Raw genomic sequence first — 85,768 nt, 5'->3', positions numbered from 1 at the left:
GAGTCCGGTTCAATACCGTATCCATACCAGCCAATTAGCTGCTTAATATAAAACTCTAACTTTAGGGGGTCACATCATTTTCAGTGGCCTTTAAGCAATGAAGCCGTTGCCATTGGTGTGAGAAGTGTCTCACACCTTAAAACCCGCTATGAGTGGGTTTCTCAATCCGCAGACGCGCAACCTGCGGAGCCATTGCCGCTTCCTCGATGGACTTTTTCAGTGGCCTCTGGTTTTCACTTTTATCAGTGACCTCTAATCTCCTTTCAAGCTCTTTTTTTTTTGTCCTTTTTCAGTAATTTTGGAAGCAACCCAGCGTTATTTCTCTCACATCATGTTATCTATTCTTCACAATATCTCCATAAAGAGCTCTTTCCACCGTATTCCTACCACTTGTAGCAATCATTTCGTTTCTTTATTTCACCTGCATTCCTTCCTGTTTGGCAGATTTTGTGACATTGATCACATTCAATTATTTTATTTATTTGTATGATTTGATTATCAAATAAAACATTAAACAAATAATTAGGAGGTACCTATGGCACGAATTACTGAGTGGAACCCAGAGAACAATGATTTTTGGAAAAAAGAAGGGAAGCGTCATGCTAAGCGAAACTTATGGATTTCCGTTCCAACATTAATGCTTGCATTTGTTGTATGGCAAATTTGGTCAGTTGTTGCCGTTCGATTGAATGACATCGGTTTCCAATTTACAGAGGAGCAACTATTTACATTAGCGGCCATCCCAGGTTTAGTGGGGGCGTCTTTGCGTTTTGTGTATACATTTGCACTGGGCAAATTTGGTGGTAGAAATTGGGTCGTTTTTTCTACAGGTATATTAATCATTCCTACACTGGGAATTGGGTTTGCTGTTCAAAATCCAGAAACACCATACTGGATCATGCTTACATTAGCTGCACTTTGTGGGCTTGGTGGAGGGAACTTTTCATCTGCATCTGCTAACATTAGTTTCTTTTTCCCTAAGAAAGAAAAAGGAACAGCCCTTGGAATTAATGGAGGTTTAGGAAACATGGGGGTATCTGTTGTGCAATTTGTTACCCCGCTTATCATTGTCATTGGTACGTTTGCTGCTATTGGAGGAGAAGGTCAACTCTTACCTAACGGGCAGGAAATTTGGTTGCAAAATGCAGCTTTTATCTGGGTTATCCCTATTATTTTGATGACAGTCATTGCCTACTTCGGGATGGATAATCTCCCAACAGCCAAACAATCTGTGAAAGACCAATTTATTATCGTAAAAAGAAAACACACCTGGATTATGACAATACTATATATTGCGACATTTGGCTCTTTCATTGGATATGGTGCTGCTTTTCCATTGTTACTCAGATCACAATTTCCAGAATATGTCGCTTTAGCCTTTCTTGGTGCCTTTTTGGCAGCAACTGCACGACCAGTTGGTGGTTGGATATCTGATAAAGTTGGTGGTGCTCTGGTAACGGCTTATGTATTAGTTATTATGTCCCTAGGTGCGTTGTCTGTTATTTACTTTATTGGCCAACAAAACTTCGTTGGGTTCCTATTATCCTTTTTAATATTATTTATCGCTGCAGGAATCGGCTCTGGTTCCACATTCCAAATGATTCCGATCATCTTCCCTGCTAAAGAAGCGGCACCTGTACTTGGATTCACTGCAGCCTTCGCTGCGTACGGATCATTCTTTATCCCACAATTATTTGGTTGGTCCGTATCAAACACAGGTACACCAGTGACCGCGTTGTATTTCTTTGTCGGATTTTATGTTATATCCATTTTCTTAAATTGGTACTATTATCAGAGGAACAATTCAGATATCAACATTAGTGACGCACCACTGAAAATGAAAAAAGCAAGATAAAAACATACTCTGAAATAAAAAAATGCAAAAAAACAAGTGCTACGGAATCATGCTTATTCCATAGCACTTGCATTGAAAAAAAGTTAGATAGAAGCTAGCTATCTAGATCCACCTTTTGGGATAATTCCTGCTTTCAAATAAATTATTATATAATACCGAGATTCCTACGACGATTACAGCACTAAGTACAATTGTTAAAAGCAATCCCCAGCCAGCTTGGGAATTAATCGCAACGATTGCACTTGCAGCAGCAGGCGGATGCATCATTCTTGTAATAATCATAAGTATGACGACAATAGCTAGGGTAATTCCAATTGTAATATGGGACCTTCCAAACACATCCCAAATCGACAATGCTGTAACGGTAGAGAGTAAGTGTCCACCAATTATATGACGTGGTTGCGAAAAAGGACCTTCATGTGCCGCAAAAACGAGTAAACAACTAGCACCAATCGGGCCTAAAGCCATCGGGTAGCTAAGACTAACAGCGAGAATACTTATAATTGTCATCGCAATTAATCCCCCACCTGCAGATACTAGCGAGTCTATTATGCGGACACTCTGATCTTGAGCACTAACTCCTTTCATTTTACTTATATAGTTTGTAAAACTCCAACCCTTTTCCAATTCAGCCGATTTCTTTAATTCCCCTCTTTCCAAAGACAAAAGCAAACCTCCCCTTTTAGCACCCAAAAGTCAAGAGACTTGTTAGATTTGTTCACATGATTTTCATTATATAGGGAATTTTTTAAAAGGTAAATACGCTAAAGTGAATAACGCATATTAATGAGAAAGGAAAAACGTTCAGAGAATTGTTACTCTGAACGTTTGATATTATTGTTGCGGTTATTCAATTAAAGTCCTCTGGTAGGTAAGCTGTTATTAGATATTGACTGACCTATGAATGAATCCAATCTTTAAAAATGGGTTGGTAGCCTTTTTTATATAATGCATTGCAAATGTCTCTTACGCAACGTTCATCGGAAATTTCAAATTGATTCGTTCCCAAGGCTTCAAGAGAATAGCCTCCAACCTCCGTTGATGCTCCTGCAGACATCTTCGTTACTCCAAGAGGTATAAGGTGATCTCTAAAAACCGCACTTTCACGAGTCGATAATGTAATTCCCGATCTAGGTAAAAACAATCTTAAAGCAATGAGGCTTTGAACAAAAGCTTTATCATTCACCTCTGATCGCGGTTTAAAACTACCTAAATGGGGTCGGATCCTTGGGAGTGATAGACCGATTTCTGTACCTATGTATTTCTTTTGTAAATAATCAGCATGCATCCCAGTGAAAAATACCTCTTTCCTCCAGTTATCTAAACCAAGCAAAGATCCGATATTCACACTGCGAAGTCCTGCTTTGCAACCTCTTTCCGGTGTATCAAGACGATATCGATAATTGCGTTTGGGTCCTTTGACGTGAAAATCCTGATAGACATCTTCATTGTATACTTCTTGATAAACGGTAACCCCATCAACCCCTGCAGCTTTTAATTCTTTGTATTCGACTGTGTCTAGTGGGTTGATCTCAATCGAGATAGAGGAGAAGTACTTTTTTAGAACTTCTACAGTTTCTTTAATATATGCAACTGAACTATGTACCTTCGACTCTCCAGTCAAAATTAAAATATGTTTGATTCCCATGCTCGCCAAGTTTTTCGCTTCTCTATCGACTTCTTCCATCGTAAGCTTCTGTCGTTGAAATTGATTAATAATACTAAAACTACAATAGGTACAGTGGTTAACACAATGGTCGGATATATAGATTGGATTAAACAACTGAATCGTTTTTCCGAAATGTTGAACCGTTAGTTGATGGGCTTTTTGAGCCAACTCTTCTAAGTATTCCTCTGCAGCAGGTGATAATAACATCAAAAAATCTTTTTCATTTAACAAGTCTTTATGCACTATTCCGTGGATATCATTACTCGTTACCGAATTGAAAAAGCCTTCAAAATCAAGCAATTTTAATTCTTTAAATACATGATAAAAACTCACTATCTATGTCCCCTCCCTAGAAATCACAATCCATTTTCGGTTGGTTTATTCTCTAAGTCAAAAATCCTGTTAATGGAGAAGACGCCCTTGCCTCTATCGTAGTAGCACCCAACCCGCTTAAATAAGCTGTTCTACCTGCTTTTACACTGTGTGCAAAAGCTTCTGCCATACCAATAGGATCGTTCGAAGTCGCAATAGCTGTATTGACTAAAACAGCATCTGCTCCTAACTCCATCGCCTCACAAGCTTCAGACGGTTTACCAATCCCTGCATCAACAATAATCGGAACCTTACTCTCTGCAATCATAATCCGTACCAACTCCTGGGTTCTAAAACCGCGATTGGAGCCAATTGGTGAACCTAAAGGCATAACTGCTGCTGCTCCAACTTCTTCTAATTGTTTAGCTACTATTAAATCAGGACTCATATAAGGTAAGACAATAAATCCTTCTTTTACTAAACTTTCCGTTGCTTTTATTGTTTCAGAGTTATCAGGGAGTAAATACTTTTGATCAGTTATTATTTCAATTTTCACCCAATTTCCAAGGCCAGCCGCCCTAGCTAGCTTTGCGATACGAACAGCTTCTTCAGCAGTCCTTGCCCCAGATGTGTTTGGAAGTAGAACCATCTCTTTTGGAATAAAGTTCATAATATTTTCCTCTGTTGAACGTAGATCGACACGTCGCATAGCTACGGTAATGACCTGCGCCATAGAACTTTTTACAACCTCAGGGATTAGACTATCATTATTAAATTTTCCGGTCCCTATAAAAAGTCGATTTTTCAACTTAATACCACCAATAGATAACTCGTCTTTCATTTATTTGCTCTCCTCTCCTGTGAAAAAATATCATAGAAATTTTATAATGATCGTTTGACATTCTCTTGCTAGAATAAAAAAGACTTTTACGAAAGAAGACTCTTGCGTAGAAGTCTTTATATGAATTTATTACTCTACAATGAGTGTTGCCGTCATTTCGTCATGTCCACCACCACAAGGTATAGAGCAATAAATGATATATTCTCCTGCTTCTAGAGTCACTGTTTGTTCTCCGTCCCCGTCAATTTTTAGATCCGTACCATCAATTACGACACCATAATATCCTTCTACGTTCTTTAATTCGATTGTTACTTCTCCAGCTTGGACTGTATATACTTCCTGATCAAAGTCCCAATTTGATGCCTCTAATACTACCGTGTTACTACTTTCAATTGTAGTAGCCTCTTCGTTTTCAGTTGTCGTAGGCTCATCACTACTGCCCCCGCATGCTGTTAAAACAGCGACTACCCAGATGATCATCCCACTAACTAATAATTTTCTCATTTTGCATTCTCCTTTTTCATTTTTAACCCGGTCAATTCAAACGATATTACTCTGGTCAAGCCATTTACATCACAAACAATTGACGTACCATCCTTCTCTATTGCATATCGTCAAGGTGACCACCTTTACCCTAGCAAAACTGTTGTGCGAAGACGGTGATTCGTATCACATCCCCTTCACTTTTTTGAAACTGTAACATAATTGTAAAAACTTCTTTTAAAGGCACTGCCTCCAGTTAGGACCGTGTATGAAATTAACTCCTGTCTTAATTCGGAACTCCAAGTGCAATTTTCGCATAACGGGACAATCGATCTTTTGACCAAGGTGGACTCCAAACGATATCCACATGTATGTCATTGATCTCCTCAATTTTAGAAACTTTGTTTTTCAGATCAGCTACGATTTCTCCGGCTAATGGGCAGCCCATTGAAGTCATCGTCATTTTGATCAAAGCATTATTGCCTTTATCAACATCCACTTCATAAATAAGTCCTAAATTCACGATATCGATCCCAAGCTCTGGATCATTTACCTCTTCTAACATTTCATAGATGTGATCAACTAACTCTTTACTCATTTATCTCACTCCTTCAAATTACTGATTCTAATTCTCAGGAACACTGTAACAAAAGGATTCATGTCGGTTTGTGAGTTAAATCACACGGTAATAAAAGTCTACTATTTTTAGATAATTTCATCTTCCAATTTCTCTGATTGAATAAGAAAATAACCTTCTTCGTCCGAGTCAATCAGTCCTTTCTTCCGTAGACGATTAATGGTACGGTTCATTGTCTCTCTCGATGTTCCTATCATGTTGGCTAGTTCCCGATTCGTAAAATAGGATGTGAGTTTGTATTGGTCATCAATCCTCACACCATTTGACTTACATAATCGAAGAAGTAACATCACAATTTGTTCATATGTGTCACGAAGAATTTTCTCCTCCAATCGATTCTGCAGATCGACGATTTTTTCTCCTAATACTTTGAACATTTTAATACAGAGTTCAGGATATTTAAGAAGGATCTTCTCAAACTGCCCAACCGGAATGACAATTAACTCTGCAGTCTCAAGGATCTCAGCATGTGCCGGGAAATTTCCTTTCCGGAAAAAACCAGCGTGAGGAAACATATCTCCAGCTTCGAGAATGGACACAATTTGTTCTTTCCCTGACAGGTCCGTTTTGTGAATTTTCACTTTACCAGAATGAATAAAAAACACTCGATCAAGTGGTTCACCTTGCATAAATACAAATGACCTTGGTGAGTATTTTCTAATTTGAGAAATATCAACAATCGGCTGGATTTCTTCTTCTGAAAGCTCCTTAAAAAGAGATACTCCTTGTAAATGTCTTTTAATCACTGCTAATTTCATATCTAAAACTCCCTTACTCGTTCAATTAGCTGTATCTTCACTTCAATTGTACTAAGTTATCAAAACGAAAACTGTGATGAACATCATAGTTACATGATGAACATGGATATATGGGTACAACCTCTTTTTTATCCGAAGTGATCGAGTTTGTCAAAACTTAACAGGTGAGACGTGATGTATATCACTACATATACGATGATTCGTTGATATCCTTTATATAGATTCAAAATATAAATTACTGGAGGCAGTTATTATGGAACGAACATTTACTGAAACATCTGTTGTAGGAGAAATAGTAACGAAATTCCCTAAAGCGAGTGACCTTTTTAAATCTTATCGTATCGATTTTTGCTGCGGGGGAAACCGGCCAATTATAGAAGCTATTAATGAAAGAAATCTATCTGCAGAAGAAGTGTTAACAAACCTGAATACACTGTATCAAGAAACAACAGCATTAAATGAATCGAGAATTGAATGGGAAAGTGCATCATATCGTGAATTAATTGATCACATTATAAATAAACATCATCGCTATATTAATGAAGAGTTGCCTCAATTAAGCCCATATATCACAAAAGTATTACGTGTTCACGGGGCAGGACAACCTCATTTAGCCATGATCCATCGATTATTCCATGAATTACGTGTCGAGCTAGAGCAGCATTTAATTAAAGAGGAAACAGAAGATTTTCCTCTCATTCTCGAACTTGAGCAAAACCGTACTGAAGAAAACGTTAACAAATTGCTAAAAGTCGTTGAAGAATTAGAAAATGAACATAGCCATGCCGGCAATATTCTAAAAGAACTTCGTGACGTTACAAACGATTTCACCCCTCCAGAAGGAGCTTGCGGCACTTATCGTCTAGTCTATCAACGTCTTGAACACCTAGAATCTGATTTGTTCCAACATATTCATTTAGAAAATAATGTATTATTCCCGCGAGCAGTCGCACAAGTGTAAGATCAGCTTCATAGGTACTCTCCTATAAAGCATATCCAATTTCCCAAAAAGGGGTTGTCCCAAAGGTCATTAAAATCCTTTTTAGGGAACAGCTCCTCTTCTAATTAATAAAGGAAGTGGAAAAGCGACCGCTCCCGGGATGGGGGGCACGCTTTCCGCAGGCGGGTGCTGAACTAACCGGCAAGCCGGTGATTTCAACCTACCCTTTCCTCCTGCAGGAGTCGGCCACCCCATCCCGTCCGCTTAGTTTGACTTTCTTTCAAAAAATGCACAAAGAATCCCCAAATAAATGTTGAAAATCTTGAGTCAGAATAAATGGCTCAAGGTTTTCGTCGTCATTCCACCTAAAAAAGTGCACAAAAAAATCGCTCTATCGTTTAAAGTGAAATACCATAACAAACATTCAACAAGGAGCGATTTTTTATGTGCAACCAATTGGCTACTTTTAAAGATTTATAACATGAATCAACTGATTCTTCCTATGGATTATTCAGATTTAATTTCAGAAAATCATGTTGCTCGTGCGGTGAACGACATGGTGAACCGACTGGATGACCATCTGTTTTATGACGTGTATTAAAGATGGTGGGAGACCTGCCTATCATCCCAAAATGAAGACCAAAGTTATTCTATACGGAGATACACAAAAAATGTTCTCTTGTCGAGATAATGCGAGTGCTTTTCGTGAAAACCTTCCAATGATGTAGCTTGCCTTCCAACAATCTCCTGATTTTCGTACAATAAACCGATTTCGATCCTAACGCTTAAAACCGTTAATGGGCACGTTATTTACGGAACTAACCAAACTTCTCATTACAGAAGAGTACATTGATGGAAAGCACTACTTTTTAGTTTTTCAGGGGCTTTTGGGACAATCCCTTTTTAGATTATCTTTTGTTTCTCATTGATTTTGGAATGTATACACAGAATGGTTCACTTTCCATATAGTCCCCGGTCATCGCATAAGCTCTAGACCTGGATCCCCCGCAAACATAACGAAACTCACAAACACCACACTTCCCTTTATACTTATCAGGATTACGTAAATCTTTGAAAATAGGTGAATCGCGATAGATCTCTGCTAATGGCAATGTGCGAACATTTCCTGCTTTCACAGGTAGCAACCCACTTGGGTAGACATCCCCTGTATGAGAGATAAAGACAAAGCCGTTCCCATCATTCACTCCTTTTGGTGCCCGTCCTAATCCATCAAACGGACCAGTCATTCCTTTTGCTAATGCATCCTGATAATGAATAGCTTGATCAAGGTTAGCATTCTCTCTCATTTTTTGTTGAATCACAACACGTCGATAATGCTGTGCAGCAGTTGTTTTTATATCAAACGAAACATTTTGGCTTAATTTATGAAGCCAGCGAAACACTTGTTCATGTTCTACTGGTGAGATCATATCGGTTTGTTTCCCTCGTCCTATTGGCACGAGGAAAAATACGCTCCATAGCACGCAATTCAACTCTTCCACTAATTTAGCCATTTCTTCTAGCGCATCAACATTATACCTCGAAATCACGGTATTAATTTGGATAGGAATTTTCAACTTGTGCAAATGACGAATCGCGTTCATTGTTAACTCAAATGAACCTTCCGTACCCCTGAAATGGTCGTGTATGACAGCTGTGGGGCCGTCCAAACTGAATGCCCATCTAGCAAGCCCAACGTCCTTTGCTTTTTGAATCGCTTCTTTCGTAACGTTCGGGGTAGCGCTTGGTGTCATCGATACTCGGACACCTTTTTTGATTGCATATTCGGCAATATCATATACATCAGGACGCATGAGTGGATCCCCTCCAGTAAACACAAGCATTGGATTATCCATTTCATATATGTCATCAATGAGTTGTTTTCCTTCTTCCAATGTGAGTTCAAGAGGGTGACGATGGTACTCGGCCTCTGCCCGACAGTGAAGACATTTTAATTCACAAGCTCTAGTTAGTTCCCAAATTACGATAAATGGATTTTCATTAAAGTCACGATTAAACATTCCATTCCCTCCAATCAATTCATCTCCATTATAAGCTTGTATCCGATGGTCGGATGTGAGCTACATCACGGGGGAAAGAGCAGTATCTTTTGATCCTCAGTCCAAAACTAATTCAAATGAGCAAAAGTCACTTAAAATCGTTAAATGTTATCCCTTCCAGAAGGTACGATCAAATATACGAAAAAATGAACACGGAAGAGTAAACCGTGTTCACGAAGTTATTACACTGTACCTATGTGTAGTTCTAATCTTTTTTTCTCTTCATTAGTCAATAGTTTTTCTGCCATAGGAAATAAGATTTCTTCTTCCTTTAAAAAGTGTTCTTGTAATACATGGTACGCTCGGTTGTAGAGTTCTGTAATTTGAAATAATTCGCTTATGGTGAGGCATTCCTTTAAATTAATTGTTCCCTCTAGAAACTTTCGTAAGTTGCCTTTTGCTTGATCGTGCTCATATTCCATCACATATATTGGACCTACATCTTTTCCGATGTAATTTGCCACCATCGGAAATAACACTCCTTCCTCTTTTTCAGAATGAGGATCTAAAAGAGCAACGAATTGGATAACTCCGTTACGAAGTTGCAACAATTTCTCTTTTATTCTCCCAATCTCATTCTCTTTTTCAATCGATACCGACAATTCATACAAATTATCCATTTGTATTCTTAAAGGTGTATGCTCGCTTTTAAGTCTTTGAAGAGGTGCACATAACTCTACTGACCCATTCCCTGCTAATTCACAAAATTGGCTCATAACTGAAACCCTCCTTTTTCACAAGACTACCAGAGAAACAATTACGACAATGTGATTGAAATCACATAATTTAGGCCTTCTAGAAATACATGAGCAACTGGAGATTGTTATCCATTGTGATGAATGTCATTTTGAGCAAGATTAAAATGTGTTATTTTTTATGTGAAATCATGCTAAAACGCTTCAAAGAAAAGGAACAGATATTTTGAGAGGGGAATTGTAAATGGTTATTCCTAAAGAACACGGAACATGGCTAATGTTTTTTCTTCCATTTTTGTTGGGTGTGTTTTTATCACAACCGAATTGGTTTCATATTCCTTTATTTGTTGGATGGTTCTTTATTTACTTAGCGTCAACTCCATTTTTGAATATAGTTCGAAATTCCAAACTAAAAAAATCTATGCAGCCCTGGTTACTGAGCTATAGTTTAATAGCAGTTATTTTTATAGTGCCTGTCGTATGGATTCACTCATCCTTAGTTTTACTCGGTTTGTTTCTTGTGCCACTTCTTGGCATGAACATCTACTATATTAAACGGAAAAACGAGCGAAACTTATTAAATAATTTTAGTGGGATTTTGATATTTTCACTAGGTGGAGTCGCCGCTTATATTATTGGTAGTGATGGTTGGTCAAACGAAGCCTTTCTTTTGTTAAGTTGGGTTGTTTTCTACTTTATGGGTAGCTCGTTTTATGTTAAATCAATGATTAGAGAGAGGACGAATATGCATTTCAAAATGAAATCTCATATCTATCATGGCGTATTACTCTTTATTCCCTGGCTTCTCACAGCTCCTTGGATGACTTTGGCTTATTTCCCTGGAATACTAAAAGATTGGTTTACCTCCAGAGGAAATCCTGTTAAACCAATAGTTATTGGTATGGTTGAGTTAGGGAATGGCGTTATTTTCTTTGCTTTTAGCCTGCTTTTCTTAATGTAAGTTTAATGGGGATGAAAATATATTTTATGAGATACAGACATACAGTGATAGTTTTATGAACAAACATTAACGGGCTCGTTACAAGCACTTACTCACATCTTTAAGTTCATTCGAAATAGTGTCTATTTGTTGAAAGGTGTATTTTATATATTGCTTTTAATCGAAAGCGCATCCATACTAAAGATGTATTTAAAATACTTGTTTAAAAAATGGAGGATTTACATATGACAACAAAGGTATTAGATTCCAAAACAATCGAAACTATTAAGTCAACAGTCCCAGTTCTTGCAGAGCATGGCACTGCTATTACAACCCGTTTTTACCAAATGCTATTTTCAAATCATCCAGAATTGTTACATATCTTTAATCATGTAAATCAAAAACAAGGGAAACAGCAACAAGCACTTGCCAATACCGTATATGCTGCCGCGCAGTACATTGATAACTTAGAAGCCATTCTTCCAGTAGTCAAACAAATCGCCCACAAGCATCGTAGTCTAGGGATTCAAGCTGAACACTACCCAATCGTAGGCGAACACTTATTATTAGCGATTAAAGATGTACTAGGGGATGCAGCCACAGATGAAATCATTAATGCCTGGGGTGAGGCATATGGAGTAATTGCCGATGTCTTTATTTCCGTTGAAAATGAAATGTATAATGAGGCAGCTTCGAAGACAGGTGGTTGGGATGACTTCCGAGAGTTCGTCATTTCAAAAAAAGAAAAAGAAAGCGAGGTTATTACATCCTTCTACTTAAAACCAAAAGACGGGGGCACGATTTCCGACTTCCAACCAGGTCAGTATATTACAGTAAAAGCAATCATTGACGGAGAGAAGTATACTCATTTAAGACAATACAGTTTATCTGATGAGCCTGGACAAGAATATTACCGTATCAGTGTAAAGCGCGAAGATCAAAAAGGAGATATACCAGCTGGCATCGTCTCAAACTTTCTTCATGATCACGTTTCTGAAGGAGATCTATTAGAAATTACAGCACCTGCTGGAGACTTTGTATTAAATTCACAAGAAGAACGACCTGTCGTACTTCTTAGCGGTGGCGTTGGTCAAACTCCGATGATAAGCATGTTAAAAACACTAGCAAACCAACAACCAAAAAGACAAGTCACTTATGTTCATGCGGCTATTAATAGTACGTACCATGCATTCAACGAAGAAATAACCAATGTAATTCATTCGTCTGAGAACATTCGTTACTTTTTATCCTATGAATCACCGACTGAAGAAGACAAACAAGCTAAAAATTATCAAAAAGATGGATATATTGACCTCCCATGGTTACAGTCTATTCTAAAGAACAACGAAGCCGAATTTTATTTCTGTGGTCCAGTACCCTTTATGAAAGCTATAAACAAAGCATTAAAAGAATGGAACGTACCAGAAGAACACATTCATTTTGAATTTTTTGGACCTAAAGGAGATTTAGATATTTAATCAAACATTAGGTCAGGACACAATCGGTAAACTTTACATTTTAGTCGCATTCTGTAATTAGACCATAATACAGATGGCGCATTTCTTATTTAAGAAATGCGCCTAGTATTTTTGAACAACCAAATTATAAAAAAGGATTTCTTATCGATTATAACTAATTAAATTCGCCTGCGTTATACTTATTTAACAACATCTCTCGAACGAATTGTCTGCATTCAGAAGATAAGGATGACCTTTGAGGGTGAATTAAATCTCCAAATGGCATACCAGCAACAAACTTGACTTCCCCTTCTAGATCTTTCCCAAAAACGGCATCAAATCCAGTGAATTTTACAAAAATTGTATTATGTTCAGTTTTTTTGAAATCAATTACACGTAAAACGTGATCATGTTCTTGATACATTCTGTATACCTCCTTATTTGTTGTTTAACTACATCAAAACTGTTTAGTTAAATATCAGCAATACATCCATTTTAAAGGTTCTACCCTCATAATTTCACTTTACAATCAACTACAAATTTCACTCCACTTTTTAAGTATACTTCTAAAATATGTTCCCTAGGTAAGTGCAGAATCATTTTCGCCTTACCACAAACAAAAACACACTACAGGAGTGTGTTTTCCGCTCGTTTATTTTGTAAGCTTCTGCATAATCAACTCGAAAAGTGGATGACCTTTTGGAACCTGACATATTTCCTCGATTGTTTTTTCGTAGCCTACTTCTTTTATCTTTGATTGTAATGATACGGCTTCTTCATCTTCAGAGAAGTCGTAATTTAATGCTGCAGCGATTGCTTTTGCTAAGTTTACAGGCTGACCATTGACATATTTATAATGTTGTACGGCCGGGCTAATCAAGCGATCATTTGGTCCTAGCTTCCTGATAGGTCCTCTTGCAACTCGTGGAATCTCATCATTAATATGTGGATTTTTGAACCTGCCAACGATTTTATTCACATAGTTCATATGCTCATCTGAATCGAAGTTGTATTTTTTCACTAATACAGCTCCCGTTTCCTTTAATGTATCCACAACAGCTTGAAATACATCTTCGTTCTCCATCGCATCCTTAATTGTCTTCAACCCAGCAAGGTAACCAAGATAAGCACACGCAGCATGCCCCGTGTTAACCGTAAAGAGTTTGCGTTCGATAAATGGAGTTAAATCTTCTACAAATGTAGCACCTTCAATACTTGGAACATCTCCGATCATATTCAAGCGATCGACAACCCATTCATAAAATGGTTCAACTTTAACCATTAGCTTATCGTCATTTGTTTGGTTTGGTACAATTCGATCAACAGCCGCATTTGGGAACGCAAACGTTTGATCAAATTTATTCTTTTCATCATTCGATAACTTGTCATAAACATGTTTCTTTAAAAATTCACTGCCACCAATCATATTTTCACAAGCAATAATATTTAAGGGCTTGTCGGTTTGTTCCACTCTTTTTCGTAGCCCATGTGCAAGCAATTGTGAGATGATCACAAGAACATTTGGACCTACCGCAGTTGTTACTATGTCTGCCTCGCTAATCGCTTCTAGTACCTTTTCAGGATTTTGCATGCTATTAATCGCTCTGACATTCGTAACAGTTGTTTCCTCACTCGTTTCGTCTGCAAGTACAACTCGATATTTACGCTTCCCATTTAACAAATCAACTACTTCAGCATTCACGTCGACAAAGCATACTTCATAGCCTGCATCGGATAAGAGGCTTCCAATAAAGCCTCGACCGATATTCCCTGCTCCAAAGTGTACAGCTAACATTACACCACCTCATCAAACAAGCTTAAGATCTCTTCTGCTGATTTCGCTTCAACAATTTTTTCAATATTTTCTTCTTCAGAGCAAACAATAGCAATTTGCGAAAGAATTTCTAAATGTTCGCCATCTTTCCCAGCAATTCCAATTAACACTTTTGCAAGATTTCCATTTCCAAAATCAACACCACCAGGAACTTGAACAATGGAAAGACCTGATGTTAGAACTTCTTGCTTCGCATCTTCTGTACCATGTGGAATCGCAACGAAATTGCCCATGAATGTTGACGTCAGCTCTTCGCGTTCTAGCATTTTTTCAATATAAGCCGGTTCTACATAGCCTTTATCGACTAAGATTTGCCCCGTCCCTCTGATCGCTTCTTCTTTATTATTAAAACTTGCGTTAAGTTGAATATTTTCCGCTGATAAAATTTGCTTTGTCATGTTAAGCACTCCTTATTTGTTTACTTTCATTTCATAAATTGCTTTTAATTCAGTTGCTAGTAGATTTTCTAAATCCTCTTTTGAGCTCGATTGGAATGTTTCTATACAATCTTCATCTCGAATAATAAGAGAACTGATTCCACTAAGAAGTTCTAACGTTTCCTCATTGCTATCCTTTGGTGAAAGCATCAAAAGGATTGTATTGATTTCTATCGTAGATTCATCCATTGCTTTTACAGATAGCGGATGCGAAAGTCGACTGATTGTAAAGCTTGGTACTTGGATCTCATCACTTCTTGTATGATAGAGCGCAAGTGACGTATCCGGAATGCCCAGTCCACCAATTTCTTCACGTCTTAAAAGTTCTTCTATGACCCCATCGATATGACTAATAACATTTGTCGCGTATAAATGTTCACACAAATTAAATAGAGCTTTCTCAATGGAAACAGGCGCTTTGAGATTGGTAATAGAAAACCCATTCAAGATTTGATAGATGGCCGTTGTATAGTTTTTTACCTTCTCAATTCCTTGAAGGAACACTCCGCTATTGACCTGGTTCCTATCGTCCTCTTTCCCCAGCTTTACTTCACCTAATAATTCCTTTTTATCTTGTAAATGCCGTTTGATCTTGTCAATATCTTCTTCAGATAACAATGGACTTACCAATAGATATTCGTTGTTGAACTTTTTCAAAGGGATAGTTGAAACAATGGCGTCAAACTCTTTAACATGCATTTCTTCTAAGTCAAAAAGAGACGCATTCACTGTTTTTAATCCTGAAATTTCCTGCTCTAATTTTGTTGAAAGCATCTTAGAGGTACCAATCCCGCTTGAACAAACAACTAGTATTTTGCGTTCCTTCCCTTCTCCTTTATGTATCAAGGCAGAAGCAAAGTGCATTACTAAATAGCCAATTTCTTCTTTCGGTACGTGTAACTCCGTGAAGATCTCTTTCACTCCTTTTTCCAAAAGGATAAACAGATCGTGATAATCGTGTTCAATTTTCGTAAGAAGAGGGTTTGAAATCCTCATTTGTTGCTTCATACGATACATTGCAGGTCGCAGGTGAGCGACTAAACCTTGAAATAAAGGCATATTATTTGTTAAGTCACGATCCATTTCCTTGCTTATGAAACGAATTAAATTCTGAGCCAGGAGACCAACTTGAAGACTTGTATCCTCCAACAGATCATCGTGATCATTACGCAGCTTGGCACCCATCAAATGCATCGTAATATAGCCAACTTCACCATGAGATATGGTAATTCGAAACACTTCTTCTAATCCGGCAACGATCTTCTGGGCTACTTTGAACTCTTTTGTTTCCTTTAAACTTTCTAAGTAATCCGCGTCAAAATTAATGTCTTCCCCTTGCTGGATACGTTCAATCGCTAGTGCTAGGTGGACCACAAGACCAATATAAGCGCTGTCTGCGATTGAATAGGGCAAGTCGTTTTTTATTTGGTCGATTTGTTTTTCAATAATAAGAAGCTTCTTTTTCTCGACCAATCCAAGCAGGCGGTCTGTTACCGTATCGACCGTTTGAGATGATTTTCTTTGAATTGTTTCTTTCATAATAGAGATAAATTCAAATTCATCAATGTTGTCAATAATCAGTTTGCTCATTGCTCTTCTTTTTGCTGTCTCAGAGCCGGTAATTTCAACTCCGTAGCCACGTTTTCTAACCAATGTTAAATCAAAAGGCGCAAGTCGTTCTTCGACTTTATTAAGGTCATTGCTAATCGTTGCAATCGTTACATTGAGATCATTTGCTAATGAGACTAACTTCACAGGTTCAGTTGTATCTAGTAATTCAGAACAAATAATCGTTTGGCGCTCTTCGGGGGTATATTCATTATGAGATAAATTAAACAGGAACATCCTCAATTTTTCTTTTACCTCATTGTCACCGATTACATGAATGCCAAAACCAGATTTCTTATTCAATCTAAGGTTATACTCTTTTAACGTTTCTTCTACCCCTTTTAAATCACGGTGAACCGTACGTGAACTGACTGTTAGTTCATTCGCTAAATCTTTTACTGTTGTTTCTTCTCTTGTGTTTAATAAAAGCTCTAGTATCTTTCGTTCCCTTGCCGAAATATACATAAAATCCACTCCACCATTAAAGATCTAATGTTCTATTTTGAGCAAAGTTAGTGACAAATATGATTTATCATTTCTTACAATTACTATGATAGAGCTTGCTGGGCTTTATCTCAACAAAAGGAAAATGCAATTTCGTCACCTTGATTGTTGCCATAATTAAATTGTAGAAGAAGTTCAAAATGAGACTGACTCATCAAATAGAGTCAGTCTCATTAAAGCCATTTATTTCAAATCTTCAATTAACTCATCATATTTAGGACTGTTTAGGAAATTATCAACAGAAATATGGTGTGCTGTTGGTAGCTTTTCTTTTGCACGTGATGTTAAATCTTTATGCGTTATTACAATATCCGTATCACTCGGAATATTGTTAATGGACGTGTTCGTAATATCAATGTCCAAACCAGCTTTTTTCGCTTTATTTTTCATAATAGAAGCTCCCATTGCACTAGATCCCATTCCTGCATCACACGCGAAGATAATTTTGTTTACATTTTTCATATCAATTGCTTGTTCTTTAGTTGGTTCAAACGATCCCGCAACTGTGCTTTTCTTGCCTTTCATTTCTTGCATTTTTGCTGTTGCTTCATTTATATCCTCATCTTCTGCCTTTTTGCTAGATTTAAGAATAAGCGAAGCGATTGCAAATGAAACAACCGTTGCAACAAGAACCCCTAGCAATACTCCAAGGTGACCTCCACCTTTAGGTGTCATTGCCATTAGTGCAAAAATACTTCCTGGAGATGGCGGCGCAACTAATCCAACATTGAACAATGTGAATGTGAATACCCCACTTATCCCACCTGCAATTGCTGCTAAAATTAATAATGGTTTCATTAAAATATATGGGAAGTAAATCTCGTGAATCCCACCAAAGAAGTGAATAATTGCTGCACCTGGTGCTGTTTGTTTCGCAGTACCTTTTCCAAAAAACATAAACGCCAGCAGTATACCTAAACCTGGCCCAGGGTTTGATTCTAGTAAAAATAGAATTGATTTACCAGCTTCAGCAGCCTCTCTTGCCCCAAGTGGACTCAAAATTCCATGGTTAATAGCATTATTTAAAAATAGAACTTTTGCTGGTTCAATGAAAATACTTGCTAGTGGAAGTAAGCCTGCGCCCACAATGACTTCTACCCCAGCTGCTAATGCTTGATTTAATCCAACAACTACAGGACCAATTGTCCAAAAAGCAGCAAGTGTTAAAATACCCGCTAAAATACCTGCTGTAAAGTTATTGACTAACATCTCAAAACCTTGTCTTACCTTCGGCTGAATGAATTGGTCGACCTTTTTAATTAACCAACCACCCAGAGGTCCCATAATCATAGCACCAAGAAACATCGGAATATCTGCTCCTACAATAACCCCCATGGTTGCCGTTGCACCAACGACTCCCCCACGACCATCGTAAACCATTTTACCACCGGTATAACCGATTAATAACGGCAATAAATAAGTGATCATCGGCCCAACAAGCTGCGCTAGATCTTCGTTCGGAAGCCAACCGGTAGGAATAAATAATGCAGTAATAATCCCCCAGGCGATAAAGGCTCCTATATTTGGCATAATCATGCCACTTAAATAACTACCAAAACGTTGAATCTTCACGCGGAAATCCGGCTTTGATCCCTTTTCTGAATTTGACATATATATGCTCCTTTCGCTTTTACAAATATAATTTTGATGGAATATAACCTTACATGTATTATCATAAGCCCGAAGTAAAACGGTTTCAATTTAAAGAAAAGAGCATTTTGTCATTCACATTGTTGTCATAATTGAAATAAGCGATGTGGATTGATAAATTGATCATCACAATAGTCCCGTTACAGCACGAAAAAAAAGCATTTCTCAACGAAATGCTTTAAATGCTCTTGGAGAGTACACTTTTATTTGAGTACCCGAAAAACTCATTATTCCTTCCTATAACTAGACCTAAACTTAAGAATCCACACAGAAATAAAACTTAACACTAAACCAATTAAAATCCCATACGTTAAACCAAAGGCTAAGGAGCTTACAAACGTCATACACAAAATGAAATCATGATTATTGATTTGTTTATTTTTCAATGAATTGTATGGCAGATCAATTAAATTTTTAGCAGCAAAGATGATCATTAGAGCTAACGCGGCAAGCGGCAAATGAACAAACCCTTCTGTAAAATAAGATAGCACCAGGATGACGAATAGTGTAGCAAACAAAGAATTCAAACTTGTACGCGCTCCTGATTGAGCACTAACTGCTGACCGTGAGAAAGCACCAGCAACCGGAATCGAACAAAAGAAACTACCAAACACATTGGCAAGTCCAAGCGCAAATAATTCTTGATTAGGGTCGAGAACATCCTTTATCTTCTCATTTAACGAACTAGCCATGACAAACGACTCTAAAAAACTAATAACTGCTATAAAAAAAGCAAGAGGTATAAGATTTATCCATTGATTTTCAATAAGCAGTGGAATAGAGAAACTTGGAAGACCACTTGGAATAACGCCTACAGTCTTAATCATGTATTGTTCCAATGAAAAAATAATAACGATTGCTGTACTGATAACAATAAAAACGAGCGTTGGAGGCAGGACCTTGCTCCGCTTACTAATAAAATAAAAAATAAGAAGCAATAGCGAAAAAATCATTGTATTTACATGTGCGGTTGGTAATTTTTCTCCAAAATCTATTACAGCGAAGAAAAATGGTAACTCTCTCGCAAAGGATACACCGATGAGTTGACCAATTTGATTTAAAATGATCGTCAAAGCTAAGGCTGATGTAAACCCTTGGATAACACTATGAGGTACAAATTGCATAAGAGCGCCAATTCTTAGCACAGCCATCAACATTTGAACAAGACCGACTAAAAGTGTCAAAAAGACAACATAAGCCAAATAGGAAGCTGTCCCAGGATCAGCAAGTGGGGCAACCCCGGCAAACACCATAATTGATATAACTGCAACTGGTCCTACAGATAATTGTCTAGACAAACCAAACAAACCGTACATAATCGCTGGAAAAATAGCAGTATAAAGGCCATATACTGGCGGAAGGCCTGCTAAGATTGCATAAGCCATTCCTTGTGGGATAAGAAGCAACGAAACCATGAAAGCTGAAAAAAGGTCTTTTCGAAAATAAGTCAGTTTATAATCTTTTATTTGTTGAAACACTGGCATTAGGCTTGGCTGTTTCATAACTGGCCTCCTTCCTTCATCATCTACAAGTAACCGAACATTTCAGTTTATGAATCATAGGAGACAAGTATGTTCACCATCTCTTACATTGTATAAGAGGTGAGGAAAACTGTAAGACTTACTTTTACAAGACGAGGTTGTTTATAACTGTCGTAACAACTCTTCATAACGTTGCGCAAACCTTATTAGACCAACCGGATCTAAACGTTAATTTTAACAAATTACAAAATTCATATCTAAAAAGCATTTACCTTGGCTTTCAGATTTCAGATGATCAACTCCCTGCTGATGGGACTGGTTTTATTGTTTCGGAAAATAGTGATCTACATTGTGATGCCTGTACGTGGACAAGTAGAAAATGGAAGCATACGTCAGAGAAACGCAACTTATTAGTCCGACTCTTTTATAAAAGCTCCAACCCTTCCTACCAATCGTTGACACATATGAATGAAGCAGACCTTATTCAAACTGCCTTAACCGATATTGAGAAGAGTCTTGGGATTGTAGCAGAACCACAAGCCGTCGAGGTTACCAACTGGGATGATTTGATGCCAAACTACCATTTACAGCATAACCAAGCGGTTCGTTCTCTGAATGAGAAACTATCTTCCACTTTTCTTAATGTCATTTTAGCAGGTTGTTCCTATTATGGAGTTGGAATCGGAGCCTGCATTGCAAACGGCAAGGAAACAGCTGAGGTTATTAAAGACAAAGTGATCAATTCTATTTAAGAATTAGAAGGCAATAAATCGTAGCTAGCACCTTTTATGGTGAATAGTTTGAAATCATGATAGCTCAGCGTCCCAATTGTTTAAGGTGAAAAAAGTATTTTGGAGTGGTAGGTTAAAAAAGTCGTTTATTACTTATTCAGTATGATTGGCAATCCTCTTTTTCATAAATGTTTATCATATATATTCTATTCACGCGTAAAAACCACATCTAATAAATTGTGGTTTTTCGCGTGACAACATCTTATATTTGTTTAATGATTGGTAAAATCCATACATAAAATTGATAGCCTAAAAAGATACCTAGGATTCCAATGATACCTGGAAGAGCTGGTGGAGCCGGGATTGGCAGTTTCACTAATCCAAATACAAAACCTACAATGGCTCCAGATAATAGGGCAAGTAATATTTGCAGCATTCTTCTCTCACCTAATTCTTTTTACAAAATAGAATCAAACTACATATTTTTAAACTTCTGTACTTGTTCTGAGATCGCTACTTCTGTTGGTAACCTTTCGATACTAGAAGCTCCAAAGAAGCCAGACACTCCCTCTGTTTTACTTAAAACATAAGCTGCATCTTCTGGTTCAGAAATTGGACCACCATGACAAAGAACGATAATGTCTTCATTCACCGCTTTTCCAGCATCATGAATTTCTTGAACTAATTTTACTGAATCATCCAAACTCATCGCTGTTTGTGCCCCAATTGCTCCTTTCGTTGTTAACCCTACATGAGCAACGAGAATGTCAGCCCCTGCTTTCGCCATCTTCTCTGCATCTTCTTTATTAAATACGTACGGAGATGTAACTAAACCAAGGTTATGAGCTTTTCTAATCATTTCAACTTCTAAATCATATCCCATTCCGGTCTCTTCAAGGTTTTGACGAAACTGACCATCGCATAGTCCGACAGTTGGAAAGTTTTGCACTCCAGAGAAACCCATATCTTTTAATTGTTTAAGGAATAGATCCATGTTTCGAAAAGGATCTGTTCCACACACACCGGCTAAAACCGGTGTATCTTCAACTACTGTTAATACTTCATTCCCCATTTCAACAACGATTTGATTAGCATCACCATAAGGCATTAAGCCAGCTAATGAACCGCGACCCGCCATACGATAGCGACCGGAATTATATATGATGATTAAATCGATGCCGCCTATTTCTGCACTTTTCGCAGATAACCCAGTACCAGCCCCACCGCCGATAATGACCTCGTTGTTTTGAATATTTTCATTTAACCTTTTTAACACTTCTTCTCTTTCTAATGCCATAGTTTGTTCCCCCTATTTCATTAAGTGTAATAACTGATCACTAATTAATTGTGCTACTGCAGGATCATTGATGTCTTCTTCTACTTCAATAAAAGGAATATCTTCATGAAGGTTCTCTTTCAAACTGTTGAAAAGAGCTTCACGCTGCTTGACCCCTTCAAACGCTTGACCTTCCCGATCTAATAGAGACACGCCTCCTTTTGGAAAAATGACGACCGAATTGTGTTTTGCTTTGTTCAGTTTTTCCGCTATGATTTTTCCAAATTTGATATTCTCTTCAACGGTTGTCCTCATCAATGTGGTCGTTGGGTTATGTTGATAGAATGTTCGATCCTTAAATTGTTCAGGTATTGTTTCAGGAGGACCAAAATTGACCATATCCAGTGCTCCTACTGACACAACTTGAGGAATGGACTTCGCTCCGGCACTTTCAAGTCGATTATCTCCTGCACTAAAAATGCCTCCGACGACTTTATCAGCAAATTCAGTTGTTGTAATATCAGCTACCCCTTGAATATAGCCATCTTGGATCAACGCTTCCATCGCATCTCCACCAGTGCCCGTTGCATGAAAAACCAATACATCATATCCATTCTTTTCGAACTGCTCTCTCGCTTTTGTTACACAAGGAGTGGTGACACCAAACATCGTTGCCGCAATCATCGGTTTATGTGCAACATCAACTTCAACAGCCTCACCATTCACCATTCCAGCTAAAGCATTGGCTCCATTTTTCAAGATTTGAGCTGATAAACTATTAATCCCTGCTATATCGACAACGGAATACATCATCAAAATATCTTTTTCACCAACATATGGACGTGTATTCCCTGATGCTACTGTAGACACAATGAGCTTCGGAACCCCTATAGGAACCTTCCTCATGGCAGTGGCAGCCACTGTTGTTCCTGCAGTTCCGCCCATCCCAAAAATTCCAGCTACTTTATTTTCTTTTACTAGTTTTTGTATAATGACTGAAGCACCTTCAGCCATCGTTGACACAGCAGTCCCACGATCATTTTTCTCTCTCAATTCTTCTATTGAAACTCCACCAGCTTCTGCCACTTCTTCATTTGGAATATCACCAGTAATAGAAGATTCATAGATTCCAGTATTCATTAACAGCGTGTTCAATCCGCATTTATCCAAAATTGATTTTACATAGAGGAATTCCGTTTCCTTTGTATCCAATGAGCCAATAATCACAATGTTTTTACTCATATGATCCTCCTTATGCTTTTACCTTCAGAATTTTTTCAAAAAACTCTTTCGTTTGGCGTACGACCTCAACTTCGCCGATCTTATCCTGTTGATAAAAAGACGGATAATGCGTATCAATTGTCAAAATTGCTTCTGGATCATGTTTCGCAAGCGCTGTCATAATTTCTACATGCTCAAAATCATCTTCCCCTGCAATAGCAAAGTTATTAAATCTACCATGCGAGAATTCATTTGAAATAGAATTAACTTCTCTTGACGCCCCTTTTAAATGAACAGAAGCTACATGGCCTTTAATGTGTTCATACTTTTCAACTGTAGGAAATTCACCTGTTCTCCATCCGTTAACAATGTCCCAATTTAATTTGAGATTCGGATGATTCGTGTTCTTCATGAGTTCTCCTAGCTCAACGCAATTATTAGCTAATGTTGGTGGTTCATTTTCTACTAAAATCACTTTTCCTCTAGTTTGAGCATGTTCAGCATGCGCGAGTAACACCGCAGTATTGTGCTGATACTCTTTCTCTTTTTCTTCTGGTGGTAATGTATCAAAGCCTTCTCTGCGGTGCAGTGAATAAATTCGAACATTAGGAGCAGAAAACGCATCTGCTAAATCAAACAATCGTCTCAACTGCTCGGTCATTTCGTGATGATGACCCTCATCATAATTGTCATACTTTGGTGGACCAGAAAATGTACATGAATTTACTGCCCATGAACTTAAAGTTGCGACTTTAAGTCCATGTTTTTTTACAACTTCCCCTAGTTGCCGAGCCTTTTCAACCGAAATGGTATCGATTGTATCTCCATCAAGCTTGGCACGTAATTCAACATAATCAAACCCTAATTCTTTTGCGTTAGCAATTGCCTCTTCAAATGACTCTTTTCCTAGCATATCTGTTACAATACTAAACTTCATAATGCCCTCCTCCTAAACATTCTTTTATTTATTCCACAACCAGCTCTTATAGTTCAATCCACTTTCCAGATTCATGATTTTTAAAAGCCTCAAAGATTTTTGTTAATTGCCATGCATCTTTCAATGTAGCACGTTCAACTTGTGTATTATTTAAAATCGCACTAGCGAAATGATTAACACTTTGAACCATTCCTTGTGTAAAAAGGTTCTTATTATGAAGTTGACCTAATGAAAACTCTGGCTCCCAATGGATCGGTCCATTTGTAGGATCATCCCCAATAAAAGAAGGTGCCTTCCCGTAGTCCCCGCTTCCTTTTTTACCTTGATAATATGCAAGTCTAATGGCATTATCGATGACAATATTTTGCTGATCACCAACGATTTCATACCGTTCATTTGGACTCGTTTCCGATTGAGTAGATGGTAAATGCAAGCTGCCAATCGCACCAGATTTAAATGATAAAATCGTTTGTACATTTCCACTAGGTTGATGCTCTAAGAAACACATTTCTTTTACATCCCCCATTAAATAGTGCATCCCTGACATTGGATGACAAATGTCTAAAAACCAATGCAATCCTGTTCTCTCTCCAATATCCTGTTGGAAAGGAGTCAACGTTAAAGGATAACGACCTGTCATCGACACAGCTTGGCCAAATTTGCTGTTTTCAATAATTTTCTTAGCACCCTCAAAGGAAGGATAAAAATATCTTTTATTTGAAACAAGAACTTGCACACCTGTTTTTTCTTGTAACTCTAGTAAATCTTCCGCTTCTTTCGTAGTATAAGAAATTGGTTTTTCAACCCATACCGGAAGCCCAGCATTCATAATATCAGGCAAGATTTTCGGATAAAGAGGACGACCGTTTTTATCAAAGTTCAAAACAATAAATACAGCATCCAAATCTTCTTTTTTGATCATCTCGTTATAATCTGTATATGCTTTCTTTGCACCGAATCGATTGCGATAAATTTCAGCTCTTTCCAAATTGAGATCACAAACAGCCACTAAATCAACCGGGGCATAATCAAATGTTGGATAAACATTTCGAAACGAATGAGCGCCACACCCAATAAATCCGACCTTAATTTTGTTTGTATATTCATAATTAAATTTGATTGTGTCCAACTAATATCCCTCCAAGATGTTTGATAGTTCGTTTACCTTATGGCCCAATTATTCTCCAATTGTTTGACGATCAGGTGCTGAATAAGCAATGATCATCCGACATGGCTCCCAGCTTGTAACCGTTGCATTATGTGGAACATTTCTTGGAATTCTAAGCATCATCCCTGGTTTTAGGTGGTACGTTTCATCACCAAGCGTGTGATCACATTCTCCAGATAATACAAAAATGAGCTCTTCACAATTCGGGTGAATATGTCGTGGATTTTCATCGCCGGCATTAATATAAACCATTCCGAACGTCATTTCTGCATCCGGGTCGATCTCTTGCCCACAAAGCCATTGAATGCCTCCCCATTCCATCGGCAGTAAATATTTCTCCTCATTTAAATCAGTAATCGTAGCTAATTTTTCTTTTTCCATCGTTAATCTCCTCATTTCTAAAAAATTTTCTTTTCTTACAGGATTGGAAACGCTTACGTTTCCTTTTATCTTCTGCAATGAAAAGTTTTATTGGTACTAATTCTAAACTTTTCATCTTCTTAAACAAGGTGGTATTTCAAGGGTAAAAGTGGGGAAAAAGTAGATGACACCACTTTTACATTTTTTTATTTTGATCAGATCACTTATTTGCTCCACTAGACATTCCATCAACAAAGGAACGTTGGAAAATCAAGTACACAATAATACTTGGAATCATACTAATAACGGTTCCTCCAAAAATCAGAGCGTAGTTAGTAGCCATTTCCCCTTGGAACGAGTACAGGCCTAATGAAATGGTGTATTTTTGCTGTGACATCAAAAGAACTAATGGCAGCAAGAAATCATTCCAAATATTCATAAAGATAAAAATTAAAAGCGCTACTAACCCCGGTTTTGCGAGCGGCAGCATGATTTTCCAGTACGTCTTCCACTCACTCGCTCCATCAATCATTGCCGACTCTCTTAATTCTTTCGGCACATCACGAAACGTGTTCCGCATTAAAAAGATAGAAAATGGCAGTGCCAAACCTGCTGACACAAGCGTAAGGCCCGTTAGAGTATCGACTAATCCCATAGAACGCAAATGATAAAAAATCGGAATAATAATCGCTTGTACTGGAAGGGCCATTCCGAGTAACACTAAGTAAAAAATTAGATTGTTTCCTCTAAACGATAATTGTGCAAAGGCATAGCCAGCTGGACAAGCAACAAGAGCTACTAAAACCATTCCTCCAATCGTGACAAATGCACTGTTAAAGAAATACTGTTGGAAATTTCCTACATGCCAGGCGCTGATGATATTGTCGAAACTCCAGCTTTTAGGGAGGGCAAATGGAGCTGAAAAGATTTCCATATTTGTTTTAAAACTAGCCAATACTGCATAAATGATTGGAGCTATCACGAACAGTAACAATACAAACAACGATATCCAAAGAGTCATTTGACCAGATAACTTTTTTCTTATTAAGGTAGTCATTCTTATTCAGTCCTTTCCCGATAGTAGTTAAAGGCAATTGTGAAGGTAATAATAATAATTCCTAGAACAACACTTTGTGCCGCTGCGTAGCTGACTTGATTCATACTAAAAGCACTTTTGTAAACATAAGTGGATACGACTTCACTCATATAGAAAGGTCCACCTTGAGTCATAATCCATATAAGAGCAAATCCTTTTAGTGCATGAATGATGACCATACTTACAACAACATTCATTGTGTTTCTCAAGCTCGGAACGGTAATATACCAAAACTTTCGAATGGGACCTGCCCCATCAATGTCTGCCGCTTCATACATTTGTGTATCAATACTTTGAAGTCCCGCTAAAAATAAAATCATGTATAAACCGTAAAAAGCCCAAGTTCCCGCAATGACTAAAGCCGGTATAACTAACAGCGGTTCACCTAACCAGTTACGTGCTAGAAACTCTAATCCAATTGCGCGAAGGAATGTATTTATCGGCCCCATCGTAGGATCATAAATTTTCGACCATAGTACACCAACAACCGCTAAAGAAAGAACACTTGGTAAGTAGAACGCAGCTCTGAAAAATGTTCTACCTTTTTTCACTTTACTAATCAAGACTGCTAAAACGAGTGTTGGCAAGACCATTAACATTAAACTTAGCACGACCCATAGTAAGTTGTGGCCGAGTGATCGCAAAAACAGTGAATCATTCATAAGTGCAGCATAGTTTTCTAAACCGACAAAGTTCATACTAGCTGAAGCACCATTCCAGTCAAACAAGCTATAACGAAATGCATCTAACATCGGATAAAGCATAAACACAAAGTATAAAAGTAATGCCGGTGCTAAAAATGAAGCAACAACGATTCTTTTCTTTAATTGATTCTTCTTTCTCGTTCGTACTTTTTCTTTCTCCATCCTTGTTGCTAGATCAATTGATAGATTCATTCATTCTCCCTCCCGTAATGAGCAATATATGAGTTGTATATAGACTTCCGATTGTTTTCAATTGAAGCATCTCCCCCTCTCCTAAAATCCCTAAATATTTTTTCTGAAGATTCTGAATAACTTTTTTGTTGTCTTAAGCTTACTTGATCTATCCCCCTATAAAAAGGAGGCATTTCTTTTAATAAAGTGGGCAAAAGTAAGATTCCTAAAGCCAACAAAATCATTAATCCAGGGCTATTAGTAGCAAAAAAGTGATAAATTATAGCGGTGATGAAGCCATCACCGCTTAGGAACCAAAAGCATCTACCACTATCATTAACTCGAAAGAACTATGCTACCTTTTTAATTGAAACCCTTTTTCCTTATCTTTTTGTGCTCCTTGTTCTATATTATCCATCGCTTCTTGCGGAGAAATAAGCCCCCCAACTAACCCTTGTAAATTTTGGAAGTAACTTTCCCCTGTTTCCACTCCAATAAACACACTCGGATTGTAACCAGAGCCATCTTTGACATCTTCTGCTGCAGATTTCAATACGTCACCTACCGGCTCTACTTCAGCAGCAGCGGAGGAAGCAATAATAAAGTTATAGTCCGAGTAACTGTACACAACCTCAGCATAGTCTGGTGACAGGATGAAATTAAGCCACATTTCTACAGAGTCAACGTTTTTTGCATCAGTTGGTACAACCCACGACTGTCCAATTCCTCCTGTTGGTCTTGCCGTTTTTCCGCCTACTAATGAAGGCATCATAAAGAAACCAACACTATCTTGTAAGTTCTCTTGTGACAGGTCCGTAATTAAGTACGTCCCCCCTGTATAAATAGCAGCTTGTTTATTCAAAAATTTAAACTTAGAATCAGCTTCTTGTAATGTAACAGCATCCTTCGGGATAAAGCCTTTATCTACCCAATCAACTAGAGCTTCTGCTACTTTCACAATTTCTGGATCGTTCCAATTTCCATCTTCATAGAGAATTTCTTCAAGCTTATCGGTACCAGCCATTGCTTCAATCATCACACCAAATAACCAACCAATTGCATAGCCATTTCTTGCCCCTACTGTAATTGGGTCAACACCTTCTACTTCCGCTAGTTTCTCGAGCATATCAATATATTCATCTGGTGTCTCAGGTACTTTTACGCCATGATCTTCAAATACGTCTTTATTATAAAAATGAGCAATTGCATCAATCATATGAGGTACTTCGAAAATCTGCTCATTACCTGCAATCAGATTATAAGCAAAAGGTCGAACTGCATCTTGCCAATGGTTTTCGTCATACATTTCGTCTAACGGTCTAATTAATTCCGCATCAGATAAAACGGAAATTCGACTTGGACCAGCATTCATTAAGATCGCATCAGGAGTGTTTACCTTTGAATGTAGCAAAGCCGTTAAACTTCCAGATTCAACTCGAACATCTCCCGTTTCAACAGTTACATCAAGCTCTGGATGTAACTCTGAAAATCTATCAATAACCTGTGCCCATTGCTCTCTTTCTACTTCATTGTAATAGTTGGGAATTAATAGCTTTAACGACTGTTCCTCACTTTGTCCTTCGCTTTTTGCTGTTTCTTCTGTACCTTGTTCACTCGTTTTTTCAGTTTCCACATTCGGACTTCCCGCTGGTGATTGACAAGCTGTTGAAAGCGCTAACAAAATTAATAATAGAAACATTCCTGCTGCTTTCACGTATTTTTTTCCCATCAGCAAATACCCCCTATTGAAATTTAAAATATACAAATCTTCTTTTTTTTGAAAGGTTTGTATATTTGTTATGAATAATATTAATTGTAACTGTATTTAAAAAAAAGGGGGTGTTTCTTTTATAAAAGTGGGCAAAAACACGAAGTAATATTTAGACAGCTGAAACACAGTTGACTTTATTCCTCTTTACTTATACTCTATTTTTAAGGGATTCGCTTACTTTGAAGCGTTATTATTAACTTAATAATAAATAAAACAATTATTTTTTGTAAATTATCCAGAACTTGATAAAAGTAATTGATATGTTGGCTTACTTTCCTAAATATTACATTGGAATAATTTCCATAACTGTTTGTTTTAATCATATATAGAGTTTCCGAGGATAAATGATAGGAGGGATTATGAAATTTTTTTTAAGAAACATCCATTTTAAATTGTAAGCGTTTACAAATACTAGTTCTGAGGTGACGCGATGAAATTTTTTCACTCTTTATTTTTTAAGTTGTTAATGTGCCTGCTATTAATCTCCATTGTTCCGTTAAGTGTAGTAGGAGGTATTACTTATTACAAGGCTTCCAATAATATGACTGATAATATAAATTTTCACGCAAACTCGATATTAAATCAAAAAGTAACAGCACTTGAAAATCTCTATAACGATCTTAATAGGCTAAGCAAAGGGATTGTTCATAATAATTTATTTTCGACGTTTAGTGAAAATACAAATCACCGGACACACCAGCAATTATATATTGAATTAGATAAACTACTGATTAGTATTGAGAATATTTTCCCTAATTTTGAAGGAATCACCCTGATCAATGAGCATGGTTTTATTTATCATTACGGCTATTCCTATAATCAACAAGTAACAGCAGCAAATATTTATAAAACGAATTGGTTTCAAGCAATTGGTGATATCAGTCAACCTCAAATTTCAGCACTACATACTAGAGAATATAGTAACTACGATCCAGATGTACCCGTTTATTCATTTATTAACAAAGCTTGGGATGATAAATTAAGAAGTCATAGTCTTATCATTATTGATTTTAAAGAGGAATTACTGACGAATCTTTTAACGGATCAGGAAAATTCAGAACTAACTGCAGGAACGGTTATTTATGGAGAAAAAGATTATATCCTTCCTCCCCATTCCGAATTAAATCTACCATTTAACATTGTGAAAGAGCATAACTCAAATTCAATTATTACGAACGATGATGGGATAGACTTTCTTATTTATAAGCAGCCATTTCCTCTTACGAATTGGAACATTGTTGAGTATTTCGAAGTAGATCATTTATATAAAACGGTTGTCGATACAAAAAACATTTCACTGTATACAATTGTTATTAGCATCTTTGTCTGTATTTTCGCTTCATTATTTGTATCGCACCAAATCTCAAAGCCTATTCACAAACTTCAAAGAAAAATGAAAGAAGTGGAACAAGGGAACTTTGAAGAGAGTTTTATTACAAATTCTAAAGATGCAATCGGCGACTTAGCCAACGGGTTTAACCACATGCTTACAAAAATTAAAGCGTTAATTGAATCAGTTGCCAAAGAAGAACAATTAAAAAAAGAAGCAGAAATTACCGCACTACAGCTGCAAATTAATCCGCACTTTATTTATAACACGCTTGAATCAATCAATTCCTTAGCACGAAAAAAGAAAGAATATGAGATCAGTCATTTAATCGTGTTGTTAGGCCGGTTATTGCGACTTAGCATAAGTACGTTTGAAGAAAAAGTTCCGCTAAGACAAGAAGTTATGTATATTGAATATTACCTTGAGATCCAAAAACAAAGAATGCGAGACACCCTTACCTACGAGATATTTGTAGAACAAAACCTTAAAGAGCTGTCTATCATTAAATGGATCCTCCAACCCATTGTCGAGAATGCAATTATTCATGGTATCGACCCCTTACGTTCGGAAGGGAAAATAACGATAAATGTAACAGCAAACCATGAGACGCTCACATTTGTGATTACAGATAATGGGGTTGGCATTGAACAAACAAAACTAGCATTCATTCAAGCTCAATTAAAGGATGGTTCAGCCCAATTAACAAAGTATAGAAACCAAGTTGGCTTATACAATGTCCAAACAAGAATCCAGTCGCATTTCGGCAATGACTTCGGAATTTCTATTGATAGTGTCATAAACAAAGGAACGTCAGTCAAAATTACACTGCCTTTAAGGGAGGAAACGAAATGAATAAGATGTTAATTGTTGATGATGATTGGATGATTTCAGACAGTTTAAAAACGATGGATGAATGGGTAGATTTGAATATTGACGTTGTAAGCACTGCTGAAAATGGACAGGAAGCTCTTTATTGGCTCGAAAAGGAATCGATAGATATTATTTTAACCGACATTCGTATGCCCCATATGGATGGTCTAGCATTAACGAAACATATTCTTGATCACAAATTAAAGCCAGTTGTCATTATTATGAGTGGATATGAGGAATTCTCTTATGCCCAAAAAGCATTACGATACAATGCTAAAGGATATATTCTTAAACCGATTGATATCAATGAACTGTTCGAAACGGTCAAAAGAGTACAAGTGGAATTGAACAGCCAAAAGCAGGTACCAGTTGAAAATAATTCTGCTACGGCAGTAGAATCTCAAACTCATCAAGAAAGGTTAATAACAAATACGATTTCCTATATTCACTCAAATTATATGGAACCCCTAACGTTGAAGAGTTTAGCAGAACGTGTTCACTTAAGCGAACAGTACCTTGGGCAATTGTTTAAGACCGTAACTGGTGAATCCTTCTTAAGTTATTTAACAAACCACCGAATGAAAAGAGCTTGTGATCTATTAAAAAACCCTGTGTTAAAAGTTTATGAAGTCAGTGAAAAAATAGGTTACACAGATTCGAAGCACTTTACAAAAGTATTTAAAAAAATGTATGGTTATACACCGAAAGAGTATCGGAAAATTAATTATCAATAGCCGTTGTAGGTGGCACCGTACGTTCGCTCATGATATGAGAAAACCACTCATAACAGACTTTTAAATCAATACAACGCATATACTCATTGCTTAAAGGCCACTGAAAAAGTCCATCGAGGAAGCTTTTTTCAGTAGCCTTTCCAATCGAGATTGTGCTGTTTAAATCGATGATTAACATTTTCTCTCGTCAGCCAACGGCAATATTATTTTAAAACATGTTCCATCAGTATTTGAAGTGACAAGCTTAATTGTCCCACCATGACTTTCAATAATTCTTTGAATAATTGTCAATCCAAGCCCTGTTCCGGTTCCTTTAGTGCTTACAAATGGTTCAAATAGATTAGATTGTATCTCATCAGGCATCCCAGCTCCATTATCTTCTAAGAAAATGTGTATAATATCGTGATCAACCTCAGAAGAAATCCAAATATCTCCTTTTTCCTCCATTGCCTGAATGCTGTTTATAATGAGGTTGAGAAACACTTGCTTCATTTGATCTACATCAATCGATAATAATATATCATCTAATTTAGCTTGAATTGCGACTTTTGACGAGTAATTAGCATGAATGAGCGGCATAATTTCTGCTATCACATCTTGTAAACTAGCCTTTTTCATATTTAAACTTGGTTTAGCTAGCATCAGCATATCTTGAGCAATTTTATTAATTCGTTCTATTTCTTTTAATATAAGTCCCGTATGGAAGTTATGACGATCTTTTTCTGAGAACTCACTATCCATCATTTGTATAAACCCCTGAACGACAGATAAAGGATTTTTAATCTCATGAGCAGCTCTAGATGCTAATTCACCGGCTACTGCTAACTTTTCTGTACGCAGGATTCTTTTTTCTAACTTATCGATTTCAGACACATCAACGAAAGAAAATATTCTACCAATAACCTTTTCTTTCTCATCGACCAAAGGCGATTGGGAAACCAAAAATACATATGTTTTATCCGAAGTCTTAAATGATACTTTTCTTGTATGAAAACATTCCTCAGAACAAAACAAATTCCAAAATTCAGGATTGAATTGAAAAGGGCCTTTCTCATTGTATATCCTTTTTATTCTCGCGTGATCTAGGCTCGTTACCTCTTTTGCCTTCCCATTTAATTCTATTTCGCTATTTTCATTATGCACCGTAATAATACCGATTGGAATAGAGGCAAGAATTTGCTCGCGAAATAACTTTTCATTTGACAGTCCTTCAAATGATTGACGCAAACTAAGAGACATTTGATTAATGGATTCTGCCAGCTTCCTAAATTCATACTGTTCATCCGAGACAGCAGTTAGTCCATATTCTCCTTTCGAAATCCTTCCTACTTTCCTAGCTAGTCGATCTATATTATGATAAACGCGTTTAAATAGTTGGGACGTTATTAGATATAGGACAAATAATGAAACAAATCCAGCTAGACTAATAATAATAGAATGACGAGTTACAGGTTCACTCATTTGCCCATAATCAAAAGCGATATAAATGACCTGATCGTTTTCAAGAGGTAGAAACATTTTATATAATTTTTTCCATTAACCTCTTGTATATAGGATGCCTTCTCAGGTTTGGTAACCATGTTTTCTAAAACGTTAATGTCCTCTTCACTTTTATTATCAAACGTTCCATGTACAATTTGTTTTAGCCGAGGATACAATTCGTCCTCCAATGATGGGTTAACAAAAACCAATGGATCTAAAATGGCTACTTCATCTAAAAAAGGATTGTCCGTTTTCATCTGCGCAATAGAAGAGCTAGGCCCGACTTCATTTAAAAATTTATCTACTTCATCAACTTCAATATAAGGATTGATAATATACGAAGAACCAGGGGGATGATAATAACCATATTTGAAAAAAACGGTGTCGTTTTGATGTGATCCGGACTGAGCAATAGGAAGAACAAGAACATTGTAATCAACTAAAGTCGCTCCTCCTACAGTCGGTTTCTCCCCTTTTATAAGGGTATCAGCAATTTCATAAAATCCAAACTCTCTTGAACTAAATCCAATCTCGTTCGAATCTGTTGATAGCACACCAACAATGTCTTCTCCTTTTCTAGCAAACATGGTAATTCCAGCTATTTCTAACTCTTCCTGAATCATTTTCAAATCTTGATTTGTAATTTCATCGATGCTTTTTCCCTTTACTATTTCAGCTATATGTTTTGCATAAGAAATTAATTTTAAATCAATTTGATTTTCTAAAGATTCTACTGCTAAATTATTGTTTTCTATTTCACGTTTTATATTTTGAGCAGCCATAGTTGTTTGCTTCTCTACCTCACTATTAATATTTTGATTAATAACATATAGTTGGATAGATCCAAATAGCAAAACTAATAACAAAACCGCTAAAAGAACCCGTCCTAAAAAAAGGGTTTTTAACGTAGCATTTTTTTTAAACATAATAAGTCCTTTCCATACCTTCACCTAATCAAGCTCTTAATACAATTCATTCAATTTACTTACATGTCAACAGGTTCAATTATATCATGCAACAGCTTATAGGTTGCTAAATTGGTAGAATAAATGTTGAATAATGAGCCTTCTATAAAGTGTATCACGTCACACAAATCACGAAGAAATCACTATACTGGAACTATAGTGAAAATAACCGCTTCACCCCCTTTTAAGACAAAAAAAGGTCCGAAGAGAAAAAGTTCAACGCATCAATTCACGCTGAACCTTTTCCCTTGAACCTTTTATTTCAATAGCTACTGTCAAGAAAGGAGTCGTCCATTCCTGTCTTCCACCTAGCTTCATTTATAATTGATTAAATAATACGAGTAGTAACCATTCCCTCAATTTGATTGATTTTTTCTTCAAGGCTCGGAATCACATCACCGTTAACTTTATCTTCAATATCAATCATTGTATACGCGTAATCGCCTCTACTTCTGTTAACCATATCTGCAATGTTCAAATGAAAATTAGATAATGCAGACGTGATCTGTCCAACCATGTTCGGAACGTTTTTATGGAATGCTGTCACTCGTCTCTTTCCAGTATAGGGAATCAACGCATTAGGAAAGTTCACTGAATTCTTGATGTTTCCAGTTTCCAGAAATTCCTTCACTTGACGAGCTGCCATAATGGCACAGTTTTCCTCTGATTCTTGTGTAGACGCTCCAAGATGCGGGATCGGAACAGTATTTTTCATTTTTAATACATGTTCATTCGGGAAGTCTGTAATATACTTGCCTACTTTTCCACTTTCAAGTGCTGCTGCAATGTCTTCTTCATTCACAAGCCCATCACGAGAGAAATTCAAAATATGAACACCAGACTTCATGATGCTAAACGTTTCTTTGTTAAACATCCCTTTCGTATCATCCGTTAATGGAACATGCACAGTTATAAAGTCAGAGTTTGCAAACAACTCTTCAATTGACATTGCACGTTGCACATTACGTGATAAGTTCCAAGCTGTGTTTACAGAGATGAACGGATCAAAACCGATGACATCCATGTCTAAATCAAGCGCATCATTAGCAACAAGTGCACCGATTGCCCCAAGCCCAATGACACCTAATGTCTTTCCTTTAATTTCTTTTCCAACAAATTGTTTCTTCCCTGCTTCTACAAGCTTAGGAACTTGATCCCCTTCACCTAGTAATGTCTTTGCCCACTCCACACCAGCAAAAAGGTTACGAGAAGATGCCATTAATGTCGTTAGGACAAGTTCTTTTACAGCATTAGCATTCGCACCAGGAGTATTAAAAACAACAATTCCTTGCTCAGTACACTTATCGACCGGGATATTATTTACACCCGCTCCAGCACGTGCGATTGCTTTTAAGTCTTTGCCAAATTCAATTGAATGCATGTTAAAACTACGAACAAGGATCGCATCAGGATTATCACTGTCATTGTCGAGAGTGTAGTCATCTCTAAATACACGTAACCCGCTTTCAGATATATTATTTAACGTTTTTATTGTTTTTACTTTTTCTAAAGTTGTTGTGTTCATATTGTTTTCTCCTCTTTCTTGTTTGATTTTTTACAATTCTAATTTTTTGTAAGGGAACTTTACATCAGTCAAATTTCATGAATGTCTGTATTTACCATTGAGATGGCTTATCCCCTCCAATTAAGCAGAAAGAGGCAAGGGACAATGATCCCTTACCTCTGCCCAGGCGAACGGCTACGACGCTATGTGCTCCCTCGCGGTTATCCGCGTTCGCCAGTTACACATAGCCTTTTGATTTCCTTCATTTTAGCAGATTGTAGGTGAATCTTCAAGCTCGAACTTGTAGTCAGTAAAAAAAAGATTATCCCATTTTCATTCTTTGTTGAATTTATAACAAATATTCACCTTTAGTTATGAAAGATATGCATCAAATTAAAGAAGAAAGGTAGACGAAAACTGGAATATTTTGTAACTAAAAACTGAATGGTACAGAAATATCATTATTTAAAGTCACAAATTTGAGGAAATGTCTGCTAAAAAATAAGCAACTAGCACGAAGCCGCGTTGCTTATTTTTATAGTAAACTATAAATCTATGTCTTTGTAGTCGCACGATCCGATATTCTCCCTAAAAAGAAACCGTCTATTTCACATAACTTTCCTCTCCAAAGGATTTTCCCTCTTGAGGGTGTTGGTTTACTGTCACCACAGTACACCTTTGTATTTTTCAAATGAATAAAATGTGCCTCAACTTTATCATGCGTTTCTAATGTGTCTTTGGCCCGTGTTAGCTGTTCACTTACCTTCTGGGAAACTTCACTACCTTCTTCAAATGTTTCACTTAATGTATCAAAGTATTCCTTAGCAGACACCATTGTCCCAGTAATAACCGCACCTTTTACATTTAACGTAATATCTAAAGAAAAATCATGCTTATTTGCTGCTTGTACAAAAAATTCAAGGATGCTGTCTTTCATTTTATCTGGCTCATTACTCATTTCCCTTCTCCTTTCTTACTAATTAAGAAGATGTGTCATCATCACTTGAGAGGGTTGTGTCTTCACTTTCCTCTTCGTCCTTAGTCGACTTTGTAGAATTTGATCTCTTTCTACCCGGAGTGCGCTTTTTTCCAGTACTATTTTTCTTAACCTTGTCTTGATCTTCTTCTTCACTATCTTCTTTATCATCTTCTGATTCTTCTTTTTCTGTTTCCTCTTCTTTTGATTCGTCTTCTTCCTCCTCCTTACTATTTTGAGTTAATTTGGTCAGCATCTCTTCTAATCGATCTATACGATTGTTTAGATTATCATTTTCTTCCATTAAGGATTCTTGTTCTTTATTCGTTGAATCTGTCTCGGTGCTTGATTGAAGGCTTGTTTCAGAATTGTCTTCTTGTTCATTTGAGTATTCTTCACTGGAATTATCGTCGTCTTTATGAAATAAATCTATCGTAGAAGTTTTAATGGAACCTGCAGCTTTCTTAGACTTTTCTTTCGCCGCTTGACCTAAGTCTAATCCTTTGCTTTTTAATTTATCACGATCGATTCTCTCCATAAGCTTCTTGCCATTCTCAGGTGTTGCTATATATCCAACGGCAGCCCCAATCAAACCTCCTGTTATGGAACGTTTTAACGGACTGCTATTTGAACTTTTTTCATCTTGCAATGCTTTTTCCTCTGTTTGATTTTCTACATTTTTTGTTTCTGACATTGTAAAAACCTCCTATTATTAGTAAAATTTCAATGGTTGTATTTCACTTCTTTTCAAGAGATTCAAGTCTTGCTAACAACTTCTTATTCTCTTCTTCAAGAGTACTCGTATGGTTTGCTATAGCTTTTGAACTTAAGTATGGATCTGTTTCCCACCAATCCATACCAATTTCTTTTGCTTTATCAACAGAAGCAACAATGAGACGGATTTTAATCGTTAACAGTTCAACATCCGCAATTCCTACCGTGATATCCCCAGCGATAACCACACCTTTATCTAATATTTTCTCTAACACATCTACAATCGTACTTGATTGCATCGAATGTTCGACTGACATAATGAGATCCTCCTTGGCATTTCAATTAAAGCAAGCTCCCTAAAGGACCAAGATCTATATTCAAGTCTTCTGCTTCAAGGCCGAAAACTTCTTTTAATTCATCCATTTTTTCTTCTAAGTTCATTAAGGCCTCGCCTAAACGCTCAATTTCCTCTTCTGTCAAGGTCCCACCTTCTACACGCCTGATCGCATGTCTTTCAACAATTTGCCTCAGTAGTTCAATGACAGTTAACACCAGCTGAGCTAGTCCATGCTCTGCTTTTTCTGGATCTAAATTAATTCTCCCTTTTGTTGGGTTGGCCGGTTGCATCCATTAACTCCTCCCTTTGTTGATCGAAATCCTCTGAAGATATTGCTTGTGCATTTCCTTGTTGAGCCTGCACAAGAGATTCTACTGAAGCAATTAATACTCGCAAATCTAAATACACAAGATCAATTCCAGCAATTGAAATTACCAAATCAGCCTTGATTGCGACCCCTTTATCAAAGATGACATCTAAAATATCAATTAACGCGATCTCCTTGTTTTCAATCGATTCTCTAAGAGACATATATTTTCTTCCTCACTTATGAAAAGCTAGAAAAATGGTAGGCTGGCCAAGGTCCAGATACCTCAAACTTCCATCCCGTTTCTTGCATTTGTTTCTCAAAATGTTGGATTTGCTCCAAAAAAGACTCTACAACCGTTTCAGAAATAAGGTATACACCATTCCAGATCATATTTTCTTTTTTTTCTGTCACGTTTTTACTCCAATTCCTTTTTACATTTCCTTGAAGAACAAATCCTTTCAGATGAAGATGTATTTTTTCAGTAACACGATTTGTTTCTTTTTCAAGTTCAGATTGAATTAGTTTATCTAGCTTTTTCTTTTCGAAAAATTGTCTCCCCTTAGGTAATTGACTGATTTCTGCTTTCTTTGCTTCGATTACTGGATTGCTCTTTTTGATTTGTTTTTTTACTAATTGATCATCACAATAAATCTTCACATTCCATTCTTCATTTCCAGCTAATAACGAAAAGGCACTTTCTATTTTGGATTCTTTAGCGTGTACCGCTTTTGCTAAACTGTCTTGATTTTTATATAACGTACAAAATTTCAAGGGGACAATCGTGAAAATCCTCGCTAGCTTCATAACTGTTTCATGGTGGTGAAATGCCTTTTCTTGAAGCCATTCCATGTCATTATTTACTCGATCTTTGATCTGTTCTTCTGAGTAATTTTCAGAGTCCAGTTTACAAACAATCGCTGTGCTTGTTTCTATAGGTATAGTGTAAATTCTAGCTGTCCCGTCGAAGCCTTTATACGTTGGTAACGAATGATTGTTCGCTTCATTTGTTGGAATTAAACCATATAAATAGATTAAATCACCCATTTTCTTCTCCTCATTTCTTCTTTGCCATTTGCTCCCATTGTTTTAATTCAAGACGTTTCGCTACTTCATATCGCATCAGCAATTCTTGTTCTTTCTCTTTATAAGCTTCCTCTGGAATATCCCCAAGCTCATACAGCATTTGCAGCTGAATCAGTTTTTGTTGAATAGTTGAAAGGTCATATAATTCCTTATCTGCTTCTTCTTTCACCTTTTCCCCGATTTTCATAATTAAGTTGATGGGGGCAGTTACTACTTTATGAAACATTAGCTGTTCTCAACCTTCAACCTAATATTGACGAAGTTATAGGCTGGCCAAGGACCGGTATAGTTAAATTCGACCTTATCCTTCCATTCGTCATGGGCCTCATTTACTTTTTGATCAAACTCCTCTTCTTTGTCTCGGTCAATTAAGAAAGAAGCATTTAACAACATTTTTTCTCCTATTGGATCATTTGATTTAGCAGCTTCAGCTGACTCATGTAATGGATCAAACACTTCCTGTTTCACCTCATTTTGCAAACCAGCCAATAATTTTTGTGCAGCTCCCCCTAATCGAATTCGTTCATAATAGCTAGCTGCTTCCGTTTTTCCACGAACGGCTTCTGCCATTTTTTCAATCTGTGAGTTCTCACTAACTTGTGATTTAATCCATTCACTTTTTCCAATCACTTTTAAGCCCACTTCAATTTTTCCTTTTATTGCTGGAAACAGCTTTTCAAATTGCGGATATAGATTTTCAAGTAGCACACCCACATCTTCTTTTGACTGAAAAACATTACCAAAACTAACAGGAATAACTGTTTCATTTTTCTTCACCACAAGCGAAACTGCATGTTGGTGCATCAGTAAATTGTCTTTGTTTGGGTGGTAGATTTTCATTGGAACTTCAGCGGCAACGATTGCTGCATCTTTATAATGGATAGCAAAGAGATCCCTGTTCTCCCCTTCTATTTCAATAACCCCAAACTCATCATTCGCTTCTGTTTGAATTCCACAAAATATATAAATCCCCGTGCTCTCATCTTGGCTCATTGTGTGACTCTCCTTTATTCCTCATTAACCTTCGTATTCTCGCAAGCTTTTATTACCAACTCTTCAGCTGTTTTTATTTGCTTGTTTGATTCCATACATCGACTTACTTGATGTGCTAATATATCAAGACATAAACGTTGAAAGTCTTGATCTTTTCCATCAATTGGTATCTCTTCTTCTGAAGCTAGTTTCGCAATCATCAATGAAGCTCGTAAACTTGGACCAGTATCCTTTTTGCATTCTTGGCGTAAATCAGCTACTAAAGTCGTAATGACTTTCGCTTCACTCTTTTCGATGTCGACTTTTTCTGAAACAATCGTTGTCTCTCGTTCAATGTCTTTATAATCAACAAAGATCGTAATCAATCGATCTAGCAATGCATCTTGTGTTGAATAAACACCTGCATATTCATCAGGATTGCTCGTAAATATAACCGCAAAATCAGGATGAACACGGACAAAAGGTTCGGTTAGTTTTGAACCGTAAAGAGGGAGGATGCCTTCTTCTAAAATAGACAAAAAGATGTTGTTCGTCGCTGGTTGTGATCTCGTGAACTCATCGTAAACGAGCGTGTATCCATTTTTTACTGCTTCTAGCAAACGCCCGTCCCTCCACGTCTCTATCACACTTTCATCTTTCTTATAAACGGAACGAATATAGTTATCGACAACCTTTTTACTTTTGTATCCAGTAAAGTCGCCAATTAAATCTTTGTTGTTTAATTCATGGTTACCGTGTATGAGCATGACGGGTTTCTTTCTTTTTTTAGCTAAAGCGAGTGCCAGAGAGGTTTTCCCTGCTCCAGATGGGCCAATAAAATGAATAGGGTACCCAGCTTTTAAGTATTGTAACGAGCGAGTAAGTAATTCCTTTGTTATTGAGTCTTGAATCAATAATTTAGTATTCTTGTTGTGTTTTTCTTTTAAGACTGTCACTCTTTTCCCTCCTACTCACCACGTCCTACACTTCTTGACCAATGGCACTACGATAACGAATATCACGTCTTTTAAACGATGTAACTTCCTTCTGTTGATTAAGTTGAACATCATACACACCTAGCATTTCATCTTTTGCATACTTTTTCATGTATTCCTTTTCTTCAATAACTTCAACCGTAAGCTTCCAACCATGGTTGTCATTTTCTTCGACTGAGGTAATCTTATGAACAGGAGCTACATGTTCATTAAAGAAGTCAGCAACATTTCCCATGATTTTTTTAATTTCCATAGTGACCTCCTGCTAAATATAGATGGGAGGCCAGGGCTAGGCTCTACCCCTGACTCCATCAATCCACACCTACACACTAAAGCTCGCATTTCGTTCATTTTGCTGGGGTGGAAGTCCATTTTCTTCAACCCCATCTCGAAGCAACCCAACTGCCTCTGCATAACGTAACCATGTATCCACACTTGCAATCACAACTCTCGCTTCAACGGTTAAAATTTCAATCCCTACTACCGAGACTCTTACAAATGCATCAATCACAATTCCTTTATCTAAAATCCGGTCAATTACCTCAGCTAAGCTTGAACTATCTGCACTTTTTTGAATTGACATTCGTTATTCTCCTTTCACCGTTCCATTTAAGAACTCATCGTCTTAATGTCATTGGAGGATTTGATGTTCTTTGAGCTTTTAATAGCGGTAGCACTCTTAACATACTTATAACTCTTAATATTGCTAACGCCTTTTATCTTTCTAACATTCTTACCATTTCGCTCATCCTCTTTATTTGCTGAAGAGATCTTTTCTTGAAACTCTTGACCTGCTTCAACAACATTACCGATCTTGTCTCGAACAGAAAGCAATACATCTTGAGCCTTTTCTTTCGCTTGGTCTGCTTTGTCATGAATTTTATCAGCATTTTCATCTTTGGCTTTCTCTAATCGGCTAGCCGCTTTATCAGCCTTTGCTTGTACATTCTCAACAAGTGTGTCTTTCGTTTTTTGTATTACTGTATCTTTTACTTGTTCTTTTATTGGCTCAGGGGTATGTTCTACGACTTTTTTGGCAACCTTCCCTACGGCCTTTTTCACTGGTTTGTCCATCCAACTCCTCCCTTTACGTAGCGAAAGTGGACTTATGATTTCTTTGAATCAGCTAGCTTATTTAGCATATTTTCAATTTTTTCAAGGCGTTCATTTAACTGTTTGTTATCTTCTTTGATTTCTTCGTAATGAGACGAAGGATCTTCATCGCTCGAATGATCTTCCTCATCATTCTCATCATGCTTCTTTTTAAGTGACAATAAGCCTCCTCCAGATTTATTCATATAGCCGGACGCTGTTTGTCTAATGCTATTAACAGCTTGCTCTGTAAGAATTTCTTGAGCTGCTCTTTTTAATTCTCTACCAGCTACTCTCATAACCTCTGATTCACTTATATTTCTGATGACTTTCTTGCTCGTTCCAGGACTAGATAGCAAGCCTATTCCCGCTCCGACCACTCCACCAATTATCGCTAAGTTCATAGAATGATGATTGTCGTCCTTTCTCTCTTCGTTTTGCTCTATTTCTTCATTCTGTTCTTTCTTTTCTGCAACTGTCATAGTAAGTTGACCTCATTTCTTGTTTTCTATTTAAGTAAACGTGTGATCTAAAAACTAAATTGTGTCCCACGATCTTGGTTATTTCTCAAAAGACCTTCTTCTTCAACTTCATCTCTCAGGAGTCCAACAGCCTCTGCATAGCGTAGCCATGTATCGACGCTAGCGATAACGACTCGAGCTTCAACAGTAAGTATTTCTATCCCAACAAGTGAGACCCTAACGAAAGCATCAATCACAATTCCTTTGTCTAGTATTCTGTCAATCACTTCCGCAAGACTTGAACTATCTGTACTTTTTGTAATACTCATCTGCTCTTCCTCCTTTGTTGTTAGTCTAGGAAACCTTTTTAATTGGTTTATGTGTGTATACCATTAATCTTTTTAATTAAAACGAGGTTTTTTTCCAGCATCACTATAAAATTCACTTTTATGTTTTCAAATTCAAACTTTGTAATATTTAAATATTGATACTTCCCCTACTTTCAAAAGCTTCTTTAATTGAAGTGTTATATAGATTAAAAGATTGTTACTTCATTGAAACAAATGAAAAAAAGACATAGAATTCCATGTCTTGGCGATTTTCTAACTATAAAATACCCTAAAGATTAGTTAAGATTAACTTTTACCTTTTAGGGTATTTATTGAATAAAATAAAAAGTGAATGGAAAGGAGAACGTACAACCTTAAATGATTTCAACCATTTTAGTTGCCGTAACCATTCTGTTTATTTTGGTAAACCTCTTCTCTTTTTTTACTAGCAAATCCTATAAAAGGAGTGCTTTCCACCAACGATTGAATTATTTCTATTTGATTGTTCCACTATCACACCTGAGGATTAACAATTACTTTCATCCAACCCGTTTACAAAACAATATGGTATGTGAAATTAATTTACGTTAAGCCTGTCCTTCGAATCTAAAAAAATAGGGCTGTCTTCAAGAGGACATTTATTTATGACCTTTTGGGACAGCCTCTCTACCTTCGACTTATGCTTTTTTCTTCAGACTTGATACGAACAACCGAACAGGTAGGGACAGAGAGGGCACTGAGCGTAGTCGTTGCCATTGGTATGAGAAGTGTCTCACACTTTAAGCCCGCTATGAGTGGGTTTCTCAATCCGCAGGCGCGCAACGTGCGGAGCCATTTCCACTTCCTCGGTAGACTTTTTCAGTAGAATACCGCTCTTATTATCCTCTATGATAATTTGGTGTCTTTTAAGGTTTTACTCTCTGTAAATTCTTATATCAACAAACACGTCGAGATCATGCGTTCCTGCCCCTTGGTAAACACCTTTAAACGGAACAATATCACTGTAGTTTCTGCCATGACCAATTTTAATGTAACGCCAGTCAATTTTTCCATTATTCGTTGGATCAAAGCCGATCCATCCTACAAAAGGAACATAGGCTTCTACCCATGCGTGTGAAGCATGCTGAATTTCAGTTTGATCATCATTGACATCGCCAATAAAATGATAACCACTTACATATCTCGCCGGGATACCATACATACGGCAAATCGCTATCATGACATGGGCATAATCTTGACAGACTCCTCGATTTAACCGCAATGTCTCTTCGACAGTCGTATGAACATTAGATGCATCTGTATCATAAGTGAATCGACTGAATAATAAATGCGAGATTTGTTCAAGCAATTCGTAGACACTGCTTACACGTTCTTGATGTATGGATGCACAAAACATTCGTAACTCAGGAGTAATCCGCGTATAATTCGTTTCTATTAAAAATTCAGCGTACTGATTCTGAAACATTTCACCATCTAAAATCTCACATTCATCCCCATAAGAAACCTGGTTTAGAGCAACGGAATGTTTTTCTTCCGTTTCTACAATTGAACGTGATTCGACCACGAGCCTTTGATGAGGTCCTTGAATAGTAAAATGATGAACAACATTCCCAAAGTAATCTTTATATGAAAATAAAGGCACCGTCGGCTCAAGTAAAATGGTATGATTGCAACATGTCTGATGATCATCTGTTATTGGAGTCAACCGAACCTCATTGACACTATCTTCGACCGGCTCTTGATAAAAATATTTTGTAAAATGAGAGACTTGTAGTTTCACGCTTTAACAAACTCCTCCTGAAAGAAATTTTCGGAGATGGTACGATCCAGTTGATAGCAAGAATTCATCATCTCTTGCAGTAATTCTAATCCGTCCCCTTTTGCCTTCAAACCAGACAATACCTCTTTCACTCCCCCTGTTAGATCTATCGCTTGATCTGATAATGCAGCTAATTGGTAATCATCCTGCTTAATTACTAGCAAGCTTGCCTCCAATGACCCTAGTGCAAAGTTTACCGAGCGAGGAAATTGCGAATTAAGCATAATAAATTCAAAGACCTCTACAAACGTGACGTGATCAGCATGAAATTTCCGAAATGCTTCATAACCACCGACAGACTTTAATAAGATAAGCATCCGATTGTAATGCTTTTGATCGAAAGGAAAATCATGATCTTCGATTAAATTGCTGTAGATCGTTTGGAGTATACGTATCGTATTTTCAGCTCTTTCTAAGAATTTACCAACTTGAATGAAATTCCATTCTTGTCCTCGAAGAAGAACGGAATCTGTAGTCCCATTAATTGCCGCAAGCCATTCTCTGATACGCTGATAAAAGAGATGTGGCGATTGCTCCATCACATTATGTATATCTTGTTCTTTCATCCAAAGGTAAAAAGAATTCATACTATCCCATAAATCATCTGGTAACAATTGTCTAAGTGCCCGCATGTTGCCTCTTGCTTGATTTATACAAGAGTAAATAGAGTTTACGTTCGTACGTTCAAACGTTAATAGCCTAAGTGCAGTTGTTTCATTCATTGGCTCGTCATCTTTCTTAGATGAATAATCACTACCAATTGTGGTAATAAGTCGTTCCCATTTACAAACCTGATAATTATTGGCACTTCCTTTTAATTCGTGACGCATATGATAATTCACATCTATTAATCTCGTATGATTTTCTGTTCTTTCTAAATAACGCCCTATCCAAAATAATAATTCCGCGGAACGATTCATCATCATACTCACCTCATTTATACTTTTATTCTATTACTTTCTTTCCAAAACCCATGTATCTTTTGTTCCGCCACCTTGCGATGAATTCACTACTAACGATCCTTTTTTTAGTGCCACTCTTGTTAACCCACCTGGTACGAGTTGAATCTCTTTCCCTTTAAATACAAACGCACGCAAATCGATATGACGAGGAGCAACCTCTCCATCCTCCATTAAAGAAGGAGCACAGGATAGCTTTAATGTTGGCTGCGCAATAAAGCGTTCAGGATTCTTTCTGATTTTCACTGCAAACTCCTTGATCTCCTTTATGGAAGCTTTTGGTCCTATTAGCATGCCATATCCACCGGATAGAGACCGTTCTTTTACGACCAACTCTCGTAAATGGGAAAGAACATATTGAATTTCCTCCTCATTTGATAATGTATATGTAGGAACATTTTTTAAAATCGGCTCTTCATTTAAATAAAAGCGAATCATATCAGGAACAAACGCATAAACGGCTTTATCATCTGCGACCCCTGTTCCAGGTGCGTTAGTAAGAGCGACTTGTCCAGCACGGTACGCATTCATTAACCCTGGTACCCCTAGAACTGAATCGGAACGAAACGCTATTGGGTCCAGAAACTCATCATCAATCCGGCGATAGATGACATCGACTTGACGAAGTCCTTGAATGCCTTTTAAGTACACTTTCTGATCAATAACAGTTAAATCTCTTCCTTCAACAAGCTCAATGCCCATCTCTTGTGCGAGAAACGTATGATCATAATAAGCAGCATTATGCACTCCAGGTGTTAGTAACACAACGAGAGGATTCACTTTATTTTGCGGTGCTAAGCTTCGTAAGGTACTTAGTAAGTCATTTAATCCTTGATCTATATCACGCACGTCGTATTCAAAAAACAACTCAGGAAAAAGATGCATCATCATTGAACGGTTTTGATAAACATAGGATAGCCCAGACGGATTGCGTAAATTGTCTTCTAGAACATAAAACTCTCCTGTCTCACTGCGGATTAAATCAATCCCAGATAACGGGATGTAGTTATCATTCGGGATGCTAACCCCAACCATTTCAGGACGGAAATATGGATTCGTAACCACCATTTTTCGTGGAATAATACCTTCGTGAAGAATATTTTGCTCATGGTATATATCTTTGATAAACGCATTTAAGGCTTTCACCCTTTGTTTCAAACCATCTTCAAGAAACGTCCATTCATCAGAGTTTATAATTCTTGGACTAATATCAAAAGGAATGGTACGTTCAGAAGATGTATCTTCCTGGTCACCATACAGGGTAAAAGTGATCCCCTTTTTCACCATTTGCAATTGCATAAACAAATTTCGATTGCTGAGCTCCGTAATCCCCATCTTTATAAATCGTTCGTAGAGCTTTTTATATGAAGATCTTACTTTCCCTGTTTGATCGAACATTTCATCATAAAACAATTGGGTCGTATAATTTGAAAACACTTGCTTCTTTTCCATTGTTAGAGTTGTCACTTTATGAACCCTCCAAATTTTTCTAGTTTGTTGAACACCGCAAGTATATGACAATGCCATTCAATCTGACTGTCGAATTCGGTCATCATAATTATGTCTATTTTGTGAACATCTCTTTTTATAGTTTTCATTAATCTATCCATATAATAATGAAGGAAATCGTTTTAATATGTATTTTAAATACATATTTAAGGTCAGATTATCTGACATATTTTTCATTTAAATTCACAGAACGAATTATAATAAAGGAGACGTGAAATAAAGCAAATACAAACTAGAAACGAGGAAGTACTGTGAAGTTAACGATTGGAAAAAAATTATTATTAAGCTTTCTTGTTCTCGCCCTCTTTTTTGGGGGCACAAGCATGGCTTTCTATTATTATATCGACAAAATCAATCATTCATATTCAAGTCTGATTGACCTTCGCGTTCACATTCTATCAAATACGAAGGAGATTCAAGTTCTCACACTCGAACAAACGAATGGTTTGCGAGGCTACCTCTTAACGGAAAGTCCCCACTTTATTAGTGAGCTACGAACAGCAAACGACAAGGTCAATGATGTCATTACCGAAACAAGAACAATGGTAACCCAACCTGAAAGTAAAAAAGACGTAGATGAGTTATATGCATTAAACGAGGAATTTGAAGGAAAGTATGAAGAGTTGATAACTCTATATGACGAAAATCAGAACCAACAAGAAGCATTAGATTTTTTTATGACAGAAGTGCTCCCAATAGGAAGTAAACTTGCTCCCCTTGCCAACCTTCTGACAGAACGCAACCAGCATCTAATGGATGAAGCAAGGGCCGAAAACACAGCACTTGTACAAGATATATACAGAATGACCATTATACTAAGCATCTCTTCCCTTATTCTCTTTATTACGATCGGTTTCGCGATCTCACAAAACATCACGATAAACCTTTCTAAGATCATGAATGTGATCGCTAGTTTCACTACTACTTCTAATAACACAGAAGACATACCAAAAATTGAGGTTACATCGCAAGACGAAACGGGCGATATCGCGAAAGCATTTAATAAAATGACTTTGACTCTCAAAGAAAAAAGTTGGCTAGAACATAGCATCGCAGAAGTCGCAACGATGTATCAAGGCATTCATGACTTAGAAACATTAGCCGAGCAATTTATGATGAAAATTACTCCCATGGTTGGGGCTAGTTACGGTGTATTTTATGTAAAACAAGGTTCTGGTGAGAATGAATCCTTTCAAAGCCTAGCATTCTCAGGAAAAAGCCCAACCCAAACTCACCCGACCCGCTTTCGATACAACGAAGGCCTTATTGGACAAGCAGCACTAGAAAAACGAACCATCCTTTTAACCAATCTTCCAGAAGACTATGTTCAAGTCACTTCAGGAGTTGGCGCAGCTAAACCAGTGAGCTTGATCATTATTCCAGTTGAATTTGAAGGGACAGTAACGGTCGTTATCGAGCTCGCTTCATTCTATCGATTTACCCAAATACAAGAAACCCTTTTAACACAAATAGCTAGCCAAATCGGAATTACGGTTAATAGTGTAAAAGGTCGCATGCAGGTTGAAAATCTATTGCAACAGAGTAAGCTTTTTACAGAAGAATTACAAAGTCAATCAGAAGAATTACAGATGCAGCAGGAAGAACTACTTTCCATGAACGAAAAATTAGAAGAACAATTTCATCAATCTGAGCAAAAAACACAAGAACTGTCTAAAACAAAACAAAAGCTGGAAAAACAAGCAGAACAACTTGAGCTCAACTCAAAATACAAATCGGAATTTCTCGCTAATATGTCTCATGAATTGCGGTCTCCACTGAATAGTTTACTAATTTTAGCCCATTTGCTTACTGAAAATAAAGAAGGCAATCTTACTGAGAAACAAGTTGAATATGCTGATACCATTTCGAGATCTGGCAAAGACCTGCTCCAATTAATAAACGATATTCTTGATTTAGCAAAAATCGAGTCAGGCAAGATGACTACTACTCCAACTGAAGTTAATGTGAAAGAATTGTGCATCTTTGTTGAGCGTCAATTTTCAACTCTTGCCTTAGAAAAAGACCTTGCCTTTAATGTTCAATTAAGTAACAATCTACCAACCAAGCTTTGGACGGATGGACACCGCTTGCAGCAAATACTAACAAATTTACTATCAAATGCATTTAAATTTACGGAAGAAGGAGAAGTCATGTTTCATGCTCAAATTGCCAAACTACCCAACCATCTCTCAACAAAAAACAGCGGGTCTATTCTCTTATTTACAGTAAAAGATACTGGAATAGGGATCCCTAAAGCGAAACATCAATTGATCTTTCAAGCCTTTCAACAAGGTGATGGAACAACCAACCGTAAATACGGCGGTACTGGCTTAGGCCTTTCGATAAGCCAAGAAATCGCTGAACTATTAGGGGGGAGAATTGAGGTAGAAAGTAAAGTTGGTGAAGGAAGTACTTTTACCTTTCACCTCCCAATGGATGAGTCAAACATCGAAACTGATCCTACCTTTTTAATAAATGACGTAGCGGCTACAGTTGATGTCTCGGATGAAACAGACGACCAAACTCCATTTCTGAAAGGAAAAACAATCCTAATTGTCGATGATGATATGCGTAACATTTTTGCGCTCACCACCGCATTAGAGGATAAAGGTACGGACACTCTTTTTGCTGAAAACGGAGAAGAAGGGCTTAGACTTTTAAGGAAACATCCAGAAATCGATTTAATCCTAATGGATATCATGATGCCACGTATGGATGGCTATGAGACAATTCAAATGATTAGATCAATGCCTAAATATCAAACATTACCAATTATTGCACTTACTGCTAAAGCAATGAAAGACGATAAAGACAAATGCATGAAGGCAGGTGCGTCAGACTACATTAGTAAACCTGTATTCCTAGATCAGCTTTTTTCATTGTTACAGGTTTGGTTGTGCAAATGAAGTGAAACAACTTCTAAGATCCGTACATAGCCTGAGAGGAGATTGACCAAATGAAACACGTTGCAGATAAGTGGCACATTCAAAGGAAAGCGAATATTTTATTAGTTGATGACAGACCTGAAAATTTACTTGCACTTGAAGGCTTGCTCTCTTCGCCCTACTACAATCTAATCAGTGTCAGCTCTGGAGAAGAGGCACTTAAATATGTCTTAACCGAAACGATTGCGGTTATCTTACTTGATGTTCAAATGCCAGGTTTGGATGGATTTGAAACAGCGAAAATCATTAAGTCCCGTCAAAAATCGAAACAAGTTCCAATTATTTTTATTACAGCGATCAGTCAAGCGATCGAACATGTGATGCAAGGTTTTGAAGCCGGGGCAATTGATTATATTTTAAAGCCATTCCACCCAGAAACGTTAAAAATGAAAGTGGACGCATTCGTTAAAATTCATCAATACCAGGAACAAATCAAATTACAAAATAAAATCATGAAAGTTATGGGGGAAACGCTCGATGACACCGTTATTACGTTTGATGTGACAGGTACAATCCTGACGATCAATCCTGCTGTTGCAATCATGTTTGGATATAGCGAAGATGAAATTATTGGACATCACATTAACACACTCGTTCCTAATTTGTCGAGCCAGTTTTCAAAGGAAAGAGAAGCAGGAAACATTGTTGAAACCTCAGCTTTACGAAAAAACCTAAGTTATTTTCCTGCTGATGTTCAACTGGGTGAAGCACGTATTACAGGCAAGCGTGTCTTTGTCTGTTCTATTCGAGATGTTACAAAAAGAAAAGAAATAGAAGAAGAACGTTTCCGTAAAATCTTTGAGGCTACGCCGTGTCTAGTTTCCCTGCGCTCGCTAGATGATTGGAAGTACATAAATGTGAATAAAAGTTGGTTATCCTACTCCGGTTATGATAACTATACTGATATTATAGATCAATCATCGGACTCCTTAACCTACATCATTCATTCAGAAGATATGGAAGAACTGGTTTTGGAACTGTCGGAATTAAACCATCCCGTTCATAATATTCGAATTAGTTATTTAAATCATTCAGGTGAAATGCGTGAAGGTTTATTATCTTCTGAGTTTCTTGATGCACATGGTGAAGCATGTCTACTAACAGTCATTACAGACATTACGGAACGAGCATTGGTTGAAAAGGAAATGGTACGCTTAGATCGACTGAATTCTGTTGGGGAAATGGCCTCTGGAATTGTCCATGAAATTAGAAATCCCCTAACAACTATTCGGGGATTTTTACAAATGTCTAAAGAGCACCCCTCCTCTGAATTTGTTGATATTATGATCGAAGAATTAGACAGAGCTCATGATATCTTATCTGAATTTCTTTCTATTTCAAGAACGGACAAATCAAAGCAAACACCAGTTGAACTCAATGCTATTATCAAGACCTTGTATCCACTCCTCCAAGCTAAAGCAATGTATTCAAATAAATTGGTTCGTCTTGAATTAGGTCCGTGTCCAATCCTCCAATTAAATGAAGACGAAATCAAGCAGTTACTTTTGAATCTCTCATTAAATGGATTAGAATCAATGCAAAGTGGCGGGGCACTTACGATTAAAACGTATCAACAAGACGAAGAGATCATTTTAGCCATTCAAGATGAAGGATACGGGATAAAAAAGGAACTCCTCGAAAAAATCGGCACTCCATTTTTTAGCACAAAGTCAAACGGAACAGGACTTGGACTGTCAATATGTCAAAAAGTAGCTGAAAGACAGCATGCAACCATCACAATAGAAACAAGCGGGAATGGAACCACATTTTTTGTTCATTTCCCCCTATCAAAAACGTCTAGTACTATGGTTACTCTTTAATGAGTGTATTTGTTTAGCGGGCACGGTACCCACAGAGGCGCCGTGTTTTTTTCTTTAGTTTCTTAGATCAAAATCCTTTTACACGTGTCACTACGCTTTTCACTTTAAACTACAGCAACTACACCCTTCACTGTTTTACCCTAGAGTCTACATCGATACCGTACAAACAAAAGTGAAAAAGAAAATCCTATCGCGTAGACAAGGTTTGCTTTTTCACTCATTCGTTAATTGCATTAACTACTACTTTCAAAATTTCATAAGAGTTTTTTTATTATTTATTAATAATTGGCCCCTATTCAATTCCCTTCTCTCATTACTTGTGATAATAGTCACAAAAAAATGAGCACCAGAGAAGTTAGAAAGAAGTATTTTCACCTTTGATGTAGATCATTTTATCGAAGACCATACATATATAACAGTTAAATGTTATGATATTCATTACAGTTTCCTATAAAAGGTCCCTACAGAAAGGAGTTCATTTATGAACCAGAAGATTCTATCTCGTAATAATGTGAAGGTTATTGGTAACGGTACACAATCGATCATATTTGCGCCTGGTTTCGGCTGTGATCAAAGCGTGTGGACATCAGTTGCTACAGCCCTTTCAGATGAATACCAAATTATCTTATTTGACTATGTTGGTTCAGGAAATTCAGATTTACGAGCCTATGATATGAATCGTTATAGCACTCTTGATGGTTATGCACAAGATGTTCTTGATGTTTGTCGGGCTTTAGACCTAAAAGAGGCTGTTTTTGTTGGGCATTCTGTTGGAAGTATGATTGGCATGCTAGCATCACTGAGTCATCCTCATTACTTCTCTCACCTTATTATGCTTGGGCCTTCTCCTTGCTATTTGAATGATCCTCCTGACTACTACGGAGGCTTTGAAAAAGAACAACTTCTAGGATTAATTGAGATGATGGAGAAAAATTACATAGGCTGGGCAACTGTCTTTGCCGCGACATTATTGAATAATACAAATCGCCCGGAGATAAAAAGTGAATTAGCGGAGCGTTTTTGCTCAACTGATCCTATTATTGCTCGTCAGTTTGCGGAGGTCACTTTTTTCGCAGACAACCGCAAAGATTTAGCAAAAGTAACAGTACCATCACTTATCTTACAATGTTCTGACGATATTATTGCTCCATCTGTAGTAGGTCAGTATCTCTATCAACATCTTCCTGATAGTACGCTAGTAAAGATGGTAGCAACGGGCCACTGCCCACATATGAGTCACCCAGAGGAAACTGTACAGGTAATACGTCATTTTCTGAAAGAAGCTACTTTTAATGGGAGGCAGGCTGACCGAGGTGAGCCTGTGTAATGGATGAACAATTGAATGATGCACCATGTGGCTTTCTTACTTTATCAGAAGATGGAATTATCTTATCAATAAATCAATCGTTACTTACAACACTTGGTTATAATCTTGACGAACTAAGTGGGAATCAAATTAATTCAATCCTTACAGTCCCAGCTCAACTCTTTCATCAGCTCTATTTTGTGCCACTTGTAAAACTAGAGAATCAGGTTGAGGAAATGCATACCACTTTACAATCCTCAAATGGAGAAGAAGTACCTGTCATGATGAATGCCCTTCCCAAGAAAAGGCAGGGCAAAACTGAAATCGATTGTGTTCTAATCCCAATGCGTAAAAGAAATGAGTATGAAAATGAACTACTCATAGCAAAGAAAGAGGCCGAGGCAGCATTAATCGCTAAGCATAAAATGAATGTAGATTTAGAGGAAGCCCTAAAAAATCTAAAGCACTTGAACAAACAAAATCAAATATACAAAATAAATACAAAAAAAGAACTGGAGCTCGCTAGAAAAATTCAAGTAACATCATTGACTGATCCTATCGTGAATCAGAATATTCAAATTGAATCATTCTATGAAGCTTCCAATGAATTATCGGGTGACATTTACGGGTTTTATCAAATAGATCAACATCGTTATGGAATTATTTTACTTGATGTTATGGGGCATGGTATTTCTTCAGCATTAATCACAATGTCTCTGCACTCCTTGTTCCAAAGACTCATTTCAAAAGGGGTTAATACGGAGGATGTTATGAAGGAATTGGATAACCACCTTCACAGTTTGTTCCAAACGAATGAGGAAGCGTGGCATTATTGTACAGCTATCAACCTTTTAATTGATACAGATAAACAAACAATTGAATACATCAATGCTGGCCATCCACCTGCTTTTTTGCAGGACACTAACGGAAAGCTACATCAGCTACATTCTACAACTCCTCCGATTGGCACATTTGAAGGTATCCAATTTAAATTCAACACCTTTACATACACAAAAGGAAGTAGGCTCCTTCTTTATACAGATGGTGTTACTGATCCTCTTGATTCAGAACATTTATGTACGTTGTTAGCGGAAAACCAATTTATGTCTATCTCTAAACTTAAGGAGAAGATTATTCAATCCCTTAATAAGCAAGAACATTCCTATCACAAAAGTGATGATCAATGCTTTATCTTAGTCGATTTGAAATAAATGGATGTTAAGTGCAGTTACATAATTGAAAAACCAAAATTAGAGTAGATGAGACACATCTACTCTAATTTTATAAGGATTAACTTCAAGCGGGGATTTATTACCCTTCATTTAACTTTCGACACCTTGACAGGGCTCTTCGTTCATACATTTTTCAAGTCTTATCCGGCCTTCCCCCCTCCCCCCCCGCTCGATTCGCAGGTATCACATTAAAGCTGTTGAATTTATTTTTTATTTTTATAATTTCAATAATTTGTATTATCAACTTAATAAATTCTTCCAGAAATAAAAGATATCGTTTATAATAAGAACGATTAATGAACAAGGAGGTAATTTACATGAAAAACATGACAGAAAGACTCGCACTAACATATAAGGGTGAAACTCTTTCTTAAACTGTAAGCGTTTACCCTTATATGTGTTTATCTAAATAACACAAAAAAAAGGGGTAAATCATGCATTTTCCATTCAAAAAATTTTTTTCATATTATAAACCGTATAAAACGTTGTTTTTCTCGGTATTAACTTGCGCTACTATCGTATCGTTATTGACTTTGGTGTTTCCGTTACTCGTTCGCTATATTACAAAAGAGGTTTTGGAAGGAGACTTATCCGCTGCGTTAAGCGAAGTATATTGGATTGGTGGATTGATGCTTGTCCTAATCGCCATCCAAAATATTGGGACCTACTTTGTGGACTACAAAGGTCATGAAGTTGGTGCGTGTATGGAAACTGATATGCGGAGTGAGTTATTTGCGCATATGCAAAAGCTTTCCTTCAGCTTTTATGATAAGGAAAAAACAGGTCAGCTTATGTCTAGGATAACAAATGATCTGTTGTTGCTTTCCGAGCTGTATCATCATGGTCCAGAAGACTATATAAAATATCTCGTTCGCTTTATCGGAGCATTTGTTATTTTGTTCATGATTAATGCTCCGTTAACGATCGCGGTATTCTGTTTTTTGCCACTCTTAGCTGTCTTTTCATTGTATTTTAATAAAATGCTGTTTAAAGCTTTAAGAGAAAATAAAGAACGAATTGGAGACGTTAACGCACAGGTAGAGGATAGTCTGGCAGGAATTCGGGTCGTAAAGTCATTTGCGAACGAGCAGATCGAGATTAATAAATTTAACCGTGAAAATAACCGTTTTCTTGATAGTCGCAAGAAAACGTACAAGGCTGAGGCACTCTTTTACAATAGTTTTCAAACGATTATTCAACTGATTACGATTACGGTAATCATTTTTGGAAGTGCCAATATCGTCAATGCAAGATTAGATTTAGCGGATTTGATCACTTTTTTACTGTATATTAGCTATATGACTGAGCCAATTCAAAGACTTGCACATATGAGCACACAGCTGCAGCAAGGACTTACCGGATTTTTGCGCTTTATGGAAATCATGAATCTCAAGCCAACAATTGAAAACAAAGCAAATGCGATCACGCTATCAAGGGTAGAAGGTGATATTGAGTTCAAACACGTTTTCTTCCGTTACGAAAACCATTTGAACAATGTTTTAGCAAACCTGACATTTCATATTCACCCTGGCGAGTACGTTGCGTTAGTTGGTTCGTCTGGAGTAGGCAAAACGACATTATGCTCACTCATCCCCCGTTTTTATGAGACGACAGATGGAGAGATTTTACTGGATGGCAAAAATGTCCGTGATATTGACCTCGAGTCTTTAAGAAAAAACATTGGTGTGGTACAGCAGGATGTTTACCTTTTTGCTGGTACTGTAATGGAGAATATCCGTTATGGCAACCCGGTAGCTAGTGAAGCAGAAATTATTACTGCTACAAAGCATGCCAATGCCCATGACTTTATCATGAGCCTACCAAATGGCTACCATTCAGAGATCGGACAACGAGGGGTCAAACTGTCTGGTGGTCAAAAACAACGGCTAAGTATCGCTCGTGTATTCTTAAAGAATCCATCCGTTCTCATTTTAGATGAGGCAACGAGTGCACTAGATAACGAGAGTGAAAGCATCGTAAAGGAATCATTGGAATCACTAGCAAAAGGGCGTACAACCATTGTTATAGCTCATCGACTTTCTACTATTCGCAATGCACAGCGAATTATTGTTTTAACAGAGGACGGTATTGCTGAAGAAGGTACACATGATACATTACTTATACGAAATGGAGCGTATGCGCACCTTTACTCCAAACAATTTGAACTGCAAGTATAAACTATAAACACTAATCGACTCCTCTAGAGGAGTCGATTTTTTCATCAACATTATCAAGGTAACCTTTCTTTTTCACTAACCTACTAATATCGTCCCACAATCAAGAAAGGGGACATACTGCTTTTACAAATAAAGTCTCAATACGCATATGAGATTTTGTCTCATGCAGAATCTATCAAGGCTTCTTCCCCAAAGACAGATATCACTTATTAACGAGAACAAAAGGAAGCCTACTAACAAGTAAGCTTCCTACATAGATCCCAGCCACTACCCATTTTTTTCGTAGTTCATGCCACTACCTAACAGATCATCATCTAAAACTCTACTAAACCTCCACTATCATTTCTATTTCAACCGGAGTATTAAATGGTAGTTCATTTGCTGCAAGCGCTGAACGCGCATGCTTGCCTTTTTCTCCAAAGACTTCTTCTAGTAATTCACTGGCACCATTAATCACATACGGTTGTTCGACGAACCCTTCTGCTGAATTTACATAGCCTAGTAGTTTAACCACTTGTTTGATCCGATCAAGATCTCCAATCTGCTCTTTTAATACCGCTAATAAATTAATCATCGTTTGTCTAGCGGCATCGTAGCCTTGTTCAATAGTAAGGTCTGAGCCTAATTTTCCTTCATATTTTAATACCCCATCAATCCGGCAATCCTGTCCAGATGTAAAGACTAGATTCCCGACGGTTTTCGCTGGGACAAATGCTGCAACAGGCTTTTGGACCTTTTGTAGTGTAATCTCTAGTGTTGCTAATTTACGTTCAATTTCTGACATAGCGTCTCTCTCCTTTTATTCATCTTTAACCTCTTACTCAACTTCGACAATCATCTCTATTTCAACCGGAGTATTAAATGGAAGTTCATTTGAGCCAATAGCTGATCTAGCATGACTTCCTCTTTCTTCACCAAACACTTTAACTAATAATTCAGAGGCACCATTAATTACATATGGTTGTTCCACAAATCCCTCTGCTGAATTAACCAGTGCTAATAGTTTGACGACTTGCTTCACTCGGTCAAACTCTCCTATTTGTTCTTTTAGTACAGCTAATGCGTTAATAATCGTTTGCCGCGCTGCATCATAGCCTTCTTCAAGCGTTAAGTCTGACCCCACTTTTCCTGTGTATTTTAAGATATTGTTAACGCGACAATCTTGTCCAGAGACGTAGACAAGGTTTCCGAAGCTTTTGGATGGCACATAAATTGCAGCTGGCTTCGGTGCTTCGGGTAATTCAATTCCTAAGTCAATTAATTTTTGTTCAACTGTATTCACCTTTATCCTCCTCACTTTCCATTACTAGCCATGACACTTACACGTTAAGAACGTATTTGAGCCAATCATAAGACCACCAGAACGCTTTAAATTCTCACCGTTTGTTATTGTTTGAATTCCATTTACAATCACGTGGTTGATGCCTTGCGGATAGGCAATTGGATCTTCATACGTAGCTGTATCTAAAATGTCATTTTGATTAAAAATCGTTATATCAGCTTGATAGCCTGGTCTTACTAAGCCTCGATTTCCTAAAAGGAATCTTTGAGCTGGAAATGAGGTGACTTTTCGTATCGCTTGTTCTAAGGAAAATATCTTTTTCTTCCTGACATACTCAGAAAATATTCTTGGATATGTCCCATACGTTCTCGGGTGAGGCTTGCCAGTTTCACACCCTAAACTATCAGAGATGATTAACGAATAATCATATTTAAGGACTTCTTCTACGTCATGATTAGACATGTGGAAGTACACAATGCCGACATTGCCTTCTTCTTCGTCTAATAATTGTAAGGCGAGCTCATACGGATCAACCCCATTGTCTCTACTAATCTCTAAAATTGACTTTCCTTCTAGATGTTTATTTTCACTTGAAATCGATGCGACCATGACGCTTTGCCACCCAGTTGATACGATTAGATTATCCCAATCCTCTTGCTCTTCTTTCATCTCACGGACTATTTTGGCTCGAGTTGGAATGTTACGGATTCTTTCCAAACATTTTTCTACACCACCTTCTAATGTCCATGGTGGTAACAAAGTCGTTAACATCGTCGAGCCTGCATTATATGGATACACATCGCAAGTCACATCAAGTCCTCTTGCTCTTACGTCATCGATAAGTTCCAAGGCTTGGATGGCAGCTCCCCAGTTCCTTTTCCCTGCTACTTTAAGGTGACTGATGTGAAGGGAGGTCCCACTCTTTTCTGCGATCCAAATCACTTCTTTAATAGAAGAAAGGAGATTATTCCCTTCTCCCCGTATATGTGTTGACAAAAGACCATTGTATTTTGGCAACACACTGCATAATTCAGCGATTTCTTCTTTAGGCGAATACCTTCCCGGTGAATAAAGCAGGCCAATGGATAAGCCGATTGCTCCAGCTCGCAAGCCTTCCTCTAACAAGTATTTCATTTTCTTCATTTCTTCTTTTGTGGCTGGGCGATTTTCAAACCCCATAACTGCAATACGAAGGGAACCGTGAGCGACATATGTAGAAATGTTTTCACTGATTCTCGCGCTAGCAATCGCCTCGATATATTCCCCTACCGTCTCCCAATTCCATTCCCACGATGTTGCGCCGATAACGGGTTCAATATAACTTTTTAACAGCTTGCCTTTTTCTTTTACAAATGGGGCAGGTGCTAACCCACAATTTCCGACTACTTCCGTCGTAACGCCTTGTTGCAGCTTAATATCATTATGCGGTTCTCTCAAGACTAATAAATCTGAATGGGAATGACCGTCTATAAATCCAGGTGATACAATGTTTTTATTAGCATCTATCACTTCTTTGCTTTCAATTGATACACGTCCGACATGCGTGATTTTCCCCTCTTTAATTCCGACATCTCCGTAAAACCATGGGTTCCCTGTTCCATCAACGATTCTTCCATTTTTGATTAGTAAATCTAGCATGACTCGCCTCCTTTATTGAACTTTCCCTCGCGCTAACACTTCTAAAGGCTTTAAATCTCCATTTTCCGTTTTCAAATATACATAGTTATGAAGGTTGACAGTGCTACATATGTGGTTTGGAATGATCTCGACGTTGTCTCCCACTTTTAACCGATGTGTTTTTGGCACTTTGATCATCCCATGTTCTTCAGTCATTCGTTCAAATATGGCTCCGGGTACATTCACAACTGCACCGAAACCTTCTAAATGAAGTGGTGCCACAGCTGGTTGGACATCGCTAGCAAATGTTTTGCTCCCTCCGTCGATGACAATCAAATCGTTTGAAGGAATACTAACTACGGTACACGTAACAGAGGCTGCACAATCTTCTAGTTGGCACACATTAAAAGCCGCTTGCATTCGGTCATAAAATATATAGGTACCTGGTCGAACTTCTGTTATTCCCTGCACTTTGGATACGGCATCCGCTGAAGGAGTCGACCCTACACTCACATCTTGAATTTCAATTCCTGCATCACGGAGTTGTTTGGCTAACTCTACCATCAGCTGTCCTTCCTCTTGACCAGCCTTTTCCAAATCCAATGTCGGTTTTCCTTGATATAGTGCCCCTCTAAACGTATAAATTCCTGTCACATTCAAACTCTCTAACCTAGCTATTTCTAAGGCCAAACGAGGCGCATCATGATACTGTACGCCAGTCCTTCTTAAACCCGTATCAACTTCTATTCTCACTTCTATTGTAAGCGCTTCCTCCCTAGCTAGTCGATCGACTAATTTCGCACCAGCTAGACTGTCCACCCCTACGATCAACCTGATTTTTTTACTTAATTCAAGCATTTTTCTAATTTTTGTTTCGGTAACGATTGGATAAGCAATAAATATATCCTTGATGCCGTGCGCTGCCATCACCTCAGCCTCAGACACTTTCGCCACCGTAATTCCAATCGCACCTGCTTGTAATTGCAGATTTGCAATACTAGGAATTTTATGTGTTTTTATATGAGGTCGTAACCGAACCTGTTGCTGATTGATTGTTGCTTGCATGTTATTAATATTTCTTTTCATTTTTGCTTCATCGATTAATACTGCTGGTGTATCAAACATAATATCCTCCTACTCGTTTTACATATTTATATTTTTCCCATCATCAAACGTTGAACCCGAGTCTACCTTTGCTCGTTCCTCTGAAAGAATATTTAACGCTTCTTCCTTCGATACATGATTTTTAGGAGTAATGAAACTTATGACAACTCCAGCCATTAGCGCACCCATAAGTGATGGAAGAATTGGATTTCCCCAAAAACTCACCAAGTCTGGATTCGATAGAATAACAAAGGAAGTAATCGACCCACCTGCCAGTGCACCAATTCCACCTTGCCAAGTAGCTCTAGGCCAAAATTTCCCAAGGATTGCTGCAACAAAAAGACCTGACATCACAGTTGAAATAAAATTGGAAATGTAAGAGATAATATTATCTGCCCCTAATGTTAAGAGAAATGCAAAGAGCAATGTGACAAATAAGGCTATTCGTGATGTTCTAACCATGTTTTCTTTTTTCGGTACTTTACCAGTGAAGACTTGATACACATCTCTTAGAAGAATTGTGACAGCTGTAATAAAATCTGAACTACCCGAAGACATCGTCGCGCTTAAACCCGCCATTAAAATAATTGCCCCAATCCATATCGGAAACACTTCAGTCGCTAAAAATGGAAAAGCATATCCAGGTTCGATTTCCGGATTCATAATGTTAGCTGACATCCCAACAATCGCTGGGAAGATTGAAAAAATTGCGAATAAGATCCCGGAAATTAGAAAGCCTTTTTTAACAGTAGCGATGCTGTTACTTGAATAAATGCGATGACGATACGATGGTGTTGCTAAAACCCCGACTGCAATTACAACAGCGAGCGAAACTGCTGGAATAACACCCAACTGCTCTAACCCTAAAAAAGACACCATCTCACCAGGCAGCTCACTTGTTCCAGCCTTGTATCCTCCGATTTTTATCAACGATAAAACCGTTAAGAGAATAAATCCAAGAAATAAAATCACCCCTTGAATTGTATCAACAAACACGACCGCTAAATAGCCACCTATGACCGTATAAATCGCAAATCCTAACACGACTAAGATTTTCGCCGTCGTCTGATCCATCCCTGTTATCCAAGAAAGATATAAACTGCCACCTAAAATATGTGCACCGAGCCAGCCAATCGAAGCAACAAACAATAAGATCGAAGCAAATCCTTTTACTACTTTATTCGCTCCATAGTAAAAACTAAGCTCTTCTGATAATGTCATAAAGTTATATTTTCTCACGTCAGCAAATAATAATAGCAAGGCAAACATTCCGACAGACCCACCAAGACCATACAAGGCACCAGCCCACCCATTCGTATAAGCGTATCCGACAGCTCCCATACTCGACCCAGTACCAACAAGAGTTGCAACAGTTGTCCCAATTAATAGCGGTGCAGTCAGTCCTCTTCCGCCCATTAAGAAATCCTCGCCACTCTTCACTCGCTTCGAAACCAAGTATCCAACGACAATCATCATAACTGTAAAAGCAATAAATACCGTAATATAGGCTACTGCCCCCTGCGATGCCACCATGCTTACCCCACCTTTTTATTTTTTTTAACACCTTTCACAAATACCTATGTTCCCCCCTAAATAAAATATTAATAAAAATTTTTAGATAACAAAAAAAATATTTAGGTTTATTATATCTAAGCTTTCATAATTGTCAATCAATTACAAAGAAATTATTAGTAAATTTATGACAGAAAATATAACGCACGCACAAAAAAAGTCAGAATATATTTATTCTGACTTTTTCATTCTTTTAATTAATCATTCGACCGAATAGTATCCAAATAATTGTACAAAGTAAACTTCGAGATGTCGAAAAATTTGCAAATTTTATCCCCTGATTTTTTGATCAAGAAAGCCCCGCGCTTATCCAGAAACTCAATGGCTTGAGTCTTTTCCTCTTTTGTCATATGAGATACTGGTTTTCCGATTTCATTTTGGCACTCCTGTAATAAGAAATCCAACAAATCATTCACATCATTCACAAATACTTCTTTGACTTCTTGATCCATATCTCTCATTGTGATGGATTTAATTGCATTTTCTGCCATGATGAAATCAGAGATATCAAAGTTAATACAAATCGCACCAATTGCTTCTTGTTTGCTATTTTTTAAATAAATGGTACTTGACCGTAGCAACTTCCCCGTTTTCGTTTGCGTTACATAATTATAACGATCTCCATCCTTGACCGTTCCACGAAGCACCTCTAGCCCCAAGTTACTGCCTGGATCTCCTACTTTTCTTCCTGTTAGATGCCCATTTTCAATGGCGACAATTGTTTGATCATATTCACCTGTTAGGTCATGTAAAATCACTTCACATTTATCTCCGAACTGCTGTGATATCCCTCGAATTAAGGAGGTTAAAAACTCAAACTCATCCTTGACATTTTCCACAAACCTCACCACCTTCTAAAAGTTTTTTTGATTACATAAATAAAATTAATTATAGTTGAAGTGTACATGATTAGGAACCGCATGGCAATTTTTCAATGCGGGAGAACGCGATGTAGAGGACGCATTAACGGCTGAGCATAAAGTGAAGCAGTTTTATTACAAAATTCACAAAAGAAGATGACCCCGTTTAAACGAAGTCATCTAAGATGTCATTCTATAGTTCATTCGAAATTATTATTTCGTTAACTTTTCAAGCTCAGAAAAAACGGCCTCATAATCTTCTTTCTTATCAGCTTTGAATGAAGTGTTCAAGTATGTAATGACACCATCTTTATTCACTACAAAGACAGAACGAACGGCGGTTTCGCCTTTTTCGTTAAATACGTTGTAACGTTTCACTGTTTGTTTATGCCAATCTGACAATAATGGATAAGGCAAAGTCCCCATGCTTGCTGCAAAAACATTATGTGAGTAAATATGATCCACACTAATGGCCAATACCTCAGCACCTAATTCTTCAAATCTTTTGTAATCCTCTTTCCAAGAGGCAATTTCTTTGATTCAGCCAGGTGTAAAGTCCATTCCATAGAAAGCCACTACAATATTCTTTTTGCCACGATATTCAGACAACGAAATCTTTTCTTTTTTCGTGGCAGTTAAAGAAAATTCAGGGGCACTATCACCGATCTGCAAAGTCATTTGCAAGCTAACTCCTCCTTTAAAACCAATTAAGAAAATTCTTTTCCTTACTTATTATCTCCGCTTTTAGCCTAAATTAGACTTTGTTAAATCATTCTATCCTAGGAATTTCAACATCTCGGCCCCAGATTTAATCAAGATTAGATAGATAGCTGACTAGCTAATTCGAACATGTTTGTATTTATTTGATGAGGCTTCCCTAAAATCTTATCAAAAGGATAGTGCACCAGCTTATTTTGCTCAATTCCTACAGCTACACCAACTTGATTATCGGTAAGTAGATCAACAGCATAGGCCCCAAGTCTACTAGCTAGTACACGATCAAATCCCGTCGGTTTTCCACCTCGTTGAAGGTGGCCTAATATGGTTACGCGTGGCTCAAGATTCATTCTGTTTTTGATTTGTTTTACTACCTCTACACCGCTCGTGCTTCCCTCTGCTACGATAATGATACTGTGCTTTTTTCCTCGTTCTATTCCTTTTTGTATTTTGTCAACAATTCCACCAATATCAATTGAAACCTCTGGAATCATTATGGATTCAGCCCCTCCTGCTAACCCACTCCATAATGCCAAATCACCCGCGTCACGACCCATCACCTCAATCACGGAGGTTTTCTCATGTGACATGGCTGTATCTCTTATTTTATCAATTGCATCTACGATTGTATTAAGCGCCGTATCAAAACCGATCGTATAATCTGTTCCAGGAATATCGTTATCAATTGTTCCTGGAATGCCCACCGTCGCAATACCATATTCAGCTAGCTTTTGCGCCCCCCGGTAAGAACCATCACCACCGATAACAACGACACCCTCAATTCCATGACTCATTAATTGGTCAATTGCCTTTCGTTGACCTTCCTCTGTTTTAAACTCCTCACTTCTAGAGCTATGTAACATCGTTCCTCCACGATGGATAATATCACCTACAGAACCTAAGTCAAATTTCTTGATTTCTCCCTCCATCAATCCTGTATACCCTCGGTAAACCCCAAACACTTCCAGACCAAGATAAAGACCTTTTCTTACAACCGCCCGTACAGCAGCATTCATCCCTGGAGAATCTCCTCCACTAGTTAATACAGCAATTTTTTTCAACTTAATCAATCCTTTAACTAATAAATATAATTTTATTCTTCCCTATCTTTACTGTAAAGCATCCAATTTAATCAATCCAGTAAATTATAATACAATAATGATTGTAGGTTAAGACATGATTCAATTATGTTTGAACAATAAGAGGGTGAGTATAAAGGAGGAATCAACCTCTACACTCACCCTTTCTTCTATAGCATATAAATATCTGAGTAATTAGGTGAACACTAAAGGATATTCTTTACACATATCAAAAAAGACAACCCCAATGGATTATCTTTTTTCTAGATGGCAACGGTCTAGCTTACTATTTCGCTTCTATATATTGTTCTACGTAGAAAAGCGGGAGCTCCAACGATCAACGGTATAAAAGAGCTGAACCCGTTCAGCATCTTGAACCACATCAGAAATGAAGGGTATGTTAATAAATACCAATATAGGAAATTACAGAAAATGGAAACTCTGAGAAATATGCCTCCCGAGCTGTTACTAATTCTAATGCATTGGTACCTTGTTTTATTTGTACTAGCAATTTCTCTTATTTTTGATATCGATATTCTTAATCCATATTGTTAGGCAATCGTAGCTAGGCAATCGTAGCTAGACAAGCAGCACCACAATCCTTTTAACATGTTGTTTGATTTAGTGTTGGATACCAGTTAATAATAAATACAGAAATAGGTTAGAGTCTACTTACTGTATATGACATTTTTTCTGTAAGGCCATAGTTATATAATAAACAACAATCATTAGCACTAATGTTAGAGAAAATATATACTTATAATCCATTAGAACTATTTTAAAGAACAAGTCATTTAAAATAACGGTAACTAGATACATAATAAAAAAAGTAAAAAATCCATTTTTATACGCATGTAATTTCATAGTTTCTTCTTTAGTTTTGTTTTGTTTCATATCCATAACCTCCAAGGTATTCATTTTTCCAAACATATAACCAATTGCTACTAGTGGGAGCCCCCACCATTTAGAGTTGGCTTTCCTTCGATGGAAAGGGACTTAAAGCTCTTCTAGATTTACTAAATTATATTTAATCTCCTATAAACCTTAGGTTCTGACCTATCTCGATTGAAATGAAGCCTTTTCTAATCTAAATAATGGTCATTATGTTATGTAGAATGTGTATGGTGATAAATACAATCAACATAACTACTCCCTTCAGTTACGATACTGTCTATAAATTTCAGCGTATCTTTGGCAATTTGCTTACGATTAAAGATAATCCCTGCATGACCGTACGGATAAAGAAGGCGCTGCGGTTCTCCCCAGGCACTCCAAAGTCCTTTCGCATCTTTTTCCATGATATATTGATCAAACTCCCCGCTGATAAGGAGAATTTTTTCTTTTGATATGAGTGGTTGTTGTTCATCTGTGCGAATAATGGACCAGCTCTGACGTAATTTCTCATATGTAAAACCATGTATCTCTAAATCCTGTTTAATGTACCTTCCAATAGGAGTATGCCAAATTTCAAAAGAAAGATCATTAGCGTACATAACCGAAACAAGTGCATCTATTTCTTTTTCATATAAACTTATTAAATTCGATAAATAGCCTCCTAGACTGATGCCAATGAGTATTATTTTTCCTCCCTTATGTTGTTTTAACCACTGAATTAACGCCCTAATCTCTAGAACTGCTTGTCTAATAGCTGTTACCGTTCTTCCAACATTCGCACTAATCATATATTCCCCGCTATATAGTCCTCCTGCTGTCCGATTAAAATGATAGGGAAGAGTAGGGAAATAGACGTGGTAATTTCTCCTAAGCATCTGTTTCAAGAATATCGCTTTAAAGTTATTCAAGTTGTCTGAGCGCCACCCATGTACCATGATTACATGAACGGGTTCCTCATTACGTTTACTCAAATAACAGATCCCACTTGTGTTTTCATTATCCGCATCTCCAGAATGAATGGGGCTGTCAAACTTGTAACAACCTGATAGATAATGTTCGTGATAAGATAATTCAAACGAAAGAGATGGAACACTTCTCACATGATAAAAAGAGTCCCGGTTCATTGCGGTGAAAGACTGTAAATCGAAATGATTACGAAATTGTGGCAGTACGCTTCTTTTACGATGCAATAGATGTAAACCAACTTTATCTAAGAATACACTTAACCATTTATTCATGTATAACTCCTCGTATGCTAAATCATTTTGACACTCGTTACAAAGCTTGTCCTATGTTTTTAAATCTAAAAGAATGTGCAGGGTTTCAATTGGATAATAATAGTAACCGAAGGAAAATGGTTATATTCCATTTAGCGAAGAAAAAAGGGAATATACTGGTACCTTCTTAATATTTTAATTTACAAAAAAGGGAAATCAACCCTATTTTTCATAGTATTAATGTTTCACAACTAATTTACTAGGTATATTTCCCTCTTAAAACTCTCGCTGTCTCGTTTTGTACGGATTCTTGCCTCTTGAGGATCAGTCTACAGGCTCAAAACGAGCAGACATGATGCTTGCTCTTGCTTGACCAAAAGCTCTTTTGCGCCTTAAGCAATCTATTTATGCGCAAAAAAACACAACCCTTTTGGATGATGCTTTATCTGCCTGGCAATGTCCTACTCTCACAGGGGGAAGGAGGATCACATTGAAAAAAATAATCAAAGTAGTAGCGGCCATTATTGAAAATGACCAACAGGAAATCTTATGCGCACTTAGGTCTCCTCGGATGTCGCAACCGAACATGTGGGAATTCCCAGGTGGAAAGGTTGAAAAAGATGAGGACATCTATACAGCCTTAAAAAGAGAAATCGAAGAGGAATTACACTGTCACATTGAAACGATTGATTTATTCCATGATCACACGCATGAGTACGAGAGTATTACAATCAACTTGATTGCCATTACAGCTACAATCGTTAAAGGCACACCTATTACTACCGAGCATTCTAAACTAATTTGGTTAAAGAAAGAGAATCTCGACTCACTCAAGTGGACACCAGCTGATATTCCTGCGGTTGAGCAATTAATGAAAGGGAGCTAAGGACGTCCATAAGGGGTTTCCTTTTCACAGTTTAGATTTTAACCCATAGTTATATAACTAGTTATTGGGGCTCCTTACCAGTCAAAGGTGACCTAATTTTACTTTCGCAAGGATCCCCTCCTAACTACACACATGTACGAGCATCTTCTGTACCAACACGAATAATAATGCGACTTTGTAACTTCGGATTCCTTCTTCCAGTCTCCTGCTAATCCCCTGAAAATTTTCCGCTAATTATTAATAGAAGGATAATCCTTTTTTCATAAACCATATGCTAAAATAATGGTAACTATTTCAACATCAAGGAGAGAGCCTTATGTTTAGTTTTGACAACTATTTGTTTGCATTATTAGTCGTATTAGTTCCTGTTTTTGTCTATTATTCTTTCTTCTATAAAAGGGATCGTTCAATATTCGGCCTCTTTTGCTGTGTATCCATTATCCTTTCAATGACGTATCCTCTTGAACTTGCGACTGGACATATTTATGATTTACGAACGATACCTTGGCTTCTTACCTTTCTTTATGGTGGTCTGAACATGGGGCTAGCAGCAACTGCACTTATTTTTGTTTATAGGCTAATTATAGGAGTCGATATTGGGCTTCTTATTACAATATTTACTTACCTAACATCCGGTATCAGTGTTGTGCTCTTTTTGAAGAAATACCAAAAAGTAGATTTAAAACAGAAATTAAAAATAAGCTTCTTTTTAACTATATTTAATACCGTTTTAGTATTAATGGGAATCATATACTCACCAGCAAACTTTAACCTTACCGTATTACCTACATTTGTTGCCTATTTTATCTTGTCACACCTAGTGACAATTCTTATCGTCGTTTACATCATTGAGACATTACAGGAAAAAGAACAAAATAAAAGCAAACTTCAGCAAGCGGAGAAGATTAAAATTGTCGGTGAAATTGCAGCATCTGTGGCACATGAAGTACGTAATCCATTAACCGTTGTCAAAGGTTTTATCCATATTTTTAAAAATGAAAAAAATATAACACGAGACCAAATTGTTTCGTTAGAATTAATGGACTCTGAATTACAAAGAGCTGAAAAAATCATACATGATTATTTATCCCTCGCCAAATCGAAACCAACTGATCTTGAGAAATTGGACATGATCGAAATCGTAAAAAATGTAGTCGGCGTCATGGAGTCCTATGCTCTATTAAATGGAGTGAACATTGTAACGAACCTGCAGGATTCTCATTACATAACAGCCAATCGAAGTGAACTTAGTCAAGTTTTTTTAAACATCATAAAAAACGGAATTGAATCGATCGAAAACAAAGGAAGCCTAACAATAAGTGCAAGAAAACTAGGCAACTACGTGGAAGTCAATATTACGGATAATGGGAAAGGGATGAGTGATGAGGAAATAAAGCGCTTAGGTTCCCCGTTTTATACGACGAAGGATCAAGGAACAGGTTTAGGAACAATGGTTTGCTATAAGATTATTGATAGCCTAAAGGGAGAAATAAAGGTGAACAGTACTATTAATGAAGGTACGACATTTTCTGTCATTCTTCCGTTAGTAGAGCAGTGAAAGGAAATCAATATGGAGGTTCCTTATTTTCGTATAAATTTTATAACGCTTTATCCAACATTACGATAAATAGGTAAAACAAAAAAGAAGTATCTAATCGGTAGATGCTTCTTTTTAGTCGGTTTGCCCATTACCACTATCTGATAAATTAAGACAAATTTTTCTCTAGTCACTTAATGCTTGAAGCAGGTTGAGCAACAAATTGCTCCTCCCTATCCACTTTACAACCCTTAAATAGCTTGCATATATTTCCTACGCAATATTTTACCCTACCGTTAAAACACACCACACCCCCTTGATCCATCTGCAGGACAAGACTCCTTAAAGAACAATTAAGAACACCGAATTCTCGCCAAAAAACATACTTTTTAATACGCTCATCCTATAGATTTTCAGCCCAAAAGTTTCAGCATCCGTCTCAGCTCGTCCCAACTTTTAATCAAATACATCTTGAAATTTAGCAATCAAGACTTACAATCATCCAATTCCACAGCAATTTTAAGCATACGATAAGTCAGTTCTTCTTTCCAAAATCTGTCGAAGCACACTGACATAAAACGTGAGAATACTACATAATACACTTGCATGTGCTCGATATAAATCGAATTCAAATTAACTACACCAAAAATTAGGTATTCCAAGAATAATGTGTTATGCTCTATCTAACCATTTTACCACTTGTATCATGTTACCCCGAGGCTGACTAGGAAGATGCCAGATCAATCCAGCAATTCTTAAATATAGACAGGACCAAACGGTTCTATCTATTTTGAAATTGTTACAGGGTCAGGCATTCATTAGTCAGCCTTTTCTGGTTGTTTTTTTGCACATAAAAAAGGACTCCGCTAGAGAGTCCTTTTCATTATTATGCTTTGTTTACATTAACAGCTTGAAGTCCACGTTGACCTTGCTCAGTTTCAAACGTAACTTTTTGGCCTTCATCTAAAGATTTAAAGCCTTCGCCTTGGATAGCTGAGAAATGTACGAATACGTCATCTCCGCCTTCAACTTCGATGAAGCCAAATCCTTTTTCTGCGTTAAACCATTTTACTGTACCTTCTTGCATGTTCGTTTCCTCCTGCGGTGGTTTGTCCACCTTTTATTACTATATTTGTTCAAGTTCGTTATCAAAGGCGAAAAGTTTAAATACTTATTCTGCACAACAGACCGAACAAAAATAATTCTTCCTAAGATTAACAGATACGATTCCAAAAAGCAAATTGTGCTAAACTGGGAATTAAATAGTCAATACGGTACCAATCACTTGACCTAGTAATCCCTGGAACTAGCGCACAAATCATCTCGCTAGAAATTAACAAGGCCTAATCACCAAACAGATTCTGTTACTTTGCCTTTTAAGTTATCCACACAGTTAGACGGTTACTACGTATCGATTTTTTTATTCACCCTTCGGAAGAAACCAAATGTTCTTTTTAACCTTCAAGATCAGGTTGTAGAACAAAAACACCCACCTCTTTTAGAAAAAAAAGAATAAGGACAACCCTTTTCTGGTTGCCCTAAAGAAATTTGAAGTGGGAGTCTTCTTTCAGTAATTGATAAATTTTGTTTCATTAAATATTAGGTGTTCTACGAATAATGTGTTATGCTTCATCTAACCATTTTACCACTTGTATCATGTGTTGCCCCAAGGCTGACTAACGAAACATGCCAGACTAATCCATCAATTTGAAAATATAGACAGTACGATACGGTCTATAAGCTCGAAATTGTTACAGGGTCAGGCATTTATTAGTCAGCCTTTTTTGTGTTATTTTTTTGTCACATAAAAAAAGGACTCCACTAGGGAATCCTTATCATCATTATGCTTTGTTTACATTAACAGCTTGAAGTCCACGTTGACCTTGCTCAGTGTCAAATGTAACTTTTTGGCCTTCATCTAAAGATTTAAATCCTTCGCCTTGGATAGCTGAGAAATGTACGAATACATCATCTCCACCTTCAATTTCGATGAAACCGAATCCTTTTTCTGCGTTAAACCATTTTACTGTACCTTCTTGCATGTGTGTTTCCTCCTGCGGTGGATTACGTCCACCATTTATTACTATTGTTGTTCAGTTATCAAAGGCGAAAAGTTTAAATACTTATTCGTTCCTACAGATCGAACAAAAATAATTCTTCCTAAGAATAACAGATAAGGTATAGAAAAGCAAATAGGGGTTCATTGGGAATTTGAACTATTCCTTAGGCTCCTCTCAATCCAAACGTTCCGGAATGATAGACTGACTATTAACCTAACCTCTACTCTGTCTTGCTAATCTCCAGCTTAAACCGGTAAAGGCTAGAACATGAAACACCTAAGATAACGGATTTAAGAAACAGCAGTCTCATTGAAGAACCAACTGATTTAGAATTCACAGAATTCACCCGACAAACTACTCCGCAAACTCCGATTCAATGTTCATAGTAGTTTCACAAGTAATCTATCCTATTCATGCTAAAATAAGTGTAGATAATTTCAACAAATGTACTTAAACAAAACAATATGAAATGCACAAAGAAAAAGAATAACATCAGAAAGAGGGAGAGTCGTACAATATGAAAACAAAAATCTTTGCAGTTATTGGTTTAGTTTCTGTTGCCCTAGCGGTGTATTTCTTCACCCCAGACGAAAGTACTATGACGAAAGAACATGAAGTCGAAGATATTAAGGAATTGGTCAATGATTACAGTGTAGGTAACATAAAAAATCAGTCCGCTTCCATCACATCGCATCAACTGATCGTGACCGATAGCGACGGAAGCCAGTTAACCTATGACTTACCTGAAGACGACTTTTTCGTTTCCTTAGCGCCGTACTTCGATCAAACCCATCCTTGAGCCAACCATAACTTGACAGGTTGTCAAGGAGAAATCGTAAACGAAGAGTTTGACGTATATATTGAAGACATGGAAGGAAACGTGATACTAGACGAAACATTGACATCGCTATCGAACGGATTTATCAATTTGTGGTTACCTCGAGAAAAAGCGTACCGTGTAACGATTGCATATGATGGGAAAATGGTAGAGTCTGAGCTTTCCACGTTTGAAGGAGACAATACTTGCATTACAACAATGCAGTTGATGTAGTACAAAAGCACCTGAGTAGGTGCTTTTTGTTTTAGTTACAACTAGTAAGAACATATCTTCATCACAATCCAGAACTCAAAAAAATTGATAAATACCCCTACGTTTCCCTTCCTTCTCCTATATATAAAAACTGAAGGACTGATATTATCCCTTTTAAGTTAACCGTTTTTTGGTTTAGAAGCAGCCATAACAAGATTACCAAACAAAGATGAAATTGACCTTCAGTACATTACATAGATAACTTGGACATTATCTAAGTAAATGACATGCATTATCAAAAAAGAACTTTGAAAATCAGGAGCCCCTGACCTTCAAGTTCTTTTTGATCATTATCATGAAAACTAGTCAAAATTATCTTATTTATTTGCTCTATTGTTTTTCTTCGGCTATTGAATAATCCAAGCTTTCTTTTCTTAATGAACGAACAAAGAAGCCGATGATTCCACCAATAATAGCTGGAACAATCCAACCTAATCCGACGGAATACCAAGGAAGAATGGCCGTTAATAGATTTTGGATCGCCTCGATTTGCATGCCAGCTGCATTTAACCCTTCAAAAATACTAACGATAAAAGTGAACAACATACTAAGTTGATAGACTTCCTTTTTCCCTTTGAAAAGAGGATGTAAAAATGTTAAAACCATTAAACAAATCGCTAATGGATAAAGCATCGATAATACAGGGATTGAGATGGTAATTAACGTCGACAACCCAACGTTCGAAATGACTGCACTAAAGATTGTAAAAATAATGGCACATCTTTTGTACGAGACCGTTGGCACGAGTTTCGTAAAGTATGATGCACATGAAGTGATTAACCCAATACTTGTCGTTAAGCATGCTGCAATCACGATAAAGGCTAATAATACTTTCCCAAATGATCCGAAATAATAGTTTGATACACTTGCTAAAATAGCTCCTCCATTTTCTAAATGGCCTAACTCATTAACACTTGTCGCCCCCATATAAGTAAGGGAAGAATAAATGATAGTAAGCAAAATGCCAGCGATCAAGGCAACTTTTAAAGTAGAAGCCATAAGTTGCTTTTTCGTAATGGCTCCTCTCTCTTTCATAATGTTAATAATAATAATACCAAACACAAAAGCAGCAAGTGCATCCATCGTTAAATAGCCTTCTTGGAACCCTTTAAAAAAGCTATCAGTCATATAATATTCTGTCGGTGCTTGAACTTGTCCAATCGGATTGATAAAGGCAATAATAATAAGGATTCCTATGAAAAGTAATAATAATGGCGTTAAGATTTTCCCAACAATATTAACAAGTTTGCTTGATTGCAAGGAAAAATAGAGTGTGATCCCAAAGAAGACAATAGTAAAAAGCAACAACGGTAGAAAGCTATCGTTAGTTCCTAAAAACGGCCTTATTCCCATTTCAAAAGAAACCGTGTTTGTTCTAGGTATGGCAAAAAGTGGCCCTATCGCTAAATAAAGTGCAACTGTAAAGATGACCCCATATACCGGATGTACTCGACCTGCAAGTGATTGCAAATCACTCTTACCAGAAAAGGCCAAAGCCAAAATCCCAAGAATCGGCAATCCAACTCCAGTTACGATAAAACCAGCATTTGCTGAAAAAATGTTCTCACCAGCCAGTTGACCAAGCATAGCAGGGAAAATTAAATTCCCAGCTCCAAAAAATAAAGCAAACAACATAAACCCTACTGCAATGACATTTGAAAATGAATCTCTTGATGACATAGTAAACTTCCTCCTGTATTCGACCGAAACAACACCTAAAATTCACCAGTTTGTCCCGTATCTATTTCAATGCCAAAACTATATAACGAAATTTTGTTTTTTATCAAAAAATTCAAATCGTACTAGTTTCATAAGGCGACGGATGATAATATATCATACAAAAAAATGAAATACAATATCTTTTCTGAAAATAAAATTATATGAAGATATTAAAAAGTACCTTTGCTTCTTTGTTCGTATAGCTTCTTAATGGTTAATGTAAAAAATAGATAAGGGATCACCACATTACATGTGGGTCCCTTACCTATTTTGAAAAGACGAGCCTTATCGACAGGTTCCAGGTACCTAGTTACTCAAACCGGAACCATCCAAAATCAAAATTAGATCCTGGTAAGAAAATGAAGGTCACTTTTTGCATTCCTTTAATTTTCTCCAATTCAAATACTCGTTCTTCGTAGCCATCGGACTGCATGAATTCAATGAGCTGATTACTGCTTTCGCCTTCCTCATTCGCAAACCGGATATGAATCGTATTTTTATCAATAGGTGATCTACCATAAACGACAAGTTTTTTGGCACCTTCATTTGTAAAATCCATCTGTTCAAATTCAAGAGAAACATTATTTCCTATTCCTTCAACACTGTTCTCAGTAATTGTAAAGGTGTCTCCATAAATGTGATCACATTCTGTTGCGCTATTTTGTGCGAAGGCTCTATTCTTTTGTTCAAAAGTAAATCCTTTAATATGCACCTTCTTTTGAAGCACAAAACAAATCGAAGTAATACCGCGTAATCTTTTTGACAAGTGATAGGTTTCTTCTTGATAGACATTCCATTTCGATGGCTTTTGATAGATGACATCGGCAATTATTGTACTGTCCTCTTCCCCAGGCATTCCTTCCCAAATTTGCAGTGCATACTCTTCACTTGATAAGGCAAATATCGGAATCGTTATCGTATCAGAGCCATAGGGACCAAAGTCTATCTCATGAAAACCAACTTGGGTTTCTCCATCTCTACTAGTCGCTACTCCTCGCTCGTTCCCGTTTCCAACTTCACCTTTGCTATAATCATAAAGTCCAGCCGATATAAAGCCATAAGGATCTTTGTATGCTGTACCAAGACCAACGGCATTAAATTCTAATTCGGATATAAGTTTTGTCTTGTCAGTCCCATTTTTACTTGTGCAACGAAGTCGAAATTCACCATCACCTAAAGCTGTTACTTTCACCTCGTCACCAAACGCCTCTACTTTAGAAATATTCGATTCTATCCCTGCAGCATTTACTACACTCCACTCTAGCTCTTGATATGAAGTATTTTCTGGGTATAACTCCGCTCGCACCATCATTTCTCTTTTTGATTCGTCAAACTGCTGCCCGGACTCACTAATGATATCAATTTTCCGAAGTGGAATTTCCTCATTTCTTCCCATTACAAATGGTAACTCTTGATTCACCATTTGTGCAGAGAGCCCCTTTACTTCCCCATTTTTTAAAGGATGAGATTCAAATTTCACCACTTGGCATTCGAATCCATTAGAGGAAACTTCCATCTGAATCGTTCCAGGCTCTAACGTTGCTCCGATGATAGCCATTAGCTTCCCACTAAATAATCTTCTGCTTACTCCTTTATACTGATCATAATCTGTACTATCCCCATTATCTAAACCAAGCAAACGACCTGCTCCAGTCACATTTACAGAAACACGATTATTTGCATTTTCTACTGGATTCCCGTCTGCATCCTCCATCGTGATTTCCACAAAAAGTAAGTCTGTTCCATTGGCTTGAATGCTTTGTGCATCAGCATTCAAAGAGATCTTCTTTGCATCACCAAATGATTTTCTAACATCTGTTGCAATCACTTTGCCTGTTTCATCATAGGCAATCGCTTTGATTTCCCCTTCTTCATAAGGGAGCTTCCACCAGCCAACAAGTTCTGTTCCATGTTCATGGTCAATATCAAACGTTCCAACTGTAGCACCGTTGAATTGCAACTCAATTTTAGGAGCATTAGAACAGACTCGAACATCAATCGTTTGCCCTTTATTAAAGTCCCAATAAGGGAAGATATGCACCATTGGTTTTGTTTTGTAATCTGTCCACGCTGCTTGATAAAGATAATATGAATCTTTTTTAAATGTAGCCGTATCAATTTGTCCTAAATAGGAATTCTTCGTATGATAAGGTGTCGGTTCCCCTATATAGTCAAATCCCGTCCAAATAAATTGACCAAGTGAAAAAGGTGCATCTCTTTCTGCGATAATACATGCTTCTACTGACTTTGCTCCCCAACTCGTTGGACTGTTTCCAAGGGCAGAGCATTGTTCGTCATCATCAGCAAGAATCGATTGTTCAAATGGGAAATGATAGATACCTCTACTTTGAACGATCGAAGCTGTCTCACTCCCATAAATAATCCAATCCGAATGCTCCTCGTGATGCTTATGATAATATTTTTCTGCATAATTATATCCTGCTACTTTAACGATATCTGCACATTTTTGAGCATTCTCCCAAGGCATATAATTGGAGCCAATCGTAACGATTCCATTTTTCTTTGGATCGTATTTTAATACACAATCCATGAGCATTTCCGTTAGTTCTTGCCCTCTCTCATCTGCATGAGTATCGTAAATTTCATTTCCAATGCTCCACATAATCAAACTCGGGTGATTTCGATCGCGCATGACCCAGCTCTTCACATCACGGTGAGCCCATTCTTTAAAGAACCTTGCATAATCATATTTTGTTTTTGGTCGTTCCCACATATCAAACGCCTCTGAAACGATAAGAAATCCCATTTCATCTGCTAAATCCATCAGCTCTGCTGCAGGCATATTGTGAGCTGTTCGAATCGCGTTAACACCCATATCTTTTAAAATAACAAGCCTTCTTTTTAGGGCAGATTTATTAAATGCAGCTCCTAGTGCTCCTAAGTCATGATGTTCGCAAACTCCATTTAACTTCATCCTTTTTCCATTTAGCTCAAAGCCTTGATTTGAGTCAAGGTTGATGGTTCGAAATCCAATATTTTGAGTTATTGACTCAATTTGTTTTGTGGTCTGCTGCCCATCTTTATCTGTACTAACAAGATGTAATTGCGTTACAAGTTGATAAAGGTTCGGCTCATCTGTGCTCCATAATAACGGATTTTCTACAAACAGGGTTTGTTGGTTATGGGTATTAGAATCCCTTTCTGGAACAATCATCTCTGAAGTAGCAGCAATCGTTTGATCACTATACGTTATAGAATGTGAGATTTGTACGTTTTCATAGATGTTCATATCTGTTTCAACTTCAACTTGCCAACCATTATCGTTTTGTTCAGTTGTTATATAGAGTCCGTCCGTTTTAATATGATTTTGATCTCTAGTCTTTAGCCACACATTACGATAGATTCCAGCTCCTGAATACCATCTGCTGTTTGGACTTTGATGCACAACTTTTACAAGAACTTCATTTTCCCCTTCCACGAGTGCATCTGTGATCTCATGTTCAAACGAAGAATATCCATTTTTCCATTCGCATACAAATTTTTGATTCACATATACAGAAGAATCCATATAAACTCCATCAAAATACAAAAGTACATGCTCTTTCTCCTTAGCACATGTAAATCTCTTACGATACCAACCAATACTATTTTCATAAAGATCTAATGTGTTATAGATAAGCCAATCATGGGGTAGATCAACCGGTTCAAAATTTAAAGAACTACTATCTGAAACTTCAAGACTACTTTTTGCAAAATCCCATCCATCATTAAAAAGTATTTTCTTATTCATCATTAGATAACTCACTTTCTTTACTGATTTTATATAACAAGGCTGCCTGTAATAGAAGACTGAAAGATGCTGTTGTGCTTTTGTTTTTTTCTATTTCATTACTATCTATTTCATGCATTCTCTCCTTTGTAAACGCTTAACAATATATTGTCATTGTACTAAAAGGTTTCTAAGATATAAATATAATCTTATTGTACACACTTATAACAATATTGCGATTTATGAGGGATGATTATGAGATGAGTTTTCCTGCTGCCCATTTCAGTTTAATGCTCTCCATAATACTTGAAACTGATATTTGCTTTAGAGAAATAGCAAGAAAAATGCAGCTAGCATTTGAAAACAAGAATGTTTTTTTACTCAGAAAAAAGGTTCCTGCCCCCCTGTACTTTAACATTCTGGGGAACAGAAACTCTTGTCCTAGCTATCATTTTTATAAGAGGATACAAAAAGGTGACTGTCCAAATAAGACTTCTATACTACCTTATGAATTAATCAATATATGTATCTACAAAACCCCATACACTATGCCAGTACGTCAGTGGATCTACTTTTTCCGCATCTCCGTGGCCTGCGCCTTCGATAATGAGTTTCTCTTTGTCTACGGTTGCTGCATTGTATACTTCATCAAGCATTTCATAGGGTACGAACGTATCCGCATCGCCATGGATAAACAAAATGGGTGTTTGGCTTTTGGCAACTTGGTCGACAGCAGATGCCTCGTATAAGTCATAACCCGCACGCAACTTCGTCATCGTATTTGCAGCATTTATGACTGGGAATTCTGGTAAACCAAAAAGATCGTCTAATTGGTATACGAACACATCACTTACGGTGGCATAGCCGGAATCTTCAACAATCACCTTCACGTTTGAAGGTAAGTCCTCTTCTCCGGAAGTCATCATGACAGTTGCGCCTCCCATGGAAATACCGAACAAAACGATTTCTGCTTCTGAATCCATTTCGATAATTTTATCAATCCATAGGAGCATATCTTTTCGGTCGTGCCACCCCATTCCAATATACTTCCCTTCACTTTCCCCATGCCCTCGTAGGTCTGGTGTTAGTACACTATAACCTTTTTCATGAAAATTTCTGACATACCTTGTCATGTTGACCGCACTATCGGTGTAACCATGGGCAACGATGGCCCATTTATGATCAGATGACTCCTGCTCATATAAATATCCATTTAAGTTTAATTGAAGCTTATCAGAGGATACAATGTTTAACCGAGAAGGCTCATTATGTTTCTTAAATAATTCATCAGCTATTTTTGCTTCCTCTGCTACCGAGGCTAAAACGGCCTCACTTTCCGCTAAATGCGGGTTCCCGGTCAAGAATTCCTTTTCTCGTTCTGCATTTAAAGCGAAGTTATAAAAGTAGTTCCCGACCAAACCATATACTGCAACAAGAATGGCAACAATCGATCCCAAAATGATGAATGTCTTTTTCATATTCTCTCTCCAGTTGTTATCTAATTTAGGTTTTGTTGTTTTTTGGAAGTGATAACAAGTTTAGTCATTCCGTATATTTTTTTCAATTTCACGGAACTTCATTATGCCAACTTAACAGCTTTGTTGTCTTTAACATATAGTAGAATTTCACGCCAAATGGTGTCTTCGGTTATTTTAGATGTTCTCGGTTCAGTTAAGTAACGCATGTTCAGTTTAATAAATCCATCTTTTACAGTAACGTAGACAATTGGGTTTAGGTTTTGGGAGTGAAGCATATATTTTTTTGAAGCTTCATGTACTTTATTTTTGGCTTCCTCAGTAAGATGCTCTGCATGTTTCTTCACGATGGTTTCAAGTTGAGCTTTAGCTTCTTCCCACTCACTATCAATTGTAAGTCGGACCTCAATTTCATTCCAAATGTACCCAAATCCTTTGTTGGCATTAGCTATTGCATGTAAAAAGATATAATTGTTCGGAATGTGGACGATTTTCCCTGTACATTGCTCCCCATCTGTCTTAGCAGTCACTTCCATAATAACAAAATGAAATATTTTTTGGTCGATCACATCTCCTGCACGGTCATTCACAATGACGCGATCCCCCACTTCAAACGGCTTTTGAATGACAATAATTAGCAAAGCTGCAATGTTAGTGAATATTTCCCTAAGTGCAATCGCAATCCCTGCAGAAATGAACCCAACATAAATGGTTAAATCCATCCTTGATTCTGACCAAATAATGATAAAAATAACGAGCAAAATCACAGAATGCAAGTAATACAACCTTTTACGAGTAGTATAATAAATACCATTGTCTTTAATCGTTTTGAATAATACTTTATTGGCAATTCTAATAAGTTTGATGTATACAAGCAAGATAATAAAAGATAAAAATAGTTTATAAATGATCGGATTCCCATTGAAATATTGAATAATTTCTTGCATACTGACTTCCTTTCTGCTTTTTTGTTCAAATTATAATTCTAATGATAATGTAAATCTTATACATGTAAAACATTTTTTTAACCTATTCAATTTTCAAACCTCTTGTTAATTTAATGAAAACTTTCTTCGCAATCAATGTCCCTTTTATCTTGAAATCATCGTCATACTCAAGAACTAAATCATGACTCAATTGCAAAGAGCAATGATTACTAGAGGAGATAACATGGAATTAGTAGATGCTTCGGTAAATTGTTTAACACTTATGTATGAAAAGTAATAAATTATCGTTTAAATAGGAGGGTTACTGCATGGTAAAATATTATAAATAATAGCACTACAGCATATAGTCCCCCTCCCACAAGAAGGATAATCGATAATAAATCTTCCTTTAACGCTTGAATGTCTAGCATAATAATCTCCTATCATGAGGGGGATTTTTTCCTCTTTTTTATACTCATAATTATGAACAGCAAAACTGGAAGAAAAGCATATAAAAATATAGTAGGTATATTCACTTCAAAACCCTTCCATCGTTGATCATGTAACCCTTGAAAACGATTCACCACGTATAGTGGAAAAAGAAGCCCTCCAATAATTAGTATCCATTTAGGGTTTTTCTTATTAAAGAACCAAGTGATCGCTAAAGCAAAGCCAAGGAAGTGTAAGGCTGTTTTATAAAAACCTCCGATAAACAAAATAAACACCGCTATACTATCTAAATTCGTAATAATATCGGCTATATTGATGCTTAAGACCATTTCTAATAAAGGTATTTCAGCATTGGCCGTGAGTTCCGGACCCAATGTAGAAATCATCATAATCAAAGAAGCGAAAAGCAATAAAGCTGATAGACCAACTGCAAGGAAAGCTGTTCTTCGTATTAATTTCTGATCGCCTATATAATGAAAAAACATAAGAAAAATGATCATTTCTCCAAATGGAAATGCAATTACTTCGATCAATTCTACTCCGATAACATTCTGAATCCCAGCTCCTAAAACAGGTTGTAAGGTACTTAAATCAAATTGTCCCGAAAGTGATATGAAAATAAAAATTATCATTAGAAACATTACTAAATACGGTAGTAATACCTCACACGTTCGAGCTAATACTTCAAAACCTAAGCAAAGTATATAAATAATTACGATTATATAAAAATACAAAATCACAAGAGATGGAGTTAATGGTAACGCAGTAATTTTAATAAGTGCACCAAACTCATAAAAATTGTGGCTTGCCGCACTTAAGAATTGAAAACCAAAAAGAAGTAATAAAGGTTTAGCTAGTTTTTTTCCTAATAATTCATTCAATATCTCAGAAAAATCTTTATTTGGATATTGTTTTGGGAATGCAGTATAGACCCACAATAAGCACAATCCAATAAGCGCTGCAAGAAGCACGACAATCCATGCATCACGTCCCGCTCCTATTCCTAAGGCAAAAAGAGTTGTACTTCCAACTTCAAATGCCATGATAAGTACAAATAATTGAATATTTGAAATCCGGATCATATATGATATCTCCCTCTCAAATAATAAATAATAATGTCGAGAATCCCCCCTTTTTATATTGTTGTCATGAATTATAGTCAATTCACAATAAAGCTATCGACATCTATGGAAAACATAATGAACGATGATTAGCTTGGATAAAAGGAATACACTACAACTTCCATTTCCATACCAAAATAAACATTTTTCTACTTTTTCATATTTTTCCCATGCAGTGCAAATTTCATAACTTTTCATCTATTACGATTCATTTAAATATGAACTATTGTACTTTTCCTAAATGAACCGAAAAAGAGGATTTCTCAAAAGTTAATTTTTTTGAGAGATCCTCTTTTTATTAATTGGCTTTCAAATAACGCTATCGTCTAAAGTGGCGCTGTCCACTAGTGGATAAAACCTCAATCCTTTTGCCCCAATTCATTCAAAAGTAATAACAACCTTCCTTACTTCCTCTGGATGGTTCTCGATATATGAAACTGCTTTTTCAATTTCATCTAGAGAAAATTGTTGTGTGACCATTCCCTCTGTTTGGAGTATCTGTTCATTAAATAATTTTATTACTTTAGGGAATTGGTCGGTTTGTAACCGTGAACCATTTATCGTTAGTTCCTTTTTTGTAATTGGTAACTGTGAAACATTTGAAGCACGTTGGTCAAAACCGAGAGTAACAACTCGACCAGCCACTGATGCAACTTCAACAGCGTCTTCAAACGTTTTTGGAATACATACAGCATCAATAATTACGTTAGCACCTTCATTATTAGTGATTCTCTTTACTTCTTCTTTCACATTTTTGTTTGAGGCATTTATTGTAAAATCAGCTCCCCATTTTTTTGCAAAAACGAGGCGCTCTTCATTTAAATCAGAAATAATGCAAGTGGCACCATTTGCTTTGGCTACTTTTAAACAACAAAGACCAATCGGACCTGCTCCCATAACTAAAACAATATCTCCGTCTTTAACATTACCTCTTAGATTCGCTTGTGCACCAATTGTAAAAGGTTCTACTAGAACAGCCTCTTTCCAGTCTAAATTTTGATCTACTTTATGAACTAGGTTCCCTGTTACGACGAGGTATTCTTGCATACCTCCATCACGATGAACACCATATACTTCTAATTGTTTACATACATTTCTTCTTCCATTACGACAAGCGTAGCACTGGCCACAGGTTTCAATTGGTTCAATCACGACTTTATCTCCGATTGAAAGATGGGTAATATTTTTACCTACTTTTTCAACTTCTCCTGTTATCTCATGTCCAATAATTCTTGGAAGAGTAGCTAGAGGGTTGGTTCCATGATAGATGTGCATATCCGAACCACATATTCCAACCATCTTTACCTTTACTAAAACTTCATTTTCTTTTGTAATAATCGGCTTCTCTTTCTCTATAATTGAGATTTCACCTGGTCTTGTAACTTGCACTGCCTTCATTTATGAAAACACTCCTTTTTCTTACTGTCACAGTTAATTTAAGTAAGAATCTGTTAAAAGACATATTATTGTCGTAAGATCTACTTTATAAGCATGTATTCATATCTGCTACATGGTTTTCTCGTGTATGAATTTTGAGCAAGTACACAGAAAAAACAAAACTAGTCGTTATCATTCTTTCTCCAGAAGACTTCATTATTTTTATCAATTTTCTTTATAAAACCTGCTTCCTCCAAATCTAGCAAATGGTGATACACCATTGATATAGATCGAAATTCTTGTTCCTTATTCATCCCTTCACACACATTAGTCCATAATGTTGCTAAATTAGTCTCATTCTGACCTTTCAATGTATTTATGATAATTTCATCAATCGTAGACAAATAATAGTAGACTTTATGCACTTCATTTATCGTTTCTTCTTTTGACATTGGATTAAAATGACCGGTTAACACCCTTTGAATTGCATATGTTTCTAGTAAGATTTCGATCTTCTTTAATGATCGCCTTAACTGTGAAGGCCGTAGGTGCCCTGGAAAAATTGGAATATCTGTTCGAACGATAATATCACCTAAAATTAACGTTTTCGTTTTTGATTCTATCAATCCTAATTCGTATTCAATGTGTCCAGGTAGTTCAATAACTTTTAATTCTAAGTCATCGATCCTAATCGTATCCCCTTCCTGTGCCAATAAATTAACTTTACTGTTACCTACCATTGAATGAAAAATGTCTTCTCTCTTACTATCTGAATCAGGATGAAGTTCAGGATAAGCCAGGGCAAACTCTTCGTAATTTAAATTGATGTCTTCAATCCACTTTTGCGATCCCGTTAGAGCTATTATTAAACAACCTGTAGCATCTTGAATAATACTATTACATCCCATATGATCATGATGTGCATGTGTGTTAATAAGTAGCTTTAATGGCTGCGACTTCATATTCAAATTCTCAATCAATTGCAAATATTGATTTCTCATTAAAGAAACACCAGAATCGATTAAAATGGAGAAAGTTTTCCCGCTAATTACATACGAGTTTACAAATACCTCTTCTGTGAGAAAATATTTGATTCGTTGAATTGGATCAAGTGAAAGCATATGACTCATTCCTCCTTGCGATTTTAGGCCATATCATTTATAACTTATCCTCTATTAATTAATTATTCTCAATTTTTCCACTAGACCAAATTTTGTTTTGAATAGGTGATAAAATACTTTCAACCCTTCTCAATAACTCTAAATCTATTGGCTCGTTAACCCAGTTTATATTTTTAATGATATTATCTGGATTGGCTGTCCCGATAAGTGTAGTAGGAATTTGCTCATTAGATGTAGCAAATTGGACGGCAAGTTTTTCGATATCATAACCACTTTCGAGACAAAAATTAACAACCTCTCTACAAACACTCTTAATTTCTTGAGTCGCAGGGTGCCAAGGTTAATATGGTACCTGTAGTTAGGACACTTGAAAAAGAGTGTTTTATCTACAGGTATTTTTTTATATACTTGAATTTC

The 85,768-nt window shown here is 37.0% G+C and carries 76 protein-coding genes, 2 pseudogenes and 1 riboswitch; of the genes and pseudogenes, 16 read left to right on the top strand and 62 right to left on the bottom strand.

Features of this window, described 5'->3' with window-relative positions:
- Positions 1–535: 535 nt before the first annotated feature.
- Positions 536–1,855: a NarK family nitrate/nitrite MFS transporter gene (locus SLH51_RS13755; protein WP_335961896.1), complete on the top strand. Its 1,320-nt coding sequence runs from the start codon at positions 536–538 to the stop codon at positions 1,853–1,855.
- Between the two features lie 102 nt (positions 1,856–1,957).
- Here SLH51_RS13755 and SLH51_RS13750 read toward each other — a convergent pair whose 3' ends face one another.
- The 6 genes from SLH51_RS13750 to SLH51_RS13725 form a co-directional block, all read right to left on the bottom strand.
- Positions 1,958–2,521: an HPP family protein gene (locus tag SLH51_RS13750; RefSeq protein WP_335961895.1), complete on the bottom strand. Its 564-nt coding sequence runs from the start codon at positions 2,519–2,521 to the stop codon at positions 1,958–1,960.
- A 232-nt stretch (positions 2,522–2,753) separates the two neighbouring features.
- Positions 2,754–3,857 carry a 2-iminoacetate synthase ThiH gene (thiH, locus tag SLH51_RS13745; RefSeq protein ID WP_335961894.1) on the bottom strand — a complete coding sequence of 368 codons (1,104 nt, stop codon included), beginning with the start codon at positions 3,855–3,857 and terminating at the stop codon, positions 2,754–2,756.
- Between the two features lie 52 nt (positions 3,858–3,909).
- Positions 3,910–4,677 carry a thiazole synthase gene (locus SLH51_RS13740; protein ID WP_335961893.1) on the bottom strand — a complete coding sequence of 256 codons (768 nt, stop codon included), beginning with the start codon at positions 4,675–4,677 and terminating at the stop codon, positions 3,910–3,912.
- 129 nt (positions 4,678–4,806) lie between these two features.
- On the bottom strand, positions 4,807–5,181 hold the full coding sequence (locus SLH51_RS13735; protein WP_335961892.1) for a cupredoxin domain-containing protein: 375 nt from the start codon (positions 5,179–5,181) through the stop codon (positions 4,807–4,809).
- A 265-nt stretch (positions 5,182–5,446) separates the two neighbouring features.
- Positions 5,447–5,758, bottom strand: a complete 312-nt coding sequence (locus SLH51_RS13730; protein ID WP_335961891.1) for a metal-sulfur cluster assembly factor — start codon at positions 5,756–5,758, stop codon at positions 5,447–5,449.
- Positions 5,759–5,865: 107 nt separating this feature from the next.
- Positions 5,866–6,555: a Crp/Fnr family transcriptional regulator gene (locus SLH51_RS13725; RefSeq protein WP_335961890.1), complete on the bottom strand. Its 690-nt coding sequence runs from the start codon at positions 6,553–6,555 to the stop codon at positions 5,866–5,868.
- A gap of 253 nt (positions 6,556–6,808) precedes the next feature.
- On the opposite strand from SLH51_RS13725, the gene ric reads away from it, so the two are divergent.
- Positions 6,809–7,516: an iron-sulfur cluster repair di-iron protein gene (gene ric / locus SLH51_RS13720; RefSeq protein ID WP_335961889.1), complete on the top strand. Its 708-nt coding sequence runs from the start codon at positions 6,809–6,811 to the stop codon at positions 7,514–7,516.
- 423 nt (positions 7,517–7,939) lie between these two features.
- Positions 7,940–8,367: pseudogene (locus SLH51_RS13715) on the top strand (transposase); the annotation flags it as partial.
- A 36-nt stretch (positions 8,368–8,403) separates the two neighbouring features.
- Here the strand turns inward: SLH51_RS13715 and SLH51_RS13710 are convergent.
- Both SLH51_RS13710 and SLH51_RS13705 read right to left on the bottom strand, forming a co-directional pair.
- Positions 8,404–9,516: a TIGR04053 family radical SAM/SPASM domain-containing protein gene (locus tag SLH51_RS13710; protein ID WP_335961888.1), complete on the bottom strand. Its 1,113-nt coding sequence runs from the start codon at positions 9,514–9,516 to the stop codon at positions 8,404–8,406.
- Positions 9,517–9,737: 221 nt separating this feature from the next.
- Entirely contained in the window at positions 9,738–10,271 is a 534-nt protein-coding gene (locus tag SLH51_RS13705) for a hemerythrin domain-containing protein (RefSeq protein WP_335961887.1), read from the bottom strand.
- 223 nt (positions 10,272–10,494) lie between these two features.
- Here SLH51_RS13705 and SLH51_RS13700 point away from each other — a divergent pair, with 223 nt between their 5' ends.
- Positions 10,495–11,211 carry a YwiC-like family protein gene (locus tag SLH51_RS13700; protein ID WP_335961886.1) on the top strand — a complete coding sequence of 239 codons (717 nt, stop codon included), beginning with the start codon at positions 10,495–10,497 and terminating at the stop codon, positions 11,209–11,211.
- A gap of 224 nt (positions 11,212–11,435) precedes the next feature.
- Positions 11,436–12,668, top strand: a complete 1,233-nt coding sequence (gene hmpA, locus SLH51_RS13695) for an NO-inducible flavohemoprotein (protein ID WP_335961885.1) — start codon at positions 11,436–11,438, stop codon at positions 12,666–12,668.
- A gap of 154 nt (positions 12,669–12,822) precedes the next feature.
- On the opposite strand, the gene SLH51_RS13690 is transcribed toward hmpA, so the two are convergent.
- From SLH51_RS13690 to SLH51_RS13665, 6 genes are all read right to left on the bottom strand, one after another.
- Positions 12,823–13,071 (bottom strand): hypothetical protein, encoded by a 249-nt coding sequence (locus tag SLH51_RS13690; RefSeq protein WP_335961884.1) that lies wholly within the window; start codon positions 13,069–13,071, stop codon positions 12,823–12,825.
- Positions 13,072–13,299: 228 nt separating this feature from the next.
- On the bottom strand, positions 13,300–14,442 hold the full coding sequence (locus SLH51_RS13685; RefSeq protein WP_335961883.1) for a mannitol-1-phosphate 5-dehydrogenase: 1,143 nt from the start codon (positions 14,440–14,442) through the stop codon (positions 13,300–13,302).
- Positions 14,442–14,879, bottom strand: coding sequence for a PTS mannitol transporter subunit IIA (locus tag SLH51_RS13680; RefSeq protein ID WP_335961882.1), 438 nt, complete (start codon positions 14,877–14,879; stop codon positions 14,442–14,444). Before SLH51_RS13680 ends, SLH51_RS13685 begins: the two co-directional genes overlap by 1 nt.
- A 12-nt stretch (positions 14,880–14,891) precedes the next feature.
- A complete protein-coding gene (locus SLH51_RS13675) occupies positions 14,892–16,991 on the bottom strand; it encodes a BglG family transcription antiterminator (protein ID WP_335961880.1) in 2,100 nt (699 codons plus the stop codon).
- A gap of 222 nt (positions 16,992–17,213) precedes the next feature.
- A complete protein-coding gene (locus tag SLH51_RS13670; RefSeq protein WP_335961878.1) occupies positions 17,214–18,641 on the bottom strand; it encodes a PTS mannitol transporter subunit IIBC in 1,428 nt (475 codons plus the stop codon).
- Positions 18,642–18,907: 266 nt separating this feature from the next.
- Positions 18,908–20,182, bottom strand: a complete 1,275-nt coding sequence (locus SLH51_RS13665) for a SulP family inorganic anion transporter (RefSeq protein WP_335961877.1) — start codon at positions 20,180–20,182, stop codon at positions 18,908–18,910.
- A 164-nt stretch (positions 20,183–20,346) separates the two neighbouring features.
- Here SLH51_RS13665 and SLH51_RS13660 point away from each other — a divergent pair.
- Positions 20,347–20,913 (top strand): annotated as a pseudogene (locus SLH51_RS13660) (protoporphyrinogen oxidase); the annotation flags it as partial.
- Between the two features lie 241 nt (positions 20,914–21,154).
- Here the strand turns inward: SLH51_RS13660 and SLH51_RS13655 are convergent.
- The 9 genes from SLH51_RS13655 to SLH51_RS13615 form a co-directional block, all read right to left on the bottom strand.
- Positions 21,155–21,328, bottom strand: coding sequence for a XapX domain-containing protein (locus SLH51_RS13655; protein WP_335961876.1), 174 nt, complete (start codon positions 21,326–21,328; stop codon positions 21,155–21,157).
- A gap of 39 nt (positions 21,329–21,367) precedes the next feature.
- Positions 21,368–22,189 (bottom strand): phosphoenolpyruvate hydrolase family protein, encoded by an 822-nt coding sequence (locus tag SLH51_RS13650; protein ID WP_335961875.1) that lies wholly within the window; start codon positions 22,187–22,189, stop codon positions 21,368–21,370.
- A gap of 12 nt (positions 22,190–22,201) precedes the next feature.
- The gene (locus tag SLH51_RS13645) at positions 22,202–23,410 is read right to left on the bottom strand and encodes a Tm-1-like ATP-binding domain-containing protein (RefSeq protein WP_335961874.1); all 1,209 of its coding nucleotides are present in this window, start codon (positions 23,408–23,410) and stop codon (positions 22,202–22,204) included.
- Positions 23,411–23,420: 10 nt separating this feature from the next.
- Positions 23,421–24,326 carry a sugar phosphate isomerase/epimerase family protein gene (locus tag SLH51_RS13640; RefSeq protein ID WP_335961873.1) on the bottom strand — a complete coding sequence of 302 codons (906 nt, stop codon included), beginning with the start codon at positions 24,324–24,326 and terminating at the stop codon, positions 23,421–23,423.
- Between the two features lie 46 nt (positions 24,327–24,372).
- Positions 24,373–25,455, bottom strand: coding sequence for a Gfo/Idh/MocA family protein (locus tag SLH51_RS13635; protein ID WP_335961872.1), 1,083 nt, complete (start codon positions 25,453–25,455; stop codon positions 24,373–24,375).
- Positions 25,456–25,503: 48 nt separating this feature from the next.
- The gene (locus SLH51_RS13630; RefSeq protein ID WP_335961871.1) at positions 25,504–25,875 is read right to left on the bottom strand and encodes a cupin domain-containing protein; all 372 of its coding nucleotides are present in this window, start codon (positions 25,873–25,875) and stop codon (positions 25,504–25,506) included.
- 199 nt (positions 25,876–26,074) lie between these two features.
- Positions 26,075–26,911: a carbohydrate ABC transporter permease gene (locus tag SLH51_RS13625; protein WP_335961870.1), complete on the bottom strand. Its 837-nt coding sequence runs from the start codon at positions 26,909–26,911 to the stop codon at positions 26,075–26,077.
- Between the two features lie 2 nt (positions 26,912–26,913).
- A complete protein-coding gene (locus SLH51_RS13620) occupies positions 26,914–27,846 on the bottom strand; it encodes a carbohydrate ABC transporter permease (protein ID WP_335961869.1) in 933 nt (310 codons plus the stop codon).
- A gap of 334 nt (positions 27,847–28,180) precedes the next feature.
- Positions 28,181–29,554 (bottom strand): ABC transporter substrate-binding protein, encoded by a 1,374-nt coding sequence (locus SLH51_RS13615; RefSeq protein ID WP_335961868.1) that lies wholly within the window; start codon positions 29,552–29,554, stop codon positions 28,181–28,183.
- 472 nt (positions 29,555–30,026) lie between these two features.
- Here SLH51_RS13615 and SLH51_RS13610 point away from each other — a divergent pair, with 472 nt between their 5' ends.
- The gene (locus SLH51_RS13610) at positions 30,027–31,778 is read left to right on the top strand and encodes a cache domain-containing sensor histidine kinase (protein ID WP_335961867.1); all 1,752 of its coding nucleotides are present in this window, start codon (positions 30,027–30,029) and stop codon (positions 31,776–31,778) included.
- Complete coding sequence (locus SLH51_RS13605; RefSeq protein WP_335961866.1) at positions 31,775–32,530, top strand: response regulator transcription factor; 756 nt, start codon at positions 31,775–31,777, stop codon at positions 32,528–32,530. Before SLH51_RS13610 ends, SLH51_RS13605 begins: the two co-directional genes overlap by 4 nt.
- A gap of 171 nt (positions 32,531–32,701) precedes the next feature.
- Here the strand turns inward: SLH51_RS13605 and SLH51_RS13600 are convergent, their stop codons facing one another.
- The 20 genes from SLH51_RS13600 to SLH51_RS13505 all read right to left on the bottom strand — a co-directional run bounded on the left by SLH51_RS13600 (position 32,702) and on the right by SLH51_RS13505 (position 47,980).
- Positions 32,702–34,048 (bottom strand): sensor histidine kinase, encoded by a 1,347-nt coding sequence (locus tag SLH51_RS13600; protein WP_335961865.1) that lies wholly within the window; start codon positions 34,046–34,048, stop codon positions 32,702–32,704.
- Positions 33,988–34,962 (bottom strand): hypothetical protein, encoded by a 975-nt coding sequence (locus tag SLH51_RS13595; RefSeq protein WP_335961864.1) that lies wholly within the window; start codon positions 34,960–34,962, stop codon positions 33,988–33,990. The genes SLH51_RS13600 and SLH51_RS13595 overlap by 61 nt, the downstream gene beginning before the upstream one ends.
- Before the next feature lie 343 nt (positions 34,963–35,305).
- A complete protein-coding gene (locus tag SLH51_RS13590; RefSeq protein ID WP_335961863.1) occupies positions 35,306–36,502 on the bottom strand; it encodes a phosphoglycerate dehydrogenase in 1,197 nt (398 codons plus the stop codon).
- 153 nt (positions 36,503–36,655) lie between these two features.
- Positions 36,656–36,733, bottom strand: a riboswitch (ZMP/ZTP riboswitch).
- Between the two features lie 301 nt (positions 36,734–37,034).
- Positions 37,035–37,439, bottom strand: coding sequence for a gas vesicle accessory protein GvpU (gene gvpU, locus SLH51_RS13585; RefSeq protein ID WP_335961862.1), 405 nt, complete (start codon positions 37,437–37,439; stop codon positions 37,035–37,037).
- Positions 37,440–37,461: 22 nt separating this feature from the next.
- Positions 37,462–38,151, bottom strand: a complete 690-nt coding sequence (gene gvpT, locus SLH51_RS13580) for a GvpT/GvpP family gas vesicle accessory protein (protein ID WP_335961861.1) — start codon at positions 38,149–38,151, stop codon at positions 37,462–37,464.
- 43 nt (positions 38,152–38,194) lie between these two features.
- Positions 38,195–38,488: a gas vesicle protein gene (locus SLH51_RS13575; RefSeq protein WP_335961859.1), complete on the bottom strand. Its 294-nt coding sequence runs from the start codon at positions 38,486–38,488 to the stop codon at positions 38,195–38,197.
- Positions 38,489–38,513: 25 nt separating this feature from the next.
- Positions 38,514–38,798 carry a gas vesicle protein K gene (locus SLH51_RS13570; protein WP_335961858.1) on the bottom strand — a complete coding sequence of 95 codons (285 nt, stop codon included), beginning with the start codon at positions 38,796–38,798 and terminating at the stop codon, positions 38,514–38,516.
- Positions 38,764–39,039 (bottom strand): gas vesicle protein, encoded by a 276-nt coding sequence (locus SLH51_RS13565; RefSeq protein ID WP_335961857.1) that lies wholly within the window; start codon positions 39,037–39,039, stop codon positions 38,764–38,766. The genes SLH51_RS13570 and SLH51_RS13565 overlap by 35 nt, the downstream gene beginning before the upstream one ends.
- A gap of 16 nt (positions 39,040–39,055) precedes the next feature.
- Positions 39,056–39,862: a GvpL/GvpF family gas vesicle protein gene (locus SLH51_RS13560; protein WP_335961856.1), complete on the bottom strand. Its 807-nt coding sequence runs from the start codon at positions 39,860–39,862 to the stop codon at positions 39,056–39,058.
- Between the two features lie 10 nt (positions 39,863–39,872).
- Positions 39,873–40,127, bottom strand: coding sequence for a gas vesicle protein GvpG (locus SLH51_RS13555; protein WP_335961855.1), 255 nt, complete (start codon positions 40,125–40,127; stop codon positions 39,873–39,875).
- The gene (locus SLH51_RS13550; protein ID WP_335961854.1) at positions 40,127–40,894 is read right to left on the bottom strand and encodes a GvpL/GvpF family gas vesicle protein; all 768 of its coding nucleotides are present in this window, start codon (positions 40,892–40,894) and stop codon (positions 40,127–40,129) included. Before SLH51_RS13550 ends, SLH51_RS13555 begins: the two co-directional genes overlap by 1 nt.
- A 14-nt stretch (positions 40,895–40,908) precedes the next feature.
- Positions 40,909–41,829 (bottom strand): gas vesicle protein GvpN, encoded by a 921-nt coding sequence (gene gvpN / locus SLH51_RS13545; protein WP_335961853.1) that lies wholly within the window; start codon positions 41,827–41,829, stop codon positions 40,909–40,911.
- Positions 41,830–41,854: 25 nt separating this feature from the next.
- Positions 41,855–42,121 (bottom strand): gas vesicle protein GvpO, encoded by a 267-nt coding sequence (gvpO, locus tag SLH51_RS13540; RefSeq protein WP_335961852.1) that lies wholly within the window; start codon positions 42,119–42,121, stop codon positions 41,855–41,857.
- A gap of 69 nt (positions 42,122–42,190) precedes the next feature.
- Positions 42,191–42,451: a gas vesicle protein GvpJ gene (gene gvpJ, locus SLH51_RS13535; RefSeq protein ID WP_335961851.1), complete on the bottom strand. Its 261-nt coding sequence runs from the start codon at positions 42,449–42,451 to the stop codon at positions 42,191–42,193.
- Between the two features lie 26 nt (positions 42,452–42,477).
- Positions 42,478–42,942, bottom strand: a complete 465-nt coding sequence (gvpQ, locus tag SLH51_RS13530) for a gas vesicle protein GvpQ (protein WP_335961850.1) — start codon at positions 42,940–42,942, stop codon at positions 42,478–42,480.
- 32 nt (positions 42,943–42,974) lie between these two features.
- Positions 42,975–43,442, bottom strand: coding sequence for a GvpT/GvpP family gas vesicle accessory protein (gene gvpT, locus SLH51_RS13525; RefSeq protein ID WP_335961849.1), 468 nt, complete (start codon positions 43,440–43,442; stop codon positions 42,975–42,977).
- 47 nt (positions 43,443–43,489) lie between these two features.
- Entirely contained in the window at positions 43,490–43,750 is a 261-nt protein-coding gene (gene gvpA / locus SLH51_RS13520; protein WP_335961848.1) for a gas vesicle structural protein GvpA, read from the bottom strand.
- A 913-nt stretch (positions 43,751–44,663) separates the two neighbouring features.
- On the bottom strand, positions 44,664–45,530 hold the full coding sequence (locus SLH51_RS13515) for a transglutaminase family protein (protein ID WP_335961847.1): 867 nt from the start codon (positions 45,528–45,530) through the stop codon (positions 44,664–44,666).
- On the bottom strand, positions 45,527–46,492 hold the full coding sequence (locus SLH51_RS13510) for an alpha-E domain-containing protein (protein WP_335961845.1): 966 nt from the start codon (positions 46,490–46,492) through the stop codon (positions 45,527–45,529). Before SLH51_RS13510 ends, SLH51_RS13515 begins: the two co-directional genes overlap by 4 nt.
- A 30-nt stretch (positions 46,493–46,522) precedes the next feature.
- Positions 46,523–47,980 (bottom strand): circularly permuted type 2 ATP-grasp protein, encoded by a 1,458-nt coding sequence (locus SLH51_RS13505; protein WP_335961899.1) that lies wholly within the window; start codon positions 47,978–47,980, stop codon positions 46,523–46,525.
- A gap of 308 nt (positions 47,981–48,288) precedes the next feature.
- On the opposite strand from SLH51_RS13505, the gene SLH51_RS13500 reads away from it, so the two are divergent.
- The 5 genes from SLH51_RS13500 (at position 48,289) to SLH51_RS13480 (ending at position 57,517) form a co-directional block, all read left to right on the top strand.
- On the top strand, positions 48,289–50,943 hold the full coding sequence (locus SLH51_RS13500) for an ATP-binding protein (RefSeq protein WP_335961844.1): 2,655 nt from the start codon (positions 48,289–48,291) through the stop codon (positions 50,941–50,943).
- 50 nt (positions 50,944–50,993) lie between these two features.
- The gene (locus tag SLH51_RS13495) at positions 50,994–52,802 is read left to right on the top strand and encodes a PAS domain S-box protein (protein ID WP_335961843.1); all 1,809 of its coding nucleotides are present in this window, start codon (positions 50,994–50,996) and stop codon (positions 52,800–52,802) included.
- Between the two features lie 481 nt (positions 52,803–53,283).
- Positions 53,284–54,129 (top strand): alpha/beta fold hydrolase, encoded by an 846-nt coding sequence (locus tag SLH51_RS13490; protein WP_335961841.1) that lies wholly within the window; start codon positions 53,284–53,286, stop codon positions 54,127–54,129.
- On the top strand, positions 54,129–55,319 hold the full coding sequence (locus SLH51_RS13485) for a SpoIIE family protein phosphatase (RefSeq protein ID WP_335961840.1): 1,191 nt from the start codon (positions 54,129–54,131) through the stop codon (positions 55,317–55,319). Before SLH51_RS13490 ends, SLH51_RS13485 begins: the two co-directional genes overlap by 1 nt.
- A gap of 455 nt (positions 55,320–55,774) precedes the next feature.
- Positions 55,775–57,517: an ABC transporter ATP-binding protein gene (locus SLH51_RS13480; RefSeq protein WP_335961839.1), complete on the top strand. Its 1,743-nt coding sequence runs from the start codon at positions 55,775–55,777 to the stop codon at positions 57,515–57,517.
- 325 nt (positions 57,518–57,842) lie between these two features.
- On the opposite strand, the gene SLH51_RS13475 is transcribed toward SLH51_RS13480, so the two are convergent.
- The 10 genes from SLH51_RS13475 to SLH51_RS13430 form a co-directional block, all read right to left on the bottom strand.
- Positions 57,843–58,301: a RidA family protein gene (locus SLH51_RS13475; protein ID WP_335961838.1), complete on the bottom strand. Its 459-nt coding sequence runs from the start codon at positions 58,299–58,301 to the stop codon at positions 57,843–57,845.
- A 33-nt stretch (positions 58,302–58,334) separates the two neighbouring features.
- On the bottom strand, positions 58,335–58,799 hold the full coding sequence (locus SLH51_RS13470) for a RidA family protein (RefSeq protein WP_335961836.1): 465 nt from the start codon (positions 58,797–58,799) through the stop codon (positions 58,335–58,337).
- 24 nt (positions 58,800–58,823) lie between these two features.
- Complete coding sequence (locus tag SLH51_RS13465; RefSeq protein ID WP_335961835.1) at positions 58,824–60,437, bottom strand: N-acyl-D-amino-acid deacylase family protein; 1,614 nt, start codon at positions 60,435–60,437, stop codon at positions 58,824–58,826.
- Between the two features lie 12 nt (positions 60,438–60,449).
- Positions 60,450–61,541, bottom strand: a complete 1,092-nt coding sequence (locus SLH51_RS13460) for an alanine racemase (RefSeq protein ID WP_335961833.1) — start codon at positions 61,539–61,541, stop codon at positions 60,450–60,452.
- A gap of 18 nt (positions 61,542–61,559) precedes the next feature.
- The gene (locus SLH51_RS13455) at positions 61,560–63,053 is read right to left on the bottom strand and encodes a sodium:solute symporter family protein (RefSeq protein WP_335961831.1); all 1,494 of its coding nucleotides are present in this window, start codon (positions 63,051–63,053) and stop codon (positions 61,560–61,562) included.
- 236 nt (positions 63,054–63,289) lie between these two features.
- Positions 63,290–63,931: a helix-turn-helix transcriptional regulator gene (locus tag SLH51_RS13450; protein ID WP_335961829.1), complete on the bottom strand. Its 642-nt coding sequence runs from the start codon at positions 63,929–63,931 to the stop codon at positions 63,290–63,292.
- 234 nt (positions 63,932–64,165) lie between these two features.
- Positions 64,166–64,630, bottom strand: coding sequence for a redoxin domain-containing protein (locus SLH51_RS13445; protein ID WP_335961898.1), 465 nt, complete (start codon positions 64,628–64,630; stop codon positions 64,166–64,168).
- 140 nt (positions 64,631–64,770) lie between these two features.
- Positions 64,771–65,730 (bottom strand): 6-phosphofructokinase, encoded by a 960-nt coding sequence (pfkA, locus tag SLH51_RS13440; protein ID WP_335961827.1) that lies wholly within the window; start codon positions 65,728–65,730, stop codon positions 64,771–64,773.
- Positions 65,731–66,420: 690 nt separating this feature from the next.
- Positions 66,421–66,642 carry a hypothetical protein gene (locus tag SLH51_RS13435; RefSeq protein WP_335961825.1) on the bottom strand — a complete coding sequence of 74 codons (222 nt, stop codon included), beginning with the start codon at positions 66,640–66,642 and terminating at the stop codon, positions 66,421–66,423.
- Between the two features lie 212 nt (positions 66,643–66,854).
- A complete protein-coding gene (locus tag SLH51_RS13430; RefSeq protein ID WP_335961823.1) occupies positions 66,855–67,880 on the bottom strand; it encodes an alpha/beta hydrolase in 1,026 nt (341 codons plus the stop codon).
- A 469-nt stretch (positions 67,881–68,349) separates the two neighbouring features.
- Between SLH51_RS13430 and SLH51_RS13425 the strand changes: the two genes are divergently transcribed.
- The gene (locus SLH51_RS13425; RefSeq protein ID WP_335961822.1) at positions 68,350–68,745 is read left to right on the top strand and encodes a (deoxy)nucleoside triphosphate pyrophosphohydrolase; all 396 of its coding nucleotides are present in this window, start codon (positions 68,350–68,352) and stop codon (positions 68,743–68,745) included.
- A 316-nt stretch (positions 68,746–69,061) separates the two neighbouring features.
- A complete protein-coding gene (locus SLH51_RS13420; RefSeq protein ID WP_335961821.1) occupies positions 69,062–70,303 on the top strand; it encodes an ATP-binding protein in 1,242 nt (413 codons plus the stop codon).
- An 865-nt stretch (positions 70,304–71,168) separates the two neighbouring features.
- Here SLH51_RS13420 and SLH51_RS13415 read toward each other — a convergent pair.
- Positions 71,169–71,369, bottom strand: a complete 201-nt coding sequence (locus SLH51_RS13415) for a cold-shock protein (protein WP_335961819.1) — start codon at positions 71,367–71,369, stop codon at positions 71,169–71,171.
- Between the two features lie 754 nt (positions 71,370–72,123).
- The gene (locus SLH51_RS13410) at positions 72,124–72,324 is read right to left on the bottom strand and encodes a cold-shock protein (RefSeq protein ID WP_317123950.1); all 201 of its coding nucleotides are present in this window, start codon (positions 72,322–72,324) and stop codon (positions 72,124–72,126) included.
- A gap of 535 nt (positions 72,325–72,859) precedes the next feature.
- Between SLH51_RS13410 and SLH51_RS13405 the strand changes: the two genes are divergently transcribed.
- Positions 72,860–73,393 (top strand): CueP family metal-binding protein, encoded by a 534-nt coding sequence (locus tag SLH51_RS13405; RefSeq protein WP_335961817.1) that lies wholly within the window; start codon positions 72,860–72,862, stop codon positions 73,391–73,393.
- A gap of 369 nt (positions 73,394–73,762) precedes the next feature.
- Here SLH51_RS13405 and brnQ read toward each other — a convergent pair whose 3' ends face one another.
- The 7 genes from brnQ to SLH51_RS13370 all read right to left on the bottom strand — a co-directional run bounded on the left by brnQ (position 73,763) and on the right by SLH51_RS13370 (position 85,360).
- Positions 73,763–75,112, bottom strand: coding sequence for a branched-chain amino acid transport system II carrier protein (brnQ, locus tag SLH51_RS13400; protein WP_335961815.1), 1,350 nt, complete (start codon positions 75,110–75,112; stop codon positions 73,763–73,765).
- A 349-nt stretch (positions 75,113–75,461) separates the two neighbouring features.
- Entirely contained in the window at positions 75,462–78,902 is a 3,441-nt protein-coding gene (locus SLH51_RS13395; protein ID WP_335961897.1) for a glycoside hydrolase family 2 TIM barrel-domain containing protein, read from the bottom strand.
- 491 nt (positions 78,903–79,393) lie between these two features.
- Positions 79,394–80,359, bottom strand: coding sequence for an alpha/beta hydrolase (locus SLH51_RS13390; protein WP_335961814.1), 966 nt, complete (start codon positions 80,357–80,359; stop codon positions 79,394–79,396).
- A gap of 101 nt (positions 80,360–80,460) precedes the next feature.
- Complete coding sequence (locus tag SLH51_RS13385) at positions 80,461–81,303, bottom strand: mechanosensitive ion channel domain-containing protein (protein ID WP_335961813.1); 843 nt, start codon at positions 81,301–81,303, stop codon at positions 80,461–80,463.
- A gap of 422 nt (positions 81,304–81,725) precedes the next feature.
- On the bottom strand, positions 81,726–82,814 hold the full coding sequence (locus SLH51_RS13380) for a GerAB/ArcD/ProY family transporter (RefSeq protein ID WP_335961812.1): 1,089 nt from the start codon (positions 82,812–82,814) through the stop codon (positions 81,726–81,728).
- A gap of 417 nt (positions 82,815–83,231) precedes the next feature.
- Positions 83,232–84,251, bottom strand: a complete 1,020-nt coding sequence (locus SLH51_RS13375; RefSeq protein WP_335961811.1) for a zinc-binding alcohol dehydrogenase family protein — start codon at positions 84,249–84,251, stop codon at positions 83,232–83,234.
- 161 nt (positions 84,252–84,412) lie between these two features.
- Positions 84,413–85,360 carry an MBL fold metallo-hydrolase gene (locus SLH51_RS13370; RefSeq protein WP_335961810.1) on the bottom strand — a complete coding sequence of 316 codons (948 nt, stop codon included), beginning with the start codon at positions 85,358–85,360 and terminating at the stop codon, positions 84,413–84,415.
- Positions 85,361–85,768 lie beyond the last annotated feature (408 nt).

This window comes from Halalkalibacter kiskunsagensis, from assembly GCF_037027555.1.
Lineage (GTDB): Bacteria > Bacillota > Bacilli > Bacillales > Bacillaceae_D > Halalkalibacter > Halalkalibacter kiskunsagensis.
The sequence above is the reverse complement of the archived record's forward strand: the minus strand, read 5'-3'. Positions and strand labels throughout refer to the sequence as shown.

Coding starts and splice junctions, on each gene's coding strand:
- SLH51_RS13550 (WP_335961854.1), bottom strand. CDS start 40,894: ATGAGCCAAGATGAGAGCACGGGGATTTATATATTTTGTGGAATTCAA.
- SLH51_RS13730 (WP_335961891.1), bottom strand. CDS start 5,758: ATGAGTAAAGAGTTAGTTGATCACATCTATGAAATGTTAGAAGAGGTA.
- ric (WP_335961889.1), top strand. CDS start 6,809: ATGGAACGAACATTTACTGAAACATCTGTTGTAGGAGAAATAGTAACG.
- SLH51_RS13670 (WP_335961878.1), bottom strand. CDS start 18,641: ATGTCAAATTCAGAAAAGGGATCAAAGCCGGATTTCCGCGTGAAGATT.
- SLH51_RS13685 (WP_335961883.1), bottom strand. CDS start 14,442: ATGTTAGCTGTACACTTTGGAGCAGGGAATATCGGTCGAGGCTTTATT.
- SLH51_RS13460 (WP_335961833.1), bottom strand. CDS start 61,541: ATGTTTGATACACCAGCAGTATTAATCGATGAAGCAAAAATGAAAAGA.
- SLH51_RS13435 (WP_335961825.1), bottom strand. CDS start 66,642: ATGAAACAAAACAAAACTAAAGAAGAAACTATGAAATTACATGCGTAT.
- SLH51_RS13490 (WP_335961841.1), top strand. CDS start 53,284: ATGAACCAGAAGATTCTATCTCGTAATAATGTGAAGGTTATTGGTAAC.
- SLH51_RS13510 (WP_335961845.1), bottom strand. CDS start 46,492: ATGATGAATCGTTCCGCGGAATTATTATTTTGGATAGGGCGTTATTTA.
- gvpU (WP_335961862.1), bottom strand. CDS start 37,439: ATGAGTAATGAGCCAGATAAAATGAAAGACAGCATCCTTGAATTTTTT.
- SLH51_RS13495 (WP_335961843.1), top strand. CDS start 50,994: ATGAAACACGTTGCAGATAAGTGGCACATTCAAAGGAAAGCGAATATT.
- SLH51_RS13645 (WP_335961874.1), bottom strand. CDS start 23,410: ATGAGTAAAAACATTGTGATTATTGGCTCATTGGATACAAAGGAAACG.
- gvpT (WP_335961861.1), bottom strand. CDS start 38,151: ATGTCAGAAACAAAAAATGTAGAAAATCAAACAGAGGAAAAAGCATTG.
- SLH51_RS13590 (WP_335961863.1), bottom strand. CDS start 36,502: ATGAACACAACAACTTTAGAAAAAGTAAAAACAATAAAAACGTTAAAT.
- SLH51_RS13390 (WP_335961814.1), bottom strand. CDS start 80,359: ATGAAAAAGACATTCATCATTTTGGGATCGATTGTTGCCATTCTTGTT.
- SLH51_RS13570 (WP_335961858.1), bottom strand. CDS start 38,798: ATGCAACCGGCCAACCCAACAAAAGGGAGAATTAATTTAGATCCAGAA.
- gvpJ (WP_335961851.1), bottom strand. CDS start 42,451: ATGTCAATTCAAAAAAGTGCAGATAGTTCAAGCTTAGCTGAGGTAATT.
- SLH51_RS13630 (WP_335961871.1), bottom strand. CDS start 25,875: ATGGAAAAAGAAAAATTAGCTACGATTACTGATTTAAATGAGGAGAAA.
- SLH51_RS13475 (WP_335961838.1), bottom strand. CDS start 58,301: ATGTCAGAAATTGAACGTAAATTAGCAACACTAGAGATTACACTACAA.
- SLH51_RS13415 (WP_335961819.1), bottom strand. CDS start 71,369: ATGCAAGAAGGTACAGTAAAATGGTTTAACGCAGAAAAAGGATTTGGC.
- SLH51_RS13375 (WP_335961811.1), bottom strand. CDS start 84,251: ATGAAGGCAGTGCAAGTTACAAGACCAGGTGAAATCTCAATTATAGAG.
- gvpA (WP_335961848.1), bottom strand. CDS start 43,750: ATGAGTATTACAAAAAGTACAGATAGTTCAAGTCTTGCGGAAGTGATT.
- SLH51_RS13455 (WP_335961831.1), bottom strand. CDS start 63,053: ATGGTGGCATCGCAGGGGGCAGTAGCCTATATTACGGTATTTATTGCT.
- SLH51_RS13650 (WP_335961875.1), bottom strand. CDS start 22,189: ATGGCATTAGAAAGAGAAGAAGTGTTAAAAAGGTTAAATGAAAATATT.
- SLH51_RS13505 (WP_335961899.1), bottom strand. CDS start 47,980: ATGGAAAAGAAGCAAGTGTTTTCAAATTATACGACCCAATTGTTTTAT.
- SLH51_RS13420 (WP_335961821.1), top strand. CDS start 69,062: ATGTTTAGTTTTGACAACTATTTGTTTGCATTATTAGTCGTATTAGTT.
- SLH51_RS13710 (WP_335961888.1), bottom strand. CDS start 9,516: ATGTTTAATCGTGACTTTAATGAAAATCCATTTATCGTAATTTGGGAA.
- SLH51_RS13395 (WP_335961897.1), bottom strand. CDS start 78,902: ATGAATAAGAAAATACTTTTTAATGATGGATGGGATTTTGCAAAAAGT.
- gvpO (WP_335961852.1), bottom strand. CDS start 42,121: ATGGAAATTAAAAAAATCATGGGAAATGTTGCTGACTTCTTTAATGAA.
- SLH51_RS13705 (WP_335961887.1), bottom strand. CDS start 10,271: ATGAGCCAATTTTGTGAATTAGCAGGGAATGGGTCAGTAGAGTTATGT.
- SLH51_RS13565 (WP_335961857.1), bottom strand. CDS start 39,039: ATGTCTCTTAGAGAATCGATTGAAAACAAGGAGATCGCGTTAATTGAT.
- SLH51_RS13665 (WP_335961877.1), bottom strand. CDS start 20,182: ATGAAACAGCCAAGCCTAATGCCAGTGTTTCAACAAATAAAAGATTAT.
- SLH51_RS13735 (WP_335961892.1), bottom strand. CDS start 5,181: ATGAGAAAATTATTAGTTAGTGGGATGATCATCTGGGTAGTCGCTGTT.
- SLH51_RS13480 (WP_335961839.1), top strand. CDS start 55,775: ATGCATTTTCCATTCAAAAAATTTTTTTCATATTATAAACCGTATAAA.
- hmpA (WP_335961885.1), top strand. CDS start 11,436: ATGACAACAAAGGTATTAGATTCCAAAACAATCGAAACTATTAAGTCA.
- SLH51_RS13380 (WP_335961812.1), bottom strand. CDS start 82,814: ATGATCCGGATTTCAAATATTCAATTATTTGTACTTATCATGGCATTT.
- SLH51_RS13370 (WP_335961810.1), bottom strand. CDS start 85,360: ATGAGTCATATGCTTTCACTTGATCCAATTCAACGAATCAAATATTTT.
- gvpQ (WP_335961850.1), bottom strand. CDS start 42,942: ATGGACAAACCAGTGAAAAAGGCCGTAGGGAAGGTTGCCAAAAAAGTC.
- SLH51_RS13740 (WP_335961893.1), bottom strand. CDS start 4,677: ATGAAAGACGAGTTATCTATTGGTGGTATTAAGTTGAAAAATCGACTT.
- SLH51_RS13675 (WP_335961880.1), bottom strand. CDS start 16,991: ATGTATATTTCGGCAAGGGAACGAAAGATACTAGAGCTTTTATTAAAC.
- SLH51_RS13610 (WP_335961867.1), top strand. CDS start 30,027: ATGAAATTTTTTCACTCTTTATTTTTTAAGTTGTTAATGTGCCTGCTA.
- SLH51_RS13615 (WP_335961868.1), bottom strand. CDS start 29,554: ATGGGAAAAAAATACGTGAAAGCAGCAGGAATGTTTCTATTATTAATT.
- SLH51_RS13465 (WP_335961835.1), bottom strand. CDS start 60,437: ATGCTAGATTTACTAATCAAAAATGGAAGAATCGTTGATGGAACAGGG.
- SLH51_RS13605 (WP_335961866.1), top strand. CDS start 31,775: ATGAATAAGATGTTAATTGTTGATGATGATTGGATGATTTCAGACAGT.
- SLH51_RS13690 (WP_335961884.1), bottom strand. CDS start 13,071: ATGTATCAAGAACATGATCACGTTTTACGTGTAATTGATTTCAAAAAA.
- brnQ (WP_335961815.1), bottom strand. CDS start 75,112: ATGTCATCAAGAGATTCATTTTCAAATGTCATTGCAGTAGGGTTTATG.
- SLH51_RS13430 (WP_335961823.1), bottom strand. CDS start 67,880: ATGAATAAATGGTTAAGTGTATTCTTAGATAAAGTTGGTTTACATCTA.
- SLH51_RS13555 (WP_335961855.1), bottom strand. CDS start 40,127: ATGTTTCATAAAGTAGTAACTGCCCCCATCAACTTAATTATGAAAATC.
- SLH51_RS13725 (WP_335961890.1), bottom strand. CDS start 6,555: ATGAAATTAGCAGTGATTAAAAGACATTTACAAGGAGTATCTCTTTTT.
- SLH51_RS13385 (WP_335961813.1), bottom strand. CDS start 81,303: ATGCAAGAAATTATTCAATATTTCAATGGGAATCCGATCATTTATAAA.
- SLH51_RS13680 (WP_335961882.1), bottom strand. CDS start 14,879: ATGACAAAGCAAATTTTATCAGCGGAAAATATTCAACTTAACGCAAGT.
- SLH51_RS13560 (WP_335961856.1), bottom strand. CDS start 39,862: ATGGGTGATTTAATCTATTTATATGGTTTAATTCCAACAAATGAAGCG.
- gvpT (WP_335961849.1), bottom strand. CDS start 43,442: ATGACAGTTGCAGAAAAGAAAGAACAGAATGAAGAAATAGAGCAAAAC.
- SLH51_RS13600 (WP_335961865.1), bottom strand. CDS start 34,048: ATGTTTCTACCTCTTGAAAACGATCAGGTCATTTATATCGCTTTTGAT.
- SLH51_RS13410 (WP_317123950.1), bottom strand. CDS start 72,324: ATGCAAGAAGGTACAGTAAAATGGTTTAACGCAGAAAAAGGATTCGGT.
- SLH51_RS13575 (WP_335961859.1), bottom strand. CDS start 38,488: ATGTCAGTCGAACATTCGATGCAATCAAGTACGATTGTAGATGTGTTA.
- SLH51_RS13655 (WP_335961876.1), bottom strand. CDS start 21,328: ATGCTGCAAATATTACTTGCCCTATTATCTGGAGCCATTGTAGGTTTT.
- SLH51_RS13485 (WP_335961840.1), top strand. CDS start 54,129: ATGGATGAACAATTGAATGATGCACCATGTGGCTTTCTTACTTTATCA.
- SLH51_RS13755 (WP_335961896.1), top strand. CDS start 536: ATGGCACGAATTACTGAGTGGAACCCAGAGAACAATGATTTTTGGAAA.
- SLH51_RS13625 (WP_335961870.1), bottom strand. CDS start 26,911: ATGACTACCTTAATAAGAAAAAAGTTATCTGGTCAAATGACTCTTTGG.
- SLH51_RS13640 (WP_335961873.1), bottom strand. CDS start 24,326: ATGAAGTTTAGTATTGTAACAGATATGCTAGGAAAAGAGTCATTTGAA.
- SLH51_RS13620 (WP_335961869.1), bottom strand. CDS start 27,846: ATGAATCTATCAATTGATCTAGCAACAAGGATGGAGAAAGAAAAAGTA.
- SLH51_RS13700 (WP_335961886.1), top strand. CDS start 10,495: ATGGTTATTCCTAAAGAACACGGAACATGGCTAATGTTTTTTCTTCCA.